104 protein-coding genes and 1 pseudogene (2 of these 105 only partly in view) are annotated in these 112,471 nt (G+C 73.6%); 46 read left to right on the top strand and 59 right to left on the bottom strand.

What is annotated here, in order from left to right:
* Positions 1-603 carry the 5' portion of an ABC-F family ATP-binding cassette domain-containing protein gene (locus tag ACFV4P_RS07380; RefSeq protein WP_380468276.1) on the bottom strand. The gene continues 1,035 nt to the left of window position 1, outside the view, so only the first 603 of its 1,638 coding nucleotides appear in the window; its start codon is at positions 601-603; its stop codon lies beyond the left edge, outside the window.
* Between the two features lie 410 nt (positions 604-1,013).
* Here ACFV4P_RS07380 and ACFV4P_RS07385 point away from each other — a divergent pair, with 410 nt between their 5' ends.
* Positions 1,014-1,421, top strand: a complete 408-nt coding sequence (locus ACFV4P_RS07385) for a carboxymuconolactone decarboxylase family protein (protein ID WP_073808807.1) — start codon at positions 1,014-1,016, stop codon at positions 1,419-1,421.
* A 10-nt stretch (positions 1,422-1,431) separates the two neighbouring features.
* Here the strand turns inward: ACFV4P_RS07385 and ACFV4P_RS07390 are convergent, their stop codons facing one another.
* Complete coding sequence (locus ACFV4P_RS07390; RefSeq protein WP_380468278.1) at positions 1,432-2,082, bottom strand: hypothetical protein; 651 nt, start codon at positions 2,080-2,082, stop codon at positions 1,432-1,434.
* Between the two features lie 34 nt (positions 2,083-2,116).
* Here ACFV4P_RS07390 and ACFV4P_RS07395 point away from each other — a divergent pair, with 34 nt between their 5' ends.
* On the top strand, positions 2,117-2,560 hold the full coding sequence (locus ACFV4P_RS07395; RefSeq protein ID WP_380468280.1) for a hypothetical protein: 444 nt from the start codon (positions 2,117-2,119) through the stop codon (positions 2,558-2,560).
* A 7-nt stretch (positions 2,561-2,567) separates the two neighbouring features.
* On the opposite strand, the gene ACFV4P_RS07400 is transcribed toward ACFV4P_RS07395, so the two are convergent.
* Together ACFV4P_RS07400 and ACFV4P_RS07405 are read right to left on the bottom strand one after the other, a co-directional pair.
* Entirely contained in the window at positions 2,568-4,985 is a 2,418-nt protein-coding gene (locus tag ACFV4P_RS07400; RefSeq protein ID WP_380468282.1) for a hypothetical protein, read from the bottom strand.
* 205 nt (positions 4,986-5,190) lie between these two features.
* Positions 5,191-6,234: a S66 peptidase family protein gene (locus tag ACFV4P_RS07405; protein WP_380468284.1), complete on the bottom strand. Its 1,044-nt coding sequence runs from the start codon at positions 6,232-6,234 to the stop codon at positions 5,191-5,193.
* 328 nt (positions 6,235-6,562) lie between these two features.
* On the opposite strand from ACFV4P_RS07405, the gene ACFV4P_RS07410 reads away from it, so the two are divergent.
* Complete coding sequence (locus ACFV4P_RS07410; protein WP_380468286.1) at positions 6,563-8,560, top strand: alkyl/aryl-sulfatase; 1,998 nt, start codon at positions 6,563-6,565, stop codon at positions 8,558-8,560.
* Positions 8,561-8,955: 395 nt separating this feature from the next.
* On the opposite strand, the gene ACFV4P_RS07415 is transcribed toward ACFV4P_RS07410, so the two are convergent.
* The 3 genes from ACFV4P_RS07415 to ACFV4P_RS07425 form a co-directional block, all read right to left on the bottom strand.
* Positions 8,956-10,518: a caspase domain-containing protein gene (locus ACFV4P_RS07415; protein ID WP_380468288.1), complete on the bottom strand. Its 1,563-nt coding sequence runs from the start codon at positions 10,516-10,518 to the stop codon at positions 8,956-8,958.
* Positions 10,511-10,951 carry a hypothetical protein gene (locus ACFV4P_RS07420; RefSeq protein WP_380468290.1) on the bottom strand — a complete coding sequence of 147 codons (441 nt, stop codon included), beginning with the start codon at positions 10,949-10,951 and terminating at the stop codon, positions 10,511-10,513. The genes ACFV4P_RS07415 and ACFV4P_RS07420 overlap by 8 nt, the downstream gene beginning before the upstream one ends.
* 186 nt (positions 10,952-11,137) lie before the next feature.
* Positions 11,138-12,091, bottom strand: coding sequence for a zinc-binding dehydrogenase (locus ACFV4P_RS07425; protein ID WP_380468292.1), 954 nt, complete (start codon positions 12,089-12,091; stop codon positions 11,138-11,140).
* Positions 12,092-12,208: 117 nt separating this feature from the next.
* Between ACFV4P_RS07425 and ACFV4P_RS07430 the strand changes: the two genes are divergently transcribed.
* The 4 genes from ACFV4P_RS07430 (at position 12,209) to ACFV4P_RS07445 (ending at position 16,236) form a co-directional block, all read left to right on the top strand.
* Positions 12,209-12,757, top strand: coding sequence for a DUF4240 domain-containing protein (locus tag ACFV4P_RS07430; protein WP_380468294.1), 549 nt, complete (start codon positions 12,209-12,211; stop codon positions 12,755-12,757).
* A gap of 50 nt (positions 12,758-12,807) precedes the next feature.
* Positions 12,808-13,893 (top strand): hypothetical protein, encoded by a 1,086-nt coding sequence (locus ACFV4P_RS07435; protein ID WP_380468296.1) that lies wholly within the window; start codon positions 12,808-12,810, stop codon positions 13,891-13,893.
* Positions 13,894-14,047: 154 nt separating this feature from the next.
* Positions 14,048-14,530 (top strand): VOC family protein, encoded by a 483-nt coding sequence (locus tag ACFV4P_RS07440; RefSeq protein ID WP_380468298.1) that lies wholly within the window; start codon positions 14,048-14,050, stop codon positions 14,528-14,530.
* Positions 14,531-14,757: 227 nt separating this feature from the next.
* Complete coding sequence (locus ACFV4P_RS07445; RefSeq protein ID WP_380468300.1) at positions 14,758-16,236, top strand: phospholipase D-like domain-containing protein; 1,479 nt, start codon at positions 14,758-14,760, stop codon at positions 16,234-16,236.
* Positions 16,237-16,402: 166 nt separating this feature from the next.
* Here ACFV4P_RS07445 and ACFV4P_RS07450 read toward each other — a convergent pair whose 3' ends face one another.
* The 14 genes from ACFV4P_RS07450 to ACFV4P_RS07515 all read right to left on the bottom strand — a co-directional run bounded on the left by ACFV4P_RS07450 (position 16,403) and on the right by ACFV4P_RS07515 (position 31,490).
* Positions 16,403-17,134 (bottom strand): HAD family hydrolase, encoded by a 732-nt coding sequence (locus ACFV4P_RS07450; RefSeq protein ID WP_380468302.1) that lies wholly within the window; start codon positions 17,132-17,134, stop codon positions 16,403-16,405.
* A 203-nt stretch (positions 17,135-17,337) separates the two neighbouring features.
* Positions 17,338-21,756, bottom strand: coding sequence for a BTAD domain-containing putative transcriptional regulator (locus tag ACFV4P_RS07455; RefSeq protein WP_380468304.1), 4,419 nt, complete (start codon positions 21,754-21,756; stop codon positions 17,338-17,340).
* Positions 21,756-22,151, bottom strand: coding sequence for a hypothetical protein (locus tag ACFV4P_RS07460; protein ID WP_380468306.1), 396 nt, complete (start codon positions 22,149-22,151; stop codon positions 21,756-21,758). Before ACFV4P_RS07460 ends, ACFV4P_RS07455 begins: the two co-directional genes overlap by 1 nt.
* Positions 22,152-22,231: 80 nt before the next feature.
* A complete protein-coding gene (locus tag ACFV4P_RS07465) occupies positions 22,232-22,660 on the bottom strand; it encodes a TadE/TadG family type IV pilus assembly protein (RefSeq protein WP_073808828.1) in 429 nt (142 codons plus the stop codon).
* The gene (locus tag ACFV4P_RS07470; protein ID WP_143200072.1) at positions 22,657-23,103 is read right to left on the bottom strand and encodes a TadE family protein; all 447 of its coding nucleotides are present in this window, start codon (positions 23,101-23,103) and stop codon (positions 22,657-22,659) included. Before ACFV4P_RS07470 ends, ACFV4P_RS07465 begins: the two co-directional genes overlap by 4 nt.
* Positions 23,100-23,369 (bottom strand): hypothetical protein, encoded by a 270-nt coding sequence (locus tag ACFV4P_RS07475; RefSeq protein WP_073808831.1) that lies wholly within the window; start codon positions 23,367-23,369, stop codon positions 23,100-23,102. The genes ACFV4P_RS07470 and ACFV4P_RS07475 overlap by 4 nt, the downstream gene beginning before the upstream one ends.
* Before the next feature lie 71 nt (positions 23,370-23,440).
* Positions 23,441-24,328: a type II secretion system F family protein gene (locus ACFV4P_RS07480; RefSeq protein WP_073808833.1), complete on the bottom strand. Its 888-nt coding sequence runs from the start codon at positions 24,326-24,328 to the stop codon at positions 23,441-23,443.
* On the bottom strand, positions 24,325-25,305 hold the full coding sequence (locus ACFV4P_RS07485) for a type II secretion system F family protein (RefSeq protein ID WP_380468309.1): 981 nt from the start codon (positions 25,303-25,305) through the stop codon (positions 24,325-24,327). Before ACFV4P_RS07485 ends, ACFV4P_RS07480 begins: the two co-directional genes overlap by 4 nt.
* Complete coding sequence (locus ACFV4P_RS07490) at positions 25,305-26,888, bottom strand: CpaF family protein (protein ID WP_380468311.1); 1,584 nt, start codon at positions 26,886-26,888, stop codon at positions 25,305-25,307. The genes ACFV4P_RS07485 and ACFV4P_RS07490 overlap by 1 nt, the downstream gene beginning before the upstream one ends.
* Positions 26,878-28,248 carry a hypothetical protein gene (locus tag ACFV4P_RS07495; protein ID WP_380468313.1) on the bottom strand — a complete coding sequence of 457 codons (1,371 nt, stop codon included), beginning with the start codon at positions 28,246-28,248 and terminating at the stop codon, positions 26,878-26,880. The genes ACFV4P_RS07490 and ACFV4P_RS07495 overlap by 11 nt, the downstream gene beginning before the upstream one ends.
* The gene (locus tag ACFV4P_RS07500) at positions 28,248-28,880 is read right to left on the bottom strand and encodes an SAF domain-containing protein (RefSeq protein ID WP_380468315.1); all 633 of its coding nucleotides are present in this window, start codon (positions 28,878-28,880) and stop codon (positions 28,248-28,250) included. Before ACFV4P_RS07500 ends, ACFV4P_RS07495 begins: the two co-directional genes overlap by 1 nt.
* Positions 28,881-28,967: 87 nt before the next feature.
* Positions 28,968-29,888, bottom strand: a complete 921-nt coding sequence (locus tag ACFV4P_RS07505) for a hypothetical protein (protein ID WP_380468317.1) — start codon at positions 29,886-29,888, stop codon at positions 28,968-28,970.
* The gene (locus ACFV4P_RS07510; protein WP_380468319.1) at positions 29,882-30,511 is read right to left on the bottom strand and encodes a hypothetical protein; all 630 of its coding nucleotides are present in this window, start codon (positions 30,509-30,511) and stop codon (positions 29,882-29,884) included. Before ACFV4P_RS07510 ends, ACFV4P_RS07505 begins: the two co-directional genes overlap by 7 nt.
* 142 nt (positions 30,512-30,653) lie before the next feature.
* Positions 30,654-31,490: a hypothetical protein gene (locus ACFV4P_RS07515; RefSeq protein WP_380468321.1), complete on the bottom strand. Its 837-nt coding sequence runs from the start codon at positions 31,488-31,490 to the stop codon at positions 30,654-30,656.
* A 164-nt stretch (positions 31,491-31,654) separates the two neighbouring features.
* Here ACFV4P_RS07515 and ACFV4P_RS07520 point away from each other — a divergent pair, with 164 nt between their 5' ends.
* The 3 genes from ACFV4P_RS07520 to ACFV4P_RS07530 all read left to right on the top strand — a co-directional run bounded on the left by ACFV4P_RS07520 (position 31,655) and on the right by ACFV4P_RS07530 (position 34,399).
* Positions 31,655-32,074, top strand: a complete 420-nt coding sequence (locus ACFV4P_RS07520) for a pyridoxamine 5'-phosphate oxidase family protein (protein ID WP_380468323.1) — start codon at positions 31,655-31,657, stop codon at positions 32,072-32,074.
* 167 nt (positions 32,075-32,241) lie between these two features.
* Positions 32,242-32,712, top strand: a complete 471-nt coding sequence (locus tag ACFV4P_RS07525) for a MaoC family dehydratase (protein WP_380468325.1) — start codon at positions 32,242-32,244, stop codon at positions 32,710-32,712.
* 259 nt (positions 32,713-32,971) lie between these two features.
* Complete coding sequence (locus ACFV4P_RS07530; RefSeq protein ID WP_380468327.1) at positions 32,972-34,399, top strand: MBL fold metallo-hydrolase; 1,428 nt, start codon at positions 32,972-32,974, stop codon at positions 34,397-34,399.
* 6 nt (positions 34,400-34,405) lie between these two features.
* On the opposite strand, the gene ACFV4P_RS07535 is transcribed toward ACFV4P_RS07530, so the two are convergent.
* Together ACFV4P_RS07535 and ACFV4P_RS07540 are read right to left on the bottom strand one after the other, a co-directional pair.
* The gene (locus tag ACFV4P_RS07535) at positions 34,406-34,759 is read right to left on the bottom strand and encodes a hypothetical protein (RefSeq protein ID WP_073808846.1); all 354 of its coding nucleotides are present in this window, start codon (positions 34,757-34,759) and stop codon (positions 34,406-34,408) included.
* A 41-nt stretch (positions 34,760-34,800) separates the two neighbouring features.
* Positions 34,801-35,334, bottom strand: a complete 534-nt coding sequence (locus ACFV4P_RS07540; protein ID WP_380468329.1) for a TetR/AcrR family transcriptional regulator — start codon at positions 35,332-35,334, stop codon at positions 34,801-34,803.
* A 168-nt stretch (positions 35,335-35,502) separates the two neighbouring features.
* On the opposite strand from ACFV4P_RS07540, the gene ACFV4P_RS07545 reads away from it, so the two are divergent.
* From ACFV4P_RS07545 to ACFV4P_RS07570, 6 genes are all read left to right on the top strand, one after another.
* Positions 35,503-36,441: an acyl-CoA thioesterase gene (locus tag ACFV4P_RS07545; RefSeq protein WP_380468331.1), complete on the top strand. Its 939-nt coding sequence runs from the start codon at positions 35,503-35,505 to the stop codon at positions 36,439-36,441.
* Positions 36,442-36,521: 80 nt separating this feature from the next.
* The gene (locus ACFV4P_RS07550; protein ID WP_380468333.1) at positions 36,522-37,148 is read left to right on the top strand and encodes a TetR/AcrR family transcriptional regulator; all 627 of its coding nucleotides are present in this window, start codon (positions 36,522-36,524) and stop codon (positions 37,146-37,148) included.
* A gap of 64 nt (positions 37,149-37,212) precedes the next feature.
* Positions 37,213-38,850 carry a BCCT family transporter gene (locus ACFV4P_RS07555; RefSeq protein ID WP_380468335.1) on the top strand — a complete coding sequence of 546 codons (1,638 nt, stop codon included), beginning with the start codon at positions 37,213-37,215 and terminating at the stop codon, positions 38,848-38,850.
* Between the two features lie 359 nt (positions 38,851-39,209).
* The gene (locus ACFV4P_RS07560) at positions 39,210-40,319 is read left to right on the top strand and encodes a hypothetical protein (RefSeq protein WP_380468337.1); all 1,110 of its coding nucleotides are present in this window, start codon (positions 39,210-39,212) and stop codon (positions 40,317-40,319) included.
* Between the two features lie 32 nt (positions 40,320-40,351).
* Positions 40,352-40,516, top strand: coding sequence for a hypothetical protein (locus ACFV4P_RS07565; protein ID WP_380468339.1), 165 nt, complete (start codon positions 40,352-40,354; stop codon positions 40,514-40,516).
* A gap of 75 nt (positions 40,517-40,591) precedes the next feature.
* Complete coding sequence (locus tag ACFV4P_RS07570; protein ID WP_380468341.1) at positions 40,592-40,804, top strand: cold-shock protein; 213 nt, start codon at positions 40,592-40,594, stop codon at positions 40,802-40,804.
* A 27-nt stretch (positions 40,805-40,831) separates the two neighbouring features.
* Here the strand turns inward: ACFV4P_RS07570 and ACFV4P_RS07575 are convergent, their stop codons facing one another.
* On the bottom strand, positions 40,832-42,211 hold the full coding sequence (locus tag ACFV4P_RS07575; RefSeq protein ID WP_380468343.1) for a DUF2398 family protein: 1,380 nt from the start codon (positions 42,209-42,211) through the stop codon (positions 40,832-40,834).
* 89 nt (positions 42,212-42,300) lie between these two features.
* Between ACFV4P_RS07575 and ACFV4P_RS07580 the strand changes: the two genes are divergently transcribed.
* On the top strand, positions 42,301-43,176 hold the full coding sequence (locus ACFV4P_RS07580; RefSeq protein WP_380468345.1) for a sterol desaturase family protein: 876 nt from the start codon (positions 42,301-42,303) through the stop codon (positions 43,174-43,176).
* On the top strand, positions 43,173-43,862 hold the full coding sequence (locus tag ACFV4P_RS07585; RefSeq protein WP_380468347.1) for a lysoplasmalogenase: 690 nt from the start codon (positions 43,173-43,175) through the stop codon (positions 43,860-43,862). The genes ACFV4P_RS07580 and ACFV4P_RS07585 overlap by 4 nt, the downstream gene beginning before the upstream one ends.
* Before the next feature lie 106 nt (positions 43,863-43,968).
* Here ACFV4P_RS07585 and ACFV4P_RS07590 read toward each other — a convergent pair whose 3' ends face one another.
* The 4 genes from ACFV4P_RS07590 to ACFV4P_RS07605 all read right to left on the bottom strand — a co-directional run bounded on the left by ACFV4P_RS07590 (position 43,969) and on the right by ACFV4P_RS07605 (position 48,253).
* Positions 43,969-44,592: a hypothetical protein gene (locus ACFV4P_RS07590; RefSeq protein WP_380468349.1), complete on the bottom strand. Its 624-nt coding sequence runs from the start codon at positions 44,590-44,592 to the stop codon at positions 43,969-43,971.
* Positions 44,593-44,751: 159 nt separating this feature from the next.
* Positions 44,752-47,046 carry an FtsX-like permease family protein gene (locus ACFV4P_RS07595; RefSeq protein ID WP_380468351.1) on the bottom strand — a complete coding sequence of 765 codons (2,295 nt, stop codon included), beginning with the start codon at positions 47,044-47,046 and terminating at the stop codon, positions 44,752-44,754.
* The gene (locus tag ACFV4P_RS07600) at positions 47,043-47,729 is read right to left on the bottom strand and encodes an ABC transporter ATP-binding protein (protein ID WP_380468353.1); all 687 of its coding nucleotides are present in this window, start codon (positions 47,727-47,729) and stop codon (positions 47,043-47,045) included. Before ACFV4P_RS07600 ends, ACFV4P_RS07595 begins: the two co-directional genes overlap by 4 nt.
* Entirely contained in the window at positions 47,726-48,253 is a 528-nt protein-coding gene (locus tag ACFV4P_RS07605; protein ID WP_073808866.1) for a PadR family transcriptional regulator, read from the bottom strand. Before ACFV4P_RS07605 ends, ACFV4P_RS07600 begins: the two co-directional genes overlap by 4 nt.
* A 115-nt stretch (positions 48,254-48,368) precedes the next feature.
* On the opposite strand from ACFV4P_RS07605, the gene ACFV4P_RS07610 reads away from it, so the two are divergent.
* Positions 48,369-48,878, top strand: a complete 510-nt coding sequence (locus ACFV4P_RS07610; protein WP_380468355.1) for a hypothetical protein — start codon at positions 48,369-48,371, stop codon at positions 48,876-48,878.
* Positions 48,879-48,887: 9 nt separating this feature from the next.
* Here ACFV4P_RS07610 and ACFV4P_RS07615 read toward each other — a convergent pair whose 3' ends face one another.
* From ACFV4P_RS07615 to ACFV4P_RS07630, 4 genes are all read right to left on the bottom strand, one after another.
* Positions 48,888-49,691: an exodeoxyribonuclease III gene (locus ACFV4P_RS07615; RefSeq protein ID WP_380468357.1), complete on the bottom strand. Its 804-nt coding sequence runs from the start codon at positions 49,689-49,691 to the stop codon at positions 48,888-48,890.
* Positions 49,692-49,820: 129 nt separating this feature from the next.
* Complete coding sequence (locus ACFV4P_RS07620; protein WP_380468359.1) at positions 49,821-50,501, bottom strand: hypothetical protein; 681 nt, start codon at positions 50,499-50,501, stop codon at positions 49,821-49,823.
* An 86-nt stretch (positions 50,502-50,587) separates the two neighbouring features.
* The gene (gene ggt, locus ACFV4P_RS07625; RefSeq protein WP_380468361.1) at positions 50,588-52,372 is read right to left on the bottom strand and encodes a gamma-glutamyltransferase; all 1,785 of its coding nucleotides are present in this window, start codon (positions 52,370-52,372) and stop codon (positions 50,588-50,590) included.
* A gap of 107 nt (positions 52,373-52,479) precedes the next feature.
* Entirely contained in the window at positions 52,480-53,586 is a 1,107-nt protein-coding gene (locus ACFV4P_RS07630; RefSeq protein ID WP_380468363.1) for an ROK family glucokinase, read from the bottom strand.
* 282 nt (positions 53,587-53,868) lie between these two features.
* Here ACFV4P_RS07630 and ACFV4P_RS07635 point away from each other — a divergent pair, with 282 nt between their 5' ends.
* A complete protein-coding gene (locus ACFV4P_RS07635) occupies positions 53,869-54,951 on the top strand; it encodes an alpha/beta hydrolase (RefSeq protein ID WP_380468365.1) in 1,083 nt (360 codons plus the stop codon).
* 81 nt (positions 54,952-55,032) lie between these two features.
* Here ACFV4P_RS07635 and ACFV4P_RS07640 read toward each other — a convergent pair whose 3' ends face one another.
* Complete coding sequence (locus tag ACFV4P_RS07640) at positions 55,033-55,992, bottom strand: glycoside hydrolase family 16 protein (protein ID WP_380468367.1); 960 nt, start codon at positions 55,990-55,992, stop codon at positions 55,033-55,035.
* A gap of 335 nt (positions 55,993-56,327) precedes the next feature.
* Here ACFV4P_RS07640 and ACFV4P_RS07645 point away from each other — a divergent pair, with 335 nt between their 5' ends.
* The 3 genes from ACFV4P_RS07645 (at position 56,328) to ACFV4P_RS07655 (ending at position 60,210) form a co-directional block, all read left to right on the top strand.
* The gene (locus tag ACFV4P_RS07645; RefSeq protein WP_380468369.1) at positions 56,328-56,801 is read left to right on the top strand and encodes a hypothetical protein; all 474 of its coding nucleotides are present in this window, start codon (positions 56,328-56,330) and stop codon (positions 56,799-56,801) included.
* Positions 56,802-56,908: 107 nt separating this feature from the next.
* Positions 56,909-58,984, top strand: a complete 2,076-nt coding sequence (locus ACFV4P_RS07650) for a bifunctional polysaccharide deacetylase/glycosyltransferase family 2 protein (protein WP_380469121.1) — start codon at positions 56,909-56,911, stop codon at positions 58,982-58,984.
* Positions 58,985-58,986: 2 nt separating this feature from the next.
* Positions 58,987-60,210, top strand: coding sequence for an acyltransferase (locus ACFV4P_RS07655; RefSeq protein WP_380468371.1), 1,224 nt, complete (start codon positions 58,987-58,989; stop codon positions 60,208-60,210).
* 7 nt (positions 60,211-60,217) lie between these two features.
* Here the strand turns inward: ACFV4P_RS07655 and ACFV4P_RS07660 are convergent, their stop codons facing one another.
* Positions 60,218-61,753 carry a PucR family transcriptional regulator gene (locus tag ACFV4P_RS07660; RefSeq protein ID WP_380468373.1) on the bottom strand — a complete coding sequence of 512 codons (1,536 nt, stop codon included), beginning with the start codon at positions 61,751-61,753 and terminating at the stop codon, positions 60,218-60,220.
* A 352-nt stretch (positions 61,754-62,105) separates the two neighbouring features.
* Between ACFV4P_RS07660 and ACFV4P_RS07665 the strand changes: the two genes are divergently transcribed.
* The 5 genes from ACFV4P_RS07665 to ACFV4P_RS07685 are packed head-to-tail and all read left to right on the top strand — an operon-like array spanning position 62,106 to position 68,383.
* The gene (locus ACFV4P_RS07665; RefSeq protein ID WP_380468375.1) at positions 62,106-62,981 is read left to right on the top strand and encodes an FAD binding domain-containing protein; all 876 of its coding nucleotides are present in this window, start codon (positions 62,106-62,108) and stop codon (positions 62,979-62,981) included.
* Complete coding sequence (locus ACFV4P_RS07670; protein ID WP_380468377.1) at positions 62,978-63,481, top strand: (2Fe-2S)-binding protein; 504 nt, start codon at positions 62,978-62,980, stop codon at positions 63,479-63,481. Before ACFV4P_RS07665 ends, ACFV4P_RS07670 begins: the two co-directional genes overlap by 4 nt.
* Entirely contained in the window at positions 63,478-65,826 is a 2,349-nt protein-coding gene (pucD, locus tag ACFV4P_RS07675) for a xanthine dehydrogenase subunit D (RefSeq protein WP_380468379.1), read from the top strand. Before ACFV4P_RS07670 ends, pucD begins: the two co-directional genes overlap by 4 nt.
* A gap of 15 nt (positions 65,827-65,841) precedes the next feature.
* Positions 65,842-67,272 carry an NCS2 family permease gene (locus ACFV4P_RS07680; protein WP_380468381.1) on the top strand — a complete coding sequence of 477 codons (1,431 nt, stop codon included), beginning with the start codon at positions 65,842-65,844 and terminating at the stop codon, positions 67,270-67,272.
* 34 nt (positions 67,273-67,306) lie between these two features.
* On the top strand, positions 67,307-68,383 hold the full coding sequence (locus ACFV4P_RS07685; protein WP_380468383.1) for an XdhC family protein: 1,077 nt from the start codon (positions 67,307-67,309) through the stop codon (positions 68,381-68,383).
* A gap of 37 nt (positions 68,384-68,420) precedes the next feature.
* On the opposite strand, the gene ACFV4P_RS07690 is transcribed toward ACFV4P_RS07685, so the two are convergent.
* Complete coding sequence (locus ACFV4P_RS07690; RefSeq protein WP_380468384.1) at positions 68,421-69,326, bottom strand: hypothetical protein; 906 nt, start codon at positions 69,324-69,326, stop codon at positions 68,421-68,423.
* A complete protein-coding gene (locus ACFV4P_RS07695; protein WP_380468386.1) occupies positions 69,323-70,474 on the bottom strand; it encodes a Dyp-type peroxidase in 1,152 nt (383 codons plus the stop codon). The genes ACFV4P_RS07690 and ACFV4P_RS07695 overlap by 4 nt, the downstream gene beginning before the upstream one ends.
* Positions 70,475-70,574: 100 nt before the next feature.
* On the opposite strand from ACFV4P_RS07695, the gene ACFV4P_RS07700 reads away from it, so the two are divergent.
* Positions 70,575-71,840: a right-handed parallel beta-helix repeat-containing protein gene (locus tag ACFV4P_RS07700; protein WP_380468388.1), complete on the top strand. Its 1,266-nt coding sequence runs from the start codon at positions 70,575-70,577 to the stop codon at positions 71,838-71,840.
* Between the two features lie 7 nt (positions 71,841-71,847).
* Here the strand turns inward: ACFV4P_RS07700 and ACFV4P_RS07705 are convergent, their stop codons facing one another.
* Together ACFV4P_RS07705 and ACFV4P_RS07710 are read right to left on the bottom strand one after the other, a co-directional pair.
* A complete protein-coding gene (locus ACFV4P_RS07705; RefSeq protein WP_380468390.1) occupies positions 71,848-72,621 on the bottom strand; it encodes a hypothetical protein in 774 nt (257 codons plus the stop codon).
* A 142-nt stretch (positions 72,622-72,763) separates the two neighbouring features.
* Complete coding sequence (locus ACFV4P_RS07710) at positions 72,764-75,448, bottom strand: SdrD B-like domain-containing protein (RefSeq protein ID WP_380468392.1); 2,685 nt, start codon at positions 75,446-75,448, stop codon at positions 72,764-72,766.
* 728 nt (positions 75,449-76,176) lie between these two features.
* Between ACFV4P_RS07710 and ACFV4P_RS07715 the strand changes: the two genes are divergently transcribed.
* The gene (locus ACFV4P_RS07715; protein WP_380469123.1) at positions 76,177-77,286 is read left to right on the top strand and encodes a serine hydrolase domain-containing protein; all 1,110 of its coding nucleotides are present in this window, start codon (positions 76,177-76,179) and stop codon (positions 77,284-77,286) included.
* Positions 77,287-77,398: 112 nt separating this feature from the next.
* A complete protein-coding gene (locus ACFV4P_RS07720; protein WP_380468394.1) occupies positions 77,399-78,559 on the top strand; it encodes a serine hydrolase domain-containing protein in 1,161 nt (386 codons plus the stop codon).
* A gap of 88 nt (positions 78,560-78,647) precedes the next feature.
* Here ACFV4P_RS07720 and ACFV4P_RS07725 read toward each other — a convergent pair whose 3' ends face one another.
* Positions 78,648-79,481: a sterol desaturase family protein gene (locus ACFV4P_RS07725; protein ID WP_380468396.1), complete on the bottom strand. Its 834-nt coding sequence runs from the start codon at positions 79,479-79,481 to the stop codon at positions 78,648-78,650.
* An 87-nt stretch (positions 79,482-79,568) separates the two neighbouring features.
* Between ACFV4P_RS07725 and ACFV4P_RS07730 the strand changes: the two genes are divergently transcribed.
* Positions 79,569-80,267, top strand: a complete 699-nt coding sequence (locus ACFV4P_RS07730) for a FadR/GntR family transcriptional regulator (protein ID WP_380468398.1) — start codon at positions 79,569-79,571, stop codon at positions 80,265-80,267.
* Positions 80,268-80,398: 131 nt separating this feature from the next.
* Here the strand turns inward: ACFV4P_RS07730 and ACFV4P_RS07735 are convergent, their stop codons facing one another.
* The gene (locus ACFV4P_RS07735; protein ID WP_380468400.1) at positions 80,399-81,322 is read right to left on the bottom strand and encodes a zinc-binding alcohol dehydrogenase family protein; all 924 of its coding nucleotides are present in this window, start codon (positions 81,320-81,322) and stop codon (positions 80,399-80,401) included.
* Positions 81,323-81,421: 99 nt separating this feature from the next.
* On the opposite strand from ACFV4P_RS07735, the gene ACFV4P_RS07740 reads away from it, so the two are divergent.
* Positions 81,422-81,877 carry a MarR family winged helix-turn-helix transcriptional regulator gene (locus ACFV4P_RS07740; protein ID WP_380468402.1) on the top strand — a complete coding sequence of 152 codons (456 nt, stop codon included), beginning with the start codon at positions 81,422-81,424 and terminating at the stop codon, positions 81,875-81,877.
* 31 nt (positions 81,878-81,908) lie between these two features.
* Here the strand turns inward: ACFV4P_RS07740 and ACFV4P_RS07745 are convergent, their stop codons facing one another.
* The 3 genes from ACFV4P_RS07745 to ACFV4P_RS07755 form a co-directional block, all read right to left on the bottom strand.
* Positions 81,909-82,655, bottom strand: a complete 747-nt coding sequence (locus ACFV4P_RS07745) for a phosphotransferase family protein (protein ID WP_380468403.1) — start codon at positions 82,653-82,655, stop codon at positions 81,909-81,911.
* A 43-nt stretch (positions 82,656-82,698) separates the two neighbouring features.
* Positions 82,699-82,845 (bottom strand): hypothetical protein, encoded by a 147-nt coding sequence (locus tag ACFV4P_RS07750; protein WP_380468405.1) that lies wholly within the window; start codon positions 82,843-82,845, stop codon positions 82,699-82,701.
* A 160-nt stretch (positions 82,846-83,005) separates the two neighbouring features.
* Positions 83,006-83,623, bottom strand: coding sequence for a hypothetical protein (locus ACFV4P_RS07755; RefSeq protein WP_380468407.1), 618 nt, complete (start codon positions 83,621-83,623; stop codon positions 83,006-83,008).
* Between the two features lie 716 nt (positions 83,624-84,339).
* Here ACFV4P_RS07755 and ACFV4P_RS07760 point away from each other — a divergent pair.
* The 3 genes from ACFV4P_RS07760 to ACFV4P_RS07770 all read left to right on the top strand — a co-directional run bounded on the left by ACFV4P_RS07760 (position 84,340) and on the right by ACFV4P_RS07770 (position 85,825).
* Positions 84,340-85,188 carry a Scr1 family TA system antitoxin-like transcriptional regulator gene (locus ACFV4P_RS07760; RefSeq protein WP_380468409.1) on the top strand — a complete coding sequence of 283 codons (849 nt, stop codon included), beginning with the start codon at positions 84,340-84,342 and terminating at the stop codon, positions 85,186-85,188.
* Positions 85,166-85,372, top strand: a complete 207-nt coding sequence (locus ACFV4P_RS07765) for a DUF397 domain-containing protein (RefSeq protein WP_380468411.1) — start codon at positions 85,166-85,168, stop codon at positions 85,370-85,372. The genes ACFV4P_RS07760 and ACFV4P_RS07765 overlap by 23 nt, the downstream gene beginning before the upstream one ends.
* A 102-nt stretch (positions 85,373-85,474) precedes the next feature.
* Complete coding sequence (locus ACFV4P_RS07770; RefSeq protein ID WP_380468413.1) at positions 85,475-85,825, top strand: hypothetical protein; 351 nt, start codon at positions 85,475-85,477, stop codon at positions 85,823-85,825.
* 7 nt (positions 85,826-85,832) lie between these two features.
* On the opposite strand, the gene ACFV4P_RS07775 is transcribed toward ACFV4P_RS07770, so the two are convergent.
* Both ACFV4P_RS07775 and ACFV4P_RS07780 read right to left on the bottom strand, forming a co-directional pair.
* Entirely contained in the window at positions 85,833-86,498 is a 666-nt protein-coding gene (locus ACFV4P_RS07775; protein ID WP_380468414.1) for an alpha/beta hydrolase, read from the bottom strand.
* 97 nt (positions 86,499-86,595) lie between these two features.
* Positions 86,596-87,468, bottom strand: a complete 873-nt coding sequence (locus ACFV4P_RS07780) for a phosphotransferase family protein (RefSeq protein WP_380468416.1) — start codon at positions 87,466-87,468, stop codon at positions 86,596-86,598.
* Between the two features lie 174 nt (positions 87,469-87,642).
* Between ACFV4P_RS07780 and ACFV4P_RS07785 the strand changes: the two genes are divergently transcribed.
* Positions 87,643-88,752, top strand: a complete 1,110-nt coding sequence (locus ACFV4P_RS07785) for a helix-turn-helix transcriptional regulator (protein WP_380468418.1) — start codon at positions 87,643-87,645, stop codon at positions 88,750-88,752.
* Between the two features lie 152 nt (positions 88,753-88,904).
* Here the strand turns inward: ACFV4P_RS07785 and ACFV4P_RS07790 are convergent, their stop codons facing one another.
* The 6 genes and pseudogenes from ACFV4P_RS07790 to ACFV4P_RS07815 all read right to left on the bottom strand — a co-directional run bounded on the left by ACFV4P_RS07790 (position 88,905) and on the right by ACFV4P_RS07815 (position 94,741).
* Positions 88,905-89,540, bottom strand: a complete 636-nt coding sequence (locus tag ACFV4P_RS07790) for a LysE family translocator (protein WP_380468420.1) — start codon at positions 89,538-89,540, stop codon at positions 88,905-88,907.
* Between the two features lie 117 nt (positions 89,541-89,657).
* Positions 89,658-89,843: pseudogene (locus tag ACFV4P_RS07795) on the bottom strand (DUF3626 domain-containing protein); the annotation flags it as partial.
* A 130-nt stretch (positions 89,844-89,973) separates the two neighbouring features.
* Complete coding sequence (locus ACFV4P_RS07800; protein ID WP_380468422.1) at positions 89,974-91,707, bottom strand: SDR family oxidoreductase; 1,734 nt, start codon at positions 91,705-91,707, stop codon at positions 89,974-89,976.
* On the bottom strand, positions 91,704-92,552 hold the full coding sequence (locus ACFV4P_RS07805; protein WP_380468424.1) for a M24 family metallopeptidase: 849 nt from the start codon (positions 92,550-92,552) through the stop codon (positions 91,704-91,706). The genes ACFV4P_RS07800 and ACFV4P_RS07805 overlap by 4 nt, the downstream gene beginning before the upstream one ends.
* A gap of 3 nt (positions 92,553-92,555) precedes the next feature.
* Positions 92,556-93,641, bottom strand: a complete 1,086-nt coding sequence (locus ACFV4P_RS07810) for a PDR/VanB family oxidoreductase (RefSeq protein ID WP_380468426.1) — start codon at positions 93,639-93,641, stop codon at positions 92,556-92,558.
* A gap of 182 nt (positions 93,642-93,823) precedes the next feature.
* A complete protein-coding gene (locus ACFV4P_RS07815; RefSeq protein ID WP_380468428.1) occupies positions 93,824-94,741 on the bottom strand; it encodes a metal-dependent hydrolase in 918 nt (305 codons plus the stop codon).
* Positions 94,742-94,934: 193 nt separating this feature from the next.
* Between ACFV4P_RS07815 and ACFV4P_RS07820 the strand changes: the two genes are divergently transcribed.
* Entirely contained in the window at positions 94,935-95,483 is a 549-nt protein-coding gene (locus ACFV4P_RS07820) for a pyridoxamine 5'-phosphate oxidase family protein (protein WP_380468430.1), read from the top strand.
* Between the two features lie 11 nt (positions 95,484-95,494).
* Here ACFV4P_RS07820 and ACFV4P_RS07825 read toward each other — a convergent pair whose 3' ends face one another.
* Complete coding sequence (locus tag ACFV4P_RS07825) at positions 95,495-96,430, bottom strand: alpha/beta hydrolase fold domain-containing protein (RefSeq protein ID WP_380468432.1); 936 nt, start codon at positions 96,428-96,430, stop codon at positions 95,495-95,497.
* Between the two features lie 92 nt (positions 96,431-96,522).
* On the opposite strand from ACFV4P_RS07825, the gene ACFV4P_RS07830 reads away from it, so the two are divergent.
* Positions 96,523-97,692, top strand: coding sequence for a glycosyltransferase (locus ACFV4P_RS07830; RefSeq protein WP_380468434.1), 1,170 nt, complete (start codon positions 96,523-96,525; stop codon positions 97,690-97,692).
* Between the two features lie 39 nt (positions 97,693-97,731).
* Here the strand turns inward: ACFV4P_RS07830 and ACFV4P_RS07835 are convergent, their stop codons facing one another.
* The gene (locus ACFV4P_RS07835) at positions 97,732-98,691 is read right to left on the bottom strand and encodes a helix-turn-helix domain-containing protein (RefSeq protein ID WP_380468436.1); all 960 of its coding nucleotides are present in this window, start codon (positions 98,689-98,691) and stop codon (positions 97,732-97,734) included.
* Positions 98,692-98,802: 111 nt separating this feature from the next.
* Between ACFV4P_RS07835 and ACFV4P_RS07840 the strand changes: the two genes are divergently transcribed.
* Positions 98,803-99,825 carry a saccharopine dehydrogenase family protein gene (locus ACFV4P_RS07840; RefSeq protein WP_380468438.1) on the top strand — a complete coding sequence of 341 codons (1,023 nt, stop codon included), beginning with the start codon at positions 98,803-98,805 and terminating at the stop codon, positions 99,823-99,825.
* Positions 99,826-99,887: 62 nt separating this feature from the next.
* Here ACFV4P_RS07840 and ACFV4P_RS07845 read toward each other — a convergent pair whose 3' ends face one another.
* Positions 99,888-100,307 carry a low molecular weight phosphotyrosine protein phosphatase gene (locus ACFV4P_RS07845; protein ID WP_380468440.1) on the bottom strand — a complete coding sequence of 140 codons (420 nt, stop codon included), beginning with the start codon at positions 100,305-100,307 and terminating at the stop codon, positions 99,888-99,890.
* Between the two features lie 179 nt (positions 100,308-100,486).
* On the opposite strand from ACFV4P_RS07845, the gene ACFV4P_RS07850 reads away from it, so the two are divergent.
* The 3 genes from ACFV4P_RS07850 (at position 100,487) to ACFV4P_RS07860 (ending at position 102,868) form a co-directional block, all read left to right on the top strand.
* The gene (locus tag ACFV4P_RS07850; RefSeq protein WP_380468442.1) at positions 100,487-101,290 is read left to right on the top strand and encodes an alpha/beta fold hydrolase; all 804 of its coding nucleotides are present in this window, start codon (positions 100,487-100,489) and stop codon (positions 101,288-101,290) included.
* A gap of 23 nt (positions 101,291-101,313) precedes the next feature.
* The gene (locus tag ACFV4P_RS07855; protein WP_380468444.1) at positions 101,314-102,183 is read left to right on the top strand and encodes a helix-turn-helix domain-containing protein; all 870 of its coding nucleotides are present in this window, start codon (positions 101,314-101,316) and stop codon (positions 102,181-102,183) included.
* 64 nt (positions 102,184-102,247) lie between these two features.
* Positions 102,248-102,868, top strand: coding sequence for a dihydrofolate reductase family protein (locus tag ACFV4P_RS07860; protein ID WP_380468445.1), 621 nt, complete (start codon positions 102,248-102,250; stop codon positions 102,866-102,868).
* 49 nt (positions 102,869-102,917) lie between these two features.
* Here the strand turns inward: ACFV4P_RS07860 and helR are convergent, their stop codons facing one another.
* The gene (gene helR, locus ACFV4P_RS07865; protein WP_380468447.1) at positions 102,918-105,104 is read right to left on the bottom strand and encodes an RNA polymerase recycling motor ATPase HelR; all 2,187 of its coding nucleotides are present in this window, start codon (positions 105,102-105,104) and stop codon (positions 102,918-102,920) included.
* A gap of 198 nt (positions 105,105-105,302) precedes the next feature.
* The gene (locus tag ACFV4P_RS07870; protein ID WP_380468449.1) at positions 105,303-106,364 is read right to left on the bottom strand and encodes a DUF2776 family protein; all 1,062 of its coding nucleotides are present in this window, start codon (positions 106,362-106,364) and stop codon (positions 105,303-105,305) included.
* A gap of 226 nt (positions 106,365-106,590) precedes the next feature.
* Here ACFV4P_RS07870 and ACFV4P_RS07875 point away from each other — a divergent pair, with 226 nt between their 5' ends.
* Entirely contained in the window at positions 106,591-107,592 is a 1,002-nt protein-coding gene (locus ACFV4P_RS07875; RefSeq protein WP_380468450.1) for a helix-turn-helix domain-containing protein, read from the top strand.
* A gap of 328 nt (positions 107,593-107,920) precedes the next feature.
* Here ACFV4P_RS07875 and ACFV4P_RS07880 read toward each other — a convergent pair whose 3' ends face one another.
* The 3 genes from ACFV4P_RS07880 to allB all read right to left on the bottom strand — a co-directional run bounded on the left by ACFV4P_RS07880 (position 107,921) and on the right by allB (position 111,351).
* Positions 107,921-108,706 carry an IclR family transcriptional regulator gene (locus ACFV4P_RS07880; RefSeq protein WP_380468452.1) on the bottom strand — a complete coding sequence of 262 codons (786 nt, stop codon included), beginning with the start codon at positions 108,704-108,706 and terminating at the stop codon, positions 107,921-107,923.
* A gap of 66 nt (positions 108,707-108,772) precedes the next feature.
* A complete protein-coding gene (alc, locus tag ACFV4P_RS07885; protein ID WP_380468454.1) occupies positions 108,773-109,957 on the bottom strand; it encodes an allantoicase in 1,185 nt (394 codons plus the stop codon).
* A gap of 35 nt (positions 109,958-109,992) precedes the next feature.
* On the bottom strand, positions 109,993-111,351 hold the full coding sequence (gene allB / locus ACFV4P_RS07890; RefSeq protein ID WP_380468456.1) for an allantoinase AllB: 1,359 nt from the start codon (positions 111,349-111,351) through the stop codon (positions 109,993-109,995).
* A 127-nt stretch (positions 111,352-111,478) separates the two neighbouring features.
* Between allB and ACFV4P_RS07895 the strand changes: the two genes are divergently transcribed.
* On the top strand, positions 111,479-112,006 hold the full coding sequence (locus tag ACFV4P_RS07895) for a GNAT family N-acetyltransferase (protein ID WP_380468458.1): 528 nt from the start codon (positions 111,479-111,481) through the stop codon (positions 112,004-112,006).
* A gap of 128 nt (positions 112,007-112,134) precedes the next feature.
* Positions 112,135-112,471 carry the 5' portion of a thiamine-binding protein gene (locus ACFV4P_RS07900; RefSeq protein WP_380468460.1) on the top strand. 29 nt of this gene lie beyond the right edge of the window, so the window shows 337 of its 366 coding nt (coding positions 1-337); its start codon is at positions 112,135-112,137; its stop codon lies off the right edge, out of view.

Here is a 112,471-nt window from a genome sequence, read left to right on the forward strand (position 1 = left end):
CAGCGCGCGGTCGTGGCTGACCAGCAGCAGGCAGCCGTTGAACTCGGACAGCACGTCGTACAGGCGGTGGCGGGCCGCCAGGTCGAGGTTGTTGGTGGGCTCGTCGAGCAGTAGCACGTCGGGGCGGCGCAGCAGTTGGGCGGCGAGGCCGAGGGAGATGACCTGGCCGCCGCTGAGGGTGTCCAGGTGGCGGTCGAGGGCGAGGTGGCCGAGGCCGAGGCGGTCGAGTTGGGCGCGGGTGCGTTCCTCGACGTCCCAGTCGTCGCCGATGGTGGCGAAGTGCTCCTCGGCGACGTCGCCGGACTCGACGGCGTCCAGGGCGCGGATCACGTCGGCGATGCCGAGCACGTCGGCGACGGTGAGCTTTCCGGTGAGCGGCAGCGTCTGCGGCAGGTGTCCAAGGGTGCCGGAGACCGTCACCGAGCCTGCGGTGGGCTTGAGTTCACCGGCGATCAGCCGGAGCAGGGTGGACTTGCCGGAGCCGTTCGGGGCGACCAGGCCGGTGCGGCCGGTGGGCACGGTGAACGACAGGTCGTGGAAGACCGGGGTGTCGTCCGGCCAGGAGAAGGACAGGTTGGAGCAGACGACGGCGGCGTCGGACATGGTGAAGGGACCTCGATGGTGCTGGAGGGCAGGGAGAGGCCACTGCCCTGGAGAACAGGCGGGCGGGAAAAAAGGGGACGACGAAACGGACCACTCCGGCGGCGCTCCTGTGCACCGGCCCGGTGGCCGTCAGATCCGGATCTCACCCGGAGATGTCGTCGTCACCCGCCACGTCTCTGTCCCTCTGCTCACACGGCGCGCGCAACTCGCGCGTCGCGTACCAACGGTGTCGCGGCGAGTGTAGCGCCTCCCTCCGCCGCAGGTCGCGCCATTTGTTTCCGGGGCCTGTTTCCGGGGCCGCGACACGCTGGGCCGGCCGGGGGCCCCGGCGGCGCGGCCGGACGGCTCGGCCGCGCTCCGGTGTCTACCGTGGCCTCACGGCCCACGAATCCCCCACCCAGGGAGCGCAGATGACCACGGACGACCGCCGCGAGCGCTTCGAGCGGGGCATGCAGGTGCTGGCCGGGATCGACGGCGAGGCGGGCGAGCGGGTGGTGGCGGCGCTGGCGGACGTCTCCCCCGAACTCGCGCACCAGATCGCCGCCTGGGGGTTCGCCGAGATCTACTCCCGTCCGGCGCTGCCGCCGCGCGACCGGCAGTTGGTGACCCTCGGCATGTTGACCGCGCTCGGGGGGTGCGAGCCCGAGGTCGAGGTCCACGTCAACGCCTCGCTGAACGTGGGACTGACGCCCCAGCAGATCGTGGAGGCGCTGCTGCACGCCGCCGCGTACTGCGGGTTCCCCCGGGCGATCAACGCCACGCTGGCCGCGAAGCGGGTCTTCGCCGAGCGCGGCCTGCTGCCCGTCCACGACGGCTGAGCGCGCCGGGTCAGCCGGACGTGGACGCCCCCGGGGCCGGCATGAGCGCGTTCAGGGCGACCACCGGCTCGCCGGCGCTCACCCGCACCGGGACGGATCCCGCCACCCGCTGGAGTTCCCGCGCGAACTCCGGCGACGCGGCGCCCGCCGCCGAGGTGGTGACGAGCACGCCGTTGCCCTCCGGGCCGTTCCCGGAGGAGTAGACCGGGTAGGAGAACGGCTCGGCCTGCTGGGCCGACATGATCTTCCCGGTGGCCTCGGACATCGCCCTCGCGGTGTACGCACAGGCGACGATCTCGACGTTCACCCCGGCGGTGTCGGGGTGGGCCTCGCGCACCGCCGCGATCATGCTCGTGGCGCGGCCGGTGTCGGTGGCGTACAGGACCACCCGGTTGTGGCCGGCGTCCACATACACCGACCCGTAGACGTCCCGGAACGCGCCGTACCCCAGGTCGCCGAGCGCCGACGCGGCGCCGTTCGCCGGCCGCCAGGCGCCGGGAGTGCTCCCGTCCGACGGTGGGGCGGCGTCCGCGACCGCGCCGCCGGTCGGCGCGGCCTCCACCGAGATCCCGCCGTCGGTCGGGGCGACCGAACCGCAGGCGCTCACCGGCGAGAACGCACCGAGGACCAGCGCGGCGGCGGCGAGACGGCGACGGACCATGATGTCCCCCTCAAGGGCGTTGACGATTCCGGCGATGGGACGGACGCCCCACCCGATCGGTTCCCACCCCGACCCGCACCGGAAGGAACGCACCGACGTGATCCAACACCCCGATGAACACTGGCAGTTCACCGATGTCTCTGCACACCCGGCGGACGCCGTCGCCGAGTTGCGGCGGCCGATCGCCGACGGCCGGACGGAGAACTGGCTGCACAGCTCGCACGGACGGCAGTTGGCGGTGGTCTCCAACGGCGCGCGGGCGATGGTGATGCTGCTGGCCGGGCCCGGCGACCCGGGCGAGCACGCCGTCGATCCGGGCGCGGAGGGCTGGAGCGACGGCTACCTGCTCGCCAACGGCCAGCCGGACGAGTACCCGGACGAGGACACCGTCCCGCTCGACCGGGCGCTGCTCCTCGTCCGGCACCTGCTCGACCACGGCGCGCCGCCGCCGGGCACGCCGTGGTCGATCGATCGCTGACGGACCGTCATCTCATCGCGGCCGCCTTCGCGTTGACGAGCTGCTGGAGATATCGCTCGGAGGCCCGGAGCTTGCGGCTGTCGGGGCCGGGCAGGTGGGCGCGGAGCTCTATGATCTCGGGCGCGATGCGGATCGCCTCGGCCGGGTCCTTGACGGCGCGCCAGCAGGCCTCGGCATTGGTGGCGGCCCGCTGGGTCTCGGGATGCTCGGGGCCTTCGGTCTGCAGCAGCGCGTTGGCCACCTGTCGGTACAACTCGGCTGCCAGCACAGGCAGTCCGGCCACCCGGGAGACGTGCGCGCGGACCTGCCGGACCTGGAGCACGGCCGGGGCGAGCTGGCCGTGCGCCGCGACCGCCCGCTCCTCCAGGGCGAGGGCGAGCGCCGCCGCGGTGTCGTGGTCGCCGGCCTCGGCGGCCTGGACGATCGGGCCGATGGCCGCCAAGTAGTCGGTCGGCGGGGCCTGTTCGGCCGCTGCGACGGGTGTGGCAGGTGTGGCAGGTGTGGCAGGTGCGGCCGCTGGGACGGGCGCGGCCTTCTGCTCCAGCGGCACCGTGGCCGCCGCCGGGTCGTGCTGAACGGCCGGTCGCGGCTTGTCCAGTGGCACGGTCGACGCCAACGGGTCGTGCTGGACGGCCGGTTGGGGCTTGTCGAGCGGCACGGTCGGGGCCGTCGCCCCGGGGTCGGGCAGCGGCAGGGCGGCGGCCTGCGCGCTCCCGCTCAGCGGAACCGTCGCGGCCAGCGGGTCGAACCAGGGCAGGGCGGCGTCCGGTTCGGACACGGTGGGCACGGCGTCGCCCTTGAAGAAGGTCACGACGCGCGGATCCACCGACTCCGGCCCCGACTTGGCGAGTTCGACCCGCGGCGCAGCCGGATCGGGCAGGTCCTTGCCGAGGCGGACGGCGGGCTCGGACGCGACAGGCACGGCGGCCACAGCGGCCACAGCGGCCACAGCGGGCTCGGACGCGACAGGCGCAGCAGGCCCAGCGTTCGCAGCAGGCGCAGCAGGCTCGGGCACAACAGGCGCAACAGGCGCGGCAGTCGCAACAGGCGCGGCGGGCGCGCCGGTGGCCTTGCCGAGGTCGACCAGCTGGGTGTCCACCGGGACCATCGGCACGCCGCGCTCCAGCGAGACGATCATGCGGCGGCGGGCGGGCGTCGCGGGGACGCCGGCCTTGCGCAGCGAGACCAGGACGCGCGGCGTCCAGCCGGGGGCGAGCCGGGGCCGGGCCGGCTCGGCGGGGCGTGAAGTGGGCGCAGCGGGAGGGGTGTTGGGCGGGACGGGGGGCGCGGCGGGCCGGCCGGCGGCGGGGTCGGCGGGGGCGACCTGCCGGGCGGTGTTGCGGAACCAGGGCCGGTCGCCGGGGTGTGCGGTGATCACCACGGTGTCGGGGCGCAGCACGGAGTGGACCTGCTGGCGGACGAGTTCGGGGGTGAGCAGTTGGTCGGCGCCGGGGCGGCCGCGGTGCAGGGTCTCGATGAGGGCGCGGGTGAAGGTGCCGAGCTGGTCGGGGTCGTGGTTGACGACGGCCCAGAGCGGCACGCCTTCGCTGAGCTGCTGTCCGGCGGCGGCGGCGACGAGGTGCGGCCAGAGCACCGGGTCGGCGCTCAGGTCGCCGATCACCAGGGTGTCGAACTCGGTTCCGCGGTGGCGCAGTTCGGTGGCGAGGGCGGTCCAGGGGAGGCTTTCGGACGCCTTGTTCTCGCGCAGCGACAGGTACATCTGGTCGCCGCGCCGGTCGGTGACCAGGTGGCCGCCGAGGTGGATCAGCAGCGGGCCGGGGTGGCGGGCGGCGGCGCGCAGGTGGGCGAGGACGGTCTGCGGGTCGTTGGCGCCGGGGAGGTGGACGGCGTCGACCTGGTCGGCGGAGAGCAGGATCTGCGGGGCGACGCCGGCCAGTGCGGCGGACAGCACGGAGGCGTGTCCGGCGCCGCCGCGGCCCCAGCGGCGGCCGCCGCCGTAGCCGCCCTCGACGACCAGGATGCGTCCGCGCAGTCCGCGGCCGATGCCGCGGGCCTGGGCGGGGGTCGGAGCGGGGCTCGGGGCGGAGGCGGGCGCGTGCGCGGGTGCCGGGGCCTGGGCCGGGGCCGGTGCGGGGGCGCCGGGTGGCGGGGTGTCGGCGGTGATCACCGGGATCATGCCGGTCCAGCCGGTGGTGACCGCCGCGGGGGGCGCGGTGGGCGGCGGCGGGACGGGTGTGCCGCCGGCCGGGGTCGGGGTGGGCGGGGCGGTCCGGTTGCCGCCGGGGGTGAGGTCGGGGGGTGTCGGGTTGACCCGCAGGTTGACGGAGGTCGCGAACGGGTCGTTGGCGGGCGGCTGTTCGGAGCCCGGTCGGGCGCCCTGCTGGGGGCCGGGGGGTTGGGTCGGCAGCGTGAAGGTCTCCTCCAGGTCGGCCGCCGCCGGTCCGTCCCCGGTCGTCGATGCCACGTCAGCCACCGTCAGGTCACCGCCCCCGTCCGCCGCCCTCGCGACGTCGTGCCCGTTCACCGTGGCGCCCGGGCGTCACGTTCCGATCCCGGCCACGATACGTGGTCGGCGGGTGGGCGGGCCAGGGCGGGTGGCGCGGCCCGCGGCGGCGCCCGCTGGTCGGCGAGGGCGCCAGGCGGGTGCCGTCGGGGCGGCTCACGGTGCGTCAGTAGGTGACGGTGATGCGGCGGGCCGGTCCGTCCACCCGGATCAGGCCGCCGTACGGGATGACCTGCTGGGGCTCGGTGTGGCCGAGGTCGACGTCGAACACGGCCATGGTGTCGGGCGCGTAGGCGTTCAGGGCGCGCAGGGCGGCGGCGCGCTGTTCGGCGCGGTACCGGGCGCGCTGTTCGGCGTCGTGGGGCTGCTCGAAGGACCAGGCCATGGCGCGACCGAACAGCACGGCCGGGAACTGGCGGAGCAGTCCGCGTTCGCCGAGGTTGCGAAGCATTTGGTACACCTCGGTGCCGGACGGCATCTCCTCGGAGGTCTCCAGCACCAGCACGCACCCGGCGTACGCCTCGACGGGCAGCAGCCGGTCGGCGGCGGCCATCCAGTGCGCGATCTCCAGGTTGCCGCCCCAGCTGACGCCCTCGACCACCCGGTCGCTGCGGTGCCAGTACGCGCCGGTGGCGGGTTCGCTCGCGGGCATCCGTTCGAAGGTGGCCGGGTCCTCCCAGCGGCCGAGTTCGGTGCTGACGTCCTCGGCCTCGCGCAGCTCGTACGCGCCGTCCTCGAACAGGGCGGCGCGCAGCGAGGCCTCGGTGAGCGGGTGGATGGCGCCGGGTCGGCCGAACTCGGTCATGATCGCGCCGCCGTGGTAGGAGACCACGCCGTGCCGCCAGAGGAAGTCCAGCAGGTTGGTGTTGTCGCTGAACCCGAAGAACGGCTTGGCGTGCGCCCGGATCAACTCGCCGTCCAGGTAAGGGATCACGGTGATCTGGTCCTCGCCGCCGAGGGTGGCCAGCACGGCCTTGACGGTCGGGTCGGTGAACGCCGCGTGCAGGTCGGCGGCCCGCTCCTGGGGGCTCGCGTCGAGCTTGCGGGTGGTCGGGTACTCGACGGGTTCCAGTCCGAAGTCCTCGCGGAGGCGGCGCAGTCCGAGCTCGTGCGGCAGCGGGAACAGCGCCGGTCCGGCGAAGGACGGCGAGAGCACGGCGACCCGGTCGCCGGGGCGGGGCTTGGGCGGGTACGTGAGTCGGTCTGACATGGCGCGATGCTAGCCAGCGCCTTCCGTCGCGCACGAGCGATTTCCGGCATCGGCCCGCAGTGCGGGGCCCGACACGCCAGGGGCCTGCCGGTACGCAGATCCGACGGTCCGTCACATGCCTGGCCTGTGACCTGCGTTCTCACTGTGACGGACGGTGCTACTGGCCGGTTGTCGCCCTGGTGACGGTGGATCTCGTGCTGACATGATCTGCCCACCGACCGATGACGGAGCGCGTCCACCCGGTGCCGCTGCGTCATCGTCGGCGTGCCCGCTCGCGGGCATCTCGGTCCGTGCCGGGAGCCGCCCGGCCGAACGGAAGGACATACCCTTGACCGGTTCCGCACCTCGTGAGCCCCGGCCCGCGACGTCGTTGACGGCGGATCTGAACGCCTCCGTCGCCGTCCCGCCGGCGGACCAGGACCAGGAGGCGGCGTTCGCCGCCACCGGCTTGCTGGAGCCGCTGCCCGCGGACTTCACCGTGGACAGGACGGGCAGCGACGTGCCGGCCTGGAGCCTGGCCCCGTACCGGTTCCTGGAGGGCGACGCGCCCGACACCGTCAACCCGAGCCTGTGGCGCAACGCTCGACTGAACATGAACACCGGCCTGTTCGAGGTGGTCGCGAACGCCGTCTACCAGGTCCGCGGCATGGACCTGTCCAACATCACCTTCCTGGAGGACCCCACCGGGGTCGACCTGCGGATCGTGGTGGTGGACCCGCTGATCAGCGAGGAGTGCGCGACCGCGGCGCTGAGCCTCTACCGCAAGCACCGCGGGGCGAACCGCGAGATCTGCGCGGTGCTCTTCACGCACTCCCACATCGACCACTACGGCGGCGTGCTCGGCCTGTTCGACGGCGGGGTGCTGCCCGACGGGGTGGACGTCATCGCCCCGGACGGGTTCCTGGAGCACGCGGTGAGCGAGAACGTCTACGCCGGCAACGCGATGCTGCGCCGCGCGCAGTTCATGTACGGCTCGCTGCTGGAGAAGTCCGCGCACGGGCAGGTCGACGCCGGGCTCGGCAAGACCAGCTCCAACGGCACCTCGGGCCTGCTGGTGCCCACGTTCAATGTGACCTCCGACGTCGCCGTGCAGGGCAACGTGGTGTCCTTCGGTCCGGTGAACATGGAGTTCCAGCTCACCCCGGGCACCGAGGCCCCGGCGGAGATGAACTTCTACCTGCCCGACGTGCGGGCGGTCTGCATGGCCGAGAACGCCACGCCGACCCTGCACAACCTGTACAGCCTGCGCGGCGCCCAGGTGCGGGACGCCAAGTCCTGGTCGGAGTACCTGCGGCAGTCCGTCGAGTGGTTCGCGGACCGTTCCGACACGCTGTTCGCCAGCCACTTCTGGCCGCGCTGGAACAGCGACGAGAACCCCGCCGCGATCACCTCCTTCCTCACCAGCCAGTCCGACCTGTACCGCTACCTGCACGACCAGTCGCTGCGGCTGGCCAACCAGGGCCTGACGATGACCGAGATCGCCGAGAACCTCGACGGCAACCTCCCCGACGGCCTGGCCGGGCAGTGGTACAACCGCGGCTACTACGGCACCGTCAGCCACGACACCAAGGCGGTCTACCAGCGCTACCTGGGCTGGTACGACGGCAACGCCGCCCACCTGCACACCCTGCCGCCCGAGCAGGCCGGCCCCCGCTACGTCGACGCGATGGGCGGCGCCGCCAACGTGGTCGCCATGGCCCGGCAGACCTTCGAGAACGCCAAGGGCCCCGAGGACTACCGGTGGGCGGCGGAACTGCTCAGCCACGCCGTCTTCGCCGACCCCACCGACACCGACGCCCGCGAACTGGAGGCCGACGTCCTGGAGCAGCTCGGCTACCAGGCCGAGAGCGGCCCGTGGCGCAACTTCTACCTCGCCGCCGCGTTCGAGCTGCGCCACCGCCCCGCCGACGGCAGCCCCGACCTGCCCAGCCCGCAGATCATCACCCCGGCCGTGCTGGCGGCCATGCAGATGGACATGCTCTTCGACTACTTCGGCATCCGCCTCAACGGCCCGGCGGCCGCGAACTCGCCGCTCACCCTCGGCTTCACCGTCACCGGCGGCGTCGCGGGCGACCCCGACCGGTGCACCGTCCAGCTGCGCAACGGCGTCCTCGTCTACACCCCCGGCGCCTTGCCCGACACCGCCGACGCCCTCTACACCGTCACCCGGGCCGGCCTCGACGCCCTCGCCATCGGCGCCACCACCCCGGACCAACTCGCCGCCGACGGCGACCTCACCGTCGACAGCGGCACCCTCGCCCCGCTCAACACCTTCAACAACACGCTCGAAACCTTCGAGTACTGGTTCGGCCTGACCACCCCGTAACCCCGCCCCGCCGACCCCGCGCCGACCCCGCCCGCACCTCGGGCGGGGTCGGCCTCCGGCTGCCCGTCGAGATCGATTCCCAGCACACCGGCCGCGTCGGCGACGCAGGGGCGGCCCGAATCGGCGATGACCGGGCCGACGACGGGGGCGCCGAGGCGCAGTTCGTGGGCAGCCGGTTCGGTGCCTGCCCGACACGGCGCGGCACATACCCGCTGACGTCCACGACGGCGTTTCAACTGCCGTCGTGCAGCGCCGTGTAGACCCCGGTGTCCAGTCCGAGGCTGGTGAGGGAACGCAGATGGGCCAGGACGGCCTGAGCACGCGGGAGACGGCGGACGGAGACCGCTGTCTCCTCGGCGCCCTCCCGTGACCGGGCCGTCCGCCGCCGGGCGGAGTCAGAAGATGTCGAAGTCCCCACCCCGTGTCTCGGTGTACGTCTCGCGGAACGGGCCCCATATCTTCCTGTGCCGGACCCGCCTGATGTAACCGGGTCCCCTCTCCTCGATGACCTCGTCGTCGGGCCGGCGCGGACGGGCCACGGCCGCGCCCGCGAACAGCCCGGCGTTCCCGGACAGTGCGATCAGCACGTCGCCCCAGCCGGAGGGGAAGCCGACGGGGAGCCCGGCCAGGCCGGAGACCCATGCCCCGAGACGGAGAACGGCGGGCAGCAGCCAGATGACCTCGGCGGCGAACACGGCGAGCAGGAGCGCGACGGCGCCGCCGATCGCGAGGCCCGCGAGGACCTTCCGCCCGGTCGGCACGTTCTGGGCGAACGGCTCGTCCTCCTCCAGCCATTTGCCCAGGCCCGCTGCCACAAGAGCCGCCAGCCCGATCGTCCCGGTCACCACGACGGCGAAGGAGAAGTTGAGGACACCGGCGCAGATCGCCAGGGCGAAGAACTTCCCGCCACCGTGCGGCAGGGTGAAGCCGCTCACCCAGAGCGACGCCGTCCACAGGCCGATCGCCCCGCCGACGATCCCGAACAGCACGCCGAGCATCCGCGACAGCTCGTGGGCGCTGCGGGCCCGGGCGCCCTTGTGCTGGGCCGTCTCCACCTCCGCCTTCTTGACCTGCTCGCTCAGCTCGGCGGCTCTCGCCTCCGACTCCTTCGCCCGACGGTCGGCCTCGGCAAGTGCCAACTGGTGGACGGGCTGGGGCAGTTCGGCGCCGGCGAGTGCGCGGCGCAGGGCATTCTCGGCGGCGCGCGGGTTGAGGGCCAACTCGATGCGCCCGCCGTCGGCGGAGTCGACACTCAGCGTCGGCGTCTGGTCGGGTACCCGTTCGGGTACCCAGCGGCTGATGAAGCGGTACAGGTCGTCGGCGGTGATGACGCCGTCCTCGTCGAGGTCCGCGTCCCCGGTCCGCAGTCCGTGCACGACCGCGGAGGTGAACACCGAGGGCTCGCCCTCGACTCGGCTGACCAGGTCGGTCGTGTACGCGGTCTCGTAGCTGTGCTGGAGGGCGGTGGAGGAGGTGATGACGATCCGGCCCCGGCCTTCGAAGGTCTCGTTGAGCTCGACCTCCTGGTCGCCCCGGGTACGCATGCCCTTGTTGAACGCTCCGCTGTAGCAGCAGTCGAGCAGCAGGATGGTGCGCCGGCTTCGGCTCTGCTCCATGCAGTCGGCGACGAACCCGGCGCTGACCGAGGTGGCGGCCAGCGCGCCGTACTCGCTGTCGTGGGTGACGAAGTGGAGCCGGTTCCGGCCGTCCTTGCGGCCGTGGCAGGACAGGTGCAGCAGCAGGGTGTCGGCGCCGGTGGCGGCGGCGAAGAACTGCTCGATCGCCTTCTTCCACTCCCGTGCGGTTTCGTCGAGCAGGACGGTCACCTCGAACCCGCCGACCGCAGGATCGCCCAGCACGTCGCGCAGGTGCTCGGCGTCGGCGGTCGCGCCGGGAAGGGCTGCGAACCGGTCGTCGCCATAGGTCTCGGTGGCCAGGATCAGGGCTCGCTTAGCCATCGGAGCCCCCAAATCCCCCGGAACCCTCGGAGCCCCCGGAGCGATCGGAGCCCTCGGAGCTCTCGGGACGGCCGGTGGAGGCGTGGTGCGCCAGGAAGGCTTCGGCGATCCGCCGGCGGTCGGCGGGTGATCCGGCTTCCATGACCAGCTCGTCGTCGCCGATCCGGAGCGTGACCGTGCCCGAGGTGCGGCGGGCCAGCCAGTCCTGGACCAGCAGGATCAGCGACCGGACGGCGGGCGCCCCCGCCAGCCCCAGGACCAGGGAGCTGTAGACGGTGGCGTCACCGGCCCGGGTGCCTTGCGGGGCAGGCGGGGCCGGACTGTGTTCCAGGTGGACCAGCGGAAGCTGATCGAGTTCTTCGATCAGCGATTCCATCTCGCGTTCGGTGGCGTCCATGCCGTCCGGATCGCTGAAGACCAGGCCGACATCCACTGACCCCAGTGCTCGACTCACTGTGCCCCCAAGGCGTGGGATTTCAGGTCAGGCCAGAGTCCCACAAGTGGACTGCCCACGAGGAGAGTTCAGGCTCCAACCGCCTTGAGTGCGTAGACGGCCCCGCTTCCCGGCACAGCGGCGGACACCCTGACGTGCGCACAGGGGTGCGTCGTCTGCGTTCCGTCAGTTCGCGGGGTGGACGTCCAGGAGGGTCTTGCCGAGGGTGGCGCGGGATTCGATGGCGCGGTGGGCGGCGGCGGCGTGGGCGAGGGGGAAGCGGCGGCCGATGACGGGGCGCAGGCGGTGGGCGGCGGCTTCGGCGAGGACGTGGGCGGTGGCGGCGCGGACGGCGTCGGGGGTGGGGCGCAGGGTGTGGACGGTGAGCCGGCGGGCGTCGATCTCGCGCTGCGGGAGGTTGGTCCAACTGCCGCCTGCAAGACCGTAGTTGAGGAGGTGGCCGGCGGGGCGGAGCAGGGTGGCGGCGGTGCGGCCGAGGGCGCCGCCGACACCGTCGAGGAGGACGTCGACGGGGGCGGTGCCGGCGGTCCAGTCGGGGTGCAGGTAGTCGAGGGTCTCGGCGGCGCCGAGTTCGGCGGCGAGGGCGAGTTTGGCGGGCCCGCCGGCCGCGGCGACGACGTGCAGGCCGGCCCGGGCGGCGAGTTGGAGGAGGAGGGTGCCGACGCCGCCGGCCGCCGCCAGGATCAGGACGCGGGCGCCGGGGGCGGGCGCGACGGTCTCCAGCAGCAGGCGGGCGGTGCGGCCGTCGGCGAGCAGCGCGGTCGCGGCGTCCAGGGCGAGGCCGTCGGGGACGAGGTGGAGACCGGCGGCGGGGACGGCGGCGCGTTCCGCGTAGCCGCCGCTGCCGCCGGTGGAGGAGATGACGCGCCGTCCGAGGAGTGCCGGGTCGACGCCGGGTCCGACGGCGGCGACGGTGCCGCCGACGCCGTTGCCGGGGATCATCGGCAGCGCGGCGGTGAACGGTCCGAGGCCGGTGGCGCGGAACTGGGTCTCGACGAACGTCAGGTTGGCGTGCGCGACGTCGATCAGCACCTGCCCCTCCCCCGCCACCGGGTCCGGGGCCTCGCCCGGCACCAGCACCTCCGGCCCGCCGAACTCCCGCAGCCACACCGCTCGCATCGTGCCTCCACCCCTCACCGGGCCGGTGGTTCCGGCCGCCCGCCCATCCTGCGAGTTCAAGCACGCTTGAGGTCAAGGGCGGCCGGCCTGTCGCCGTGCCGTGCGAGCATGACGGACATGAACCTGAACGACTTCTGGGAGCTGGTGGAGGCCACCGCGCCCGCCACCCCGTCCGGCCGGCGCACCGAGCTGCTGACCGAACGCCTGGCACGGCTCCCGCTGGACGAGGTGCGCGCGTTCCAGCTGCGCCTGGAGGAGGTGCGGGCGCCGCTGGACACCATGGCGACGGTCGCGCTGGCGAAGCTGGTCGGGCCGGGCTTCGTCAGCGACGACACGCTCTGGTACTTCCACTCCTGGCTGGTCGGTCTCGGCCGGGACGCCCTCCGCCTGGCCGTCGACGACCCGGACGCGCTCGCCGACCACCCCGAGTTCCACCGCCTGGCCGCGCTGGACGAGCGTATGGTGCCCGACTGGGAGGAGCTCGACTACTGCGCCGCCTCCGCCTGGGAGGAGATCACCGGCGACGAGGACGGCCTGGAGGAGGCGCTGCTCGCCGAGGGCCACGACAGCCCGGTGAACGCCGAACCGGTCGGTGAACCGTGGACGCCCGAGCAGACCGCGTCCCGGATGCCGAGGCTCATCCTGCTGTTCGCACAAGGTAGTTGACGCAGCGTCAGCCCGATGCCTGTCGGCGGTCGGTCCTATGCTCGGCGGTCATGACCAGCATCGACGACCCCGAATGGCTCGACAACCCCCGGCTGAACGAGTGGCTGACGCTCGGGCGGGACGGGTTTCCCGCCTGGGCCGAACTCACCGGCGGCGGTTGGGACTTCACCACCGGCTCGCTCCCCCGTCTGGAGCAGGCGGTCCGCGGCCGTTACCCCGACTGGGAGCAGGCGAACGCGGCCTGGAACGAGCCGTTCCTGACCGCGGCGGCCTGGTACTTCGGCGAGGTGCACGTCCGCAACTACGGTGCGCTGTGGCACTGTTCGCCCGAGCCGCCGCCCCACGCACCCGACCGGATCCAGCCGCTGCTGCGCCTGCCGAAGGAGGTGCTGGACGAGGAGGAGGCGGAGGAACTGGCCGAGGCGGAGGAGTTGTACGAGGACGACTTCCCGATGTGCAGCGCGCTCGGCATGGTGGTCGCGGTGGCCGATCCGACGGCGGCCGGCCGCCTGCTGGAGACCCTGGAGAACTACGCGTACTGGGACTCGGTGGTGGACCGGGCGCTGGCCCTGGCCGCCGGCCGTCCCGCGCAGAACCCGGGCAGCCGCCCCCTGCCCGGCGGCCCCGGCCCGCTCGACCCCGGCCGCCCCGGACAGGACCTCGCGCACTGGCTGGCCACCCGGGAGGAGGCGTTCGGGCTGTGGGCGCGGGCCACCGGGCTGGACGGCCGACTCGACTTCTCCGAACGGTCGTTGGGGCTGCTGGAGGACGTGCTGCGCCGGCGCATCGACACTCTCGGCCTGGGCGACCGACTGGACCACATGGTGGCCGTGGAGCGCTACCGGATCGCCCATCTTCCGGACGTGATCCGCCTGTTCGAGGACCCGGTCTTCGACTGTGCGCTCTGGTACCTCGGCGAGACCGCCTGCCGCGCCCGGGGCGCCCGCTGGATCCCGCTGCGCTGCAACAACGACCTCGACGCCGAGACCCACCCCGAGCTCTCGGTGGCCCGGATCGGCCGCCGGATCGGCCCCCGACTGGAGCTGACCGCCGCCGTCCACCGCTGCCTGCGCGACCGCACCGACCCGTCCGACGGCTACGGCCCGCTGCGCGAGGCCCTGTCGGCCCTCGACTGAACACCCCCACGGCCGTCCCCCGACCTGCCGCACCGCCGGAGCGCCGCCCGGGCGCACCGCCCCGCCCGGGCTAGCGTCAGGGCGACACCACCCGACACCACCCGGCAACGGCCCGGCAACGGCCGGCACGACAGCGGCGGAAGGCGTTCTCCCGATGAGCCAGAAGATCACCACGTTCCTGTGGTTCGACCACCAGGCCGAGCAGGCCGTCGCGTTGTACCTCTCGGTGTTCCGGGACGGCCGGGTGACCGACGTCAAGCGGTACTCGGAGGCCGGTCCGGGCCAGGCGGGCAGCGTGATGCTGGTGGAGTTCGAACTGTTCGGGCAGCGGTACCGGGCGCTCAACGGCGGGCCGGTGTTCACCTTCAACGAGGCGGTCTCGCTCCAGGTGGACTGCGACGACCAGGCCGAGGTCGACCGCTACTGGGAACTGCTGACGGCGGACGGCGGACAGCCCGGGCAGTGCGGCTGGCTGAAGGACCGCTTCGGCCTGTCCTGGCAGATCGTGCCGCGCCGGATGCTGGAACTGCTGAACGACCCGGACCCGGAGCGGGCCCGTCGGGCGACGACCGCGATGCTCGACATGACCAGGCTCGACGTCGCGGCGCTGGAGGCCGCCGCCGACCGGAGGCCGTGAGCCGGCGGGGCGGCACAGCGGGGCGGCGGGGCTTGGGGGCTTCGGGCCGATGGGGCGGCCGGTCCCGGGGGGTGCGTCCGGTCAACGGTTGTCCGGGCTCCGGTAAAAGTATTCCTGTTCAGCGCCATGACATGTTCAAGCTCTTCTGATCGGCCGTCAGGGCATGCCTTACTGGGCGGCGCTACGCGCGTCACGTCCGTACGTGCACCGAACAGCTGGAGCCTGCCATGAGCCTCACCCGCCGCCTGCTGCGCACCCTCGCCGCCGGCGCCACCGCCGCCGCCACCGTGCTGACCCCGGTCGCCGCCGGGCACGCCGCGACCAGCCCGTACACGCTGGTGATCCTCCCGGACCAGGGCGAGAACGCGATCTACGGCCTGGTCGCCTCCGCCACCAGGTCGGTCGACGTCACCATCTACGAGCTGCGCGACACCACCCTCACCACCGCCCTGGTGAACCGTCAGAAGGCGGGCGTGAACGTCCGGGTGGTGCTCGACCCGAACCACAGCTCGGTCAACAGCGCCGCGTACAACGCGCTGACCGCAGGCGGGGTGAGCGTGGTCTACTCGTCCTCCTCGTTCACCTACACCCACCAGAAGACCATCACGGTGGACGGCGCCAGGTCGTACATCTCCACCGGCAACTTCGACACCACCTACTACTCCACCTCCCGCGACTACGGCGTCCTGGACACCGACGCGGCGGACGTCGCCGCGATCGAGCAGGTCTTCGGCGCGGACTACGCGCACACCGCGATCACCCCGTCCGACGGCACCGACCTGGTGTGGTCGCCCACCGACTCGCAGAGCCGGCTGCTGGCGCTGATCAACGGCGCGCAGCACAGCCTGGACGTCCAGGAGGAGGAGTTCGGCGACGCCGCGCTGGTCAACGCGATCGTCGCCGCGGAGCAGCGCGGCGTGGCGGTGCGGGTGGTCGCCGAGGACACCTCCGCGAAGTACACCGCGCAGTTCAACCAGGTCACCGCAGCGGGCGGGAAGGTCACCACGTACACCAGCAGCACCGGGTTCTACGTGCACGCGAAGGCGATCGTCGCGGACTACGGCACGTCCACGGCCAAGGTGTTCGCCGGGTCGGAGAACTTCTCCGACAACTCGCTCAACCACAACCGCGAACTCGGCCTGATCATCTCCGACCCGGCCGTGATCTCCGGCATCGAGTCCACCTTCACCGCCGACTTCAACCGCGTCCCGAGCAACGGCGGCACCACCCCGCCGCCGCCCACCGGCACCTGCACGGCCGCCCAGCTGCTCGGCAACCCCGGCTTCGAGACCGGCGCCCCCAGCCCCTGGACGGGCACCGCCGGCACCCTCAGCAGCGCCGCCACCGAGCCCGCCCGGAGCGGCAGTTGGGACGTCTGGCTGGACGGCTACGGCACCGCCCGCACCGAGACCCTCACCCAGACCGTCACCGTCCCGGCCGGCTGCACCGCGAGCCTCGGCTACTGGCTGCACGTCGACACCGCCGAGACCAGCACCACCACCGCCTACGACAAGCTCACCGTCACCGCCAACGGCACCACCGTCGCCACCCACTCCAACCTCGACCACAACACCGGCTACACCCAGCACACCGTCGACCTGTCCGCCTACGCGGGCCAGAGCGTGACGCTGACCTTCACCGGCGCCGAGGACTACCAGAAGCAGACCTCGTTCGTCCTCGACGACCTGTCCCTCAACGTCTCCTGACGCCCGACCCGCACCGGGTCTCCCAGGACCCTTCCACCACCCGCCGGGAGCCGTCGGGTCGGACGATCTCCGCCCGGTCGCCGGTCAGTTCGACGCGCTCCCCGGCGGCCAGGAACAGCGGGCGGCGCGGGGCGAAGGCGTAACCGTCGCCGGTCCGCAGCGGTTCTCAGCTGTGATTGCCCAGGCGTCCGTCGGGAAGCGGTGAGGACGTGGCGTTCCGGCTCCCCCCGGACACGTACGCGCCGAATACAGAGGTATCGAGATCCTTGAGGGACTCCAGTACCAGAGTGGCAATCGCGAAGCGCGGATCGCAGCGATCAGCGGCCTCGGGAACGGCGACGACCGTCATCTGGGCGGACACGCCGGCGAGGACGCCGTTGAGCGAGTCCTCGAACACAATGCATTCGTCGGGTGACGCGCCGAGGGCGGCGGCTGCCCGGAGATAGGCACCTGGATGGGGCTTGCCGTGTTCGTCGTCCTCGGCCGAGAACACGGCATCGAAAGATCGGTCAAGGCCGGTGCTCGCGAGCGCATGCCGAATCACCGACTCCGGCGAAGACGACACGACGGCCATCGCCCTCGATGCACGCGCGCACGCCGCGACGGCGTGTTCGGCGCCGGGTTTCAGCGCCACTCCCGCCAGCCCACGGCACACGGCGGCCACGATCTGCTGCTCGACGTCGTCGGGGTCGGCTTGAAGCGCGGCCCGATCGAACCAGTAGGCCACCATGTCCCTCTGCCGCAGCCCGCGCGTCGCCGCCTGCATCTCCGCTGTGAGGTGCAGGCCGAGCGGACCGAACACTTCACGCTTTGCCGCGTCCCAGATCGGCTCGGAGTCGATCAAAAGGCCGTCAAGGTCGAACAGGGCAATCGGTTGCATCGGTTGCATCGGTTTCATCGGTTGCTCTTTCGTTGGCGATCACGCGAGGACGGGACGATTCGCTGCCCCGCCGTGCATGAGCAGATGGTGCCGCGGTCGATGACGACGCTCATGAGCCGCCGGGCCGGCCGGCCCGGCGGCGAGCGTGAACCGTCCCGGGGCGGGCTCGTGATCCGCCGACAGTACTCACCGAATCGTGGACCCTTCGGGCGAGGTGTCCGTCAGCCTCCGGTGAGGAGGTCGCGGAGGAGGGCGACGGTGTCGGGGTCGAGGTCGCGGCCGGTGCGGCGGCTGAGGGCGTCGAGGCGGTTGACGGCGCGGACGAGTTGGTCACGGGCGCCGGCGGAGGCGTACGCGTAGAACAGGTCGCGGTGCAGGAGTTCGACGTCGGGGGCGACGGCGAGGGCGCGGAAGATGGCGGCCTCGGCGGTGCGGTGGTCGCCGTACTGGAGTCGGCGGGCGGCGAGTTCGTGGGCGGTGTCGACGATCGCGGCCAGCATGTCCTGGCGTTCGGTCTCGGCCCAGCCGAAGGCGCCGCCGGGGGCCTCGGCGAACGGGGCGCCGCGGACCAGGGCGAGGGCGTGGGCGAGGGCCGCGTCGGCGGTGGTGGAGGTGGAGCGCATGCCGCGCCGGTAGAGGCTGCGGAACTCGTCCCAGTCGCAGCCGACCGTCGGGGCCAGGCTGTAGGTCTCGGCGGGTTCGGCGGCCAGGTAGTCGCGGCCCTCCGGGGAGGTGCCCAACCAGGTTGCCAGGGCGGCGAGTTTGACGGGGAGCGGCTCGGCGAGGCGCTCGACGGTGGCCTTCGGGTCGAGGTGGGCGGCGCCGGGGTGGATGTCCCGGTCGATCACCGAGTGCTCGGAGGCGGGGCGCAGCGCCAGGTAGGCGGCGAGCTCGGTCAGCCGGGGGCGGGCGGCCGGGTCGATGTGCCCGGCGACGCCGAGGACGTCCACCGGGCCGAGCAGCCGGATCCGCGGCGCGGAGCGCAGGTGGTGGGCCTCCGGGGAGCGGAGGATCGCCAGCAGGTCGTCGCTGTCCGTCCGCGCGGGGGTGCTTCCGGGCCGGGCGGAGGGCCGGGCGCTGGCGCTCACGGCGTGCGGGTCGAGGGCCTCGGCCTGGTCGTGGATCGGCGCGGGCTCGGGCACCGCCGGTGCGGCGGGCGGGAGTTGGGCCGGGACGAACGGGGCGGGGGCGGGCTCGACGGGCGGCAGTTCGACGTACTGCCGGGCGTTGTCGAGGTCCGGTTCCGGGGCGGCCTCCACGGGCGGGAGCTCGAAGTACTGCGTGCCCTGCCCGTACTGCGTGGCCCCGGCGACCGGCTCGGCGACGGGTTCCGCCGCCGACTCCGGCTCGTACGACGGCTCGTGCAACAGCTCCGGCGACGGCTCGTACGACGGCTCCGACGACCACTCCGACTGCGGCCCCTGCTGCGGCGGTTCCGGCTCGGTCTGCACCGGCGGGATCTCGGCGGTGTCGGCCTCGTCCGGGTCGTGCTCCACCGGAGCAACGGGAGCGGCGGGGTACGTCGCACCGAGGCGCGGGTCGACGGGTGTGCCGTGCGGGGGGGTGGTGGCCTTGCGGGCCTGGCCGTTGGCGGCGTGCCGGGGCGCGGCGGGCGAGGCCGCCGGCCCGGGCGGCGCGGTCTCCGCGGGCGGGACGGGGGTGACGGGCGTGACGGCGTACGGGTTGGTGGGCGCGGTGGGGACCAGCCCGGCGAACGGGCTGCTGCCGGTGGGCACGACGCGGGCCAGCACGCGCGGCGCGCCGGGGTCGCCCTCGGCGGGAGCGGCGAAGGCGGCGCCGGGCTTGGCCAGCGACAGCGGCACCGGCGTGTCGGAGCCGGCGGCCGCTCCGCCGGGCCCGCCGAGCAGCGCGATCAGCCGCGCGTCCAGACCGGTGTCCACCCGCTCGGAGCCGAGATCGGAGCCGAGGTCGGACGCGAGATCGGAGGCGAACTCGGAGCCGAACTCGGACGCCCCGCCCGGTTCGGCGTCGAAGCCGAACGCCCCGGGGTGGGCGGCGATCGCCGCGCCGACGGTGGCCAGCGCGGGAACGGCGGGCAGCGGGATCTCGGCCTCGTCCTCGGGGCCGTTGTGCGGGCCGTCGAAGGTCCACTCGGGGGCCGGGTGCTGGGTGAAGTCGCCGGAGGCGCGGACGAGTTCGCCGAGCTGGTCGTACTGTTCGCGGCTGAGGCGCTGGAGTTCGACGCTCAGGTGCAGGCCGGGCAGCGTGGACTGGCCGGTGGCGGGCAGCGTCCAACGCGCGACGGGGCCGGCGCCGCGTTCGGGGGCACGGGTGAGGACGGCCAGGCAGGTGCGGGGGCGTCCGTCGAGCAGGCGGCCCAGTTCGGCGGGGATGCCGCCGGCGGGCGGCTGCGCGGAGAGCACGATCTCCGGCACCCAGGCTTCGTCGGCGCTGCCCCGGCTGCGGGCCTCGCGGGGGCTGCCGGCCTCGGCGGCGACCAGGGTGGCGCGGGCCTTGGCGGTGCGCGGGCCGAGGGCGGCGAGCGCGGCCTCCAGGGTGGCGTGGTGGTGGACCCGGTCGGTGGCGGGGCCGGCGGCGGGCAGGTCGGTGGCGATGCCGACCAGGTGCAGGTGGAGGCGGTCGGCGAGCGGGCTGTGGGCGAGTTCGACGGCGAGGGTGCGCAGCACGTCGTCGGCGTCGTCGGGGTGGCCGGAGAGGTGGACCAGGCGGACGGTCTCCAGGTCGGCGAGGACGGTGGAGCCGTCGGGGCTGTTGCCGAGGGTGACCAGCGCCGGGTAGGGGGCGCTGTACTTGGCGGCCTGTCCGGCGGACAGCAGCTCGTTGGAGTCGTCGGGGCACCACCACACGTTGGGGGCGTGCGCGGCCCGGAACGGGGCGATCGGCACGGCGGGGGCGGCGAGGTGCAGTTCGACGGTGCCGGCGGTGGTGATCCGGGCGGCGACCAGGGCGGGCAGCCGCTTGTCGCCGCGGACGGTGTTGCGGCCGAGGGTGCGCAGCGCGCGGTTGAGCAGGTCGAGGCCGCCGTCGTCCTGGCGGGCCTTCAGTTCGGCCTCGAAGCGGCCGGCGGGGGCGGACGGCAGGGCGATCCGGTGCCGGGGGCGGCGGGCGCGCTGCTGGTCGGTGCGGCGGCGGGCGACCAGGCTGATCAGGGCTGCGGCCATCAGCACGCCGACGGTGGAGACGGCCAGCGGGACGGTGTAGTCGTCGCCGTGCTGCGCCTGCTGGTGGTCGCGGACGGCGGGCAGGTTGGCGGCGGGCGCACTGTCCTGCGGCGCGGGCGTCTCCCCGGCCGGCGCGGGCGTCTCGGCGCCCTGCGACGCGCCCTGCGACGCTGCGGGCGAAGCGGCGGGCGTCTGCGAGGGCGTCTGCGAGGGCGTCTCGGACGGCGCGGGCGTCTCGGCAGCGGGCGTCTCGGCAGCGGGCGGCTGCACCGGTGCGGGCTGGTCGCCGGGCTCCGGCCTCTCGGGCGCGTGGCTGCGCGGAACGACCTGCTGCGGCCCGGACGACTGCGGCCCCGAGGACTGCGGGCCGGACGACTGCGGCGCGGGCTGCTGCTGCCCGGCGGGCTGCTGGGCGCCGGGCACGGTGAGCACCATGCCGGTGGCGAGCACGTCCGGGTCGGTGAGCTTCTCGCCGTCGGGCGCGGTGACGCCCTTGTTGGCCTCGAAGAGCTCGGGCCAGCGGTCCCCGTCGCCCAACTCCCGCTGCGCGATGCCGGACAGCGAGTCGCCGGAGTGCACGGTGACGGTGCCGTGGGCGGGCGCGGCGAGCCCGGCCGGGGGGACGGCCGCGCTCTGGGTGCCCCCGCCGGGCGCCGCGTTCCCGCCGACGGCCGCGCCGCCGCCACCGCCGCCGCCGGCCGGGTCGGGCTTGGCGTCGCCGGGCATCAGCAGCTGCCAGCCGGGCTGGATCGGCCGGTCGGCGTCGAAGCGGGTGCCGGAGTCGTCCATCGGGCGGCCGGCGTTGAGCTTGGCGATCTCCGTCCAGCGTTCGCCGGCGCCGAGTTGGCGTTCGGCGATGGACCAGAGGCTGTCGGCGGGCCGGGAGTCGCGCACCGTGTACGTGGGCTGCTGCGGGTCGGCGGCGGGTGCGGCGGCCGGGGCGGCGGCGGGCAGTGCGGCGAGCGCCGGCGAGGCCGTCAACTGGGCGACGGCGGCGGGGCGTTCGGCGAGTTCGGGGGTCGCGGCGAAGGCCGAGCCGGCGACCGGGAGGAGGGCGAGCACGGAGCCGACCAGGCCGGCGGCGATCCGCTGGCTCCAGCCGAACGCGGGCAGCCGGCGGGCGACCCGGCCACGCAGCTGGGCGGGGATCTCGATCAGGACGGAGACCAGGAAGCACAGCCAGCCGAGCCAGCCGACGGCGACCAGCAGCCACAGGAACAGGCTGCCGTCGTCGGGGCTGGTGAGTGCCTCGACCAGGCCGCGGCCCAGCGGGTTGCCCATCGCGGCGACGGTCGCGGTGCCGTAGCCGAGCAGGACGGGCACGCCGACCAGCAGGACGGCCAGCGCCAGCAGTGAGCCGAGCGCGGCGAGGACCGATCCGCCCGCGCCCCGCCGTCGTCGGGCGGGGCGCAGGTGGGCGGGCGGGTTGCCGCCGGGGTGCGGTCGCCGCCCCTGGCGGCCCTTGCGGTGCTGGTCGTCGGCTCCGCGCGCGGCCATCAGCCGGTCGTCCCTTCCGTGATGCCGTGTACCAGGGTGGCCTTGCCGTGGCCCTGCACGGGGAGAGTGGTGATGCCGACCAGGCCGAGCAGCGCGGTCGGGTAGTCCGTTTCGACGGTGACGCTGAAGGTCTTCAGGTCGCCCTGGTTCGGGAAGCCGATGGCGCCCTTGATGCCGTGGCTGCGCAGGTACCCGGTGGCGGCGCGTTCGGCGGCGGCGCGGTCGAAGCGGTAGCCCTGACCGGCCCGCAGCGCGTCGATGTCGAGTTGCTGGCCGCCGGCCCGGGCCGCTTCCTGGGCGAGTGCGTCGGCCCGTTCGACGGCACGCAGCCGGCCGCCGCAGTCGAGGACCAGGCCGACCACGGCCACCAGGCTGACGGCGGTGACGGCGACCATGACCGAAATGCTGCCCCGGTCACGGCAGTTCACGCCTTGTTCGTTCACAGTCCCTTCCCCCCTCCGGTGGTGACGTGCGGTCAGTTTCCCCGATAGCGGTCCACCACGGAGGTGAATGTACCGGTGAGCGTCTTGTGGCCGGGCAGGCCGTCCAGTTCCATCAGGTCGCCGAAGGAGACGGTGCAGGAGACCTGGACGGTGATGGTGGTGAGCGGATCGCCGTCGGTCCTCAGGATGCCGTACTGGGGCTCCCCGACGGGCTCGGTCGCGCACTGTACGCCCCGGTCCTCGAGAGCTTGTTGAACGGCGTCGGCGGCTGCCTGCCGGGCGCCCTCGGGGGTGCGGGCCAGCGAGGCGGCGCGTGCGCCGGAGCGGGCGGCGGCGTCCACCACCGCGCCGGTGCTCTGCACGCGCCCGGCGGCGACCGCCATCAGTGCGAAGGCGAGCACCACGGGCACGAGTATCGCGGCCTCGATCGCGAACGACCCGCGGTCGTCGTGGAGGTTCACGGCTGCCCCTGCGGTACGAACTTCTCCCGGGGCGCGCTGGCGGTCTTGGTGAGCGTCAGCCGGTCGAAGAAGGGCAGGACGGACGCCGGGTGGACGGTGACGGACATCCGGTACAGCTCGGGGTCGCCGCTGTCGGCCTGGATGCCCTCCAGCCGGGCGAGGTCGCCGAGCCGGTCGGTGAAGTCCTGGGCCCGCCTCGGCCCGTCGTCCGCGTGCGCGCCGTTGACGCGTCCGGCGTCCACGCCCTCCCGGGCGGCGGTCAGGGCGGCCTGGTCGGCGTACCACCAGAGTCCGGCCTGCACGACCAGGAGGATGACGAACAGCACGGCGGGGAAGACGATGGCGAGGCTGATCGCCATCGCTCCCGCGTCGAGCGTCCGCCCGCGGAACTGCCGGGCCGTCAGGGCGCGGAGGGCGACGGGCCTGGGCGGGCGGGGGGTCACGGCGCCTGGCCCCCGTCCGGGACGTTCTGCGGGATCTTGTTCTTGACGTTGGTGCCGAGCTGGGTGATCGCGTAGACCACGGCGCCGGCGATGGCGACCAGCACGATGACGGCGAGCGCGAGTTCGATGCTGATCGCGCCGCGGTCGCCGGAGGCCCGGGCGGCGCGCAGCTTGACCAGGCGGAACTCCAGGACGGGGCGCAGCAGGTGGACGGGGAACAGCAGCGGCAGCAGAACTGCCGTGGCCAGGGCGCGGATTCGGTTCATGGTGTGCTCTCCGGTGCGGGGAAAGGGGGGCGGTTCCGACGGAGTCGGCGGGGTCGGCGGGGTCGGCGGGGTCATTGGACGGTCAGCATCTGGTAGAGCGCGGGGAAGACGATGAGGACCGTCATCAGCAGGGTGAGGGCGGAGCCGGGGGCGACCATCCGTTCGCTGTCGGTGTTGGCCTTGGCGAGTTCCTCGGAGAGCAGTTCGCTGCGCAGGCTCTTGGCGCGGGCGCGCAGGGTGTCGTAGACGGCGGCGCCGTCGACGCCGGAGATCCGCATGATGTCGGCGACGTCCTGGAGCGGGGTGAGGCCCAACTCCTGGGCGAGGGTGTCGAGTCCGTCCCAGGGCGGGAGCCGGTCGGTGGCGGCGCGTTCCAGGGCGTCGCGGATCCGCCGGAAGACGGTGCCGCGGCCGGCGGCGGCGGCGCGGCGGAGGGCTTCGGCGGGTCCGCAGTCGGCGGCGCGTTCCAGGGCGACGAGTTCCAGGTAGGCGGCGATGCCGTGCAGGTATTCGGTGCGGGCCTCCTTGGCCTCGCCGCTGACGATGCCGTCGGGGACGAACCAGAGCAGGGCGCCGAGCAGCGGTCCGACGAGCACGGGGACGGCGAGCGGCAGTCCGTCGCCGAACAGCGTGGCGAGGGCGGCGAACCAGCTGGGCAGGGCGAGTCCGAGGACGGCGAACAGCACCTTGTGGGCCATGAACCGGGCGGGGCTGCGGCCGATCAGGGCGAGTTCCTGCTGCGGGATGCGGACGCCGGGCAGCCGCATGGAGCGTTCGCCGACCCGGTCGTACCAGGGGTCGGCGGGGTCGTCGGCGGTGGCCCGGCGGGGTTCGGGGGTGCGGTGCAGCCGGTCCAGGGCCTGGCCCAGGTCGGGTGGGGCGGGGCGGAGTTCGGCGAGCAGCAGGGCGAGGCCGCCGGCTGCGGCGGCGCCTGCGAGGACGGCCCAGGGCGAGATCATCGGGCCCCCTTGACCAGCGGGTCGGTGTCGTCGCCGGCGGCGCTCCCGGCGGTGTTCTCCTCGCCGGTGCGCTGTCCGGGCATCCGGCCGGCCTTGGAGCGCCGGTCCTGTTCGAGGATGCGCGGCAGCGGGGTGTAGGAGGCCAGCGAGCGCATCCAGGCGATCACCAGCACGAACGCCACCGCGACGGCGCCGAGCACGAGTTGGCCGATGCCGGTGGTGTAGGGCGCGGTGTAGCGGGAGTTGAACGAGCCGAGGACGATCACCAGCAGGATGATGCCGACCATCCAGCGGATGGTGGTGCGGTGTTTGGCCCGGTCGGCTTCGATGGTGCGGCGCTGGCGGACCTCCTCGCGGACGGACTCGGCCATGTCGGCGAGCGCCCGGGCCAGGCCGGGGCCGCTGTCGCCGGACCGCAGCAGCAGGGCGGCGAGCACCTTGTCGGCGGTGGCGTCGGCGAGTTGGTCGGCGAAGGCGCGCAGCGCGTCCTCCGGGCGCCAGCGGGCCTGCAGGCGGGCGGCGAGGTCGGCGATCTCGGTCTCCAGGGCGGCGGGTGCGGTGCGGCGGCTGGTCACGATGGCCTGGTTGAGGCCGACGCCGAGCAGCAGCACGTCGGCGAGGCGCTGGGTCCATTCGGCGAGGGCTTCGAGGCGTTCGATCCGGCGGGTGTCGGAGCGGGTGGCGTCGAACAGCCAGGGCAGGCCGAAGACGGCGGCGGGCACCAGCAGGGCGACCAGGGGGATGCCGGTGAACAGCCAGCCGGCGGGGCCGCCGAGCAGGGCGAGCGCGAGTTGGACGCGGCGCAGTCGGGCGATGCCGGGCGAGGCGGTGCCGGGCGCGCCGTACCAGAGGGTGTGCAGGCGCCCTTCGAGCGGGTTGGCCCGTTCCTCGGGGTCGTCGCGCCGTCCGACGAGGCCGGTGACCAGGGCCACCAGTCCGCCGGCGGCGGCCAGTCCGCACAGGACGTACAGGAGCATCAGCGCATCCCCCCGATCCGCAGGTTGAGCGGCGCGCCCCAGGTCCCGTAGGGGGAGGCGAGCAGTCCTGCGTCGAAGCCGGCCCGGCGCAGGTCGTCCAGGCTGTGCGGCGGGGTGACGGGGACGGCCCGTACCTCGCCGAGTTCCGGGCGCGGCCCGAAGACGGTGTTCATCGCGGGCCGTCCGGATTCGCCGAGGCCGGCGACTTCCAGGACGTGCGAGACGAAGCGGTGGCGGCGGCCGCCGACGGCGGTCTCGTCGACCATGGTGACGTGCACGATGAAGTCGATGGCGTTGGCGGTGAGCCGGTAGGCCAGGCTGTCGGTCATGTGGGAGCCGTACTCGAGGCAGAGTTCGGCGATCCGGTCGACGACCATGTGCGGGCCGCGGGCGTGCAGGGTGCACATGGAGCCGCCCTCGCCGTTGGTCATGACGCGCAGCATCGGCACGACCTCGCCGGAGCGGACTTCGCCGACGATGATCCGCGACAGCGTCATGCGCAGTGCGGCGGGGATGAGTTCGCCGATGGTCAGCTCGCCGGCGAGGCGGCCGTCGACGCGTTCGCCGTTGCCCTCGCGGGCTTCCATGGGCACGACCTGGCGGAGGTGGCCGAGGGTGTGCAGCCACAGTTCGAACTCGGACTCCAGGGTGCCGATCCGCTCGTCCGGGGGGATCTCGGCGGCCATCGCGCGCAGCAGGCTGGTCTTGCCGACGCCCTGGGTGCCGGTGATCATGACGTTCTTCCGGGCCCGGATGGCGGCGGCCAGGAACGCGGCCAAGGTGGTGTCCACGGTGCCGAGTTGGACGAGGTCGCGGAGGTTGGCGCTGGCCACCCGGTGGCGGCGGATCGCCACGTACGGGCGGGGGGTGACCTCGGTCATCGCCTGAAGCCGCATGCCGCCCTCCAGGCGCAGCGCGAGCATCGGGCTGGCGGTGGAGAGGCTGCGTTCGCCGCCGCCGTGCTGGCGGGCGAGGTCCTGGAGGAGTTCGATCAGTTCCTCGTCGGAGTCGGCGACCGGCGGGACCTGCCGCAGCGGCTGGTGGACGCGGGAGACCCAGACGTCGTCGCAGCCGTTGATCAGGATGTTCTCGATCTCCGGGTCGTCCAGGTAGGGCTGGAGGCGTCCGGCGCGGAACAGCAGGTCGTAGACGGCTTCGGCGAGGGCCCGGTCCTGGTCGCGGGTGGGCGGGATGCCGTGGGTCTGCGCGTAGGCGTCGGACCAGCGGGCGACGGCCTCCTCGATCAGGGCGCGGCCGCGCTGGCGGCGGGTGGCGCGGTCGGCCTCGGTGCCGGACGCCTCGTTCAGCCGGGACAGCTGCTGGTGCAGTTCGGCGGCGACCTGGCGCTTCAGCTCCCGGGCGACCTGGGTGTCCATCGCGGGCGCCGCGCCGGCGGCGGCGAGCGCGAGCGCGGGCACGGGCACGGCGGCGGGCACGGGCGCCACCGGGCCGGCGGGGACGGGTGCGGGCACCACGGGCGCGGCCCACGGCAGGCCGGCGGCGTCCGGCGAACCGCCGTACACCACCTGCCCGTTGACGTACGGGCCGGGCGGCGGCGGGCCCTGGTACGGGTTAGCGCGCACGGTGCACCTCCCCCGTCCCGTCGGCGGGCCCGTCGTCCTGTCCGGGGAACGGCCCGGGGAGCGGCGCGGGGAACGGCGCGGGCGCGGGCGGCTGCGGCGCCACGGGCGGCGCGATGTACGGCGCGGTGTACGAGATCTGCGGCGGGCTGTCCACCCGGATCGGCCACTCCCCGGTGAACTGCCCGCCGGGCTGCGGCCGGTGCACCTGCTGCGGCGGCGGGACGGGCCCGGGCTGCTGCGGGTACGCCTGCGGCGGGTAGGGCTGCTGGGGCCGGTCCTGCGGCGGGTACGGCTGCGGAGGGTGCGGCTGGGGCGGGTACGGCTGGGGCGTCCGTCCGCCCACCGGCCCGGCGGCGAACGGCTGTTGCCCGTGCGGCGGCTGCTGGTACGGCGGGGGCGGCGGCGCGAACGGGGCTGCGGGCGGCGTGGCCTGCGGTGGCGTCATCTGTTGCTGCGTCATCTGCTGCGAGGGTACGGCCTGTTGGTTCACGGGCTGGTGCGGGGCGGGCGCCTGGTGCGGCCGGGGCTGCTGCGGCGGGAGTTGCCGGGCCTGCGGGGCCGGCTGGGTCTGCGGGCCGAGGCGTCGGCGGCGGCCGTCGGCGAGCTGCTGGACGCGGTCGGCGGTGGTCCGTGCGGTGCGCATCAGCTCGGAGCGGATGAACCGCCGGTCGGTGGTGTCGCCGCCGTCGGAGAGCACCCGGGCGGTGCGCGGGGCGTGCGCGAGGCTGCCGAGGACGGGGAGTTGGAACTGCCGGGAGACCTCGTGGTCGGGGTAGGGGCCTTCGGCGACCAGCAGCAGTCCGAGGCTGTCGGCGCCGGTGCCGTTGGTGTCGAGGTCCTCGCGGAGCGCGGCCAGCCGGGGCCGGGCGGCGGAGAGTCCGCGCAGGGTGGTGCGGACGGTCGCGGCGACCACGTCGGCGCGCCGGGTGAGCACGGCCATCGGGCCGTTGGCGCCGGAGCGGCCGAGGTCGAGGATGACGTCGTAGCCGTCGGGTTCGAGCGCGCGCAGCGCCTCCACCAGGGGTTCCCAGGTGTAGGCGAGGCCGGGGGCCTGGGTGGGGTCGGTGAGTCCGGGCAGCAGCAGGCGTTCGCCGGTGCCCTGCGGGGAGACGTCGAGGAGTTGTTCCCACAGGGTCTGGGCGAGCAGTCCGCGCCGGTCGGCGACGGCGAGGTTGCGCAGTCCGTAGACGGCTTCGACGCGGCCTTCGAGGGCGCCGGCCAGGATCGCGCCGCCGTCGGGGTCGCACTCGGCGAGCAGCACCCGGCGGCCCGGGCGCAGCGGCCAGGACAGCAGCAGGGCGAGGGCGCTGCTGGTGGCCCCGGGCGCCCCCGGCCCGCCGAGTACGGCCACCACGGTCATCAGGAGCCCCCGGCGTTTCGGGGCGCGAGGATCACCTGGAACTTGCCGCCGGCCACCCAGGCGGCGAGTCGGGGCCCGTCGGTGGGGCCGACGGCGACGTCGACGACGGTGGTGCCGTCGGTGTCGGTGCGGCCGACGCCGGAGACGGTGGCGGCCATGGTCTCGGGGGTGCGGGTGGTGCCGTCGGCCTTGGTGCTGTCGGGGGTGTAGACGACCAGCACCTGGAGGCCGGGTTGCAGCCGGGTGGCGGGCAGTTGGGAGCGTTTGGCGGCGAGGCCGACGATCTGCTGGCCGGGCTGGGTGGCGGGGTCGCTGGTCAGGTCGGACTTGACCAGCAGGGCGCCGCGCTTGAGGTCGGTGGTGGCGCGCAGGCCGACGGTGTGTTCGAGGTCGCGGGCGTCCAGCGGGTGCAGCGCGGGGTCGCCGGCGATGTGCGCGATCACCAGGTCGTCGTTGCCGATGACCTGGCCCATCGGGACGTCGCGGGCCAGCGCCAGGACGGCGATCCGCTGGCCGCTGCTGTTGTACAGCACGGCGCCGCCCAGTCCGCCGGCGGCGATCAGTGCGGCGGCCATGGCCAGCACGGCGGGCCTGCGCCGACGCGCCCCGAGGCGGCGCGGCGGGGTCGGCATGCTTCGGTTCTCCACCGCTTCGCGGCCTCTCACTCGTGATGGAACGTCAGTTCGGGTGCGGCGGCCGGATCTCCGGCCGCCGGCCGGTCAGTTCAGCACCTGGACCTCGTTGACCGGGATGCGCAGGACCGGCTTGTCGAGGTCGGTGCGCCAGGTGAAGTCCGCCATGTTGATGTCGACGTTGGTCGAGGTGTGGGCGGTGACCCGCCACAGCAGGCTGACGGTCACGGTGTAGGCGTGGTCGTTCATCTTCGCGGAGCTGGCGGTGAAGGTGTGGCTGCAACTGGGCGTGCCGCCTGCGGTGAACGGCGTTCCGGCGTCGTCGCAGACGACGTCGGTGACGCGGCCCTGGCCCGCCGGGCCGTCGTCCACGTGCCAGATGACCTGCTTGAGGGTGACGGTGGTGGTGACGTCGTAGTCGGGGGCGTGGACGGTGCCGCTGAGCGGGCCGGTGAAGTCCCTCGCGGGGTCGAACCAGAGCCACACCGGGGAGCCGACCACGGCGTCGGTCTTCGGGGCGACGTGCAGTTCGCGCAGGCCGATCTCGATCTTGCCGAGGGCGTCGAAGGCCAGCTGCCGGGGCGTCCGGGGCCGCATGCCGGCGGGCGGGCTGGACAGGAACACCGCGCCGGGCGCCTCGTTGCCGAGGCAGGCCCGGTCGTAGATCGCGCCGTCCTTACTGGTCTTGCCGTCCCAGACGTCCTCGGACTCCAGCGGCTGCGGGCTGGCCAGCCGGTAGTAGCAGCCCTCGGAGAACCAGCCGAGGTCGTCGCGCCAGCAGGGCACCGTCTCCCCGTTCCAACTGCACGCGTCGGAGCCGGAGTCACCGCCCCCGCCGCCGCCCCCGGAGCCGGGAGGCTGCGCGGTGGCGGTCCAGCTGTGGCCCGCGCAGATGGTGGTGTCGCCGCAGGGGCCGACGACGTCGGCGCTCGCGGACGGAACGGCGCCGGCCGTCAATCCGATTCCGGTCAGTACACAGAGGGCGGCGCGCCGGGCGGAGTTCAGCATGTCTTGGTCACCTCACGGGTGAAGTCGGCGATCAGCCAGCGGTTTCCGTATTTCTTCAGGACGGCGGTCGCGGGATAGCGGGACAGCCGCTGGGGCGGGTCCTTGATCTCGTGGGTGGTGGCGTCCACCTGGTGCCAGTCGGTGACGTCGAGGCAGTCCTCGACGGTCGCGACGGGCGGTTTCGCGTTCAGGTCAAGGCTTTTGAGGAGCGGCGAGGTCTTCGGGCGGCCGGTCATCACGAGTTTGGCGTCGTGCAGGCGGTTGAGCGAAAGCAGGGCTTCGCCGAGCGCGTTTCCGGTGGCGTACTGGTTGAGCGAGGTTCCGTCCGAATTCGATCGCTGGAACACCTCGGCGCGGACGTCCCACCAGGACTGATAGGACGTCACCGCGTTGTGCGCGTCCAGTCCTTGGGTGCCCTGGTCGGGGACGGGGCTGCGTTGCGGGTCGTCGTTCCCGGTGGGGCCGGCGCTCGCGCGGGGAAGTCCGGAGGCGGGGGTGCCGAGGCGGTCGGCGGAGCCTTTTTCGGTCGCGCCGCATGCCGTCAGGGCGGTGAGGAGGAATGGCAGAAGCAGCCCGCTGATCCCAACCGCCTTAGGGCGCACCAGAGTTCCGCGCTGCCGCATAGCCCCACCTTGTCGCGGCCGAACCTGTGGCGGGTCCGGACCGCGGATCTCGTCTGCCGTCCCCTGTGGTGATTCCGGGTCGCTCGGAGGTCGATTCTTCGCCAACCCGCCCCGGTACGGCAACACCCGGGGCGTCCTGACCTTACGCGGAAGGCGGATCGGTTGGGGTGCTTTCTCGCCACAGAACTGCCAAAAGTTCATCGGAAAGCGGCAGTCCGGCGAGTGCTCCCCGCACGGCGGCCCGATTGCGCATCAGGAGTCTCCCGCCGTCACGCGGCACCAGGAGTCTGGCCTCGCCGGCCGCGGCCGGTTCGCCCCAGCCGAGTTGGCCCTCGACGGCGGGCTGCAGGTCGAGCGGTCCGACGGCGGCGGGCGCGCCGGGCACGCCGTGCTCCAGCACCCGGCCGAGCGCCCAGCTGAACGAGCCCTCCGCGCCGGGCAGGACGCCGTCGCGCCCCCGCCGGCCCGCGTTCCAGCGGCCGATCCGGCCCCACAGCGGCACCCGGGAGTGGGTGAGCAGTTCGCCCGCGCCGTCCTCGCGCAGCAGCGCCGTCCAGGTGTCGCGGTCGGCGACGGCGTCGACGATCAGCAGGGTCTCCTCCTGCTCGCCGTGGACCATGGCGCTGGTGATCCAGTCCCAGGCGAGGCCGCGCCGGTAGGCGTTGTCGGGGGTCGAGCCCGCGGTGACCAGCGCGACCCGGCGGCCGCGCGGGTCGGCGATCAGCTGGCCGAGCAGACACACCACCAGCCACCGGGCGGGACGGGCGGCGGCCTCGCGCAGCGCGGTGAGCAGGACGTTGGCGTCGCCGCCGGCGGGCGGCACGGTCACGTTGCTGCCCCGGGTGCCGGCGTCGAAGGTGCGGCCGGGCAGGGCCGCGGCGAGCGTGCGGGCGCCGTCGGCGACGCGGGCGGAGCCGCCGTGGCCGCGTTCGGGGCCGCCGTCCGCGCCGATCACCACCAGTTCGATGCCACCGCTCACCGTGTACCGCCCCCTCTGCCTGCCGCGCCGGGCCACTGGTGCCGCGGCCGCAGCCAAGGTATCGCCGAGCGGTGCCGCCGCGCGCCGAATTCGGCCCGATGAGCCCCAGCTCAGGGACCATGGGCCCTGTTCGGCCGCAGGTCGGGCGGGGCACCATCGACCTCATGGACCGAGACGACCGGGTGGAGACCCTGAGCGAGGCCGAGTGCCTGCGCCTGCTCGGCGCCGTGCCGCTGGGGCGTGTGGTGTACACCGAGCACGCGCTGCCGGCGGTGCTGCCGGTGGCGTTCCGGCTGGCCGCGGACGGGCGGCTGATCCTGGCGCTGCGCACCGGCACCCGGGTGGCGCGGGCGCTGGACGGGACGGTGGCGGCGTTCCAGGTGGACGATTTCGACCCGGCGGGCCGCTGCGGCTGGAGCGTGCTGGTGCACGGGCGGGCCGAGGTGGTGCGCGACGCCGAGGAGCGGGCCGCGCTGGAGGAGGACGGCCTGCGTCCGTGGATCCCGGAGCCGGGCCCGGAGTACGTGGCGATCACCCCGGAGCTGGTCTCCGGCCGCCGCCTGATGCCCGACGCCTCGCTCTGACCCCCCGTTCCGCCGTCGGATACCGCGTCCCACCGCCGGATACCGCGTCCCGCCGCCGGATACCGCGTTCCGACGGGACGCCGCTGACAGGTGACCGGCGAGTAGGCATACTCTGCGGGGCGGCCCGCCGGGCCGTCCCCTGCCCCGTCGCACCTGTGGAGCGCCCCGTGACGACCTTCGCCTCGCTCGCCGACCTGACCGCCGCGGTCGGTGCCGAACTCGGTACCAGCCAGTGGCACACCGTCGACCAGGAGCGGGTGAACCTGTTCGCCGAGGCGACCGGCGACCACCAGTGGATCCACGTCGACCCGGAGCGCGCCAAGGACTCGCCGTTCGGCGGGACGATCGCGCACGGCTACCTGACGCTGTCGCTGCTGCCGGTGCTGGCGAAGGAGTGCTACGACGTGGCGGGCATCGCGATGGCCCTCAACTACGGCTCGGACAAGGTCCGTTTCCCGGCCCCGCTGCCGGTGGGCACGCCGGTGCGGGCGACGGCGGTGCTGCTGTCGGCCGACGAGGTGCCGGGCGGGGTGCAGGCGGTGGTCCGCTTCACCATCTCCAGCGAGGCGAGCGCCAAGCCGCACTGCGTCGCCGAGGCCATCACCCGCTTCTACCCGGCCGCCGATCCGGCCGCCTGACCTCCTCCTCCTCCGCACGGACCGTCCCGGGTTTCCGGGGCGGTCCGTTCGCGTTGGTTCGAACGGCGCGCCGCGAGCCCGTTCGACTGATCTTGGATATTTGGCAGGTAATGTCCGGGTTTGAAATGCGCTGTCCGTACCGGGAGCCCCCCGGCTGTTCGGACGGCGCCGTCCGGCCTGCCGTCGACCCGTGCGGGGCGCTCCCCGCGTCCCGCGGTCCCGGCACGCCACCGTTCGGGCGTTCGACCGTGGAGGTGCCTTGTCCCGTCCTGTCTCCTGGCTGTTCCGCGCCGGTGAGTTGGCCGCCGAGGCCGGGCTCGCGCTGCGCGACGCGAAGCGCTCGTACCGGACGCTGCCGCGGGAGAGCTGGCACCGGATGCGCACCGACGCGTTCGGCGCCGACCCGCGCGGCGGCCGCTGGAACAAGGTGCTCAACTCGCCGCATTTCGTGGACGGTTCGTTCCGCAACCCGGTGCCGACCCGCCCCCTCGCGTACGGGTACACCCCGCTGGCGCTGATGCGCACCCGGCTGGCCGCGGACGGCGACCGCCGCTCCCCCGCCGCCGCGGTGCCCGTGCACCGGCTGCTGCCGGTCGAGTTGGCCGCCCCGCCCGAGTCCGGGCTGCGGCTGACCTGGCTCGGGCACGCCACCGTGCTGGCCGAACTGGACGGCGTGCGGGTGCTGTTCGACCCGGTGTGGAGCGAGCGCGTCTCGCCGTTCGGCTGGATCGGCCCGAAGCGGCTGCACCCGGTGCCGCTGCCACTGGCCGAACTCGGGCCGGTGGACGTCGTGGTGATCTCCCACGACCACTACGACCACCTGGACATGGCCACCGTCCGCACGCTGGCCGCCGGCGACGCGGTGTTCGCGGTGCCGCTGGGCATCGGCGCGCACCTGGAGCACTGGGGCGTCGAGCCGTACCGGATCGTCGACCTCGACTGGTGGGAGTCCGTCGAACTCGACGGCCTGCGGCTGACGGCCACCCCCGCCCGCCACTACTGCTCGCGCGGACCTCGGCCCACCGGCAAGTTCCTCTGGTCGTCCTGGGTGGTCGAGGGCAGACGCCACCGGCTGTTCCACAGCGGCGACACCGGCTGGTTCCCGGGCTTCACCGACATCGGCCGCCGCTTCGGGGCGTTCGACGCCACCATGATGCAGGTCGGCGCGTACTCCGAGCACTGGCCGCAGGTCCACCTGACGCCCGAGGAGGCCGTGCAGGCCCACCGCGACCTGGGCGGGAAGGTGATGCTCCCGATGCACTGGGGCACCTTCGACCTCGCCCCGCACCCGTGGGAGGAGCCCGCCGAACGGACGGTCGCCGCCGCGAACGCGGCCGGCGTCACGCTCGCGATGCCCCGTCCCGGCAAGCCCTTCGAACCGGCCGACCCGCCGCCCGTCAAACTCTGGTGGCGCGCCGTCGCGGCCACCCCCGCCGGCGCGGACGTCCTCGTCCCCGAGGCGCTCAACCCGCCCACCACCGCCGTCCCCGACACCCCCGCCGCCCTCACCGGCGCCCCGCCCCGCCCGGACGCCCCGCCGGCCGCGGCCGGACCGGACGCCGCCGCCGGGCCCGACGTCGCCAAGCCGGGCGCCGGGCCGGGCAGCGAGCCGGGAGCCGCCCGGCCGAACGTCGCCGCCCCGGCCGAGCGGTCACCCGGCCAGGACGGCGAAGTCCCGCAGCGCTGACGGCCGTCAGTGCCGCAGTGCGCCCTCCACCAGGGCCACTGCGGCCCGCGGGTCCTCCACCTCGACGATCACCCGGGCGTAGCGCTCGTCCGCGAGTTCGATCACCACGGCCTTCGCCGGGTTCTTCACGTCCCAGAACACCAGCTCGCCGTGGCGGCGGAACCGGCCGGCGGTGATCAGCCCGGGCCACTGGGTGCCGCCCACCCTGATCCCCTTGGGCTCCGAGGCGACGCCCGGATCGGCGGTCGCGCCGCGGACGTTGGCCAGCGGTATCTCGATCCGGCTCTTGATCGCCCAGAGCTTGTCCAGGCCCTCGATCTCCACGACCAGCGTTCCGTTGTCGACAGTCAGTCGAGCCATGTCGGTGAACCCTCCCTTGTGCTTGTGTGTGTGACGGCCGGTCAGCCGGCCAGCCGGGCGGCCAGTGCGAGCACGGCCGGCGCGGACGTCTCGGGGCCGAACGCCCGGTCGCGCAGCCGCAGTCCGAGGACGCTCGCACCGAGCGCCTCGACCAGCGGGCTGCCGACGGGCTCCCGGAGCACCGTCGCGAGCGCCCGCTCCAGTGCGCCCAGCGCCTCGGCGACCAGCGCCGCGACGTCCGGATCGGTCGCCGCCTGTCCGACCGCCGCGGACAGCAGCAGCCCGCCCGACGTCCCGCCGTCGAACCCGGCCGCCGCCTGCGCGAGCGCCTCGGCCGGCCCGCTGGTGACGGTCAGCGCCGCCACGGTCGGCAGCACCTCGTCGTCCAAGTGGTGCCGCAGCGCGGCGAGATACAGCCCCCGCTTGCTGCCGAACACCTTGTACAGACTGCCCCGGTGCACCCCGAGGCCCTGCACCAGATCATCGACCGACGTCCCGTCGTACCCCCGCTCCGCGAACAGCGCAGCGGCAGCCCGAACGGCCTCGGCCTCGTCGAAGGCGCGTGGTCTTCCCATGACCACGACCCTACGGATTCGAGAACGACCAGTCAAGAACGACCGTTCCAAAACCCCGCCGCCGTGTTCCCGGACGACGCCCCGCCCGCCGCCACCGCCGGCGGCGACCGCCGCCGACAGCCGACGTGACCCGTTCCACACCCGCCCGGCACTGCAACGTGTTCTAGCATGTGCCGCGTGACCGCACCCGCCTCCCTGCCGCCGATTACCGCCCCTGCCCTGCCCTCCTTCGGCGAGCTGCTCGCCATCGAGGAGCTGGACGAGAACCTGTTCCGTGGCGTCTGTCACGCGGGTGCGCCGCTGCGGGCGTTCGGCGGGCAGGTGGCGGCGCAGGCGCTGACCTCGGCGGGCCGGACGGTGGAGGAGGCCCGGCGGGTGCACAGCCTGCACGGCTACTTCCTGCGGCCGGGAGATCCGCGCCGGCCGATCGTCTACCAGGTGGATCGGGCCCGGGACGGGAATGCGTACGCGACCCGGCGGGTGACGGCGGTCCAGCGCGGCGAGGTGATCTTCACCATGTCGGCGTCGTTCAAGCGCCCGGAGTCCTCGGGCGACCGCCAGCGCACCATGCCGCCGGTGCCGGGCCCGGAGGAGCTGCCGGACCCGTATGTCGCCTGGCAGCGCGACGCCCCGGAGGAGTACCGGCAGTCGGCGATCTTCCGCGCCCTGCGGATGCGTTTCGTCCCGGCCGACGCCCCGGGCCTGCCGCCCGAACTGCCGGGCGTCCCGCAGCAGTTCGTCTGGCTGAGGACGGACGCCCGGCTGCCGGCGGACGACCCGCTGCTACAGGTGTGCGCGCTGACCTACCTCTCCGACCTGACGTTGGCCTCGACCACCGCGCTGCACCTTCAGCCGCACCGGGTGCACCGGGTGGCCCAGTCGCGGGTGGCGCTGGCCTCGCTGGACCACGCGATGTGGTTCCACCGCCCGTTCCGCGCCGACGAGTGGCTGCTGTTCGCGCAGCGCAGCCCGTCCGCGTCGGACGGCCGGGGGCTGGCGATGGGCGAGTTCTACGACCGGGACGGGGCGCTGGTGGCGTCGGCGGTGCAGGAGACGCTGCTGCGCGAGCTGCGGCCGAAACCGCCGGCCGCGCCGAAGTCGCCCTGAGCACACCGTTCGTGACCGTCACTGACCGGTGACCTGTCGCGTCATACCGCGGCGCGGGGCTGCCCCGTATCATGGTTCGGGTGACCAAGGTTGACCTGTCACCTCGTCCGGTGGAGGCGATGTCCCCCCGTCAGCTCGAACGCCGCGGCTCCCTCCTGTCCGCCGCCCTGGCTCTGGTGACCGAGATCGGCGTGGAGCGGCTCCAGATGAAGCAGGTGTCGGAGCGTTCGGGAGTGGCCCTGGGTACCGCCTACCGGTACTTCTCCTCCAAGGATCATCTGCTGGCCGCGGCGATGGCGGACTGGCACCGGCTGCTGCTCGCCGATCTGGTGGGCGAGGTGGGGGCGGGGCGCAGTGCCTCGCCGACCGAGCGGGCGGTGCGGTTCGTGCGCCGGGGCATGCGGGCGTACCAGCGGCAGCCCGAACTGGCCCGGCTGCGGGTGGCGGTGGCGACGTCCACCGACCCGTTCGCCAGCGAGGCCCTCCAGGGGCTGGCGCGGGCGGACCGGGCGGCGCTGGGCGCGGTGCTGGCGGAGGTGCCGTCGGCGTCCGGGGAGTTGGTGCGGCACATGGTGGGGCACGCCTGGCAGGGCGAGTTGACGGCCTGGGTGACCGGCCGGTCCACCCTGGACGACGCCCGCACCCGGCTGGAGGAGATGGTCCGGCTGGTGCTGGGCCCGTACGAGCCGCCGGCGCCGATGCCCTGACGCCCGGCCGGCTCTCGGCGTGCCGCCTACCCCGAAACCGGCAGGTGTGGACATAGTGCCTCATATGTCCACACCTTCGGAGCCTTCGACCGACCGTCAGCCCGCGTCGCCGGACGCCTTCCCGTTGGACCGGGTGGTGTTCGGCGTCGGCGCGGTCGCCGTGCTGGCGGTGGTCGCCTGGGGGGTGTTCGCGGAGGACTCGTTGAGTCGGACGTCGGGCACCGCGCTGTCCTGGGTGCTGCACTCCTTCGGCTGGCTGTTCGTGGTCGCCGCGGACGTGTTCCTGGTGCTGGCGGTGGTGCTCGCGGTGAGCCGGTTCGGCCGGATTCCGCTCGGCCGGGACGGCGAGGAGCCGGAGTTCTCCACGCTGGCCTGGGTGGCGATGATGTTCAGCGCCGGCATGGGCATCGGCCTGCTGTTCTACGGCGTCGGCGAGCCCCTCCAGCTGTACGCGCAGCCGCAGCCCGGCTCGGACATCGCGCCGCAGACCCCGGCGGCGGCGCAGCGGGCGCTGGAGTTCTCGCTGTTCCACTGGACGCTGCACCCGTGGGCGATCTACGCGGTGGGCGGTCTGGCGCTGGCGTACACGACGTTCCGCAAGGGCCGGGGCAACCGGATGTCGGAGGCGTTCGTGCCGCTGCTGGGCGAGCGCCGGGCGCACGGCTGGGCGGGCCGGGTGATCGACCTGCTGGCGGTGTTCGCGACGGTGTTCGGTTCGGCGACCAGCCTGGGCCTGGGCGCGATCCAGGTGGCGGGCGGTCTCGGGTACGTGACGGACGTCCGGGCCACCCAGGGCGTGGAGCTGGTGGTGATCGCGGCGCTCGGCGGCGCGTTCGTGCTGTCCGCGATGTCGGGGGTGCACCGGGGCGTGAAGTGGCTGTCCACGGCCAGCGTGCTGCTGGCGGCGGCGCTGATGGCGTTCGTGTTCGTGGTGGGCCCGACGGTGTTCGTGCTGGACGCGCTGCCGTCCACGGTCGGCGGCTACCTCTCCGACCTGGCGGTGCTGGCCACCCAGACCGGGGCGTTCACCAACGAGGACTGGCTGGGCTCCTGGACGATCTTCTACTGGGCGTGGTGGCTGTCCTGGGCGCCGTTCGTCGGCACGTTCATCGCCCGGATCTCGCGCGGCCGGACGGTGCGCCAGTTCCTGGTCGGCGTGCTGCTGGTGCCCAGCGGGGCGACCACGGTCTGGTTCGTGGTGATGGGCGCCTCGGCGATCCGGTTGCAGTCCACCGGCGCGGCCGACCTGGTCGCGACCATTCCGCAGGGCGCGGACGCCGGGCTGTTCGAGATGCTGAAGGCGCTGCCGCTGGGCTCGCTGACCAGCGTGATCGCGGTGCTGCTGGTGATGCTGTACTTCATCACCTCGGCGGACTCCGCCTCGCTGGTGCTGGGTTCGCTCTCCTCGGGCGGCGCGCTGCACCCGCGGACCTGGCTGGTGGTGGTGTGGGGCGCGCTGATGGCGGCGGTCGCGGCGGCGCTGCTGCTGGCGGGCGGGCTGACGGCGCTGCAGAACGCCACCATCCTGGTCGCGCTGCCGTTCGTCCTGGTGATGCTGGCGCTGTGCGTGGCGCTGGTCCGCGAACTGCGCGCCGACCCGGCGGCCGGGCCGTCCCGCATGCACCCGGCGCACGGGCTGCGGGACGCGCTCGGCACGGCGGTCGGCGAGGAGTACCCCGGGCGGTCTCGCCCGCAGGAGTGAAACGGGCCCGCCGCCACGGCCCGCCCCGACGGGCCGGTCCCCGTGCGGCGACTGGGCGAGGCGGCAACTCGCCCGCCTTTACCAAGAGTTCGTCATGGTCAAGGCCGCCCCGGGGCGGTGGCAGGCTGATCCGGGTCGGTCTCCACGCCGCACGGCGGCCGGGCGGCCGTCATCCGCCCGCGCCCGCCGGGAGCCGCCCCGACGGCCCGCCTCCCCGCCGTACCCGCACGCGCCCAGCCCGAGGACGCGCCGCCGTCGGCACTCCCCCCGCGCTCCCCCGAAAGCCCGTCCGCCCGAAAGCCCGTCCGCCCGAAAGCCCGTCCGCCCGAAAGCCCGTCCGCCCGGAAGCCCGTCCGCCCATGCGTCCGCTCTGCACCGCCCTCGACCGCGCCCTGCGGCGCCGTCTGGCCGCCGCCACCCTCGCCGCCTGCCTGCTGGGCGCGGTGCTGCCGGGGGCGGCGGGGGAGATCCGGCACTGCCGGGCGGCGGGGGTGACGGTGCCGATGCTGATGCTGGTCGCGGCGATGTTCATCGGCGGGTTCGAGACCCGGGCGGCGGACGTCGGGCGGGCGCTGCTGCGGCCGGGGCTGCTGCTGACCGGCCTGGGGGTGGCGCTGGTGCTGCGGGCGGTGGTGCTGCTCGGCGCGGAGCGGGCCGCCGCCGGGTGCTGGCCGGACGCCCGGGAGGCGCGCTGGCTGGTGGTGGGGCTGGCGCTGACCGCCGCGATGCCGGTGGCCGGCGCCGCGCAGACCTGGGGCGCCCGGGTCGGCGGGGACGCGCCGCTGGGCCTCGGCCTGGTCCTCACCACGACGCTGCTCAGCCCGCTCACCACCCCGCTCGGACTCGCCCTCGCCGAGGAACCGGAGAGCGGCGGCCCGCGCCGGGTGCTGGACGCGCTCGCCCACTCCGACGCCACCTGCCGGTTCATGGCGCTGTGGGTGGCGCTGCCCTGCCTGGCGGGCCTGCTGGCCCGCCGCGTCACCCGCCGCCCGTTGCGCGGCCGGCTGCGCGCCGCGCTGCTCCCCCGGCTCCGGCTGCTGGGCCTGCTGAACGCGCTCGCCCTGACGTACCTGAACGCGGCGGGCGTGGCCCGGGAGATCGTGCTGCGGCCCGAGCCCCGGCTGGTCGCGGTGGCCGCCGGGTGCGGGGCGCTGGTCTGCGCGGGGCCGTTCCTGGCGGGCTGGTTGGCCACCCGCCGCTCCCCCGCCGCGCCGGCCGCCCGCACCACGCTCACCCTCGCCTCCGGTCTGAACAACACCAGCGCGGCGGCCGCCCTGGCCGGCTCCCAGTTCGGCGGGCACCCGGCGGTGCTGCTGCCGATCTTCTTCTACGGCGCGGCCCAGCAGGTGCTGGCCTCGTTCCTGCCACGTCTGCTGCGCACACCCACGACTGCCCGTCCGACCTGCGGCGATCCGGCGGTGGAGGTTCCGACGCCGAGATCCCTTCCGGATTTCACCCGCGTTTCGTGACCGCGTAACGCCGCACTGTCAGGCTCCCTGTCATGAACGCCAGCACTGCCTCGGCCTTCCCGCTGCCCAAGCGGCACCGCCGACTGCTCGCCTGCGCCGCCGTCGCGGCCTCCGTCGTCCTCGGTTCGTTCGGCGTCGCCGCCACCGTGGAGACCGTCGGCCATCGGACGCCCGCGGTGAGCGCCGCGCAGCGCTGACGCTGCTCCGAACGAGTGGTGGGCTCCCGGGCCGCATCCGATACTGAGGGTGACCGGCCCGAAGGGAGCCCCGCCATGGAGACCGGCACCGTCCGCTGGTTCGACACCCGCCACGCCTACGGCTACATCGCCCCGGACGACGGCGGCCCCGACGTCGCCGTCTACTACGACTCCGTCCTGGCCGCCGAGGACGACCGTTTCCTCCACCAGGGCCAGCGCGTCCAGTACGACAGCACCGTCCAGGAGTTCCGGCCGGTCGCCGAACACGTCCGCCCGCTGACGCTCTGACCGCGGGTCACCGCCGGGCGTCCGCGCTCACACCGCCTGGCGGTCCCTGCCCCGGGGGCGGGAGTGGCGGCCGGAGCCCGGGGCGGGCTGGAGTTCGGCGCGGGGGGCGTAGCGGGCGGCGGGGGCGCGCAGCAGCCAGTTGCGGCCGGCCGGGGCGGCGAGCCCCATGCGGTGGAGCAGGTCGAGCGCGTCGCGGCGGAACGCGGCGAGGTCGGCGAGGTAGCCCGCGTCCCATCCGGCGCTCATGCCGTAGTCGTCGGTGATGTCGCCGAGGGTGCCGTCGATGAGGGCGTCGGGGATCAGCACGGCGGGCGGGGCGCTCTCGGTGTCGACGGGGCGGAGGTCCTCGGCCAGGCGTTCGGCGAGGAGCAGCGCGGCCTGGGCGAGGGTGCCGGTGCCGGGGAGGGCGAGGTCGGTGAGTTCGTCGGCGGGGTCGAGCAGGGCGATGCCTTCGGCGCGGATCTCGGCGGTGAGGCCGAGCACGTCGGCGAATCGTTCCGTCTCTGCGGGGGCGGCGTCGCGCAGGTGGTCGCGCTCGGCGGGCGCGAGGTCGTCGAGGAGCACCACGGGGGTTTCGGCGAGCAGTCGGCGGACGGTCGATGCGGGTCCGGCGGGCGGCAGTTCGGGTGCGGTGAGCAGGTCGGCGGCGAGTTCGGGGGTCGGCTGCCACCGGTCGAGCACGGCCCGTACGGCGTCGGGCACGGCGTCCGGCCGTGCGCCGCGGCCGATCTCGCCGAGCGCGCGGACGAGGGCGGCGTATCCGGCGGGGTCGAGGCCGGGCAGGCCGCGGCCGGGGAGGGCGGCCTTGTGCAGGCGGGCGTGGGCGGGGCCGAGGGTGAGCCGGTAGCCGAGCAGGGTGTGGAAGCGTTCGGCGAGGGTGACGGCGTGACGGCGGATCAGCGGGAGGGACGCGCCGTGCGGGCCGTCGGCGGTGACCAGCGGGTGGGTGAGCAGCAGCCGGGCGGCGATGCGCAGTTCGGTGGTGGGGCGTTCGGGTTTGCGGTGCCGGCCGCCGCCGGTGGGGCGGGGGGCGGGCAGTGCGGGGCCTTCGCGCCGTATCCGGCGGTAGCCGAGGGGCCGGAACAGCGGGGAGGTGGTGTGGTGGACGCTCGGTCCGTGCCACCAGCTGGTGCCGGGTGCGGGTTCGGCCTGCTGGGGTGCGCCGCCGAGGTGTCGGGCGCCGTACGCGCCGAACACGGCGGAGGCCAGCAGGTCCGCCCCGGCCGGCTCGGCGGCGGCGAACCTCCCGGCCAACTCCCGCGCGGAATCGGCGAGTTCGCTTCCGGTACCGGCGTCCGCCGGGTACGGCCGGGCGGCGGCCGCGAGGCGTGTCGCCCCGCCCGTGCGTCCGATCCCCGTGCCGCCGGTGGCCGTTCGGGCGCCGGCGGCTGCTTCCTGCCGCTCCATGTCGTCCCCAAGCCTAGACGCCGAACCGGACTGTACGCGCCGGTAACTACCTCTTCCGCACGCCGCCCGGGTCCCTTATGGTTCCGGGCATGCCTCACCTGCCCGATGTCGTGTTGTGGTCGATACCGGCCTTTGTGCTGCTCACCGTCCTGGAGATCGCCTCCTACCGGTTCCACCCCGACGACGACGAGCAGGGCTACGCCGCGAAGGACACCGCGGCCAGCCTGTCGATGGGTCTGGGCTCGCTGCTGTTCGACGCCGGGTGGAAGATCCCGATCGTGGCGATCTACTCGTTCCTGTACGAGTTGACGCCGCTTCGGGCGCCGGTGCTGTGGTGGACGGTGCCGCTGATGCTGCTCGCCTACGACTTCGTCTACTACTGGTCGCACCGCGGCCACCACGTGATCCGCGTGCTGTGGGCCTGCCACGTGGTGCACCACTCCAGCCGCCACTACAACCTGTCGACGGCGCTGCGCCAGCCCTGGACGTCCGTCACCGGCTGGGTGTTCTACGTGCCGATGATCCTGGCGGGCGTGCACCCGGCGGCGGTGGCGTTCTGCAGTTCGGTGAACCTGGTGTACCAGTTCTGGATCCACACCGAGCGGATCGGGAAGCTGCCCCGGCCGGTCGAGTACCTGTTCAACACGCCGTCGCACCACCGGGTGCACCACGCCTCGCAGGGCGGCTACCTGGACCGCAACTTCGGCGGCATCCTGATCGTCTTCGACCGCTGGTTCGGCTCCTTCGCGGCCGAGGCCGCGCAGCCGGTGTACGGACTGACCAAGAACATATCGACCTACAATCCGTTGAAGGTCGCCACCCACGAGTACGCGGCGATCGCTCGGGACGTCGCACGTGCCACCAGCTGGGGAGACCGGCTGCGCCACCTGGCGAAGGGCCCGGGCTGGCAGCCCGCGCCGCGTACCGAGACCCCTGCCGCCTCACCGGAGAGTGCCCCCGCATGAGCCCCGCCCATGACCCGCGCACCGCGCGGGCCCTGCTGATCGCCTTCGCCGTCGTCTCGGCCGCACACCTGCTGGCGATCGCCGCCGACGTGCCGATCCTGCGGTACTCCACCAAGCCGCTGCTGATGCCGCTGCTGGCCGCCTGGGTGTGGGCGTCGGCGCGGCCCTCGACGCCGAGGCTGCTGATCCCGGCGCTGCTGTTCGGCGCGGGCGGCGACATCCTGCTTCAGGTCGGCGGCACCGGCGGGTTCCTGGCCGGCATGGGCTCGTTCGCGGTCGGCCACGCCTGTTACGTGACGATGTTCGTGAAGCTCGGCGCGCTCGCCGACCGCCGCCGCACCGCGCTCCTCGCGGTCGGCTACGCGGTGGTCTGGGCGACGCTGATCACCCTGCTGCTGCCGGACCTGGACGCCGGCATGCGGATCCCGATGGCCTGCTACAGCCTGCTGCTGGCCGCCACCGCGCTGACCTCGTCCCGGATCGACTGGCGGGCGGGCGTGGGCGGTGCGCTGTTCCTGCTGTCCGACACGCTGATCGCCACCGACATCGCGCACTGGAAGCACCTGCCGATGCACAGCTTCCTGATCATGCTGACGTACATCGTCGGCCAGTACCTGCTGACCATCGGCACCCTGCGGCGCACCGACTCCCCCGCCCCGCAGCCCGCCGTGGCGCCGGCGGTCTGACGCACGCGGAAGAGGGCGGCCCCACCGTGACGGTGGGTGCCGCCCTCCGTGGTCTCCGGGGGACGCGGAGCCTGCCGGGTACGGTGGGCGCGTACCGGCGGGCCGCTCAGAGCGACCGGCCGGTGGCCGACCCGCGGCGGCGCAGCAGCCAGAACCCGGCCACTCCCGCCGTCACCAGCGCGGCCCCGGCGGCCAGCCGCCCGGTGTCCATGCCGACCGATCCGCCGACCCCGGTCTCCACCCCGCCGTGCGGGAGCCTGCTGCCCTCCCACTCGCGGCCGGTGCCGCCGGTGCCTCCGGTTCCGGACGTGCTGCCGCTGCCGGCCGCGGCGCCGCCGACGGCGACCGCGCCGACGAACGTGTCGCCGTTCGGGCACTTGCCGTCGATGCCCCAGGACGACTCGCCGGCGCTGCCGCGCTTGGCGGCGGCGTCGACCATCTCCTTCGCGGAGATCACGGTCGCGGTGCCGGAGTACTTGCCGTCGGGGCCGACGCTGAGCGTGGTCGAGCCGCCGGCGAAGACCGGCGAGGTCGCGGTCAGGGACTTCGTCGAACTGCCGGCGCAGTTCACGCTGACCGCGACGGACTGGCCGGGCTGCGCCTGCGCCGGGCTGACCCAGGCGGGCTGGCTGCCCTTGGCGGACGCGGGGCCGGCCAGGGCGAGCAGTGCGGTGGTGCCGAGCAGTGCGGTGGTGCCGAGCAGAGCGGCGGCGGTGCGCGTTCGGCGCATGCCGTACCTCCAGGGGGGTCGGGCGGGGGCGGCGGCGCGTGTCCGCACCGCTACTCCTGGTCACCGACCACGCTAGGCAGCGCCGCCGGGCCCGGCGACACCTCAAGGGCCGTTCGGGCGGAGGATGCTCCGAACCCGAACGGCCCCTTCGGCGGGCGGTCACTCGTTGCGGGCGGTCTCCGGTCCGGTGATCCGCCGCAGCAGCGGCAGGGTCGCCCCGATGATCGCCAGCGCGGCGGTCAGGCCGGCGCCCACCGTCACGTAGTAGCCGACGCCCAGCGCGTGCAGCGAGTACTGCAGCTGCGAGCGCAGGAACAGGTCGGCGGCGAGCAGCCCGACGGCGACCGCGACCGCCGCCATCGCCAGCAGCGGCACCACCGACTCCATCGCCACCACCCGGCGCAGCGTGCCCAGCGACACGCCGGTCAGGCGCAGCAGGCTGAACGGCCGCTTGCGTTCGCTCAGTGATCCGGCCAGGCTCACCGCCAGGCTGCAGCCCGCGATCGGGAAGGTCGCGAGGATCACCGCGTCGGCCAGCTGCTGGTAGGCGTGCGTCTCGGCGCCGGCCATCTTGAAGGCCTCGGAGAGCGTCAGGGCCTGCCGGGGCGCCGAGTAGGCGGTGTCCACCATGGTGCGGGCCTGTTCGACGGCGGCGGCCGAGCCGTCGGTGTCGACGACCACGTTCAGCACTCCGAGCCCGGCCAGCTGCTCGACCGTGTACGGCGCGGTCGGCCACTGGGTGGCGGTCTCGTCGACCCAGCCGTACCAGGGGGACGGCACGTAGGCGGTCTGCGCGCCGGGCGCGCAGTGGCCGTACAGCACGACGGCGTTCAGCGGGCGGCAGTCCACCACCTGCCGGGCGGTGTTGTCGCCGTCGGCGGAGTGCACGGGCACGGCCTCGTCGACCGGGTGGGACAGCAGGACGGTCCGAACGCCCGGCACGTTCTGCAGCCGCTCGATCAGCTCGGGCGGGGCGGGGCGGCCCTGACTGTTGGGCCGGTGGTCCGGGTCGTAGCCGTTGCTGAGGTCGTTGACCATCAGGTGGTTGAACTGCGGGCCGCCGTGCGGGTGGTCGCGTTCCTGGCTGATGGTGGTGATGACGCCCAGCGTCGCGGTCATCACCAGCAGCGCCAGCACCAGTCCGCTGACGGCGCGGAACCCGGCGGTCGGATTGTCGGCCAGCCGGCGCACCGCGATCAGGGTGGCCGGGCGCTGGGTGCGCCGGGCGATCAGGTTCGCGCCGACCATGGTCAGCCACGGGCCGGACAGCACCAGGCCCAGGGCGATCAGCAGGAACGAGGAGAGGTAGCCCTTGACCTGCCCGGGCACCGACCCCGGGTGCCAGATCAGGAAGGCGACCAGCTCCACCAGGCCCGCCACCAGCGGCGCCACCCGCCACGCCCGCGGCGGCTTCGGCGTCACCCGGCGGCTCACCCCGAGCGGCGAGATCTGCACCCGGCGCAGCGCGATCCGGGCGGCGACGGCGGCGGCCAGCGGGACGCCCAGCGCCACCCCGAGGATCTGCAGGGGCGTCAGGGAGAGGTCGGCGAGGAAGAACGGGCTGCCGGTCAGCCGGGCCTTCGCGACGGTGCCGCGCAGCGCCAGGAACGGCAGGACGCCGAGCGCCACCCCGGCCGCGGCGGCGACCGTCGCCTCCACGGCGGAGACGATCGACACCTGCCGGGGCGTCGCGCCGACCAGCCGCATCGCGGCGAAGCGCTGCTCGCGGCGGGCGGCGTTCAGGCGGGTCGCGGTGCCGATCAGGATCAGCACCGGGAAGACCAGGGCGCCCGTCACCACCGTCAGGATCAGGTCCACGCCGTTGGACTTGATGCCCACCACGCACTCGCCGCACCGGTCGGGCGACTCGGTGGCGATCCGGTCGACCAGCGCGGCGCCGCGTATCCCCTGCATCTCCTGCGGGGTCCGGCCGACCAGCGCGATCAGGCTGTCGGGCGCGGGCAGCGCCTCCGGCCCGATGATGCCGATCCGGTGCCCCGGGAAGCGGTCCCCGAGCTGCGCGGGCGGCATCTCGTCCACCAGCCGCGCCAGCGCGGGCGACAGGTAGTACTCCCCCGCCGCGGGCATCCGCGCCACTCCGGGCGGGACGGCGGCCCGCGGCCCGGTCGTCGCCACGTCGACCCGCCCGAGCTCCCGCCCGAGCACGGTGTCCCGCCTGGTCGACCACCACATCGGATCGACCGCGCCCGCCGCACCCGGCTGCCCGGCGGCGGCGTTTCCGGCCCCCGCGGCCTCCCGATCCGCGGGGAGCCGGTTGACGAACGACGTGTTGAGCCACGCGTTGCGCCCGTTCTGGGCGTGTACGCCGTTGATCGCGGCGAGCGTGGTGAACAGCAGCCCGACGCCGATGGCGACGGCTCCGGCGGTGATGGCCAGCCGGACGATCGCTTCGCGGCCGCCGCTGACGGCCAGTCGCAGTCCGAGCCGGATCATGAGGTCAGCCGTCCGCTCATCGAGGTGGCGCGGCCGTCGCGGACGATCGCCTCGCGGTCGGCGTAGGCGGCGATCCGGGCCTCGTGGGTGACCAGCACGACGGTGGTGCCCTGGTCGCGGGCGCAGCCGACCATCAGGTCCATGACCTGTTCGCCGGTCAGGGAGTCGAGCGCGCCGGTGGGTTCGTCGGCGAACAGGACGCGCGGTTCGGCGACCAGTCCGCGGGCGAGGGCGACGCGTTGGGCCTGGCCGCCGGAGAGTTCGCCGGAGCGGCGGGTCTCCAGGCCGTCCAGGCCGAGCTTCGGGAACCAGCCGCGGGCGCGCTGGAGTGCCGCGGCCCGGCGTTGTCCGCTCAGCAGCAGCGGCAGGGCGACGTTCTCCTCGGCCGTCAGTTCCGGTACCAGCTGGCCGAATTGGAAGACGAAGCCGAAGCTGTCGCGGCGCAGTGCGCTGCGTTCCTGTTCGCCGAGGTTGTCGATCCGGCGGCCGTCGAAGAGGATCTCGCCGCTGTCGGGGGTGAGGATGCCGGCCAGGCAGTGCAGCAGGGTGGACTTGCCGGAGCCGCTGGGGCCCATGATGGCGAGGATCTCGCCTGCCTCGACGGCGAGTTCGGCGCCGCGCAGGGCGGGGGTCTCGCCGAAGGCGAGGGTGACGTCCCGGGCGTGGATCAGGGGTTCGGTCATCGCTTGGCCACCTCCGCGGCGAGGGCGTCGAGTCGGGCGGCGGTCAGGTCGATCCAGCGCAGGTCGGACTCCAGGTGGAACAGTCCGTGGTCGGCGAGGAGGGCGTCGACCAGGCTGCCGGAGCGCTTGATCTCGGTGAGTTCGCGCATCCGCCGCAGGTGGGCGGAGCGCTGGGTGTCGAGGTAGGTCTCGGCGTCGCGGCCGAGCATCAGGGCGAGCACGACCTTGCTGAACAGCACGGTCTGCAGGTGGGGTTCGGCGGCGACGGGTTCGCGGAGCCAGTCCTCGAACTCGGTGGCGCCGGTCTCGGTGATGACGTAGCGCTTGCGGTCGGGCCCGTCGCCGGCCTCGGGTTCTCCGACGACGACCTTGCCGTCCCGGGCGAGCCGCCCGAGGGTCGCGTACACCTGGCCGAAGGGCAGCGGTTTGCCGCGTCCGAAGAAGGCGTCGTAGTCCCGCTTGAGGTCGTAGCCGTGGCTGGGCTCGCGTTCGAGGAGCCCGAGCAGGGTGAGTGGAACGCTCATGATCGAGAGAGTACGCCGGAGGTGTACTTCACGTCTATACACTCGGAGAATACTGACGCAGAGATCTTCACCCACTAGCCTTCACCTGCGGTTTCACGAACAAGGAGACGAAGCGGTGGAGTTCACGAAGATGCGCCCGGACGGGGCGTCGGTCGCCACGCAGCTCGGCGAACTGACGCTGCACCGGACGCGTTCGAGGACGTACACCGAGGCCACGGAGTCCTGGCGGGTGGAGCTCGACGGCCGCCCGCTGGCCGAGCTGCCCCTGTTCGGGCAGCCCGGCTTCCACGCCGCCAGGCTGGCGCGCCGCGGCGTCACCGGCACCTTCGACGGCACCGAGCTGCACGTCCGCGCGCGCGGCCGGCACCTGCTGCGCTCCGGCCGTTTCGTGGAGTTCCGCGCGGGCGACCGCACTCTGCGCTTCGTCCGCCGCGGGGTGCTGCGCGCGGAACTCCTGGAGGACGGCCGGAGCCTGGCCGGCTCCGACGGGCGGGCGCCGGCGGAGCCCGACCCGCTGCGGGTGTGCGCCGTCGCCCTGTACACCTGGGCCGAGTTGGACTACGTCAACGCCAACCCGGTGCTGTGCAACGTCATTTCCTCGGCCGTCGTCTCCCTGCTGTTCTGACGCCCCGACTCAGAGGTCGAGGTCGACCACCACGGGCGCGTGGTCCGACGTCCCCTTGCCCTTGCGGGCCTCGCGGTCGACGTAGCTGTCGGTGACGGCGTCCGCGAACGGCTTGTTGGCGTAGGTGAGGTCGATCCGCATGCCGCGGTTCTTCGGGAACGCCAACTGCCGGTAGTCCCAGTAGGTGTAGGGGTGGTCGTACTTGAGCGGGCGGGGGATCACGTCCTGCAGGCCGACCTCCTGGAGGGCCGTCAGGGCGGCGCGCTCGGGGGCGGTGACGTGGGTGAGGCCCTCGAAGGCGGCGATGTCGAAGACGTCCGCGTCGGTGGGGGCGATGTTGTAGTCGCCGAGGACCGCGAACGGGCGCTCGCCGGCGGCGTCCTCGCGGACGGCGTCGCGGAGCGCGGCCAGCCACTCCAACTTGTAGCGGTAGTGCGCGTGGTCGACCTCGCGGCCGTTGGGCACGTACACCGACCAGACCCGGACGGGCCCGCAGGTCGCGCCGACGGCGCGCGGCTCGACCACCGGGAGCATCGCGTCGTCGGCGAGGAAGCCGGGCTGGCCGGGCAGGTCGCGGACCACGTCCGCCAGCCCGATCCGGGACAGCACGGCGACGCCGTTCCACCGCCCGGTGCCGTGCGCGGCGCTCTCGTAGCCGAGCTCCCCGATCGCCTCGGCCGGGAACGCCTCGGTGGTGCACTTGAGTTCCTGCAGGCACAGGACGTCCGGCTCGGCGGACTCCAGCCACTCCAGCAGCTTGGGCAGCCGGGCGGTGACGGAGTTGATGTTCCAGGTGGCGATGCGGACGGTCACGGCGGCCTTCCCTCGGCGGTACGGACGGACGGAGCTCCCGACACCGGGCCGGTCACCCCGTCCGAACATACCGCCCACCACCGACACCGCCCGGTCGGACAGGCGGGGCCGGGCCTCTCCGGGGCGGACCTACCAGGGAAGCCCGGGAGTGGGCAGGAACTTGAGTTCCGTGTCGAAGAGGCTCACGGCCGTCTGCTTGTCGGGGGTCGCCGGGCTGAGGTAGTACGTGACGACGACGACGTCGCCGTGGGGGGCGACCAGCCTGACGCGCGCCCGGCCCTGGTCGTCGAGGGCGTTGATGATCACACCGGTGGACAGGTCGACGGGGTCGGTGAAGACGGTATCGGGGGCGAGGCTCCGAAAGCCCTGCGCGAGGGCGTCCGCCACGGCCTCGGCACCCGGATCGGCGGTGAAGCGCACCAGGAGGACGACGGACTGCCTCCCGTCGGGGGCAGTCCAGGAGTGGCGGGCCGCCGCCACGAAGCCGTGCCGGTCGAGCCGGCTCCGCACGTCGGCCTTCACGTCCGTGCCCGCCGTGCCGACCATGGCGTCCACCGTGCCGTCCAGGTCGAGGACCCGGTTCGTCTGCGTCGAACCCTCCGGCCCGGCCGGGACGTAGTGCGTCAGTTTCTCCCCGGCCTCGGCGGCGGAGATGGTCCCGGACGGCGAGGCGAGGGGCACGGAAGCGACGGGCGACGGGGGCGCGGCAGGCGACGGGGGCGCGGCGGGCGGGGCGCCGGTGCAGCCCGCCAGGGCTGCAAGGAGCAGCGGGGCGGTCAGGACGTGGACGAGCCGTCTCGGTGTGAACACCGAAGGATCATGGCGGACACGGGAGTTCGCGTCCATCCGATTGCCAGGATCGGCCGGCCCGACAGCCCGTCGGGCCGGCCGCGGCACTAGCGGGAGGGGTGCACCACGGCGGCCGAGCCGCCGCCTCGGCGGGCGGGTTCGGCGGCGGCCAGCCAGCGGCCGTCGGGGAGCCGTTCGATGCCGGTGGCGGCGCCGATCTCCGGGGTGGAGCTGAACACGTGGCCCATGGCCTGGAGTTGCGCCGCCTCGGGGGAGGCGAGGAACGCCGGTTCGGCCTGGGTGGCGGCGGTGTTGCGCTGGCTGGCCCGGGGGGCGGCGATGGCCTGTTCCAGCGTCAGCCCGCGGTCGATCCGCCCGGTGAGCACCTGCAGCACGGTGGTGATGATGGTGGCGCCGCCGGGCGAGCCGACCGCGAGGTACGGCTTGCCGTCCTTGAGCACGATGGTCGGCGAGATCGAGGAGCGCGGGCGCTTGCCCGGGCCGGGCAGGTTGGGGTCGGGGACGCCCGGGGTGAGCGGGGTGAAGTTGAAGTCGGTCAGCTCGTTGTTGAGCAGGAAGCCCCGGCCGGGCACGGTGATGCCGCTGCCGCCGGTCTGCTCGATGGTCAGGGTGTAGGCGACGACGTTGCCCCACCGGTCGGCGACCGTCAGGTGCGTGGTGCTCAGGCCCTCGTACGGTTCGGCCACCGGCTGCCCGCTGCTCGCGCACGCCGCCGGGTGGTACGGGTCGCCGGGGGCGAGCGGGCTGGTCAGGGCGTGCTTCGGGTCGATCAGGCAGGCCCGGGAGGCGCCGTAGGCCGGGTCGAGGAGCTGACGGGTCGGCACCTGGACGAAGCTCGGGTCGCCGACCCAGCGGTTGCGGTCGGCGAAGGCGATCCGGCTGGCCTCCAGGAAGCGGTGGTCGTACTGGACGGGGTCGGCGGTGCTGCCGGCGCCGAGGATGTTCAGCGCCTCGCCGACGGTGGTCCCGCCGGAGGAGGACGGGGCGATGCCGTACACGTCCAGGCCGCGGTAGCTGACGTGGGTCGGGTCCTGCTGCTTCACCCGGTAGGCCGCCAGGTCCGCGGCGTCGACCTTCCCGGGGCGGGCGTTGCGGCCGGACGCCGGGTCGACGGGCGGGTGCTGGAGGGTGCGGACGATGTCGGCGCCGATCGGGCCGCGGTACAGCGCTTCGGTGCCCTTGCGTCCCAACTCCCGGTAGGTGGCGGCGAGATCGGGGTTGCGCAGGGTGGAGCCGACGGCGGGCAGTTGCCCGTTCGGCAGGAACAGCGCGCGGGTGGCCGGGAAGTCCTGGAACCGGGCCTGGTTGAGGGCGGTCTGGTCCTGGAAGGTCCGGTCGACCGTGAACCCCCGGTCGGCGATCCGCTCGGCCGGTTTCAGTACGTCGGCCAGGTCGCGGCTGCCCCAGCGGCGCAGCGCCTGCTCCCAGGTGGCGGCGGTGCCGGGGACGCCGACGGACAGGCCGCTGGTGACGGCGTCGTTGAAGGCCAGCGGCTGCCCGTTCTCCAGGAACAGCGAGCTGTCGGCGGTCCGCGAGGCGGTCTCCCGCCCGTCGAGGGTGGTGACTTTCCCGGTGCGGGCGTCGTAGTGGACGAAGTATCCGCCGCCGCCGATCCCCGCCGAGTAGGGCTCGGTGACGCCGAGCGCGGCCGCCGTGGCGACGGCGGCGTCCACGGCGTTGCCGCCGCGCCGGAGCACCTCCAGTCCGGCGGCGGTGGCGTCGGCGTCGACGCTGGTCACCGCTCCGCCCCAGCCGACGGCCTCGGGCTGTTTCCCGGTGGCGGCGGCCTGGTCGGCCTGGGCGGGTGCGGCGGTGCAGAGCAGTCCGGTGACGAGTGCGAGTGCGGGGACGAGACGGACGAGGGGTCTCATACGGCCTCCTGGGACGGCATCGGTCTCCCGTTCTCCCACACCCGCCGTGCACCCGACAACGGCACGTTCGGCCAACTGCCGTATGCCGAACCGTATCTGCTGCCGCGTCAGCGACCGGCCGCGCGCTCGACCCGGCGGCGCTTGACGGTGCGGAAGCGGCGGGCGACCTGGCGGGCCAGGTCGGCGGCGCCGACCAGGCCGGCCTCGTTGCCGAGGGCGGCGTGGACGATGTCGGCCTCGGGGCGGAAGCCGCGGCCGGTGAGGGTGCGGCGGAAGGCGTCCCGGGCGGGGGCGAGCAGCAGGTCGCCGGCCTCGCTGACGCCGCCGCCGACGACGAAGCGGCCGGGGTCGAGCGCGGCGGCCAGGTTGGCGATGCCGACGCCGAGCCAGCTGCCGACCTCGTAGAGCAGTTCGACGGCGACCGGGTCGCCCTCGCGCGCGGCCTCGGTGACCAGCGGGCCGGTGATGCCGAGCGGGCTGCCGCCGGCCCGGGCGAGCAGCGGCTGCACGACGGGCGACTCCTCGGCGGCGAGTTCCCGGGCCTCGCGTACCAGGGCGTTGCCGGAGGAGTACTGCTCCCAGCAGCCGCGGTTGCCGCAGGGGCAGCGGTGGCCGGCGGGCACCACCTGCATGTGGCCGAACTCGCCGGCCAGGCCGTGCTTGCCGCGGTCGACGTAGCCGTCGCGGACGACCGCGCCGCCGATGCCGGTGCCGAGGGTGATCATCACCATGTGGTCCTCGCCGCGGCCGGCGCCGAAGCGCCACTCGGCCCAGGCGGCGGCGTTGGCGTCGTTCTCGACCACGACGGGGAACCGCAGCCGGGCGCTGAGCGCCTGCTGGAGCGGCTCATTGCGCCAGTTCAGGTGGGGGGCGAACAGCACGGTGGAGCGTGCGGAGTCGACCCAGCCGGCCGCGCCGACGCCGACGGCGTGCACGTCGTGCTTGTCGGCGAGCTGCAGGACGAGCTCGACGATGACGTCCTCGACGACCTTGGGGCTCTTGCTCTTGTCGGGCGTCTCGGTGCGGACCCGCTCCAGGACCTTGCCGTCCCCGTCGACCACGCCGGCCACCACCTTGGTGCCGCCGATGTCCACGCCGATGGTCGGCAGACGCAGCACCCCGGCGGGCAGCGTGCGGCGGCGGCGTTCGGCACGCGGGCCGAGGCCCAGCAGGCTCGGCAGGGCGGGGCGGGCGGGGCCGTTGGCACTGGTCACGGAATGAATGCTCCTGGTTTCGGTAAAAGCTGTGGGCTGGTGCGGGAGGGATGTGGACGAGCTGGCAGACTAGGCCGCGAACGCACAGCGGATTCTCACGAAAACGTGATGTTCCTCTCAGGTTTCTGCGGGTGTCGCCGGCAACTGATCGTGTGTTTGACGCAGTCTGACAAGTGTGATGTGTGAACCGGGGGACCGTGCCCCGGACGGCCGGACGACCCGATTCGAGAGAACCCGATGCAGCTGACAGGCACCCCGTTCCTTATTCTGACGATCATCCTGGTGCCGATCTCCCTGGCGGTGGCGCTGCTGCTGTGGGGCCGGGTGCGTGGCCCGAAGCCCGTCCAGGCCCTGTCCAGGGTCATGATGCTGCTCTTCTGTCAGATCACCGCGGTGCTGACGGTCTTCGTGATGGTCAACAACGCCAACCTGATCTACGGCAGTTGGGACGACCTGCTGGGCACCGGCAACCACGTCCGCGCGGTGCCGAACGTGCAGGCCGACACCGGCGCCTCCGGCACCCCGGGCAACGACTCCAAGCAGCACACCAAGGTCGTCCAGCAGTTCAAGCCGGTCGGCGACTCCAAGGTGCCGAACGACGTGCAGACCACCGACCTGAAGGGCGCGGTCTCCGGCGTCGACGGCGAGGTGCTGGTCTGGCTGCCGCCGCAGTACAACGACCCGGCGTACAAGGACAAGACCTTCCCGGTGGTCGAGCTGCTGCCGGGCTGGCCGGGCTCCTCGAAGACCTGGTTCGGCACGCTCAAGGTGTCCGAGCAGCTGAAGCCGATGATGCAGAGCGGGCAGGTCGCGCCGTTCATCCTGGTCTCGCCGCGCACCAACCTGCTGGGCGACTCCGTCGACACCGGCTGCGCGGACGTGCCGGGCAAGGTCAACGCCGACACCTGGCTGTCCAAGGACGTCCCGCAGATGGTGCTGGACAACTTCCGGGTGGACCCCTCGGCGGACCGCTGGGCGGTGGCCGGCTACTCGGCGGGCGCGCACTGCGCGGCCAAGCTGGCGCTGGAGCACCCGGACCGCTACCGGGCCGGCATCAGCCTCTCCGGCTACAACGACCCGGGCGCGGAGGCCCAGTCGCTGACCGCGAAGGACCCGCACCTGAAGGAGATCAGCAACCCGCTGAACATCCTGAAGAACGCCAAGACCCCGCCGAAGACCGCGCTGTACGTCACCGGCAACAGGGGCGACGGCCTGGAGGGCGGCGAGGCGCTGAAGGCGGCGGCCAAGTCCCCGACCACGGTGACCGTGCAGGAGACCACCGGCCCGCACAGCAGCGACGTGTGGAAGCAGCTGGTCCCGGGCGTCTTCACCTGGCTGACCACGATCATCCCCGCCCAGCACTGACGCACCCGCGCAGAAGCAGGAAGGGCCCGGCCGCCAGGCCGGGCCCTTTCGCGTGTGCCGGGGTCTTCGCATGTGCCGGGGTCAGGGATTCTTCGGCAGGGTGTTGACGTAGTCGGTGCCCGCGCCGTAGAAGCCGTCCACGGTCTGCTGGACCTCCGCCGCGGTGAGGGCCTGGTCGGCCTTGTAGTAGAACCAGTTGACCTTCATGTCCCAGCTGCGCGGGCCGCTGACCGAGGGCAGCAGGTCGATGAACCAGTTGCTGAAGTGGATGTCCATCTGCTCCCGGGCGACGTACTTGTCGGAGCTGGTGAACAGCTCCTTGCCGTCCAGCGAGTAGACCGCCTTGCCGTCCGTCGAGGTGACCATCAGGGTGTGCCAGCCCTCCAGGCGCTGCTTGACGGCGTGGGTGACGCGGTCGGGCGGGTCGGCCTTGAACCAGCTGGTGGTGTCGAGCTTCGGGCCGGGCGCGCCCCAGCCGCCGTTCGGCAGGTACTCGTAGTCGAGTTCGCTGTAGTTCGCCGAGGAGTCCTCGGGCGAGATCGGGAAGAAGGTCTGCACGACGTGGTCGCCGGTGCGGCCGCTGGACGGCTTGTCGCTGAACCAGATCCGGGCGGCGAAGGTCCCGTGGAACAGGTTGCCGCCGGTGCTCTGCACCTCGACCTGCTTGGTGCCCTGCTTGGTGCCGTCGGTGGTGGAGCGCAGTTGCAGCGCCCGGCCGCCCTTGGCGCTCTGGTCCTCGGGGAAGGACGCGCCGGCGGTGGTCCAGGTGTCCTTGATGCCGGGTCCGCCGCCGCCCTCGCGGACCTGCCAGCCGTGCGCGGCGAGGTTCGGGTCGTCGGGGCCGGTGTAGTGGAAGGTGTCGAACAGGGTCCCCGGCGGCCCGCTCGGCGTCGGCGAACCGCCGGCGGCGGGCCCGCCCTTCGCGGCGGAGTCCCCACCGGCGGCGGGGTCGCCGGTGCACGCGGCGAGCGCGCACAGCAGGGTGGGCAGCGCGATCACGCTCCACACGCGACGGCGGGGAAAGCGGCGGGACTGGCGCACACGGGCTCCTTGGGGCGCAGCGGCGGCAGCTGTGGACACGCCTGTTGCGCGGGGATCGACGACCGGTCGGAGGCGGTCATCCTAACGGGGCTCACGGGCCGCGCCGCCGCCGGGAGGGCCTGCCGGGCGGCCATCGGCCGAGGTCAACGGTCCGTGCACAGGTGCATACCAGTACGTGGCGGTAAGAGTCTCGATCCGATCACAACCCTGACCCAGAAGGTGTCGAAAGTGGACATCGGGACCAATTCGTCCCAGGTCGGTGCACTAGCGTTCGAGTCACGCTCCCGCGGTCTTCCCTCCCTGCACCTGAAAGGCCTCGCTCGGTGCGCCCTGCCATGAATTCCTCCGAGCGCGCGTCGGCGTACCCGGCTCCGCCCGGCGCGCCCGGCCCGGACGGGTTCCAGGAGCCGTTCACCGAGGCACCGTTCGCCGAGGTGCCGTTCGCCGAAGAACCGCCGCCCGAACCGGTGTTCGTGGACGAGTCGGGTCTGCGCGGCCGGCTGCTGCGCGGTCTCGGCTGGCCGGTGTCGGTGGTGGGCGCGGTGCTGGCGGTGGCGATGGGCGGCAGCCTGATCGGCGTTCAGGCGGACGCCCCGGCGATGGAGATCCCCCCGCAGACCGCCCGGCCGGTGCAGCCCGCGCCGTCGGCGTCGCCGTCGGCCGAGGCCTCGTCCTCGCCGTCCTCGCCCTCCTCGTCCTCCTCGCCGTCGCGGACGCCTTCGCACTCCACCTCGCCCAGGCCGGGCGCCTCGACCGGCGGTTCGAAGACCACCGGGAAACCTTCGGCGCCGTCGACCAAGCACCCCTGATCCATTCGCACCACCCTTTCCAGGAGCGCCCTTTGTCCCGCCACCAGCGCCGGCGGCAGTCCCTGCTGAGGCCGCGCCGACTGGCCGCGCCGCCGTTGCGTTTCGTGATGCCGCTGTCCCTGCTGGCGTGCCTGCTGGTGCTGCTGGTGCTGCGCGGTCTCGCCACCAACGAGGTGTTCCACGACACCCGGATCGCGCAGTCCGTCGACAAGACGACCGTCCCGGAGGACCTGCTCAAGGGCGGCCCGGTGATCGACGCGCGCGGCGAGCACAAGGCGAACCCGGTGAGCTACCGGATCCCGGACAAGACCGTGGTGCTGAGCTTCGACGACGGTCCCTCCCCGGAGTGGACGCCGAAGATCCTGAGCGTGCTGAAGGCGCACGACATCCGCGCGGACTTCTTCGTGACCGGCTCGATGACCACCCGCAACCCGGAGCTGATCCGGCAGATCGTCGCGGACGGCCACGAGATCGGCCTGCACACCTTCACCCACCCCGACCTGGCATTCCAGTCGCACTCCCGGATCGGCTGGGAGCTGGCGCAGACCCAGCTGGCGCTGGCCGGCGTCGCGGGCGTGCACAGTTCGCTGTTCCGGCCGCCGTACTCCTCGGACGCCTCCGCGATGGACGACTGGAACTACCCGGTCATCAAGTACGTGGGCGCGCACGGCTACCTGACGGCGTTCATCGACCGCGACACCGACGACTGGAAGCGCCCGGGCGTCGAGGAGATCGTCAAGGCGGCGATGCCGTCCACGCCGGGCGCGGGCGAGCTGATCCTGCTGCACGACGCGGGCGGCGACCGCGCCGAGACCGTCGAGGCGCTGGAGCAGATCATCGTCAAGCTGCAGGGCGAGGGCTACCGCTTCACCACCGTCTCGGACGCGCTGGGCGCCTCCCCCGCGATGGTGCCGGTGCACGGCTTCCAGCTGTGGGCGGGCAAGGGCTTCGTCTGGGCCACCCAGGTCGCGGTGTACACCCTGCCGCTGCTGGTCGGGCTGCTCGCGCTGGTCGGCTTCCTGAACTTCGGCCGGTTCGCGCTGATGGTCGTCCTCGCCCCGGTGCACGCCCGCCGCTCCAAGCGCAAGGGCGCCTGGGGGCCGCCGGTCACCGAGCCGGTCACCGTGCTCGTCCCGGCGTACAACGAGCTGGAGTGCATCGCCAACACCCTCAACTCACTGGCCGCCAGCGACTATCCGATCGAGGTCATCGTCATCGACGACGGCTCGACGGACGGCACCGCGGACATCGTCGAGGAGATGGACCTGCCGTTCGTCCGGCTGATCCGCAAGGTCAACGGCGGCAAGCCCAGCGCGCTCAACGCCGGCATCGCGGCCGCCTCGTACGACATCGTGGTGATGATGGACGGCGACACCGTGTTCGAGCCGTCCACGGTGCGGGAGCTGGTCCAGCCGTTCGCCGATCCGAACGTGGGCGCCGTCGCGGGCAATGCCAAGGTCGGCAACCGGGACAGCCTGATCGGCGCCTGGCAGCACATCGAGTACGTCCTCGGCCACAACCTGGACCGCCGGATGTACGACGTGCTGAACGTCATCCCGACCATCCCCGGCGCGGTCGGCGCGTTCCGCAAGGAGGCGCTGCGGCAGGTCGGCGGGATGAGCGACGACACCCTCGCCGAGGACACCGACATCACCATCGCGGTGCTCTGCGAGGGCTGGCGGGTCGTCTACGCCGAGCGCGCCCGCGCCTGGACCGAGGCACCCGCGAGCCTCCAGCAGCTCTGGTCGCAGCGCTACCGCTGGAGCTACGGCTCCATGCAGGCGATGTGGAAGCACCGCCGCGCGGTGGTCTCCCGCGGCCCGGCCGGGCGCTTCGGCCGGATCGGGCTGCCGATGGTGGTGCTGTTCGGCGTGGTCGCGCCGCTGCTGTCGCCGCTGATGGACCTGTTCCTGCTGTACGGCGTGCTGTTCACGGACGCCTCGATCACACTCGCCAGCTGGGGCGGTTTCATCCTGCTCCAGGGCCTGCTGTCCTGGTACGCCTTCCGGCTCGACCGCGAGAAGCCCTGGCATCTGATCAGCCTGCCGCTGCAACAGGTGGTGTACCGCCAGCTGATGTACATCGTCCTGCTCCAGGCCACCATCACCGCGCTCACCGGTGGACGGCTGCGCTGGCACAAGCTCCGGCGCACCGGCGAGGTCGCTGTCCCCGTGGAGGCCTGACCATGAGCGACACCATCCGGCTGCGGATCCCCGAGCAGCTGCGCCGCGACAACGCCCCGGACACGCTCGTCCCGGCCCTGCGCAAGGCCGGCCGGGACCGCTACCTCGACCTGCTGCGCGCGATGGCGCTGGTCCGCGTGGTGCTCTACCACCACTTCGAGTGGTTCTGGCTGCCGCTGGTGTTCCCGTCGATGGGCGTGATGTTCGCGCTGGCGGGCTCGCTGATGACGCGTTCGCTGAGCCGCCCCGCGCTCGGCGTCATCCGCGGCCGGCTGCGCCGCCTGCTGCCGCCGATGTGGCTGTTCGGCGCCGCCGTGGTCACCCTCCAGGTCCTCGACGGCGGCGGCCCGGACTCCGACGGCCACCCCACCTGGTGGTGGGCGAAGCTGGCGTTCTGGGTGCTGCCGCTGAGCACTCCCCCGTACGCGGCGGAGCTGCACGGCTTCGGCGGGCACCTGGAGACCGGCTGGGCCTCCCAGCTGGTGGTGCCGCTGTGGTACCTGCGGGCCTACCTCTGGTACGTGCTGCTGTCGCCGCTGATGCTCAAGGCGCTGCGCCGCTTCCCGGTGGTGACGCTGTTCGCCCCGCTGGCGCTGGTGATCGTCATGAACGCGTTCTTCACCGGCCAGGACTTCCCGTACGGCCGCGTCTGGGAGACCGTCAACGACTTCGCGATGTTCGGCTCCTGCTGGATCCTCGGCATGGCCCACCAGGAGGGGCTGCTGCGGCGGATCCCGCAGTACGTGCTGCCGTCGATCGCCCCGCTGATCATGGTGGCGGGCTTCTGGTACCTCCAGACCCGGCCGATCGACCCGACCCTGCCGACCGACATCGAGGTCTGGCCGATCGCCCAGGCCCTGTGGTCCTTCGGCTTCGTCGCGCTGCTGCTGCACGTCAGCCCGTCCTGGGAGCAGTGGCCGCCGCGGCTGGAGCGCTGGAACGGCCTGATCGGGCTGCTCAACTCGCGGGCCGTCACGGTCTACCTGTGGCACGTCCCGGCGCTGGTGCTGGCCATCCCGCTGATCGACCCGCTGTGGAACGTCGACTTCTTCTACCAGCACCTCAGGTGGCTGCTGACCAGCCAGTGGTTCAGCCTGCTGGTGGCGATCCCGGTGCTCGCCGTGCTGGTGACGGCCCTCGGCTGGGTCGAGGACGTCGCGGCGAAGCGCAGGCCGCGGCTGTTCCCGTACCCGCGCCGCCCGCGCGGCCGGCGGCGCAACGCCTGACGGGCCGTCAGGCGATCTGGAGGGCCAGGTAGAAGTCCACCCGGTCCTCCAGCCGGGACAGGTCGCGGCCGGTGAGCTCCTCGATCCGGCCGATCCGGTAGCGCAGCGTGTTGACGTGCACGTGCAGCTGGGCGGCGCAGCGGGTCCAGGAGCCGTCGGCGCGCAGGAACGCGGCGAGGGTGTGCAGCAGGTCGGCCTGGTGCTCCTCGTCGTAGACGGTGACGGGGTCGAGCAGCCGGGCCCGGAAGGTGCGCCGGACCTCGTCGGGGACGGCGGCCAGCAGCAGGACGTGCGAGGCGAGTTCCTCCGGGCCGGCGACCCGGATCCGGCCGGCCCGGGTGTCGGCGACCCGGCGGGCGTGCCGGGCCTCGTCGAGGGCGCCGCGCAGCCCGGCCGGATCGGCGGTGGGCGCGCACACGCCGACGGCGATCCGCTGCTCCGCGTCGAGTCCGGCTTCCAGCGGGGCCAGCAGGGCCCGTACCTCGTCGGCGGGGACGGCGGCGTCGGGGGCGGGCAGCACGGCGACGGCGCCGGTGGGGCCGGCGGCGGCGACCAGGGCGGTGCCGAGCAGCGCCTCTTCGAGGATCGGGCGCAGCGCGCCGTCGGGCAGTCCGGTGGCGTCGGCGGACAGCACCAGCCGGCGGGCGTGGCCCTCGCCGTGCAGGGCGCGGCCGATCTCGGCGGGGTCGGCGTCGCGGCGCAGCAGGGAGAGGAGTTCGTCGGCGATCCGGCGGCGCAGGCGGCGGCTCTCGTCGCGGCGGACGCGTTCGGCGGCGACCAGGCGGGCCAGGTTGTCGGCGAGCTGGCGGCGTTTGGCAGGCCATTCGGCGAGGTCGCCGGCGAGGACGAGGATCCAGTCGGCGAGCGGGGTGGGGCCGGCGGTCTCGGCGGCGGGCAGCAGCGAGTAGGCGCCGTCGGCGAGCCGGACCCGGTGCGGGGGGCGGTGGCCGCGCTGCTGGGCGGCGAGGTGGGCGCGGGCCAGGCGGTCGCGGTCGGCGGGGGCGAGGCGGTCGGCGGTCCCGGCGACGACCTGGCCGGTGGGGGTGAGCACCCAGCAGTCCAGGTCGAGGTCGCCGCCGAGCAGGTCGAGGACGGCGTCCAGGCCGCCCGCGCCGGCGGCGGAGACCAGCAGCCGGTGCCGGTCGACGAGGGCGGCGAGGTCGGCGGCCCGTCCGGCGGAGACGTGCCGGCCGACGTACTCGGTGACGGCGCCGAAGGCGATGTCGTCGGGGACGGCGAGCAGCGGCAGCCGGTGCCGGCGGCAGGCCTCGACCAGGTCGTCGGGGACGGGTCCGACCTCCACCTCGCCGGCGCCGAGCGCGGCCGCGCCGCCCGCCACCAGGGTGCGCACGAAGCGCGCGGAGTCGGCGGGGGCGGTGCGCCACAGCATGCCGGTGAGGACGAGTTCGCCGCCGTGCAGGAACCGGCCGGGGTCCTGGAGGTCGGTGGTCATCACGCCGGTGACCTGCCGGTCGAGTTCGTCCTCGCCGGCGAGCAGGCGCAGTCGGGGTGCGCCGGGGGCGAGCAGGTCGCGGACGCGCATGGACGGGGCCCTTCGTGACGGTGCGGCGGGTGGTGCGGGTGCTCGTGGGGGTGATTCCGGGGCGGGGACGGCCCAGGGTGACCCGGGTGGGCCTGCGGATCGTCCACATTGGACGAACGTACAGGACGGTGCGGCGGCGCACCGTCGGCGATCGTGCCATCGGTGACTGCCGGTGGCCCCGGTGGCGGAGGTTCACTGGCCTGCACGCCGCCGGGGCGTCCCCGGCCGCGTCCGTCCGTCGGCGAAAGAGTCGGCGACGGGAGTCGGCGACGGGAGTCGGCGACGGGAGTCGGCGACGGGAGTCGGCGACGGGAGTCGGCGACGGGAGTCGGCGAAGAGAGGAGTCACCCGTATGGAGTTCCTTCGGCCCGCGTCCTGGGACGAGGCGCTCGCGGCGATGGCCGAGCACCCCGGCGCGCTGCCGATCTCCGGCGGCACCGACGTCATGGTCGAGTTGAATTTCGACCTGCGCCGGCCGCCCGCGGTCCTCGACCTGAACCGCGTCGCCGAGTTGGCGGAGTGGAGCAGCGACGGCGCGTCGGTGCGGCTGGGCGCGGCGGTGCCGTACGCGCGGATCATCGACGAGTTGTCGGGGCCGCTGCCGGGGCTGGCGACGGCGGCGCGGACGGTGGGCTCGCCGCAGATCCGCAACCGGGGCAGCGTCGGCGGCAACCTGGGCGCGGCCTCGCCGGCGGGTGACGCGCATCCGCCGCTGCTGGCGGCGGGCCGGGGGGTGCGGGTGGAGGCGCACTCGGTGCGCGGGGTGCGGCTGATCCCGATCGACGAGTTCTACCTCGGGGTGAAGCGGAACTGCCTGGCCCCGGACGAGTTGATCCGGGCGGTGCGGATTCCGGTCGCCGACGGCCCGCAGCAGTTCTCCAAGGTCGGCACCCGCAACGCGATGGTGATCGCGGTGTGCGCGTTCGCCCTGGCCCTGCACCCGGCCGACGGCACGGTCGGCACCGGCATCGGCTCGGCCGCGCCGACGCCGCGCCGCGCGCCGGAGGCCGAGGAGTACCTGCGGGAGTCCCTGGACTGGACCTCCGGCGGGCCGCTCGACCCGCAGGTGCCGCTCCGCTTCGGCGAGTTGGTGGCGGCGGCGGCCGACCCGATCGACGACGTCCGGGGCACCGCCGCGTACCGGCGGCACGCCCTGGCCGTGCTGGCCCGGCGCACCCTGGCGTGGTGCTGGGACGACTACCGCGAGCAGCTCGGGAGGACGGCATGAGGGTGGTGTTCACCGCGAACGGCCGGCGGGTGGAGGCCGACGACGTGTGGGAGGGCGAGTCGCTGCTGTACGTGCTGCGCGAGCGGGTCGGCCTGCCCGGGTCGAAGAACGCCTGCGAGCAGGGCGAGTGCGGCTCCTGCACCGTCTACCTGGACGGGGTCCCGGTCTGCGCCTGTCTGGTGGCGGCCGGTCAGGTCCAGGGCCGGGAGGTCCGCACCGTGGAGGGCCTGACCGGCCCGGACGGCGCGCTCGGCCCGGTGCAGCAGGCGTTCCTGGAGGCGGGCGCGGTGCAGTGCGGCTTCTGCACGCCCGGCCTGCTGGTGCAGACCGACGCGCTGCTGGCCCGGGACCCGCGGCCGTCCGACGGAGACATCCGCGAGGCGCTGTCGGGCAACCTGTGCCGCTGCACCGGCTACGAGAAGATCATGGACGCGGTGCGGCTGGCCTCGGCCCGCATCTCCGGTATCTCCGGCATCTCCGGCGAGGGGGGCGGGGCATGACCACCCGTTCGATCCAGGGCGAGAAGAACCTGCGGAAGATCGACCAGGCGTCCGAGGACGGCATCGGGCGGTCGCCGCTGCGCCCGGACGGCGCGCTGAAGGTGAAGGGCGAGTTCGCGTACTCCTCCGACCTGTGGCACGAGGACATGCTGTGGGGCACGGCGCTGCGCTCCCCGCACCCGCGCGCGAACATCCGGTCGATCGACATCTCGGCGGCCCTGGCCGTCCCCGGCGTGCACGCGGTGCTCACCCACGAGGACATCCCGGGCAGCCCGTACTACGGCCTGGAGTTCGCCGACCAGCCGGCCCTGGCCGTCGGCAAGGTCCGCTACCAGGGCGAGCCGGTCGCGCTGGTGGCCGCCGACCATCCGGAGACGGCGCGCCGGGCGGCGAAGCGGATCGCCGTCGCGTACGAGGTGCTCGCCCCGATCACCACCGAGGAGCAGTGCCTCGACCCGGGCCGCCACGGCTACGTCCACGAGCCGCACGAGTACAAGGCCCGCGCGCACGGCAACCTCTGCCACGAGCAGCGGCTGGTGGCGGGCCTGGGCGTCACCGACGAGGTGCGGGCGCTGGCGGACGTGATCGTGGCCGGCGAGTACGAGGTCGGCATGCAGGACCAGGCGTTCCTGGGCCCCGAGTCGGGTCTCGCGGTGCCCGCCGAGGACGGCGGCGTGGACCTGTACATCGCCACCCAGTGGCTGCACGTGGACCGGCAGCAGATGGCGCCGGTGCTGGCCCTGCCGGAGGAGAAGATCCGGCTCACCCTCGCCGGGGTGGGCGGCGCGTTCGGCGGCCGCGAGGACCTGTCGATGCAGATCCACGCCTGCCTGCTGGCGCTGCACACCCGAAAGCCCGTCAAGATCGTGTACTCCCGCGACGAGTCGTTCTTCGGGCACGTGCACCGCCACCCGGCGCGGATGCGCTACGAGCACGGCGCCACCCGGGACGGGAAGCTGGTCTTCGCGGACTGCCGGATCGTGCTGGACGGCGGCGCGTACGCCTCCACCTCGGCCGCCGTGGCGGGCAACGCGGCCTCGCTCGGCCACGGGCCGTACGTCGTCCCGAACGTGCGGATGCAGGCGATCTCGCTGTACTCCAACAACCCGCCGTGCGGGGCGATGCGCGGCTTCGGCGCGGTGCAGGCCGCGTTCGGCTACGAGTCGCAGATGGACCGGCTGGCGGCGGCGCTCGGCATGGACCCGGTGGAGCTGCGGCAGCTGAACGCCCTCGCGCAGGGCGACGTGATGCCGACGGGGCAGCAGGTCGACTCGCCCGCGCCGGTCGCCGAGCTGCTGCAACGCGTCAAGGACCGGCCGCTGCCGCCGCCGCTCGACCCGTCCGACCGGCGGGCGCTGCCCGGCGCGCTGTCGAACACCTCGCACGGCGAGGGGATCGTGCGCGGCGTCGGCTACTCGGTGGGCATCAAGAACGTCGGCTTCTCCGAGGGCTTCGACGACTACTCGACCGCCCGGGTCCGGCTGGAGGTGATCGGCGGCGCGCCGGTGGCGATGGTGCACACGGCGGCCGCGGAGGTCGGCCAGGGCGGCGTCACCGTGCACGCCCAGATCGCCCGCACCGAGCTCGGCGTCGAGCGGGTCGCCATCCACCCGGCCAACACCGAGATCGGCTCGGCGGGTTCGACCTCCGCGTCCCGGCAGACGTACATGACGGGCGGCGCGGTCAAGCTCGCCGCCGAGGCCGTCCGGGAGGCGCTGCTGGAGCGCGGCCGGCGCCGGCACGGCTGGACGCACGACGACCTGTCGCTGGCCGGCGGCCGGGTGGTCTCCGCGTCGGCGGGCGTGCTGGCCCCGCTGGCGGAGCTGCTCGGCGACGAGCCGATCGAGCGGACCAGGGTGCACCGCCACCGTCCGACCGTCGCGCTGCACCCGGAGACCGGGCAGGGCTTCGGGCACGTCCAGTACTCCTTCTGTGCGAACCGCGCCGTGGTGGACGTGGACGTGGAGCTCGGACTCGTCAAGGTGGTCGAGTTGACGGCCGTTCAGGACGTCGGCCGGGCGCTGAACCCGCTCGCCGTGGTCGGCCAGATCCAGGGCGCCTGCACGCAGGCGCTGGGTCTGGCGGTGATGGAGGAGATCGTGGTCACGGACGGCAAGGTGCGCAACGCCTCGTTCACCGACTACCTGATCCCGACCGTTCTGGACACCCCGCCGATCCCGGTGGAGCTCCTCGAACTGCCCGACCCGCACGCCCCGTACGGACTGCGCGGCGTCGGCGAGGCCCCCACCGTCTCCGCCACCCCGTCGATCGTGGCGGCGATCCGGCAGGCCACCGGGAAGGCGCTGAACCGCATCCCCGTCCGGCCGGAGCACCTGACTCTCTGATCCTTGGGAACCGACATGGCACAGACCCCGGTGGAGCCCGGCCCCACCTCGCGCGGCGCGCTGGACACGTACTTCAGGATCTCGGCGCGCGGCTCCACCGTGGGCACCGAAGTGCGCGGCGGCCTCACCACCTTCATGGCGATGGCCTACATCATCCTGCTCAACCCGGTGATCCTGAGCGGCGCGGACGTCACCGGCCACCGGCTCGACCACGCCCAGGTGACCACCGCCACCGCACTCGCCGCGGCCGTCACCACGATCGTGATGGGCGTGGTCGGCAACGTGCCGCTGGCGCTGGCCGCCGGCCTGTCCGTCTCGGGCGTGATCTCCGCGCTGGTGGTGCCGCACACCACCTGGCCGCAGGCGTTCGGGCTGTGTGTGATCTACGGCCTGCTGATCGTGCTGCTGGTGGTGTCCGGCCTGCGCGAGAAGATCATGCACGGCATTCCGCTGCCGCTGAAGCACGCGATCACCATCGGCATCGGCCTGTTCATCTCGATCGTCGGCTTCGTCAAGGCCGGGTTCGTGCACACCGGCGGCCCGACCCCGCTCTCCCTCGGCCCGTTCGGCGAGCTGGAGGGCTGGCCGGTGCTGCTCTTCTGCCTCACCCTGCTGCTGATCTTCGTGCTGCTGGCCCGCGGCGTGCGTGGCGCGATCCTGATCGGGCTGGCGATCGGCACCGGTGCGGCGATGATCGTCGACCAGGTCGCCGACCTGACCGCCGACGACTGGGGCGGCTCCGCGCCGGTGTGGCCCGGATCGCCGGTCTCCGCGCCGGACTTCGGGCTCTTCGGCCACGTCGACCTGTTCGGCGCGTTCGGCGCGCAGGGCATGGGCGCGATCAGCGCCACCGTCGCGGTGTTCACCCTGGTGCTGGCCGGGTTCTTCGACGCGATGGCCACCATCATCGGCGTCGGCACCGAGGCGGGGCTCACCGACGCCAAGGGCCGGATGCCGGGCCTGTCGAAGGCGCTGTTCATCGACGGCGCGGGCGGCGCGATCGGCGGCGTCGCCGGGGCGTCCGGGCAGACCGTCTTCCTGGAGTCCGCGACCGGCGTCGGCGACGGCGCCCGCACCGGCCTGGCCTCCACCGTCGTCGGCGGCATGTTCGCCCTGATGCTGTTCTTCTCCCCGCTCGCCGCCATCGTCCCGGTGCAGGTCGCCTCCGCCGCCCTGGTGGTGATCGGCTCGCTGATGATGAGTCAGGCCCGGCTCATCGACTGGTCGGACCGTGAGGTCGCCGTCCCCGCGTTCCTCACCAGCGTGGTCATGCCGTTCACGTACAGCATCACCGCGGGCGTCGGCGCCGGCATCGTCTCCTACACCGTCGTCAAGGCCGGCACGGGGAAGTGGCGCGAGCCCGGGGTGCTGATGTGGATCCTCACCTTCGTGTTCGCCGCCTACTTCGCGCTCGCCCCGATCAAGTCCTGGCTGGGCGTCCACTAGGGCCTGTCCGGCCGGCAGGCCCCAAGGAGCACTCGTGCAGGACATCGCCGCGCAACTCCACGCCTGGCACGCCGCCCGGCGGCCCTTCGCCCTGGCCACCGTGGTCCGGGCCTCCGGCAGCGCCCCGCGCGAGCCCGGCGCGGCGCTGGCCGTGGACGCGGACGGCGAGGCCGTCGGGTCGATCTCCGGGGGGTGCGTGGAGGGCGCGGTGTACGCGCTGTGCGAGGAGGCGCTGGCCTCCGGCGTGCCGGTCCTGGAGCACTTCGGGTACAGCGACGAGGACGCGTTCGCGGTCGGGCTGACCTGCGGCGGGTCGCTGGACGTCCTCGTGCAGCCGGTCCTCGGCCCGGCCCCCGGCCTGGACGCGGCCCTCGCCGCTCTGGTCTCCGGCACGCCCGTCGCACTGGCCCGGGTGATCGACGGGCCGTCGGCGCTCCTCGGCGGCACGCTCGCCGTCACCGCCGGGACCGCCCACGGCAGCCTGCCGCTGCCGCACGCCGTCGGCGAAGTCCGGGCGATGCTCGCGGCCGGACGCACCGGCCTGCTGCGGCTCGGCGACGCCACGCTCTTCGTCGACTCGCACGTCCCGCCGCCCCGGATGCTGGTCTTCGGCGCCATAGACTTCGCCGCCGCGGTCGCCCGGGTCGGCGCGTTCCTCGGCTACCGGGTCACGGTGTGCGACGCCCGGCCGGTGTTCGCCACCCGCCGCCGCTTCCCCGACGCGGACGAGGTCGTCGTCGACTGGCCGCACCGCTACCTCGACTCCCAGGCCGGGCAGTTGGACGCCCGGACCGTCCTGTGCGTGCTCACCCACGACGCCAGGTTCGACCTCCCCCTGCTGGAGCGCGCCCTGCGCCTGCCCGTCGCCTACGTCGGCGCGATGGGCTCCCGCCGCACCCACCACGACCGCCTCGCCCACCTCCGCGAAGCCGGCCTCACCCCCGCCGAACTGTCCCGCCTGCACTCCCCCATCGGCCTCGACCTCGGCGCCCGCACCCCCGAGGAGACCGCCGTCGCCATCGCCGCCGAAATCATCGCCCACACCCACGGCGGCACCCACCTCCCCCTGACCACCACCGAGGGCCCGATCCACCACGCCGGCCGCCCGTGACGGCGTCCTCGCCCGGCTCCCTGTCGGCCACTACGGATCAGGAATCGAACGCCCGCGTCGCGCCGTACTTCGCGGCGTCCTCCAGGACCACCGGGCTCGCCTGCCGCGGCACGCCCAGCTGCTCCCGCTCGACCGGCAGGCCGGTCGGGAGCATGGGGGCCAGCGCCTCGAACACGGCCCACACCGCCGAGCCGCGGTAGTCGGCGAACTCCTCGGTGGCGCGCAGCCACAGGGCGCCGGACGGAAGCTCGTCGACGGCGGACAGGCGCGCCCCGGCGAACGCGGCGGCGCCGCCGTGCTCGGCCGCCAACTGGCGTGGCACGACAGTGATCCAGTCGTAGCCGCGGAGGATCCGCCGGGCGTCGTCGTAGGTGTCGCCGAGATCGCGAAGGCCCAGCGCGCTCTCCAGCTCGGTGCAGGTCCTGTCTCCGCCGTACCCGACGGATCCGAACACCGGGTCCGCCCCGTCCGCCACGTTGCGGATGCTCTCCACCACGGCGCGGACCAGCGGGGCGGAGATCGGCGTCTCCAGGTGGAGGACCGCCCACCGCTCGTCCGCGTCGTCCCGCCACGCCATCAGGTGGCACACGACGTCGACGGTGAACCCGCCCTGCCCGATGACCGTCGCCGTCGCGGACACCGTCCGGCCCTCCGCCGCCCGTTCGGCGAGCCACCCGAGGTTCTCCGCACTGCACGGCCGGTGCCGGTGCATGCCGCCGAGCTCCGAGGAGGCTGCCGTCAGCCGGATCCGACCGGCGAGGGCGTCGCCGTGGACCCGCCCGGCCTTCCCGGCCGCGAGCTCCTCGACCCGGGCCTTCAACGGGCCTTCGAAGCGGTCCAGCACATCGGTGAGGAACCGGTGGACGACCGCCCGGTACTCCGCCGGGCTCCCGACGTCCAGCAGGACTTCGCCACGGAGGCGCGCGTTGCCCCCGCCGGTCACAGCGTCGCGCCGAGCGGCCGGTCGGGGTGGGAGCCGGGGAGGACCCAGGCGGTGGCGGAGGCGGTGTGGGTGAGGAAGGGGTTGAGGGCGTCGTTGGCGGCGAGGCGGTTCTGGACGCGGGTGAAGAGGGCGGGGTCGCGCATGAAGGCGCAGAACAGCAGGCCGCGGTCGTCGGGGGTGTCGTCGTAGGAGTAGCCGCGGCGGAGCATCCGGGCGCCGCCGTCGAGGCGGGGGCTGCTGAGCCGGACGTGGGCGTCGACGGGGATGACGTAGGAGCCGTCGGGGTGCTTGACGTAGATGTCGGGGTCGTCGTGTTCGGCGGCGCCGGTGAGGGGGGCGCCGGACATCAGCCGGCGGCCCATCGACAGTTCCTGACGGTCGGCCGGGAGAGCGGCGAAGGCGGCGGTGTCCATGCGTATCCGGCGGTAGACCAGGATGGTGCCGTCGGCGTTCCACAGGCCGGGGTCGGCGGGGTCGGGGTTGGCGCTGCCGTCCTTGAAACCGAACAGGTTGCGCGGGGTCTCCCCGTCGGGGACGGACGGCAGGAACCCGGCCTGGTTCCAGCGGAGGGTCGCCCCGGAGGGCTTGGCGGCGGCGAGCAGGTGCTCCGTCAGGACGCCGGTGGTCCACGGGTGTTCGGCCGAGACCTGGAGGAGGAGGTCGCCGCCGCTGCGCCCGGCGTCGAGCCGGTCGCCTGGGAAGGCGGGCAGTTCGGCGAGTTCGGCGGGCGCGGGGAGCTTCAGCCGGGCGGCCAGCGCGGGGCCGACGGCGGCCAGCGAGGAGATCGGGGCGGCGGACAGTCGCGGGTCGGCGAGGCTGCCGTCGGCCGCGGCCGCGAGCACCTTGTCGACGGCGGCGAGCAGGCCGCGCAGCGCGTCGCGGTCGGCGGCCTCGGGCAGGTCGAGCGCGAGCAGCCTGGTGGCGGGGAGTTGACGGTACGTCAATCCCGACTGCCGTGCGCCGTGGTGGGGAACAACGGCGGGGGGCGTGGCGGCGGGTGCCGCGGCCGGGTCACGGCCGAGGGCGGTGGCCGCGGCCGCGCCCGCCCCGGCGGCCAGCACGGCGCCGGCGGACAGCAGGGCCCGGCGGCCGATCCGGGGCCGGGCGGACGCCGCGGTGTCCTGCGGGTTCCCCGATTCGATGTGCATGGGCGCTATTGGAGACGATAGAACACGTTTCATGCAACTCCTCCATGATTTCCACCTGTTGGTACGCCGACGGACCGGTCCGCGCCGTCTCCGGGTCGGCGTGATAGCACTGGGTCTGCTGCTTCCGGCGCTGGCCGCCTGCTCCTCGTCGGCGTCGCCGTCCGCCGACCGTCACCCGCCGGGCACGGTGATCCAGGTGCCCGAGGACGTCCCGACGGTGCAGCGCGCGGTGGACGTCGCCAACCCCGGAGATCTCGTCCTCGTCCACCCGGGCGTCTACAAGGAGAGCGTGCGGATCACCAAGCCCCGCATCGTGCTGCGTGGTGCGGACCGCAACACGGTGGTCTTCGACGGCGACCTGAAGCTGATCAACGGCATCACCGCGACGGGCGCGGGCACCGTGGTGGAGAACCTCACCGTGCGCGGCTTCCTCGCCAACGGCGTGCTGTTCACCGGCGTCACCGACGAGAAGCTGCAGCGCCACGGCGCGGGCGGCTCCGCGTACGACCCGCTGGACACCACCCGGTTCCCGGCGGTGCAGGGCTTCCGGGCGAGCAAGGTGACCTCGTACGGGAACGCCCTGTACGGCATCTACGCGTTCGACGCGCGTGACGGGATCATCGAGGACTCCTACGCGTCCGGGATGGCCGACTCGGGGATCTACGTCGGCCAGTGCAAGCCGTGCAACACCCTGGTGCGGGGCAACACGGTGGAGCGCAACGCGGTCGGCATCGAGATCACCAACGCCTCGGAGAACCTGACCGTGGTCGGCAACCGGTCCGTCAACAACCGGGTCGGCGTGACGATCAACTCCAACGACCTGGAGTCGCTGGCCCCGCAGCACGCCGCGGTGATCGCCGGCAACGTGATCGCGGACAACAACTCGGCGGACTCGCCGCAGCAGGCCGACGGCGGTTTCGGCATCGGCATCGGCATCGGCGGCGGCACCGACAACCGGGTCGAGCGCAACCTCGTCCAGGGCAACCGTGCCGCGGGCATCGTGGTCACCGACCCGACCGGACACCCCGCCTCGGGCAACCGGGTGACCGCGAACAAGGCCGTCAACAACGGTGTGGACCTGGTCAGTTCGGCCGCCGACCCGGGCAACTGCTTCGCCGGCAACAACCCGGGCACCCAGAGCCCCGCCGGCCTGGAGCAGTTGGCCGCGTGCGGGGCGAGCGGCGGCGGCAAGGTCCCGCCGGGCCGCGCGGTGGGGGTGCAGCCGCCGCCCGGGATGGCGTTCAACGCGGTGCCGGCGCCGCCCGCGCAGCCGTCCATGGACGACCCGAACGCGCCGGCCGTGCCCGCCGTGGACCTGCCCGGCAAGGTCGACCCGGACAGCTACCCGCTGCCGACGGCCGCCTGACGCCACCTCAGCCCGCCGTCGCCCAGGGCGCTTCCGGGAGCTTGGCCCCGGCGTCCTGACCGCCGATGTCCAGGGTGGTCGGGGTGCCGAGGCCGGCCATCCGCATGGTGATCCGGAGCAGGCCGCCGTCGGCGTCGATCCAGTAGGTGATCGGCGAGGTGCCGCTGTCCTTGTCGGCGGCGTCGCGGGAGCGCGGGCCGGCGATCCGGTCGTAGTCGCGGCCGTCGATCCGGTCCCTGCCGAGCCAGCGCGGGCCGGCCTGGGCCAGCAGCAGCGGGTTGTCGGGACGGTCCGCGCCGAGCTGGATCAGCATGTTGAGACCGGCGTCGAGCGGGTCGGTGCCGTAGCTGCGCGACGACCAGCCGGACCGCGGCACGTGCTCGGCCTGCTCCCAGGCCGGGCCGCTCGCCCCCGCGGGCGCCTTGGCCAGGCCGAGGCCGCCGGCGTCCCACACCACCAGACCCTGGTCGCTGGTGCCGTCCTTGCCCGTGACGGTGTAGCTGCCCGCCGCGTGCTTGCTGCGGTAGTCCACCACGCCCTGCACCTCGACGACCATGCCGTCGCCCTCCTGCGCCTTCAACGTCACCCGCACCGGGCTGGCCTGATAGACCTTCAGCCGGGACATCGCCAGCCGGGACGCCTCGTCGGTGGACAGCGGACGGGCCTCCTCCCCGCCGCCCGCCAGCTGCCAGGCCGTCACCCCGCCGCCCGCGAGCACGGCCGCCGCCACGGCGGTGACGATCAGGCTGCGCCGGGACGGGCGCTTCTTGTCGGATGCCATCGGGGTCGTCTCACTTCTCGGTGTCGTGGGGAAGGGGCCCCGGGAGAGTATCCCGGGGCCCCTCGGTGGTGCTGACCTCGCGTCAGTGCGCGCGGCGCTCACTGACCTCGCGTCAGTGCGCGCGGCGCTTGCGGACCTCGCGTCAGTGCGCGCGGCGCTTGCGGACGGCGATCAGCAGTCCGGCGCCGGCCGTCACCAGGATCGCGCCGCCGACCAGGGCGTACGTGAGGGTGGTGTCGTCCATGCCGGTGTAGGCCAGGCCGCCCGAGGGCGCCGACGGCGTCTGGGTGGGCGCCGGCGTCGGGGCCGGGGTGCTCGGGGCCGGGGGGATCAGCTTGTTGACGGCCGTGGTGCTGACGCCGTCCTCCAGGTGGTCGTCGTCGAGGACGACCGGTCCGAGGACCGGCTGTTCCGGGGTCTGGTAGCCCTTGGGCGGGGTGACCTCCTGCCAGTAGTACGTGCCCTTGTCGGTGACGGTGCGGCAGGTGCCGTCGTCGCCGGTGGTGCACGGGTCGCCGACCTTGGTGTCCGGCTTTTCGCCGTCGGTCTGGAGCCCGTCGGCGCCGTTGGTCTCGCGCCACAGCTGGAACACGGCTCCGGGCAGCGCCTTGCCGTCCTGGTCGTTCTTGACCAGGCGCAGTTCGCCCTGCTGCTGCATGAAGCCGAAGTCGAAGGTGTGGTCGTTCTGGCCGGGGCCGCCGGTGGTCAGGGCGCGTTCGACGTACTTTCCGCCCTTGGGGACGGTGCCGTCGGAGTCGATCGCCCGGTTGGAGCCGACGTTGTCCTTGGTCGGGACCCAGTGGTACAGCGGGCCGCCCTTGGCGTAGTCCGCCGGGCTGTCGAGGCGGACGGTGTACGCGGTCTTCGGCTTCAGCCCGCCGGTGACGTTGCTGTCGTCGAAGTAGTACTCGCCGCGCGCGGTGGTCTTCGCCGTGCCGACCTTCTTGCCGTCGCCGTCGTACAGGTTGACGGTCGCGCCCGCCACCGGCTTCTGCTGCGGCAGTTGGAGACCGGAGCGCTCCGGGTCGTACCAGACCCGGTTGCCGATCTGCAGCGGCGCCTTGTCGCAGAGCACTTCGAGGTCGGCCATCGACGCGCCCTTGCCGAAGCGGGACGTGCCGTTGGACAGTTCGTTGCCGAAGCCCGGGTCGATGCCGCCGGAGCGCAGGGTGAACATGGTGCCGGCGGTGACGATGTTGTTGGAGACGTCGTAGCCGGAGGTGGCGATGGAGTTCTCGACCTTGGACAGCGCCATGCCCGCGAACGACGCGTACGGGTGGCCGACCGGGGCGGGACGGTTCAGGTCGAAGAAGCCCTTGCCCTTGGTGGTGATCCCGCAGCCGAGGTTGACGTCCATCACGAAGCTGTCGCCGGACTTGCAGGCCTTGTTGAGGTCGGCGGAGGCGAGCACGTAGACGAAGCCGTTCGGCAGCGGGCCCTCGGGCGGGGCGGCGGCGGCCTGGTCGGCGTACCGGTCGCGGAACGACAGCAGCATCGAGCCGTCGGTCTCGAAGCCGATCTCGCCGAGCTCGGGCTCCGGATTGAGGCCGCAGACCTGCCCGTTCGCCATCGGAACGGTGTCCTGCCACGGGTACCAGAAGTAGCCGCCGCACGCGTTCCCGGGCGGGGTGCCGTGGTAGTCGAGCGGCTGGTTGAGGACGGCCGCGTCGAACGTCCCGGTGGCCGGGTCGAAGGGCAGCACGATCGCCCGCAGGTCGCCGATCTTCTGGGTGGACTCGCCGGAGCAGACGCCGCCGACGTAGCCGACGCCGTCCTGCATGCCGAGGCCGAACGGCCGCCAGTCGTCCGCCGACGGGCAGTCGGGCGTCGGAATGGTGTAGACGGCCTTCGGCTTCTCGACGGTGGCCGCCGTGGCGTCGTAGCGGTACAGCTTGCGGTCGTTGAGGTTGACCACGTACAGGTCGCGGCCGTCCTCGGAGAGCTTCAGCCCGCCGAGGCTCTCCTTGCCGACCGGGGCGACGAAGGCGTCGTCCTGGGCGTTGCCGGCGTGCGCGGTGCTGCCGGCGTTGGGGACGGTGGTGAACAGCTTGGTGGTCTTCGCGGCCGGGTCGGTGACGTAGATCGCGCCCGGGCCGCCGGGGCCGTACACGGTGGCGCGCTTGGCCTGGGCGGAGCTGAACAGCCGCCGGTCGTCGCGGTTCCAGGCGATGCCGAAGACGTTGCCGGTGTCACCGTTGGTGGAGACGTTGGTGACGTCCTTGTTCACGCCGCGCGACTCGTACGGGAAGGTCAGCAGGGTGCGCCCGCTCGCCGGGTCGAGGGACGCCGACTGGCAGGCGGTGGCCAGCGGCGCGTTCTTCTGGCAGTAGTCGGACGGGTTCCACAGGCCGGTGGTGAGGGTGGCCTGCTTGCCCGCCGACAGGTCGACGAACTCCTCGTTGCTGCTGAGCCTGTCCGGCGCACCGGCCAGGCCCTCGCGGGAGGCGAACGCCGGATACAGCACGCCCGGCTTCGGATTGACCACCTCCACCCGGTACTTGCCGCTGGCGGTCGCCTTGGCGGGCGACAGTGTCACCGTGCCGTCGGCGGCCGTGACACCGGTGCGCACCGCACCGTCCTCGCCGGTCAGCGTGACCGTCACGCCGGCCAGGCCCGGCTCCAGCGCCGGGGTGTACGTCCCGCTCTCGTCCACGGCGCGGACCACCCGCACCGTCACCGAGCCGTCGGCGGCGGCCGGCGAGGCGGAGGGTGCGGCGACAGCGGTGGCGGCGGCGAGGGCCGCGACCACGGCGGCGGCCCGTTCGGCCACCCGCCGCCGGCCCGCGCCGGGCGCGGGCGCTCGGGTTTCCTGCTCTGTCTGGGTCATGCCCTGCTCTCGTCGTCAGGTCTCGTCGTCAGGAAGGCACGCCGGACCCCCGCAGCAAGTTCACCGATTCGGTCCCGCGCGCTCCTCGTTTGGCCGAATAGTAAGCGGAATAGACACGTCCTGCTTACCGATTAAGCAAATTGACGTTTCGTCAGGAAGCACGATCGATCAGTTCCGTGCGCTCCCCGCGCCCCGAAAGTCCGGCCGCGCGCCCCACATCTCGCCGCCCGACACCCCGCGGACGTGCGCTTTCCGGCCACCTCGACGGGTGGACCCTTCCCCCGCCCCGCCGTTCCGACCAGGGCGCACGCCACCCCCGCCGCGCTCCTCCCCCGATTTCCGCGCGCCCGGCGCGCGGCCGAAAATCCCCGCCCGCGCATACCCGGGAAGGCGCGTGAGTACGACCGCAGATCATTACGGCCGGGTCGCTCCGCTGTCAAAGTGCACCATTGCCGCCAAGTCGACTTTGAGACATTCCCGCTGACGCCACGTGGGAGCGGACCGCGAGCGGCAGGGCCCTGGGAGCACGGTCCCGGGCCGGGCCCCGACCCGGAGCACGTTCCCGGGTGCGGTCTCGTCCTCTGCGCGGACGGATTGACGGTCCGTCACATGGTCCGCTTGGAGGGCGTCGGGAAGAGCTCCGGCGCCCTGTCCAAAGGGGATTTCCCGTGAACGAACACGCACCGCAGCAGCACCGTCCGAACCGCCTCCGCGCTCGCCGGCGCAGGGTGGCGGCGACCGTGACCGCCGTGGCCGCCGCCGTGGTGGCCGGCGTCCTGGCTCCGTCCACCACGGCCTCCGCCGGGCCGCGGCCGGATGTCGTGCAGCAGCGCCTCGACGCGTTGGTGAAGCAGGACGGCGTGCCCGCCGCCCTCGCCACCGTCAAGGACCGCGACGGCCGCAGCCGCACCTACACCGCCGGGGTCGGCGACGCGACCACCAAGGCCAAGGTCCCGACGGACGGGCAGATACGGATCGGCAGCAACACCAAGACGTTCACCGCCGTCGTCGTCCTGCAACTGGTCGCCGAGGGCAGGATCGGCCTGGACGCCGACGTGGACGCCTATCTGCCCGGCCTGGTGCGCGGCGACGGCATCGACGGCCGGAACATCACGGTCCGCCAGCTGCTCCAGCAGACCAGCGGCCTGCCCGACTACATGAACCCGGCCGGCGTCCTCGGGGACTCCAAGCGGTACACCGAACCGCGCGAACTCCTCGACGCCGCGCTGGCCCGGAAGGCCCGGTTCGCGCCCGGCGCCCGGTGGGAGTACAGCAACACCAACTACCTGCTGGCGGGCCTGATCGTCCAGAAGGTCACCGGACGCCCGATCGGCGAGGAGATCACCAAGCGCGTCATCGAGCGGATCGGCCTGCGCCACACCTCCTTCCCCCTCCCCGGGGACATGACGATCCCCGAGGCCCACCCCAAGGGCTACCTGCTGGCCGCGGACGGGTCGCTGCGCGACTACACGGAGCTGGACCCGTCCTGGGGCTGGGCGGCCGGCGCGATGATCTCGACCAACACCGATCTCACCCGGTTCTACGAGGCGCTGCTCGGCGGTCGGCTGCTGCCCGCCGCCCAACTCGCCCAGATGCGCGCCACCGTCCCCGCCGACGCGCTCGGCGCCGGGGTCGGCTACGGCCTCGGTCTGATCAGCCGCCCGCTCTCCTGCGGCGGGGTCGCCTGGGGGCACGGCGGGGCGATCCCGGGCTACGAGACCTCCGGCGGCACCACCGACGACGGCCGTTCCGTGAGCATCTCGGTGACCGCGTTCCCGGGCAAGGACGACACCGTCCAGCACGAGGAGCAGGCGGTGGACGCGGCGCTCTGCCGCTGACCGTCCCCCGGGTGGCCCGCGCCGGTCCTCGGCGCCGGCCACCCGGTTCGCACCGCCCCACATCTCTCCCTTTCTGTCTTCTTCTGTCTTCTTCTGTCTTCATGGAGTCCGGATGAACGAGCACACCCCGCAGCGCACGGCACACCGCCCCCGCACGCTGCGGTACGCCACCACGGCCACGGTCGCCGCCGGGCTCGCGCTGAGCGCCCTCGCCCCGACCGCGGCCTCCGCCGCACCGCGCCCGGACGTCGTGCAGCAGCGCCTCGACGCGCTGGTGAAGGAGGGGGTGCCCGCCGCCCTCGCCACCGTCAAGGACCGCGACGGCCGCAGCCGCACCTACACCGCCGGTGTCGGCGACCTGGCCACCAAGGCCAAAGTCCCGACGGACGGGCAGATCCGGGCCGGCAGCAACACCAAGACGTTCACCGCCGTCGTCGTCCTGCAACTGGTCGCCGAGGGCAGGATCGGCCTGGACACCGACGTGGACACCTACCTGCCGGGTCTGCTGCGCGGCGACGGCATCGACGGCCGGAACATCACGGTCCGTCAGCTGCTCCAGCACACCAGCGGCCTGCCCGAGTACATGAACGCCCCCGCGATGGTCGACTTCACCACCATCCAGTACCGCTGGTTCGAGCCGCGCGAACTCCTCGACGGGGCACTGGCCCAGAAGGCGCACTTCGCGCCCGGCACCCAGTGGGAATACAACAACACCAACTACCTGGTGGCCGGCCTGATCATCCAGAAGGTCACCGGCCGCCCCTACGGCGAGGAGCTCACCAAGCGCGTCATCGACCGGCTCGGCCTGCGCCACACCTACGTCCCGGCCACCGGGGAGACCGCCCTCCGCGAGCCCCACCCGCACGGCTACCTGTACAGCGGCCCGGACGCGCCGCTGGTCGACTACACCGACATGGACTCGTCGATGGCCTGGTCCGCGGGAGCCGTCGTCTCCACCAACACCGACCTCGCCACCTTCTACGGCGCGCTCCTGGCGGGTCGTCTGCTGCCCGCCGCCCAGCTCGCCGAGATGCGCACCACCGTCCCGGCCGAGTACCTGGGCCCCGGAGTCCGCTACGGCCTGGGCATCCAGAGTCGGCCGCTGAGCTGCGGCGGTCTCACCTGGGGCCACGGCGGCACCACCCCGGGCTACCGCTCCCGGAACGGCGCCACCGAGGACGGCCGCACCGTCAGCATCACTCTCACCATGGTCCCGGACGAACCCACCGCCACCCACCTGACCGACGCGGTCGACGCGGCCCTCTGCCGCTGACGCCCGCCGCCGCTCGGCCTTGCGCCGGGCCCGACCGGCGGGGGCGGGCTGCCCGTCCGCGCCGTCTCCGCGCCGCTCTGGACGTCCGTCAGTCCGCGACCGCCTTCGGTGCCCAGCCGGGGCCGCGCAGTACGTGTCCGAGCCGGTCGGACCAGGTGCGGGCGGCGAGCACGTCGCGGGCGATCGCGGCGAGTTCGTGGGTCTGGACGCGCAGGATGTTGTACGTGCCGATGTTCTTGGTGAGGCCGTAGCGGACGCGCTCGCCCTCGGGTTCGAAGGTGCCGAAGAGCCGGTCCCAGACGATCAGGATGCCGCCGTAGTTCTTGTCGAGGTACTGGCCCTGCGAGCCGTGGTGGGCGCGGTGGTGGCTCGGCGTGTTGAGGACGAACTCGGCGGGCGCCCACAGCTTGTCGACCAGCTCGGTGTGGATGAAGAACTGGTAGACCAGGTTGATCGCGAAGCAGGCCGTCAGCACCTCCGGGCGGACGCCGACCAGCACGACCGGGAGCAGGAACGGCAGTGCGGTGACGGCCAGCAGGAACGGCTGCCGCAGAGCGACCGAGAGGTTGTACTGCTCGCTGCTGTGGTGCACCACGTGCACCGCCCAGAGCACCCGTATCTCGTGGTGCGCACGGTGGAACCAGTAGTACGCGAAGTCGACGGCGACCATCCCCGCGACCCAGGCCGGCCATCCGGTGAGCTCCCACGGAACCGCCGAGTGCAGCCGCAGCAGCACCACGGCCTCGACCAACGCCCATGGCGCGGCCACCAGTTGGTTGCCGACGGCGGTCGCGATGTTCAGCAGCGAGTCGCGCCTGTCGTAGGAGGGCAGCCGCCGTCGGCGCAGCACGAACAGTTCCACGAGCATGCCGAGGAGGAAGACGGGGGCGGAGAGCCAGAGTACGAGCGATGCGAGGTCCATGAGCCGGGAGCATAGGGTTACTGGTCCAACCAGACAATGAGTAACGCAGTAGCCCGTCCCTCGGACACGCCCGGATATGCTGACCGCGTGAACCTCCGACCCGTGGGCCCCATGCCGCTCTCCGGCCAGATCCACCGTCAACTGATGGACGCGATCCTCGACGGCACGCTCACCGGCACCCTCCCGTCCGAACGCGAACTCGCCGAGACCTTCGGCGCCAACCGCCACGCCGTCCGCGAGGCCATCAAGCGCCTGCAACAGGGCAAGCTCGTCGAGGTCAACCAGGGCGGCGCCACCCGCGTCCTGCCCGTCGCCGACCATGCCGGGCTCGACCTGCTCCCCGAACTGGTCACCGCCCGGGGCGCGTTGAACGACGAGGCCACCGTCGGCGTCCTCGAACTCCGCGCCTGCATCGGCGCCGACGCCGCCCGCCTCTGCGCCGAACGCTCCCCGTCCGTCGGCACACAACTGCTCGACCTGCTGCCGAACGCCGCCATGCCCGACGCCGAACTCGCCGCCACCAGCGCCGCCTACTGGACCGCCGTCGTCACCGGCACCAACAGCCTCCCGTACCGCCTCGCCCTCAACACCCTGCTGGCCGGCCTCGAAGCAATCGGCGACTCCCCGGCCGCCAAGCACTTCATGACCGCCCTCCGAGACGAGTCCCGCCGAGCGGCCGAACTGGAGGAACTGGCCCACGCGATCGCCCGCGCCGAGGGGCCTGCGGCGCGCGAGGCGGCGAGCCGGCTGCTCAACTCGTCGATTGCGGCCGTTCGTTCGATGTGACGCTGGCCGCGAACGGGTCAGCCGCAAGCTCAAACGCCTCTCCGTCACCGTCGCCGCAGGCAACGCCGCCTGCCGCAGGGTCCGGGCGAAGCTGAAGGCCCGTACCCGGGCCCGCTGAGCGGCTCAGGGGCTCAGGGGATCAGCACCACCTTGCCGAGGTTCGCTCGCTCCTCGATCAGCTGGTGTGCGCGGGCGGCTTCGGCGAGCGGGATCGTCGTGTGCACGGAGGTGCGCAGCGTGCCGGCCGCGAACAGTTCCCACTGTTCGTCCCGCCAACGGGCGTACTGCTCGGGCTGGTTGCGTGCGACGGCTGCCATCTGGAAGCCGATCACCGAGGCGCTGCGGACCAGCAGCTCGAACGCGTCGACCGACCCGCCGCCGGAGCTGAAGGCCACCAGCCGCCCTCCGTCGGCCAGCGCGCGCACGGCCGGGCCGAGCAACTCGCCGCCGACGCCGTCCAGGACGACATCGACCGGCTCGCCCCAGGAAGCGTCGCCGTACACGACCACCTCATCGGCCCCGAGACCACGAACGTGGTCCGCTTTCCCGGCGTCGCTCACCGCCGCGACCACGCGCGAGGCCCCGCCGTGCCTGGCGTACTGCAACGCGAGCCCGCCGACCGCACTGGCGGCGGCCGTGACCAGCACCGATTCGCCCCGCTCGACGCGCCCGGCCCGGTAGGCGCCGCGCGCGACGAGTCCGCTGCGGACCAGCGCCACCGCGTCGACGGCGGTCGCGCCCGCCGGGACGTGGGAGGTCATCGCCTGGTGCAGCAGCGTCAACTCCGCGTAGCCGTCGACGAAGGCGAGCCCGGTGACGAGGTCCCCGACGGCGAAGCCGCTCACGCCAGGGCCGAGGGCGACGACCGTCCCGGCCACCTCGCCGCCGAGCGGCGCCGGTTCCTTGCCCTCGCGGACCTTGCGGACGACGGGCAGCGTGACGCCGATCGCCTCGCACCGCACGAGCAGTTCGCCGGGGCCAGGCTCCGGAACGGGCGCTTCCTCGACGAACAGGACCTCGGGGCCGCCGTTCTTCTCGTACCGAACGCGACGCAACGCACACCTCCAGGGGTCGGATTCGTTGGGAGCCCCAACGATCCACAGGCTACCGAGTCATTCATTGGGATGTCCAACGGTTTCCGCTACCCTCGCGCCATGAGCCCGCAGCAGAACGACAGTCCGCCGCCCGGATCCCTCGCCCACCTCCAGTCCCTCCCCAGCTGGCTCGCCGGCCGTGTCGCCGCACGCGGGCGCAGCCTGGTCTCCGAGGCGATCGCCGCCCACGGCCTGAAGCTCCAGCACTACGCGGTCCTGGCCACCGTCGCCGACGAGGGCCCGCTCGCCCAGGCGGACCTGGTCCGCCGCCTGGGGTTCGACCCGAAGGACGTCGTCCTGCTCGTCAACCACCTCGAACGCGAGGGTCTCCTCCTCCGCGAACCCGACCCCCGCGACCGCCGCAAGAACGCCGTCACCGCCACCCCGCCCGGCCGCCGCCTCCTCCACACCTGCGCCCACCTCGCCGACCGGGCCAACGAACAGCTCCTCGCCCCCCTCACCCCGGCCGAACGCCGAACCCTGCTCGCCCTGCTGACCCGCCTCGTCCAGGACTGAGCACCGGGCTTCGGCCGTGGCGGGCGCAGCGTCACATCCGGGCGCGCAGGACGTCGACCTCGCAGCCCGGGGCGAAGGGGTCGAAGCCGTGTTCGGCGAGCCAGCGGACCACGAGCAGGCTGCGCAGGGACCACCATCCTCGGATCACGTCGAGGTCGACGGCGGTGCCGTAGCCGGCGAGGAGGTCGTCGAGGTGGTCCTCGTGTCCGAGGGTGAAGGTGGCGAGGTCGTACAGGGGGTCGCCCTGGCCGGCCTCGGACCAGTCGATGATGCCGGTGACCTCGGTGCCCTCCAGGAAGACGTGCGCGATCTGGAGGTCGCCGTGGGTGAACGCGGGCGTCCAGGGGCGGAACGCGGCCTCGGCGACCCGGCGGTTGCGGGTGACGAGGTCGGTGGGCAGGATGCCGTTCGCCACCAGCAGCTCGCACTCACCGTCGAGTTCCGCCGCCAGTACGGCGACGCTCCGGCCCGCCCGCCCCTGCCAGGCCGGGAGCGGAGCGTCGTGCAGTGCCCGGATGGCGGCCCCCGCCGCGGCCCACGCGGCCGGCGACCCGGTCGCCGGCCCGCCGAGGCTGCCCAGCGTCGTCCCCGGGATCGCGGCGATCGCGAGCACGGGCGGCTTGCGCCACAGCACTTCAGGCGTCGGAACCGGCACCAGGGCCATCGCCCGCACCTCGGTGTCGATCCGCGCCCGGTCGGCGTCCACCTTCAGGAACACGTCGCCGACGCGCAGCGTCGCACGCTCGGAGTGGGCCACGACGACCTGTATCTCATCCATGAACGCCCAGTATCCCGACGGCGGTTGCTCCTGTCCGGCATCCTCAGCACCAGAGGGCCAGACCCGCCGCACCAACTCCCGTGCGGGCCGCGTGCCGTAGGACGCGGAGCGGACCGTCGATCAGCTCGTCGATGTCGCGCTCCGGGTCGTCCGCCATCTCGTCCAGCCACAGCCGAATCCGGGCGGCCACCCGGGCCCGGCGCGGCGGGTCGAGGACGAGTGCCTGCTCGGCGGCGGGGAGTGCGGCCCTCAGCCGGGCGGCATCGAGCAGGAACTGCCCTCCGCAGCCCGGGAGTCGGAGCGTCGCATTCTTGGTTGGTTCTGATGCACCGTCGGGCGGTTCGGCGGACCTACGGTGTGCAATCGATCGTGGCCCGGAGGTCGGCGGGGACGACGACGCCGTGCACCGACCCGTCTGCGAGGGCGATCACCTGCATGCCGTCGTCGCCCAGCGGATAGCCCACCCGGACCTTGCCGTCGATCAGCGACTCGGGCGGCGGCGGCCAGTTCAGCATCAACACGCCGTAGCGGTAGACCAGCGAGGTCCCGTCCGGGCGTACCCGCTGGCCGGACTGCGGCTTGATCTGCCACCCTTGGCCGCCCGCCAGGGTGATGACGAAGTCGGCCTCGTAGGTGTGGCCGTTCAGCCCGCAGGGTCCGTCGACCCGGATCGCGGAGACGTGCGGTGCGGCGAAGGGCGGTGGTGCGCTTGGCGGCGGCGTACTCGGCGTTGGCGCGAACGTGCGGGTCGACGCCGATGCAGTGGGTGGCGGCGCGCTGACGGCCGGGGTCGGCGACGTGGCCGGCGGCAGTGCGGAGGCCTCGCCGGGCGGCGGTTCGACGATCGGCGCACTCGTCCCGGGGCTCGCGGCCGGCTCGGCGGTGACGCCCGTCCCGGCCCCCGTGCAGCCGCTCGCCAGCAACGCCGCCGCCAGCGCGGCCCCGGCCGTCCGAATCCTGCGTTGCATCGGCGCACCCCCGATCCCGTCCCGTCCCCGACCCGAGCGGGGAAGAGCCCACCGTAGGACCCGGAGGCGAGCGGCGGGCCAACAGCGGGCCAACGACGGCCCAGCGTCCGAAGTCGGGGATTCGGTGGCGGTGGGCGGCGGCTCTTCGACTCGGGCTGCGGATATGAACAACTCCGGCAAGCTCCGGCGCTGCACCGAACGCCGGAGAGCCGATGACCTGCCGACGGACGCCCTAAGTGGTCGGGTCGGAGAGCCACTTGACGAAGCTCACGGCCTTCCGGACCCCGGGGTGGATCCAGCCCGTGACCTCCTCGCTCTCGACCACCGCCCTGCCTGCGCCCTGGGCCGCGCCCCTGACGGCACCGGTTGCCCCTGTCCGGCGTACGCAGCTGCGCCTCTGAAGCCGGAAACGTCACTTCGCAGGCTCGCCGCAACGTGGGCAGGCACAGGCGGGCCAGGTCAGGGCCGAGCGTGGGGGTGCGACCGGTTCGTCGGACGAGGTGACCGAGCGGAGGGCGCGGGTGCCATCGGGGCCGATCTTGTAGACGCTGATGGTGAGCCGGGGTTGGGAACTGGGGTATGTCATCGAGGGACCTCACGAAAGTGCTGCGCCCGAGGCGGGGAATCCCACCGGGTTCGGGTAACAGCATCGACACGGAGAGCTACGCTCGCCAGGGTGATCAGTCCAACAACCCAGGTGTGAGACGGGGGAGCCCATGCCGAACCCACGCGACCTCGACCCGTCGGCCTCGATGGCGGCCCTGTTCGGCTCCGAGTTGCGCCACCTTCGCGAAGCGGCCGGCCTGAGCCAGGAGAGCTTGGGTGAAGTCCTGGGCTACACCGGCTCACTGGTGGGCCAGATCGAGACGGCGAAGCGTTCACCGACGCAGGAGTTCGCCGAACGACTCGACGGAGCGCTGGCCACCGGCGGGCGCTTCGGTCGCCTGTGGCCCCACGTGGCCAGGGGGCCGTTCCCGGACTACTTCAGGACGTACGCCGATCTTGAACCCAAAGCCTCGGAGATCTTCAGCTACGGCGGCTTCCTGATCCCCGGGCTGGGCCAGACCGAGGACTACATGCGGGAGGTGTTTCGGACCGCCATGCCCCTGGCACCGGACGCGGTCGTCGAGAGCAGGATCGAGGCGCGCAAGTCCCGACAGGAGCTGCTCACGGGTTCCACACGGCCGGTGTTGTGGTGGCTGTTGGACGAAGCGGCGATCCGCCGCCCGGTCGGCGGGCATTCGGTGATGGCCGGTCAACTCCGGTACCTGGCAGAGCTGATCCGCTCCAGGGTAGCGGTTGTACAGGTGTTGGAGGTCAGCTCTGGCGCACATGCCGCTCTTGAGGGTGCGCTGACGCTGATGACGTTTGCCGATGCCAGTCCGGACGTGGCATATATCGAGGGACCGCACACGGGTGTGCTGGTCGAGAGCACGGAGGTCGTGAGAAAGGTCCGCCTGACCTACGATCTTGCTCGGGCGGACGCCCTCTCGCCGGAGGCGTCGCTGGCTCTCATCGACAAGTCGGCAGAGGAGCACGCGAGTGAACAACACCGAAGCGCTTGAGTGGCGCAAGTCGAGCTACAGCGGCGGCAACGGTGGCGAGTGCGTGGAGGTTGCGGCCCCGGACGCCGCGACGACCGCCGTCCGCGACTCGAAGGACCCCGCCGGTCCCCGGCTCCGCTTCAAGAACGACGCCTGGGCGTCGTTCGCCGCCGCTGCTGCGGCCGGCTCGTTCGGCGGGCTCTGAATCCGGCGTTTCCCGAACGCAGTTGAGGGCCCTCGCCGCATTCGGCGGGGGCCCTCTCCGTGGTGCAGGAACCCGCAGCACCCACCGGTCGTCATTGCCGACATGGCGTCAGTTCTGATTGTGGGTATCGATCCGCACGCCGTCCCCGGGCTGGACGGGGAGGCCGTCAGTGCCGCCCTGGAGCGGGAGTTGATGCGGTTCGGGGAGCGCGGGATCGACGCGGGCACGGTGTTGGTCACGTGGGACGGGTCGGCCGAGGGCGCGATCGTCGAGGCGTTGGCGAAGCAGGCCTGGGATGTGGTGGTGGTCGGGGGTGGGATCCGGAAGGCCGAGGCGTTGTTGCCGTTGTTCGAGCAGGTGGTGAATCTCGTGCGGCAGCATGCGCCGGGCGCGGCGATCGCGTTCAACACGAGCGTGAGCGACAGCGTGGAGGCCGCCGAGCGGTGGTTGTAGGCGCGGGTCAGGCGAGGGTGGCGAGGAGTGCGGCGAGTTCGGCGGGCTTGGTGAACATGGGCCAGTGGCCGGAGTCGAAGTCGTGGTACTCGACGTGCTTGGCGGCGGCGAGTTCGGGGGCCTGGCCTCCGGCGACCCAGGCACGGACCTGGTCGGGGTCGAACTCGGGGCAGATCATCGCGACCGGGACGTCGTGGCGGCGAGGGCCCGTCAGGTGGACGAGGCCGCGGGCGACGGGTTCGGGGACGGGGATGGCGTCGGCGGCGATCCGGCTGCGCAGGGTCTCGTCGAGGTCGGCGCTGTCGCGGCCTTCGAACGGGGCCCAGCCGGGGAACGGCATGACGCCGTCGCGGATCTCGAAGAAGTCGGCGTAGGGGTGGCCGTCCTGTTGCGGGTAGCCGCCGACCAGGACGAGCGGGGCGATCCGGTCGGGGCGGGCGTCGGCGGCGAGCCAGCCGAGGGTGCAGGCGGCGGAGTGGGCGACCAGCATGACGGGGCCGGGGGCGGCGTCCACCGCGGCGACGACGGCGGCGAGTTGCTCGTCCAGGGTGGTGGAGGGCGTGGCCGGCAGTGTCAACGGGACTGGGCGGTGGCCGAGTTCGCGCAGGGCCGGGGTCACGGCGTTCCAGGCGGTGCCGTCCAGCCAGAGGCCGCCGATGAGCAGGATGTCCACAGTGAGCTCCTGAGAGGTGGAGAAGCGGGTACGTCTCCAAGGCTAGGAGCGGTTCAGGACGATCTACTTCCTGATTGTCGACGGCCTCGGAAAAGGATCACCGGCGCGCGAGGAGGTCCGCCGTCCGCTCGGTGTGGCGTCGGCGCAGCGTGGCACCGGTCAGGTCGGTGCGCCCGAGGTCCTGATAGTTGGCCTGCCAACTCTCGACGGATGCATGGGAGTTGGCGATCGCGAACAGGTCCCACAGCAGCATGTCCGGCACCTCCTCCCCTGCCTCGCCCTGGTACGCCGCCAGGAACGCGTCGGCGACGTCCGGCCCGTGGAGCAGCGCCAGGTCGAGCCGGCACCAGCTGACGTCGAAACCGCGCGGCGCCCGCGCGGCGCCGGACCAGTCGACGATGCCGGTGAGGTGTCCGCCCTGCCAGAGGACGTTGCCGGACCAGTAGTCGAAGTGCGTCAACACTGCTGGCTGGGAGGCGAGTTGGTGGAGGTGGGCGGCGAGGACCGGCGCGGCGGGACCGGTGGCGGCGGAGCCGGCCGCCATTCCGTCGCGGAGGCCGTCGCGGAGGCCGGTGAGCGGGACGGCGTGCAGGCGGGCCAGAGCGCGTCCGAGCTCGGCCGCCGCGTGGTCGGGGCGGGCGGGGGTGATGTCGGCGCGGCCGGGCAGGCGGGTGATCAGGACGGCCGGCCGTCCGAAGCGGCGCCCGTCGGCGTCGACGTCGACGAGTCGCGGGGCCCGGCCGTCCAGTCCGTCGAGGGCTGCCAGCACCCGCGCCTCGGCCGCCGCCGCGCGGTCGCCCGGCGGGAACCGTCGCAGGACCAGGTCCCGCTCGGGCTGCCGGGTGCGCAGCAGGTGGGTGGCGGCATGCGCGCCGCCGGTCAGTCGTCGCACGGTACGGGCCGGGGCTGCGGCGCCCGCGGCCTCGCCGGCCCAGGCGAGCGCCGCTGCGGGCGCTTCGGAGTCGATCACCGGGCCATCCTGCACCGCCGGCCGGGCCCGGGCCACGCAATTCCCTGACCCCGGCCGAAGACCACCGACGAGCACCGAACCACCGGGAGCCGTCCAGCCGACCACACTGGCCGCCCACGGTGGCGAGCGCCCGTCAGACGCGCCTCGCCGCGCCCGCGGACTAGGCTGCCGGGGGTGTCGACCGAGATGAGCCCCACTGCCCGGGCGCTGCGTGCGCTGGAGATCCTGCGGGCCCGGCCGGGGACGACGTCCCAGGAGTTGGCGGAGCGGCTCGGGGTGACGGACCGTGCGGCGCGCCGGTACGTGGCGATCCTGCGGGAGGCGGGCGTTCCGGTGGAGTCGGAGCGCGGCCCGCACGGCGGGTACCGGTTGCGGCGGGGGACGCGGCTCGCGCCGGTGGCGTTCACGCAGGCGGAGGCGCTGGGTCTGGTGATGGCGGTGCTGGACGGGCGTCCGGCGGCCGGCGATCCGGGTGATCCGGTGGGGGCGGCGCTGGACAAGGTGGTCCGGGTGCTGCCGGAGGAGGTCGGGCGGCAGGCGGCGGCGCTGCGCGAGCACGCGGCGGCCGCGCCGGACCCGTGGGCGGTGTACGCGGATCCGGGGGTGGTGAACACGCTGGTGGAGGCGGTGGCGGCGCGGCGGCGCACAGTGATCGCGTACCGGACCCCGGCCGGCAACGAGTGGCGGGCGGAGGTCGATCCGTGGGCGGTGGTGGCGCGCCGGGCCCGCTGGTACCTGCTGTGCCATTCGCACCGGGCGGACGCGGTGCGCACCTACCGGATCGACCGGGTGCTGGCGGCCGAGGAGACCACGACCGGGTTCCGGATGCCGCCGGACCTGGACCCGGTGGCCCTGCTGGAGGCCCATCTCGGCACGGGCTGGACCTATCCGACGCACGTGCTGTTCGACGCCCCGCTGGAGGAGGTCGCCCCGTGGATCAGCGCCCCGATGGGCCGGCTGGAGGCGTCGGACGGACGCTGCGTGCTGCACGGCAGCACCCGCAATCCGGCAATGTACGCGCAGGAGTGGCTGGCGGCCGTCCCGTTCGACTTCCGGGTGCTGGGCGGGGCGGAGCTGCGCGCAGCGGTCGCCGAGACTGCGGCCCGCCTCACCGCCGCCGTCAGACCACCGAGGCCTGAGCCGGAGCGGGAGCCCGGGCCCGGGCCTGAACCGACGCCGGGACCGGAGCCCGAGGCCCAAGCCGGTACCGAGGCCGGAACTGAAACCGGGGCTGAACCTGGGACCGAGCCGAGGCCGGAACCGGGGCCGGTAACCGGAACCTGAACCTGGGCCTGAGCCCGAAGCCCTGGGCCCCGGGCCGAAGCCTGAGCCCGAACCGAATCCGGAGCCGGAGCCTGGGCACCTGGGCCGCAGCCAGCGCCAGCGCCCGAGCCCGACCCCGTACCGGGTGCCCAGCCAGAGGCCCCGGCCCCCCGTCAGTCCGTGAGGGCCAGCTTGGCCCCGAAGCCGATCACGGCGGTCCCGGTGATCCGGTCCAGCACCCGCCGTGCGGCGGGGCGGCGCAGCCAGTTGCGCAGGGTGTGGGCGAAGGCGATCAGGACGGCGGACCAGAGGGTGCCCTCGACCACGTGCACCGAGGTGAGCAGCACGCCGGCGGCCAGGTGCGGTTCGCCGGCGGGGATGAACGGCGGCAGCACGGCGACGTAGAACACGCCGACTTTCGGGTTGAGCAGGTTGGTGAGCGTCCCGCGCCGCCAACCTGCCCACCAGCCACCGGAGTTGACGGTCTCCTCGGCGGCCAGGTCGGTCTCCTGGTGGCGGTTGCGGAGCATCTGGACGCCCATCCACAGCAGGTAGCAGACGCCGGCCCAGCGGAGCGTCTCGTAGGCGGCGCGGGAGGCGGTGAGCAGCACGCTGAGGCCGGCGGCGGACGCGGTGCCCCAGAGCAGGGTGCCGGTCTGGATGCCGAGGACGACGCCCCAGGCCTGTCGGCGTCCGCCGAGGGCGGCGGTGCGCAGGATGAGGGCGGTGTCGAGGCCGGGGGTGAGCGTGAGCAGGCCCACGACCAGTGCGAACGAGGCGAGGGGGGCGGCCATGGCGGTGAGATCCATGGGCTGTCAGTCTACGGGACGGCCGAAGCGGGCCAGGCAGTGCCATACCTTCTTCAGCTCCTGCGGGTCGTGCTGTCCGCTGCGGACGGTGTCCCCGACGGCGGCGGGGTCGAGCACGCCGCCGCGGGCGGTGAGGCCGCCGTTGCTGGTGCCGGTGGAGAACTGGGAGCGGTAGACGCCGTCCCGGGCGAGCGACTCCAGGATCGGCACGCCGCCGAGCTCGCGGTCGGGGTGGAAGTTGAGCGTGATGTCGATCCCGGCGGGCAGCGGGTCGCCGCTGCTGCGGGCGGCGACGTGGGCCAGGGCGCGGGCCAGGGCACGGGCCGGGGCGCGGGCTTCGGGGGTGTCCGTGCGCCGCAGTCTCGCGCCGTCGGACCTGCGGCGCAGCCGGTTCTCGCCACCGGCCGCGCCGCACGCCTCAACTACTGTGCCGTCACCCGGCGTTGATCCGGGCCGCTGCGCGGAGCAGTCCGGGGCTGATCCGCCCGAGCAGTTTGGCGGCCTTGGCCTCGACGGTGACGGGGACGACGGCCTTGCCGGTGCGGACGGCGCGGACGATCTCGGCGGCGACCTTCTCCGGCGGGAAGCCCCGGCGGGCGTACATCTTGGACACCTTGGCCTGCCGGGCGGCCTGCTCGTCCTCGCCGAGGCCGGAGAAGGTGGTGGTGCGGGTGATGTTGGTGTTGACGATGCCGGGGCAGATGGTGGAGACGCCGATCCGGTGCGGGGCGAGTTCGGCCCGCAGGCAGTCCGACAGCATGAACACCGCGGACTTCGAAGTGGCGTACGCGGCAAGCACCTTGGACGGCAGGTAGGCGGCGGCGGAGGCCAGGTTGACGATCTGTCCGCCCTGGCCGTGGTCGACCATCAGCTGCCCGAAGGCGCGGCAGCCGTGGATGACGCCCCACAGGTTGACGTCCAGGACGCGCCGCCACTCGTCCTCGGTGGTCTCCAGGAACGTCCCGGAGTGGCCGATGCCCGCGTTGTTGACCACCACGTCGGGGACGCCGAAGTCGGCGGCGACCTGCTTGGCGAACGCGTGCACGGCCGCGCCGTCGCTGACGTCCACCCGGTACGCGCCGGACTTGACGCCGGACAGCGCGCACAGTTCGGCGGTGCGCTGTGCGGCGGGCAGGTCGCGGTCGCAGACCACGACGCGGGCGCCCTGGTCGGCGAAGGCCAGTGCGGTGGCCCGGCCGATGCCGCTGCCGCCGCCGGTGACGACCACCAACTCGCCGCCCTCGGACGGTTCCTGGCGCGGCGAGCCGTGGTCGCGGGCGGCGAACTCGCGGACCAGGCCCGCGATCACCGGGCCCTTCTCCAGCAGCGCCGACCAGTGCGTCGCGTTCAGGGTGCGGCGGGTCAGCCGGGGCGCCCACTGCTCCAGGCCCTCGGAGAGGAACTCCGAGACGTAGCGGTCGCGTTGCAGGGTGATCAGCTGGACGGGCACCTCGGTGTGGCGTTCGCGCGGCTTGGCGATCGAGGGGCGCATGTTGGCCCGATACAGCTCGATGCCGCGCACGGCGTCCTTGGCCAGGGTGGGCTGCGGGTGGCCGGGCCGGGGGCGGACGGCCTCCAGGTCGCTCAGCACCTTGGGCCACAGCCGGGCCAGGCCGAGCTTCCACGCGGCGGGCGCGAGGACGGGCAGGTGGAACAGGCCGATGTACCAGGAGTGCAGCCCCTGGCGCAGCAGTTGGGAGACGTGCCGGGGCGTGGGGCGGCGCAGCCGGTGCCGCATCCAGTGGCCCATGTGGTCCAGGCACGGCCCGGACATGCTGGTGTAGCTGGCGAACCGCCGGTACGAGCCGGGGGTGGTGATCGCCTCCCAGGACTGCACGCTGCCCCAGTCGTGGGCGACGACGTGCACGGGACGGTCGGGGCTGACGGCGTCGGCGACGGCGAACAGGTCCTGGCCGAGCAGTTCCAGCCGGTAGTCCTCGCGCCGGGCGGGCACGCCGGACGCGCCGGAGCCGCGGGTGTCGTACCGCACGACGTGGTGGTCGGCGGCCAGGTCGTGCGCGACGTCGTCCCAGACGCTGTGGTCGTCGGGGTAGCCGTGCACCAGCAGCACGGTGGGGTGCGTCGGGTCGCCCTGCTCGTACACGGCGAGCTTCAGCCCGCCGGAGTCGACGGTACGGCGGCGGATCTCGGTGCTGCGGCCGGTCATACGGTGCCCTCCTGGAGTGCCCAGCGCCGCACGTGCGGCAGGTCGTCGTCGAGCCAGTACACATCCTCCTCGGTGACCACGAGGAGTTCCTCGAACTTGATGCCCACCGCGCGGAAGCCGATGTGCGGTTCCACGGCCCACAGTCCGGGCGTCGGGGCGTGCCGGGACGCCCTGCCGCCGGCCCACAGCGGGGAGCGTCCCTCCAGGCGTTCCTTGACCAGCTCGCGGCCCAGCGTCTGGAGGGTGCGCACGCCGAAGCCGAACAGGTTGACGCCGGCCGGTCCGCGGGCGGTCGTCCTGGTCACCTGGTGGCCGATCACCCGGCCCGGGTACACCTGGTGGCGGTTGTCGTAGCCGTGCTCGGCGATCTGCGCGTCCACCGCGGCGTACACCTCGGCGAGCGTCCTGCGCGCCTTCACCTCGCGCAGGATCAACTCCCGGTAGACGCGCAGGTCCTGGGCGAGCAGGTCCCACACCGGGTTCTCCCCGACCTTGCCGCCGTACCCGATGTCGGCGGTGTAGCCGTCCACCACCGGCGCGCAGTCCAGCACGTACGGCATGCCCTCCTTCAGCACCCGCGAGCCCGCGAAGAACTGCAGCGGGGTGTGGAAGTGCCGGAACGCGGTGCGGTCGCCGAACCAGGCGAACGGCACGTGGAAGAAGTCCTGCACACCGGCCTGCACCAGGCTGCGCCGCAGCTTCGCCGTCGCCTGGCGCTCCGTCACACCTGGCTCGATCCACGCCGCGACCTGCTCCGCGCAGTGGTACGCCAGCTGCTGCACCTCCCGGAACTTCGCCAAGTCCCGTTCGTCGAAAGGGAATCGGGGCAGTTGCTGCTGGGCCACGGTCTACACCTCCAGGACGAGGGTTTCGCCCTCGGCGGCTCGGGACACGCACGGCAGCATCAGGCCCGCGGCCCGCTCCTCCTCGGTCAGCCTGCGGTCGCGGTGCTCGGGCGTGCCGGACGCCACCTTCAGCACGCACGTGCCGCAGAAGCCCTGCTTGCAGGAGTACGCCAGGTCCGGCCTCGTGTCCCGGGCGACGTCCAGCGCGGAGCGGTCCGCCGGGACGGTCACCGTCCCGCCGTCCTCGCCCAGCCGGATCGCGAACGGCCGGCCGTCCACGATCGGCGCGGCGCCGAACCGTTCGAAGTGCAGCGACGCCGCCGGCGAGGCGTCCAGCGCCCGCTGCACGGCGCCGAGCATCGGCGCGGGGCCGCACACGTACACGGCGGCGTTGCGCGCGGCGTGCGAGAGCAGCTCGGCGGCGTCCGGGACGCCGTGCACGTCGTCGGTGCGGATCTCGACCCGGTTCGGGTCGAGTGCCCTCAGCTCCTCGGTGAACGGCAGCGCGCCGGCGGTGCGCCCGACGTGGATCAACTTCCAGTCGATCCGGGCGTGTTGGGCGGCGCGGGCCATCGGGAGCAGCGGCGTGACGCCGATGCCGCCGGCCAGGAACAGCACCTGCGGCTCCCCGCAGAACGCGAAGCCGTTGCGGGGGCGGCGCACCTGCAGCCGCCTGCCCACGTGCAGGTCGTCGTGGATCTCCACCGAACCGCCGCCGCCGTCGGCGATCCGCCGCACCGCGACCCGGTAGACGTGCCGGTCGGCCGGGTCCCCGCACAGCGAGTAGTGGCGCTCCAGCCCCGACGGCAGCGTCAGCACCACCCGCGCGCCCGGCTGCCACTCCGGCAGCACCCCGCCCGAGGGGTCGGCCAGCCGCAGCTCGACCACCTCCTCGGCGATCACCTGGTGCGACGTCACCACCAGGTGCAACGGCGGCACCGGCCGCGACTCGGCCCGCCGGGGGCTCCGCCGCAACCCCGGCCGCCCCAGCACCTCGGGGTACCAGTCACCGAACGCGGTCAACCGCGCGAACATCCGATCCGCCCGAGGACGGCCGTACAGGTCCGGCGGCGGGGTCTCGAGATCCATGAGGGACTCCAGAAGGGGGATTGGGAGAAGGGGAAGAGCACCACCAGGGGCGCGGGGAACTGCGCGAAGGGGAACGAACACGACCGCAAGCTCGCGACGAGGGACAATGACCTGCACGTGATCGCGACCTTGCGGACGTGGTCTGCGCTTGTCGCGCAGTTCCCCACGCACCCGCCCCTCTCTCAGTGCGCGGCAGCAGCCCTTGCCGCAGGCGACTTCGCCAAGTACGCGAGCGCCTGCGAGGAGCTCCCCTCGTTGGTGGGGTGGTACCCGGGGCCGAAGTACCGCAGCGCCGAGCGGACGAACCGGGCGGGTTCGGGGAGCAGTCCCCGCTTCGCGGCCTTGTGGTACTCGCCCCAGGTCGGCGCCAGGCTGCCGTTGAGCGAGGGGTCGGCGGCGAGCATGTAGCGGGCGCCGCGGACCCACAGGTGGATCAGGAGCGGGCCGGAGATGACCATGCCGCGGATCCGGCGCAGATAGCCGGGGTCGAGGTGGCGCATCAAGTCGTAGGCGACGCTGCGGTGTTCGACTTCCTCCGCGCCGTGCCAGCGCAGCAGGTCGACCATGGTGGGGTCGGCCTTGGCGCGGTCGAGGCCGGGCGAGTTGAGGGCCCAGTTGCCGAGGAACGCGGTGAAGTGTTCGATCGCGGCGATGAAGGCGACCCGTTCGATGATGTTCTCGCGGCGCTTGCGGGCGGTCAGCGCGGGCCGGTCGCCGAGGACGCGGCGGAACAGCCAGCTGATCTGCCGGACGTACGGGCGCGGGTCGAGGCCCTGGGCGAGCAGGTGGTCGAGGACTTCCTGGTGGGCCTCGGCGTGGATCGCCTCCTGGCCGATGAAGCCGAGCACCTCTTCGCGCAGCTGCTCGTCCCGGATCAGCGGCAGGGCTTCCTTGAACACCTTGACGAACCACCGTTCGCCCTCGGGGAGCAGCAGGTGCAGGACGTTGATGGTGTGGGTGGCCATCGGCTCGTCGGGGATCCAGTGCAGGGGCAGCTGCGACCAGTCGAAGTGGACGTCGCGGGGTTCGAGGACGAGGTTGTCGTGCACGGACGCGGGCCGCCCGGGCCGAAGGCTGCGGGAGGGGGTGGTGCGCGGCATGGGGGTGCCTCCTGTACCTGCGACTGGGGGTTGACGGGCGGCGGGCCGGCCTTCGGGGGTCCCGGTGGACCCGTGGGCACAGGGGCAAACTACTCGCGGGTATCGGGCTCGACAAGGGGTTCGACGAGTCTTATCAACATTGAGTCTAATAAGCCGCTCGATAGGGTGACCCGGAGCCACCCCGGGAGAGACCGTGACCGACCGCACCGAACCCGGCCCGCTGGTGCGGGCCCTGATCGCCCGTCCCGTCCTCGCGGCCGCCGACTACCCGGCCCCTGGCCCCGGCCCCGCCGACCCGGCCGCCCTCTTCACCACCTGGCTGCTGGACGCCCTCGCCTCGGACGTCCCCGACGCGCAGGTGATGACGCTCTCCACCGTCGACGCCGAGGGCCGCCCGGACGCCCGGGTGCTCGTCCTGCGCGACGTCGACGCGTCCACCGGCGCCTGGCACTTCTGGACCGAGCCCGACTCCCCGAAGGCCCGCCAGTTCACCGCCCGCCCGGACGCCGCCCTCACCGTCTACTGGCCCCGCCCCGGCCGCCAGGTCCGCCTCCGCGGCCCCGTCCGCCCCGCCCCCGCCTGCACCACCCCCTCCCCCGCCCTCCGCTGCTACGCCCTCCACGCCACCACCGTCGAGTTCTGGCAGGCCTCCCCCACCCGCGACCACCAGCACCTCCGCTGCACCCGCACCCCCACCGGCTGGACCTCCACCGGCTGGACCCCCACCGCCGTCCCGGGCTGACGCGGACCGGCTCACGCCAGCAGTCGCCGCAGCCAGTCCTGCCGGGCCGCCACCGCTCTGCGGCTGACGGCGGCGGTCGGGGCGAGGGTGTCGAAGCCGTGGAACGCGCCGGGCCAGACGTGGAGTTCGGCGTTGCCGCCGGACTGCCAGAGGGTGTTCGCATAGGCCACCACCTCGTCCCGGAAGGTCTCCGCCGACCCGACCTCCAGGTAGGCGGGCGGCAGGCCCACCAGCGAGGTGGCGCGGGCGGGGGCGGCGTACGGGGGGAGGTCGGGAGCGCCGCGGCGGGGGCCGAGGGCGGCGGACCAGGCGGTGGCGTTGGAGATGGCGTCCCAGGTGTCGTGGCCGGCGAGTTGGCGGCCGGAGGCGGTGTCGCCGCGGTCGTCGAGCATCGGGCTGAGCAGGAGTTGGCCGATGACCGCCGGGCCGCCGTTGTCGCGCAGGAGCAGGGCGAGGGCCGCGGCGAGGCCGCCGCCGGCGCTCTTGCCGGCCAGGATCACCCGTTCGGGGTCGATTCCGAGCAGGTCGGCGTCGGCCAGCGTCCGGTGCAGGGCGTCCCGGCAGGCGTGCAGGGGTGCCGGGTACCGGGCGCCGGGGGCGAGCGGGTACTCGACCGAGACGACGGCCAGGCCGAGGGGCTCCGCCAACTCCCGCAGCACGCGCGGCAGTACGGCGTACGCGTTGCCGCCGATCAGCCCGCCTCCGTGCAGGTAGTACAGGACCGGCAGCCGCCCGCGGGCGCCGGACGGACGTGCCCACACCACACCGTCCCCGACGCCCGCCTCGAACCGGCCGTCGGCCGTCAACTCCGGTACGCCGGGCCGTGGTCGCGCCGCCGCGTCCGCCTGCTGCCACTGCGGCAGCCGCTCCGGCGTCAACGGCGCCGGTGTGCCGCCCCGGGCCGCCAGCGCCGCCGCCAATTCCGGATCCAGGTAAGCCTCGTGCATGTCCTCGTGTCCCCCAGCGAATGTGACGGCGTACCGGGTAAGCGTGCACCCTGGAGGCGCAGCAGCGGATCGAGCAGGAGGAGTGGCGCGAAGTGGGCGACGAACAGCGGGCGTTGCGTCTGGTGGTGACCGGCGGAGGTACGGGCGGGCACACGTATCCGGCGTTGACGGCGGTACGGGCGTTGCAGGAGCGGCTGGCGGCCGAGGGCCGGGCGGTGGACGTGCTGTGGGTGGGGACGGCGAAGGGCCTGGAGGCGCGGATCGCGCCTGCCGAGGGGATCAGGTTCGAGCCGGTCGCCACGGGCAAGGTCCGGCGGTCGAGCAATCCGCTGAAGCTGCTGTCCCCGGCGAATGTGCGGGACATGCTGCGGGTGCCGTGGGGCGCGGTGCAGGCGCGGTCGCTGATCCGGCGGTTCGGGCCGGACGTGGTGCTGGCGACGGGCGGGTACGTGGCGGTGCCGGTGGGCCTGGCCGCCCGCTCGCGCCGGGCCCCGCTGGTGGTGCACGAGCAGACGGTGCGGCTGGGGCTGGCGAACCGGGTGCTGGCGCGGGCGGCGACCCGGGTCGCGGTCTCCTCCGAGTCGACGCTGCCCCTGCTGCCGGGTTCGGCCCGCAGCACGGCCGTGGTGACGGGCAATCCGGTCCGCCCGGCCGTGCTGACGGGGCACCCGGACAAGGCGGTGGCGGCGCTCGGGCTGTACGGCTTCGACCGTTCGCTGCCGACGGTGTACGTCACGGGCGGCGCGCAGGGCTCGGCGCAGATCAACGACCTGGTGTCCGGCGTCCTGCCGTGGCTGCTGGAGCGGGCGAACGTCGTCCACCAGTGCGGGCCGGCGAACGAGGCCGACCTGCACGCCCGGGCGGCGCGGCTGCCGGCCCACCTGATGGGCCGCTACTACCTGACCGGCTTCATGGGCGCCGAGCTCCCGGACGTCCTGGCCCTGGCGGACGTGGTGGTCAGCCGCAGCGGCGCGGGCACCCTCGCGGAGCTGACGGCGCTGGGCAAGGCGGCCGTCTTCGTCCCGCTGGCCTCGGCAGCGGGCAACGAACAGGCCCACAACGCCGCCCACTTGGAGCAGGCGGGGGCGGCGGTCGCCCTGCTCGGCGCCGTCGGCCCGGACGACCTCCGCACGGCGATCGGCCCCCTGCTGGACGACCCGGACCGCCGCACCGCGATGGCGGCCCGCGCCCGCGAGCACGGTCGCCCGGACGCGGCGGAGCGCCTGGTGGACGTCCTGCTGTCGGTCGCCCGCCGCGACTGACCCCTCACGCCCGGAAGGCGCGGCGGCAGCCTCACCGTCTCACGCCCGGAAGGTGCGGCGGTAGGTGTCCGGCGGCACGCCGACGGTGCGGTGGAAGTGGCGGCGCAGGGTGGTGGAGGTGCCCAGGCCGGAGGCCGCGGCGATGGTGTCGACGCTGTCGTCCGTGGTCTCCAGCATTTCCTGCGCGCGCCGGATCCGCTGCGTCAGCAGCCACTGCAGCGGGGTGGTGCCGGTCACCGTCCGGAAGTGGCGGGCCAGCTGGCGGGAGCTCAGGTTCGCCCGGCGGGCCAGGTCCTCGACGGTGAGCGGCTCGTCCAGCCGGCGCATCACCCACGGGAGCAGCTCGGCCAGCGGGTGGTCGTCCCGGGCGGGCACCGGTGTGGTGACGAACTGCGCCTGCCCGCCTGCCCGGTGGGGCGGGACGACGAGGCGGCGGGCGGCCACGTTGGCGATCGCCGAGCCGTGGTCGCGCCGGACCAGGTGCAGGCACAGGTCCATCGCCGCGCTCTTGCCGGCGGACGTGAGGACCCGGCCGTTGTCGACGTAGAGCACGTCCGGGTCCACCTCGACGCGGGGGTACCGCCTGGCCAGTTCCTCGGTGTGCGCCCAGTGCGTGGTCGCGCGCAGCCCGTCGAGCAGGCCGGCGGCGGCGAGGGCGAACGCGCCGGTGCACAGCGAGACCACCCGGGCGCCGGACGCGTGGGCGGCGCGCACGGCGTCGACGAGTTCGGCCGGCGGGTCCCGGTCGATGTCCGCGAGGGCGGGGACGATCACGGTGTCGGCGTCCGTCAGCCGGTCGAGTCCGCAGTCGGGTTCCAGCAGGAACCGGCCGACCCGGACGGCCTGCGTACCGCACACCTTGACGTCGTACCAGGGGCCCGGTACGGCGTCCGGGCGCGAGCCGAACACCTCCTGGGCCAGGGCGAGTTCGAAGTGCAGCATGCCGTCGGTGGCGGCGATCGCGACGGAGTGCGCGGCGGAGTGCACGGCGGGGACCATGTCGGAAAGTGTACGGGTCGTGTCGTTCCGGACACTGGGCGCCGTGTGCCGGACGGGAGAGGGTCTTCCTCGTCGGAGTCGGACCATTTCGGACGAGCGGGAGCAGGCGGCATGGAGTCGGGCAGGAATGTGGCGGTGTACGGCGCTTACGGGCACACCGGGCGGTTCGTGGTCGCGGAGTTGCGCGAGCGCGGGTACGTCCCGCTGCTCGTCGGCCGCGACCGGGACAAGCTGGCGGCGCTGGCCGGATCGTCCACCGAGGCGCGGCAGGCCTCGGTGGACGATCCGGCCTCGCTGGACCGCGCCCTGCGCGGCGCCGCCGCCGTGATCAACTGCGCGGGGCCGTTCGCCACCACCGCCGCCCCGCTGATCGAGGCGGCACTGCGGGCCGGCCTCCCGTACGTCGACGTGGCGGCCGAGATCGAGGCGAACCTCGACACCTTCGCCAGGTTCGCGGAGCGCGCCCGCGCGGCAGGCACCGCGGTGGTCCCGGCGATGGCCTTCTACGGCGGCCTCGGCGACCTGCTGGTGACAGCCGCGATGGGCGACTGGACGTCGGCGGACGAGGCACACATCGCCTACGGCCTGAGCAGTTGGCACCCCACGGCCGGCACGCTCGCCGCGGGCGCGGTCTCGGCGCAGCGCCGCGCCGGGCGCCGGGTCCGCTTCACCGGCGGGCGGCTGGAGTACCACGACGACGCCCTGCCGACCCTCGACTGGCGCTTCCCCGCCCCGCTCGGCCCGCGGCGCGTGATCGACGGGTTCACCATGGCCGACGTGGTCACCGTCCCCAGCCACCTGGACGTCCCGGAGGTGCGCACCTACATGACGGCGAACGCGGCCGCGGACCTGTCCGCGCCCGACGCCTCCGCCCCGACCGCCGTGGACGAACGCGGCCGCTCCGCGCAGACCTTCGTCGTCGACGTCCTGGTCCGCTCCGGCACCGCCGAACGCCGCGCGTCCGTCGCCGGTCAGGACATCTACGCCGTCAGCGCCCCGCTCGCCGTGGAGGCCGTCGACCGCATCCTCACCGGCCGCACCAGGACCACCGGCGTCGCCTCCGCAGGCGCGATCTTCGACGCCCCGGACTTCCTGCGCGCCCTGTCCGCACACCTCTCGCCACAGCACGGCTGACCGGGCTCGGGCCGGGGAACAGGACGGGCCGATCGTTCGGCAGCATCGTGTTCGACGTCCCGTCAGGGCAGGTGTCTGGCCGCGCCCGCCTCGATCAGCAGTGCGCAGTAGACGAACTCGACGGCGGAGCGGCCCATCGGGTCGGGCACGTCGCGGTCGTGGTCGAGGTAGAGCCGCATCTCGGTGGTGCTGTCGGGGCCGACCAGGGCGTAGAGCCGGTCCAGCACGGCGTGGTCCATGGCGAGGACCAGATCGGCCCACTCGATCAGCTCCGCCGTGACGCGGGTGGCCCGGTGGCCGCTCAGGTCGTAGCCGAGGACGGCCGCCACGGCGACCATCTCGGGGTGCGCCTCCCGCCAGTCGCCGGTCAGCCCGGCGGAGCGCACCTCCACGGCCGCACCGCCGAGATCGGCGAGGACGCGCGCGGCGAACGGGCTGCGGCAGTAGTTACCGAGGCAGACGGTGAGGATGCGCCTGGTCATCGGGGCTCCAGTGCTCGGGCGGGGGTGCGGTCGGAGTGATCCTCCGCCGTCGCACCCGGCCCGGGCGGGAGGCGGGGGCGTCGATCCCACGTCCGGGCCACCGCGGAACACCGAAGGCGGTGGGCCGCCGACGACATTTGTCCAAGACCGGCCGTCGGCCCGCGCGCATCATCGCTGCCATGAGTGACTTCCCGCGCGAACGCGCGTACGGCATGCACGTGGTCTGCGACGGGCCGGCGGAGGCGCCGCCGGTTCTGCTCGTTCACGGGTCGGGGGCGTCCGGTGCGTTCTGGGGCCCGGTGGCGAAGGTGCTGGCGGCGCACCACCGGGTGATCACCGTCGACCTTCCGGGGTGCGGCCGGTCTCCGCGGCGGCCGCCGTACGACGTCCCGGTGCAGGCCGGTCGGGTGGCGGCGGTGCTCGACGGGCTGGGGGTGGGGCCGGTGGTCGCGGTCGGGCACTCCAGCGGCGGGTACGTCACCACGGCGCTCGCCGAGCGGCGGCCGGACCTGGTGCGCTCGCTCGCGCTGGTCGGCACCGGCCCGGGCATGGACGCGCTGCTGCCGGAGCCGTTGCTGCTGCGCCTGTTGTTGGCCCCGCCGCTGGGGCCGCTGCTGTGGGCGCTGCGCACCGACGCGGTGGTCCGCAAGGGGCTGACGGCGATCGCCGCCCGCCCGGTGGTGATTCCGGACGAGGTGGTGGCCGGGGTGCGGTTGATCACCTACCGCACGTTCCGCGCGGTCCTGCGCGCCAACGAGGCGTACCTCCGCGAGCGCGGGGCGCCGGAGCGGCTGGCCGCGCTCGGACTGCCCGCCCTGGTGGTCTTCGGCGCCGCCGACCCGCGGTGGGATCCGTCCTCGGCGCACCGGTACGACGCGGTGGCGCGGGTGGTGATGCTGCCCGGTGTCGGGCACGCGCCCATGCTCGAAGCGCCCGGGCCGACCGCCGAGTTGCTGCTGGGCTTCGCCGCCCCCGACCGATAGCCGTGCTGCCTTAGGATTTTGACGTGCCGTCATCTACTCCTCCGCCCGACTGGTCCGCGGTGGACATCGCGGTCCCGCCCCCGTCGCCCGGGCTGCTGCCGGGCGTCACCATGGCCGGGTTCCGGCAGCAGGTCCCGGAGGCCGCGGGGATCACGATGGTCGCGCATCCGGCGGTGACGGTGCTCGTCGATCTGAGCGGCGGGCGGGCGGGCGACGACCGGGGCATCGTCTACGACGCGCACGGCCGGCGCACCTGCGGCAGTGTCGTCGTCGGGCTGCTCCCGGGCGAACTCCGGGCGGCGGGACGGGGGGTGGACTGTCTGCAGATCCGCCTGGACCCGGTCGCGGCGGCCGCGTTGCTCGGCCCGGAGCGCGGCGGACCGGTCGCGGCCCTGGAGGCCGTCTGGGGCCGGGACGCGGGACGGCTGGAGGACCGGCTGCGCGCGGCAGGCTGCTGGGAGGAACGGTTCGCCGTGGCGGCGGACTGGCTCGAACGGCGCCGCGCCGACCGCCCGCGCGTCGACCCGGAGGTGGCCCACGTCTGGCGGCGGACCCTCGGCAGCCGGGGGCGGGCCAGGGTGGAGGCGCTGGCGGACGAGGTCGGCTGGAGCCGCCAGCTGCTGTGGGCCAGGTTCCGCGCCCAGCTGGGCGTCACGCCCAAGCGGGCGGCCCGGCTGGTGCGCTTCGACCACGCCGTCCACCTGCTCGCGGTGGGCCGCGAGGCGGCCGGCGTCGCGGCCGAGAGCGGCTTCGCGGACCAGTCCCACCTGCACCGCGAGGTGCGGACCTTCACCGGCCTGACGCCGACGGCGGTGGCCGCCGCGCCCTGGCTCGCCGTGGACGCCACCGCCTGGCCGGGGTCCGTGCCCGCCCCCGCTCGTGGCTCCCGCTGAACGGCCGCCCGGCTGCCTAGCATTCGCCGGGGGACACACAGCCGTCGAACCACCGGGAGCCCTCGTGGGAATCGTCACCGCCAATCTGGCCGTCTCGCTGGACGGGTACACCGCCGGGCCGGACCAGAGCCTGGAGCATCCGTTCGGCCCGGGTGTGCGGGAGCCCCTGACCTCCTGGATGGGGGAGACCGACCGGCCGGGGCGCGAGCAGGACGCGCACCTGTTGGGCGTGCTGCACGCCAACACCGGCGCGCACATCATGGGGCGGAACATGTTCGGCCCGGGCCGGGGCGCCTGGGACGAGTCCTGGACGGGCTGGTGGGGGCCCGAACCGCCGTACCACGCACCGGTGTTCGTGCTCACCCACCACCCGCGCGAGCCGCTCCCGATGGAGGGCGGCACCACCTTCGAGTTCGTCACGGACGGCATCGAGGCCGCCCTCGACCGGGCCCGGGCCGCCGCCGGCGAGCAGGACGTGGAGATCGCCGGCGGCGCGTCCACCGTCCGCCAGTACCTTCAGGCGGGGCTGCTCGACGAACTCGTCCTGCACGTCGTCCCGGTGGCCCTCGGCCTCGGGGCGGGCGTGCGGCTGCTCGACGACGTCCGCGCCACCCTGGAGCCGGTCGAGGCGATCGCCTCCCCGACCGTCACGCATCTGCGCTACCGGGTGCTCAACTCGCTGTGAGGCCGGCCCACCCCCCGGCTCACCCCCTCCCGGCTCACCCCCGCCCGGCTCACCCCCCGGCGCCCACCGGCCGGCTGCGCAGGATGGCGAGCTGCCCGGTGGCGCGGGTCATCGCGACGTAGCGGTCGACGGCGCCCTCGATGCCCTCGCCGAAGGCCTCCGGGTCGATCAGGACGACCAGGTCGAACTCCAGGCCCTTGACGAGTTCGGGGGTGAGCGAGCGGACCCGGGGCAGCCCGGGCCAGGTCGGGTCGCCGATGACGCAGGCGGTGCCCTCGGGGTGGTCGGCCAGCCAGGCCGCGAGCAGGGTGTCGCGGTCGGCGGGGGCGCCGTGCAGGACGGGCAGGCCGCTGCGGCGGATCGAGGTGGGGACGTTGGCGTCGGGGAGGGCGGCCCGGATGACGGGTTCGGCCTCGGCCATGACCTCTTCGGGCGTGCGGTAGTTGACGCTCAGCGAGGTGAGGGTGACGCGGTCCAGGCCGGCCCGTTCCAGGCGTTCGGTCCAGGACTCGGTGAAGCCGTGCCGGGCCTGCGCGCGGTCGCCGACGATGGTGAACGAGCGGGACGGGCAGCGGGCGATCAGCATCTGCCATTCGGCGTCGGTGAGTTCCTGCGCCTCGTCGACCACGATGTGGGCGAACGGGCCGGCCAGCAGGTCGGGGTTGACCGGCTCGGGCTCGGAGTGGTCGATCAGCGCGTCGCGCAGGTCGGCGCCGCCCAGCATCATCGTCGCGCCCTCGCCGTCGTCGTCGGCGTTCAGCAGGTGGTCGACGACGCCGTCCATCATTTCGCGTTCGGCGGCGAGGCGGGCCCGGTGGGCGCGCTGGCGGCGGTCGGCGGCGGTGTCGCCGAGGCGGCGGCGGGCGGCGTCCAGCAGCGGCAGGTCGGAGAGCGTCCAGGCGGCGGGGTCGGTGCGCTGAAGGGTGCGGATCTCCTCGCGGCTCAGCCAGGGCGCGCACAGCCGCAGGTAGGCGGGGACGGTCCACAGGTCGCCGACCAGGTCGGTGGGTTCGAGGATCGGCCAGGCGCGGCGCAGCGCGGTGAGCAGTTCGCGGTCGCGGCGGAGTTCGCGGGCGAGCATCTCGGGCGAGATGCCGTGTTCCTCGTCGTCGAGGGCGTGGGCGTTCCTGTCGATCAGGATGGTGATGAGTTCGTCGAGGATGGTCTCGCGGGCCTCGTTGTGCGGGGTGCCGGGGCCGACGGCGGCGAAGGCCTCGGACCAGTCCTCGGGCTGGACCGAGATCTCGTACCACTCGATGGCGAGTTTGCAGGCCTCGGTGGGCGGTTCCTCGTAGATTCCGACGGCCTGTTCGATCGCGCCGACCATGCCGGCGGCGGCCTTCAACCGGGCCGCCTCGGGGTCCGGTTCCTCCGCGACCGCCGGGCCCTCGGGGACCAGGTCGCGCAGGGTGCAGGTCTGGACGCCCTCCTCGCCGAGGCTGGGCAGCACGTCGGCGACGTACGCCAGGTACGGCTGGTGGGGGCCGACGAACAGCACGCCGCCCTTGCGGTGGCCGAGGCGCGGATCGGAGTACAGCAGGTGGGCGGTGCGGTGCAGGGCGACGACGGTCTTGCCGGTGCCGGGGCCGCCGTCGAGGACGAGGGCGCCGCGCGAGCCGGCCCGGATGACGGCGTCCTGGTCGGCCTGGATGGTGGCGAGGACGTCGCGCATCCGCTCGGAGCGGGCGGAGCCGAGGCTGGCGATGAACGCGGACTGGTCGTCGAGGGCGGCGTGGCCGTCGAGCGCGTCGGCGGTGAACACCTCGTCCCAGTAGTCGCCGACGGTGCCGCGCTGCCAGCGGTAGCGGCGGCGGCTGGTGAGGCCCATCGGGTTGGCGTGGGTGGCGGCGAAGAACGGTTCGGCGGCGGGCGAGCGCCAGTCGATGAGCAGTCGGTGGCCGTCGGCGCCGGCGAGGCCGAGGCGGCCGATGTACACGGGTTCGTCCTGGCCGGCGAGGACGATCCGGCCGAGGCACAGGTCGCTGCCGAAGCGGCGCAGCGTCCGCAGCCGGGACGAGATCCGGTGGATCTCGTTGTCGCGGTCCAGGGCGGCGCGGCCGGCTCCGCCGGGGTTGCGGCGGGCCTGGTCGAGGCGGGCGGTCAGCTCGGCGATGTCCTGTTCGAGGGTGGTGGCGACGGTGGCGAAGTGCCGGTCGTCGTCGGCGATCAGGGCCGGGTCCGCCTTGGCGGCGAGCCGCTCGGGCAGAGCAAAGGCGCTGGTCGTCTGGTGGGTCATGGAACTGCTCTCCGATCCGCTGCCGGGCGTTGCGCGCGTTTCGCCCCGTCTGCGCTGTTTGCGCGGGTTCCCCGGTTCAGATGAGCGATTGTGCGCCACCGGGGGGGCCTTGCCGCAAGGCCCCCTGTCCGGTATACGTTGGATAGCGGCAGGAGAGCATCGGCTCCCTGCCTTCGCTGTTTTCGGGCGGGCGTCGTGTCAGTCCCGGCCTGCGGTGCCGCTCTCCAGGACGGAGAGGAGGGCGAACAGCGCGAAGCAGACGGCGCCGAGGCCGACCAGGACCCGGGCCGCGACGATCACGTCCGGGTCGGCCGACTCGAACAGGAACGCCGACATGAACAGGCAGAGCAGGGTCGTGCCGACCGGGATCAGCGGGACGTGGTGGGCCGACGGCGCGGCGCGGCGCCAGCCGAGGGCGAGCAGCAGCACCGCGCCGAGGACGGTCCAGCAGAGCAGCCCCAGCCCGATCTGGACGTATCCGGTGGCCAGTTGGGCGGGCCGGGGGTTCAGCGTGACGACGACCAGGCCCCCGGTGATGTCCATGGCGCCGAGCACGGCGGACGGGACGAGCCACCAGATCCGGTCCCGCCGGGTGTAGGTGTTCCGGATCTGCCGCAGCAGGCTGACCACCAGCCCGATCAGGGCGGTGCAAACGATCGCCAGGTCGACCACCAGGTGCCCGGCCGTGAAGCGTCCGTCGGCGTCGCCGCCGCCCCCGTTGGCCAGCAGGACGGTCGCCCAGGCCGCGGCGACGGCGGCCGCGAGGACCGGGAGCGCCACCAGCGCCCGGGCCGTGGCCGGACGGAACGGCGCGGGCGAGCGCGGCGGGGAGCCGCCGGGAAGGGCGGCGTTCTCCCCGATCAGCGTGAACCGGGTGGCGACGGCGGCCACGGACGAGACGCACACGCAGACCAGGCCGAGGCCGAGGACCACGCTCCCGGCCACGAAGTCGGGCGGCGGCCGGCGGTCCTCCGTCAGCAGGCGGAGCCCGTAGCCGATGGCGACGCCGGCGACCGCGAAGCCGAACAACGGGTAGCCGATCCGGTCCACTGCGGTGAAGCGGCCGATCAGCTGCCGGACGACGGTCGCCACGGTGGCGAACAGGCAGAGGCAGACGGCGGCCAGGAAGATCAGCGTCAGGCCCGCGACCCGGGCGCTCGGCCCGCCGGAGTGGGCGAGGACCCAGCCGCCCAGTGCGGCCGACACCGCGCCCATGAGCAGCGGAATCGCCCGGAACAGCACACTGATTCCGTGGTTCACCAGGTCTCCTCGATCGGTCTGTCCCGGTTCTGGCCGGCAGTCAGTGTTCAGCCCGCCGGGCCGCCCGCCCTCCCGCCGGCGGCGAGTGTCCACCGATTTCGTTCGATCGGCCCACGGGCCGCTCCGGGCCTCCGGTGACACCCGCCGTGCGGGGCCCCGGCGGTGGCCTGAGATGCTGTGACGGACACGGCGAGTGGCCGAGGGACGACGGAAGGTGGGCACCGGCATGGCCGCGGCGACGGAGAGCGTCGACCCGTTCGCAGAACTCCGACCGCAGGAGCGGTTCGAGGTCTGGCGCGACCTGATCGGCCTGACCAGGGACTGCGACGCCACCTCCCCGGACCTCGACCGGTTCGAGGCCGTACTGCGCCGCTCCGAACTCGGCCCGGTGACCTTCCTCGGCACCTCCTTCCCGTCCGCCCGTTTCCGCCGCAGCGACGCCCGGGTCCGGCGCTCCGACCCCGGGGTGTTCCACCTGACGTTCGTCCAGGGCGGCGCGCTCGCGCTGACCCGCGACGGCGAGCAGACCCAGCTGTTCCGGCCCGGCGACATCACCCTGCTCGACAGCTCCCGCCCGTACGAGCTCCGGGCGCTCGGCGCCCGCGACGCCGCCGACGGCCGGCCCCGCGTCGAGGCCGTCGGCATCGACTTCCCCACCGCGCTGCTGCCCGTCCCGCCGCACCGACTGCGCCGGCTGCTCGGGCGGGGATTCCGCGCCACCGAGGGCCCGGCGGCGGTGCTCGCCGACTTCCTGCTCAGCATCGACCGGCAGGCCCCCGTCCTCGGCCCCGCCGTCGCCGACCGGCTCGGCCCGATCGCCGTCGACCTGGTCGCCGCGTGGCTGGCCGACGAGCTGGCGGACGACTCCGGGCTGCCCGAGAGCGCCCGTCAGCGCTCCCTCGTCGAACAGGTCCGCGCCTTCGTCCGCCGCCACCTGCACGACCCCGAGCTGTCGCCGGCCACCGTCGCCGCCGCCCACCACATCTCGGTGGGCTACCTGCACCGCCTGTTCGCGCTGCACACCGACGGCGACACCGTCGCCGCCTGGATCCGCCGCCTCCGCCTCGAAAAGGCGCACCGCGACCTCGCCGACCCGGCCCTGCGTGCCGTCCCCATCGGCACCATCGCCGCCCGCTGTGGCATCCCCCGCCCCGACGACTTCAGCCGCGCCTTCCGCACCGCGTACGGCCTGGCCCCGCGCGACCACCGGCGGCACGCCTGCCCCTGAGAGTCGCCCCCTCGCCAACTCGCCGGACACGCGCTGCCAACTCCGGCCCGCGCCCTCCCCCTACGGTGGAACGCACCGGGGGAAGCCCGTTCCCGGGGGGACGGGCTCGAACCTTCGACGTCGCTCCGGACCACCTGCCTGGTCCGGAAACGAGGGGACTACGTCGAACCGACGGGGGCTGCCGCAACGGATCGCCGGATCCACGCGGCAGCCCCCGTCGTGCTTTCCCGGGCCGGCGCGCGCTGCGCGGTGGGTGTCCTTCCCGGGGTGCGCCCGCCGGCCCCGCCGGCCCCGCTGTCGCAGCAGGGCCGGCCGGGCCGTCAGGCGTTCACACCGCCATCGCGAGCATCAGCGGCGTGGCCCTCGCGGTGAGCAGCTCGGCGGCCTCGCGCAGCCGGTACGCCTGTTCGACGGGCAGCGAGGTGGCCAGGCAGCCCACCGTGTTCCCGGCCACTATCGGGACGGCGGCGCAGACCGTGTCCATCGAGTACTCCTGCAGGTCCAGCACGGGGACGGTGGCGGGCTGCCGGTCGAGCCGGTGCATCAGGCGGTCGGTCTCGGTGATGGTCCTCCCGGTGAGCCGCGCCACCGGGTGGCGGGCGAAGTGGTCCAGCCGTGCGTCGTGGTCGAGTTGGGCGAGCAGGCACTTGCCGATCGCGGAGGCGTGCGCGGTGGCGCGGAAGTCCACCCACTCGTGCACGGCCGGCGCGTCCTCGGCGTCGCACACCGCCTCCACCAGCAACTCGCCGTCCTGGTACCGGCTGAAGTACACGGCGGCGCCCAGTTCGTCCCGCAGGTCCTCCAGGCGGTGGTGCAGCCGGGCCCGGACCAGCGGCTCCCGGTGCTGCGCGCCGAGCAGCGTGAACGCCCCGCCGAGCGTCCACACCCCCTCCAGGTGCAGCAGGTAGCCCTCGGTCTCCAACTCCTCCGCGAGCTGCCGCACCGCCGACTCCGGCATGGTCAGCGCCCGCGCCAACTGCCCGATCGTGCAGCCGTCGGCGTACCGGTCCACGGCCTCCAACAGCCGCAGCGCACGCCGCAGAACCCCGAACGGCCCCGCACCCCCACCGCCCGGCCCCAGCAGATCACTCCGCCCTCGGCTCACCGTCGCCATCCCCCGACCCCCTCCCTTCGCGGCCCACCATCCGCCCAGGGTAGCCAGCCCACCGACCCCCCATCATCAGCTCACCGGATATTCCCCCGCCAGAGCACCAACCCCTTGACAGGCATATGCCCCGACGCCCGTTCCCGGGGAACGGCCGACAGCACTTCTCCTCGCCCCCCACCAGTCGCTCGCCGCGACTTCTCCCGCCTCCCGCTCCGGCAACGCGTTGAACCACCGAAGCGCCAACGCCTCCTCCCCCGCCGCCGTCAACCGCCCCACCAGCCGCACCCGCGCCAGCCCCCCGTCCGGGTACACGTTCACCCGCACATGCGTGACCGCCGTGCCCTCGGCCAGCCGGTAGCGGTGCCGGGTGTCCGGTTGCAGCCGCGTCCGTGGCAGCAGCGCCCGTTCTCCGTCCGCGCCCGCCCCCACCAGCTCGACCCACCCGGGCGCGTTGGCGACGAAGCACGAGGTGTCCACCTCCGCCGCCAGCACCTCCCCCTCCCCGGCCAGGGCGAGCCGCACCCAGTCGTGGGACGTGTCGCGTCGCCGCCGCGTCTCCCACCCGTCCCCCATCACGGCCGCCCGCCCGGGGGCGTTCAGGTGGTGCGGCGACGAGTAGTACCGGTCCGAGGCGTCCTCGGCGACGCCGCCGTGCTCCTGCGCGGCGAGGTCGAACGTCAGCCCGGCCAACTCCCGTGGATCGGGCAGCACTTCGCCGTACACCCGCAGCCGGGCGACGCCCCCGTCCGGCCAGATGTTCAGCCGGACGTGCGTGTACCGCACCGGGTCGGAGACCGCGAACGCGTGCGCGGTGTCGCCGCGCAGCGCCGTCCGCGGGACGATCTCCGCCCAGTCGGCGGCGGCGACCTCTGCGGGCGAGGGGTGGCCGGGGACGGACGCGGCCTGCACGGACGCCGTCTCGGGGTAGTTGCCGGTGAAGTGCGCGGTGTCCACCACCACGCCGCGCACCAGTCCGGCCGCGCCCAGCCGGACGATCACCCAGTCGTGGTCCTCGTCGGTGGGGTGCGGCTGTTCGGCGCTGATGCCGCGCCGCCGGCGGGACTCCCAGCCGTCCATGATCTGGCCCTTGTGCCCGAAGGTGTGCGGCCGGAACGCGGCGGGCGCAGCGACCAGCAGGTTCTCCGCGTCGGCGAAGGTGTCCTCGTTGGTGGCGACGACGCCCGCCCCGAGCGCCCGCGACGCCAGGTCGACCATCCCGCCGAACGACGACTGCCCGACCATCTCGGCACTGTTCAACCGACTCTCCTCCCAACGGAATTCAGCGACGGACTTCAGCGACGGACGAGCAGCCGACCGGACGGTTCGCCGCCGAGTTCGACGGGCCGCCCGCGCAGCCAGGTGCGGCGGACCTGCCCGGTGAGGGTGCGGCCCGCGTAGGGGGTGACGGGGTTCTTGTGGTGCAGCCCTTCGGGGCGGACGGTGAACTCGGCGTCCGGATCGAACGCCACCAGGTCGGCGTCGCAGCCCGCCGCGACGGCGCCCTTGGTGCCGGTCAGACCGACCAGGTCGGCGGGCCCGGCGGCCATCCACCGCACCACGTCCGCCAGCGAGTGGCCGCGTCCGCGCGCCTCGCTCCACACCGCCGGGAGCCCCACCTGGAGCGACGCTATGCCGCCCCACGCCGCGGCGAAGTCCCCGCTCCCGCCCGTCCGTCGGCCGAGTTTCAGCGCGGCCGTCGACGGCGAGTGGTCGGAGACCACGGCCGCGAACTCGCCGTCCGCGAGCGCCTGCCAGAGCAGTTCCCGGTTGGCGGCTCCCCTGATCGGCGGGCAGCACTTGAACTCGGTCTCCCCGTCGGGGACTTGCTCGGCGAGGAAGGTCAGGTAGTGCGGGCAGGTCTCGGCGGTCACCCGTACCCCGTCCGCCCGGGCGCGGCGCAGCAGCGGCAGCACGGTGGCGGAGGAGACGTGCAGCAGGTGCACCCGGGCGCCGGTGCGCCGGGCGCACTCCAGCAGCGCGGCGACGGCCGCCGACTCGGCCTCGTCGGGACGGGAGGCCAGGAAGTCGCGGTAGCGCCGGCCGGGGACGTGCGGTGCGGCGTCCAGCACGGCCGGGTCCTCGGCGTGGACGATCGCCAGTGCGCCGATTCGTGCCTGCTCGGTGAGTGCGGCGGTCAGTTCGGCGGGGTCGGCCAGGTGCGGGAATTCCTCCACTCCGGACGGCGCGAGGAACGACTTGAAGCCGAACACCCCGTCCCTGTAGAGAAGTTCCAGCTCGCCGGTGTTTCCGGGCACCGCGCCGCCCCAGAACCCGACGTCCACCCAGACCCGTCCCTCGGCGGCCTTCCGCTTGACCGCCAGGCCTCCCGAACTGGTGGTCGGCGGCACGGAGTTCAGCGGCATGTCGACGATCGTGGTGACGCCGCCGGCGGCCGCGGCCCTGGTCGCGGAGGCGAAGCCCTCCCATTCGGTGCGGCCGGGCTCGTTGACGTGCACGTGGGTGTCGACCAGTCCGGGCAGCAGCGCGAGGCTGCCGAGGTCGGTCAACTCCCGTTCCCCGCCCGCCTCCAGAGCGCCGTACGCGGCGACCTGCGCGATCCGTCCGGCCCGGACCAGCACGTCGGCGGGCCACTCGCCGTCCGGCAGCGCCACCCGCCGGGAGCGGAACACCACACCATCGCCGAGCGACACCAGGGGCCTCCGTACGCCGGGAGTGCTGGGAGCGTAGGCCGACCCCACTGCGGCGTCAATGCGGCGTAATCGGGCCATACTTGGCGAACAACCGACCGTCGGGCCGCACCGCCAGGAGGACCACCGCGTGACCGTCGAGCTCCGTCACCACACCACCCTCGGCGCCCGGGTCCGCCGGGATCTGCTGGACGTCTACGCGGAGGTCCGGGCCCCGCTGCTGCACCTGGCCAACTACGGCCTCGAAGCGTTCGCCGAGCGCCTCGACCGGCACCTCGCCGACCCGGGCTTCGCCCTCGTCCTCGGCCACGACGGCGACCTGCCGGTGGGGTACGCGTACGGCACCACCGTGGACGCCGCCGACCGCTACTGGGAGCGGATGGACGAGCCGCTGCCCGCCGGCTTCACCGACTCCCCCGTGCTGGCCCTCCGGGAGATCGGCGTCCGTTCCGCCTGGCGCGGCACGGGCACCGCCCGGCGGATCCACGACGAGCTGCTCGCCCGCCGCGCCGAGAGCCGCGTCCTGCTGATGGTCAACCCGGCCGCCGGGGAAGGCAAAGTCCAGTCCTTGTACGAGAGTTGGGGCTACCGGTCGGTCAACGGCCAGGCTGCCTCGGCGAACTCGCCCCGGCTCACCGTGATGATGCGCCCGCGCTGACCGGCGCACGGCCGCTCCCGCCACAGGAGTTCCACGGCCCGAAAGCCGAACTCCACCGAACCTTCATCCAATCCGCCCGTCCGACCGTCATCGGATCTGGTAATCGCTAAGGTGATCGAGTGCGACTGATGGTGGAGTTCACGACCGAACCGTTCGACCTGAACGGCTTCCCCGAGCACGCCAGGACCGCCCGCCGGGCCGCCGAGGAAGCCGGACTGGCCGTCTCGGTGGGCCCGTTCGGCACCAGCGCCGAGGGGGACGCCGAGCAGGCGCTGGCTGCCGTGACCAGGCTGCTGCGGGAGACCCTGGCGGTCGGCGCGAGCCGAATATCGCTCCAGGTCAGCGTGCTGGCCGACCCACCGGAACAACCCCTCGTTCCGACCGCCGCACCGACCGCTGCCCCGACCCCAGCTCCGACCCCAGCTCCCACCGCCACTCCCATCGCCACCCCGACCGTCGCCCTGG

The organism is Kitasatospora sp. NPDC059795 (assembly GCF_042732175.1).
In the GTDB taxonomy this organism is placed as follows: Bacteria; Actinomycetota; Actinomycetes; order Streptomycetales; family Streptomycetaceae; genus Kitasatospora.

Coding starts and splice junctions, on each gene's coding strand:
- ACFV4P_RS07385 (WP_073808807.1), top strand. CDS start 1,014: ATGACCACGGACGACCGCCGCGAGCGCTTCGAGCGGGGCATGCAGGTG.
- ACFV4P_RS07390 (WP_380468278.1), bottom strand. CDS start 2,082: ATGGTCCGTCGCCGTCTCGCCGCCGCCGCGCTGGTCCTCGGTGCGTTC.
- ACFV4P_RS07395 (WP_380468280.1), top strand. CDS start 2,117: ATGGGACGGACGCCCCACCCGATCGGTTCCCACCCCGACCCGCACCGG.
- ACFV4P_RS07405 (WP_380468284.1), bottom strand. CDS start 6,234: ATGTCAGACCGACTCACGTACCCGCCCAAGCCCCGCCCCGGCGACCGG.
- ACFV4P_RS07415 (WP_380468288.1), bottom strand. CDS start 10,518: ATGGCTAAGCGAGCCCTGATCCTGGCCACCGAGACCTATGGCGACGAC.
- ACFV4P_RS07425 (WP_380468292.1), bottom strand. CDS start 12,091: ATGCGAGCGGTGTGGCTGCGGGAGTTCGGCGGGCCGGAGGTGCTGGTG.
- ACFV4P_RS07430 (WP_380468294.1), top strand. CDS start 12,209: ATGAACCTGAACGACTTCTGGGAGCTGGTGGAGGCCACCGCGCCCGCC.
- ACFV4P_RS07435 (WP_380468296.1), top strand. CDS start 12,808: ATGACCAGCATCGACGACCCCGAATGGCTCGACAACCCCCGGCTGAAC.
- ACFV4P_RS07440 (WP_380468298.1), top strand. CDS start 14,048: ATGAGCCAGAAGATCACCACGTTCCTGTGGTTCGACCACCAGGCCGAG.
- ACFV4P_RS07445 (WP_380468300.1), top strand. CDS start 14,758: ATGAGCCTCACCCGCCGCCTGCTGCGCACCCTCGCCGCCGGCGCCACC.
- ACFV4P_RS07450 (WP_380468302.1), bottom strand. CDS start 17,134: ATGAAACCGATGCAACCGATGCAACCGATTGCCCTGTTCGACCTTGAC.
- ACFV4P_RS07455 (WP_380468304.1), bottom strand. CDS start 21,756: ATGGCCGCGCGCGGAGCCGACGACCAGCACCGCAAGGGCCGCCAGGGG.
- ACFV4P_RS07460 (WP_380468306.1), bottom strand. CDS start 22,151: ATGGTCGCCGTCACCGCCGTCAGCCTGGTGGCCGTGGTCGGCCTGGTC.
- ACFV4P_RS07475 (WP_073808831.1), bottom strand. CDS start 23,369: ATGAACCGAATCCGCGCCCTGGCCACGGCAGTTCTGCTGCCGCTGCTG.
- ACFV4P_RS07480 (WP_073808833.1), bottom strand. CDS start 24,328: ATGATCTCGCCCTGGGCCGTCCTCGCAGGCGCCGCCGCAGCCGGCGGC.
- ACFV4P_RS07485 (WP_380468309.1), bottom strand. CDS start 25,305: ATGCTCCTGTACGTCCTGTGCGGACTGGCCGCCGCCGGCGGACTGGTG.
- ACFV4P_RS07495 (WP_380468313.1), bottom strand. CDS start 28,248: ATGACCGTGGTGGCCGTACTCGGCGGGCCGGGGGCGCCCGGGGCCACC.
- ACFV4P_RS07500 (WP_380468315.1), bottom strand. CDS start 28,880: ATGCCGACCCCGCCGCGCCGCCTCGGGGCGCGTCGGCGCAGGCCCGCC.
- ACFV4P_RS07505 (WP_380468317.1), bottom strand. CDS start 29,888: ATGCTGAACTCCGCCCGGCGCGCCGCCCTCTGTGTACTGACCGGAATC.
- ACFV4P_RS07510 (WP_380468319.1), bottom strand. CDS start 30,511: ATGCGGCAGCGCGGAACTCTGGTGCGCCCTAAGGCGGTTGGGATCAGC.
- ACFV4P_RS07520 (WP_380468323.1), top strand. CDS start 31,655: ATGGACCGAGACGACCGGGTGGAGACCCTGAGCGAGGCCGAGTGCCTG.
- ACFV4P_RS07535 (WP_073808846.1), bottom strand. CDS start 34,759: ATGGCTCGACTGACTGTCGACAACGGAACGCTGGTCGTGGAGATCGAG.
- ACFV4P_RS07540 (WP_380468329.1), bottom strand. CDS start 35,334: ATGGGAAGACCACGCGCCTTCGACGAGGCCGAGGCCGTTCGGGCTGCC.
- ACFV4P_RS07545 (WP_380468331.1), top strand. CDS start 35,503: ATGTGCCGCGTGACCGCACCCGCCTCCCTGCCGCCGATTACCGCCCCT.
- ACFV4P_RS07555 (WP_380468335.1), top strand. CDS start 37,213: ATGTCCACACCTTCGGAGCCTTCGACCGACCGTCAGCCCGCGTCGCCG.
- ACFV4P_RS07560 (WP_380468337.1), top strand. CDS start 39,210: ATGCGTCCGCTCTGCACCGCCCTCGACCGCGCCCTGCGGCGCCGTCTG.
- ACFV4P_RS07565 (WP_380468339.1), top strand. CDS start 40,352: ATGAACGCCAGCACTGCCTCGGCCTTCCCGCTGCCCAAGCGGCACCGC.
- ACFV4P_RS07570 (WP_380468341.1), top strand. CDS start 40,592: ATGGAGACCGGCACCGTCCGCTGGTTCGACACCCGCCACGCCTACGGC.
- ACFV4P_RS07575 (WP_380468343.1), bottom strand. CDS start 42,211: ATGGAGCGGCAGGAAGCAGCCGCCGGCGCCCGAACGGCCACCGGCGGC.
- ACFV4P_RS07580 (WP_380468345.1), top strand. CDS start 42,301: ATGCCTCACCTGCCCGATGTCGTGTTGTGGTCGATACCGGCCTTTGTG.
- ACFV4P_RS07585 (WP_380468347.1), top strand. CDS start 43,173: ATGAGCCCCGCCCATGACCCGCGCACCGCGCGGGCCCTGCTGATCGCC.
- ACFV4P_RS07590 (WP_380468349.1), bottom strand. CDS start 44,592: ATGCGCCGAACGCGCACCGCCGCCGCTCTGCTCGGCACCACCGCACTG.
- ACFV4P_RS07595 (WP_380468351.1), bottom strand. CDS start 47,046: ATGATCCGGCTCGGACTGCGACTGGCCGTCAGCGGCGGCCGCGAAGCG.
- ACFV4P_RS07600 (WP_380468353.1), bottom strand. CDS start 47,729: ATGACCGAACCCCTGATCCACGCCCGGGACGTCACCCTCGCCTTCGGC.
- ACFV4P_RS07605 (WP_073808866.1), bottom strand. CDS start 48,253: ATGAGCGTTCCACTCACCCTGCTCGGGCTCCTCGAACGCGAGCCCAGC.
- ggt (WP_380468361.1), bottom strand. CDS start 52,372: ATGAGACCCCTCGTCCGTCTCGTCCCCGCACTCGCACTCGTCACCGGA.
- ACFV4P_RS07645 (WP_380468369.1), top strand. CDS start 56,328: ATGAATTCCTCCGAGCGCGCGTCGGCGTACCCGGCTCCGCCCGGCGCG.
- ACFV4P_RS07650 (WP_380469121.1), top strand. CDS start 56,909: ATGCCGCTGTCCCTGCTGGCGTGCCTGCTGGTGCTGCTGGTGCTGCGC.
- ACFV4P_RS07655 (WP_380468371.1), top strand. CDS start 58,987: ATGAGCGACACCATCCGGCTGCGGATCCCCGAGCAGCTGCGCCGCGAC.
- ACFV4P_RS07660 (WP_380468373.1), bottom strand. CDS start 61,753: ATGCGCGTCCGCGACCTGCTCGCCCCCGGCGCACCCCGACTGCGCCTG.
- ACFV4P_RS07665 (WP_380468375.1), top strand. CDS start 62,106: ATGGAGTTCCTTCGGCCCGCGTCCTGGGACGAGGCGCTCGCGGCGATG.
- ACFV4P_RS07670 (WP_380468377.1), top strand. CDS start 62,978: ATGAGGGTGGTGTTCACCGCGAACGGCCGGCGGGTGGAGGCCGACGAC.
- pucD (WP_380468379.1), top strand. CDS start 63,478: ATGACCACCCGTTCGATCCAGGGCGAGAAGAACCTGCGGAAGATCGAC.
- ACFV4P_RS07680 (WP_380468381.1), top strand. CDS start 65,842: ATGGCACAGACCCCGGTGGAGCCCGGCCCCACCTCGCGCGGCGCGCTG.
- ACFV4P_RS07695 (WP_380468386.1), bottom strand. CDS start 70,474: ATGCACATCGAATCGGGGAACCCGCAGGACACCGCGGCGTCCGCCCGG.
- ACFV4P_RS07705 (WP_380468390.1), bottom strand. CDS start 72,621: ATGGCATCCGACAAGAAGCGCCCGTCCCGGCGCAGCCTGATCGTCACC.
- ACFV4P_RS07710 (WP_380468392.1), bottom strand. CDS start 75,448: ATGACCCAGACAGAGCAGGAAACCCGAGCGCCCGCGCCCGGCGCGGGC.
- ACFV4P_RS07720 (WP_380468394.1), top strand. CDS start 77,399: ATGAACGAGCACACCCCGCAGCGCACGGCACACCGCCCCCGCACGCTG.
- ACFV4P_RS07725 (WP_380468396.1), bottom strand. CDS start 79,481: ATGGACCTCGCATCGCTCGTACTCTGGCTCTCCGCCCCCGTCTTCCTC.
- ACFV4P_RS07740 (WP_380468402.1), top strand. CDS start 81,422: ATGAGCCCGCAGCAGAACGACAGTCCGCCGCCCGGATCCCTCGCCCAC.
- ACFV4P_RS07745 (WP_380468403.1), bottom strand. CDS start 82,655: ATGGATGAGATACAGGTCGTCGTGGCCCACTCCGAGCGTGCGACGCTG.
- ACFV4P_RS07755 (WP_380468407.1), bottom strand. CDS start 83,623: ATGCAACGCAGGATTCGGACGGCCGGGGCCGCGCTGGCGGCGGCGTTG.
- ACFV4P_RS07760 (WP_380468409.1), top strand. CDS start 84,340: ATGCCGAACCCACGCGACCTCGACCCGTCGGCCTCGATGGCGGCCCTG.
- ACFV4P_RS07770 (WP_380468413.1), top strand. CDS start 85,475: ATGGCGTCAGTTCTGATTGTGGGTATCGATCCGCACGCCGTCCCCGGG.
- ACFV4P_RS07790 (WP_380468420.1), bottom strand. CDS start 89,540: ATGGATCTCACCGCCATGGCCGCCCCCCTCGCCTCGTTCGCACTGGTC.
- ACFV4P_RS07800 (WP_380468422.1), bottom strand. CDS start 91,707: ATGACCGGCCGCAGCACCGAGATCCGCCGCCGTACCGTCGACTCCGGC.
- ACFV4P_RS07810 (WP_380468426.1), bottom strand. CDS start 93,641: ATGGATCTCGAGACCCCGCCGCCGGACCTGTACGGCCGTCCTCGGGCG.
- ACFV4P_RS07815 (WP_380468428.1), bottom strand. CDS start 94,741: ATGCCGCGCACCACCCCCTCCCGCAGCCTTCGGCCCGGGCGGCCCGCG.
- ACFV4P_RS07825 (WP_380468432.1), bottom strand. CDS start 96,430: ATGCACGAGGCTTACCTGGATCCGGAATTGGCGGCGGCGCTGGCGGCC.
- ACFV4P_RS07835 (WP_380468436.1), bottom strand. CDS start 98,691: ATGGTCCCCGCCGTGCACTCCGCCGCGCACTCCGTCGCGATCGCCGCC.
- ACFV4P_RS07840 (WP_380468438.1), top strand. CDS start 98,803: ATGGAGTCGGGCAGGAATGTGGCGGTGTACGGCGCTTACGGGCACACC.
- ACFV4P_RS07845 (WP_380468440.1), bottom strand. CDS start 100,307: ATGACCAGGCGCATCCTCACCGTCTGCCTCGGTAACTACTGCCGCAGC.
- ACFV4P_RS07850 (WP_380468442.1), top strand. CDS start 100,487: ATGAGTGACTTCCCGCGCGAACGCGCGTACGGCATGCACGTGGTCTGC.
- helR (WP_380468447.1), bottom strand. CDS start 105,104: ATGACCCACCAGACGACCAGCGCCTTTGCTCTGCCCGAGCGGCTCGCC.
- ACFV4P_RS07875 (WP_380468450.1), top strand. CDS start 106,591: ATGGCCGCGGCGACGGAGAGCGTCGACCCGTTCGCAGAACTCCGACCG.
- ACFV4P_RS07880 (WP_380468452.1), bottom strand. CDS start 108,706: ATGGCGACGGTGAGCCGAGGGCGGAGTGATCTGCTGGGGCCGGGCGGT.